This window comes from Nocardia ignorata NBRC 108230, from assembly GCF_001612905.1.
GTDB classification, from domain to species: domain Bacteria; phylum Actinomycetota; class Actinomycetes; order Mycobacteriales; family Mycobacteriaceae; genus Nocardia; species Nocardia ignorata.
This window is the reverse complement of sequence record NZ_BDBI01000016.1, coordinates 114,376-229,718: the sequence shown is the minus strand read 5'-3', so window position 1 is coordinate 229,718 and position 115,343 is coordinate 114,376. Positions and strand designations below refer to the sequence as shown.

Below are 115,343 nucleotides of genomic sequence, written 5' to 3'. Positions count from 1 at the left end.
CGGAACTGTGCGACCGCCCCGTTGTCGTCGAGGAGGGCTTCCACGAAATCGAAGCCGGAATCTACGAAGGCACACCCGAGAAGGACGCGATGGCGAACTATTTCGCCGCACCGGTCCAGTGGATGCAGGGCAACCTCGACGCCCGCATCCCCGGCTCGATCAACGGCCACGAATTCAAAAAGCGCATGGACGACTCGATCCAGGACATCCAGGACCGCGGCAACAAACGCGCCACGATCTTCTCTCACGGCGGCTCCATCATGGTCTGGACCCTCATGACCGTCAGCAACCCCGACATGACCAAACTCCAGTCCGACCCCATCCGCAACACCGGCCGCGTAATCGTCAAGGGCAGCCCCGCCAAAGGCTGGAAACTCGTCACCTGGGACGGCACCCCCGCCGCCTGACCCGCGCGGCCCCCGGCTGACCAGCCGCATCGAATCCGATCGACGGTGGGTTCATCTGCGATCGGTGAAGATGGCTATGTGCCTGGAGAGACGATGCTCCAACTCGGCGGGTGGGCCGGGGATCACGGTGAAATTGTCGGTGTCGTGGTGTTGCAGGAGGTAGCGGCCGTCGTCGGGGTAGTCGAGCCAGAGGAACGCCTTGCCGTCGGAAGTGGGCCGGGAATCGACCTGGAACCCAGGGAAAACGGTGATCTCGCCCGTGCCGATTCGGGGGCGCCGGAAGAAGCGTTGCGTGTGCTCGACCGGGGACAGGCGGGTGGGGTGGCGAGCGAAGGTCGCCGTCTCGAGATCGCTGCGCCTGCCCTCGAAACGCTGTGTCGAACCACCGTGCAGGCGTGGCAGTTTCGCGACGATCGCCGCTGCCAGGTCGGCCAGGCGGACAACGGAGAGCGTGATGTCGCCGCCTTGCTCGCGCGTCGGCCCCGAGGCCTGAACGGCCAACGCCGCGTGATCCTCCACGATGCCCGCATAAACGCGCACGACCTCGGCCTGACCCGGTCCGTGCAAGCCCTGGATCTCCACCCGGACCTCGGGCTCGAGAACGGCCCGGAACACCCTGTCCAGGACCGCGTCGTACACCTGGGCCAACCTGTGCCCGGCAGCTTCCCGCCGCTGCTGGTGAATTTCCATGGTCTCGGCGAACTCGGGCCGAAAGGTCAGCGGATACGGCATCCGATCCCGACCGTGCGCTTCCAGCCCGATGGCGAAGGCGTGTGGATCGAGCACCCAGGTGTGATCAAGGGCCGGTGCTTGGGCTCGGCTCATGCGCCGATCACCCCGCCCGGCGGCAGCGTCGGTGGCAGCTGCCCGATGAGTTCGTGCTCGCGATCATGGATGAGGTAATCCGGGGTGGTGTGCTCGTTCTCGTCGTCACGCCCACCACCTCTTCCGCCGCCGCCCATCATGCCGGGCATCCCGCTCATCCCGCGCGCACCCGCCGCCGAGGCCCCCGCGCGAGCGCCGGAGTTCTGCGCCCCCGCGGCTCCGGGTGTTCCCGCAACGGAGCGTCCCGCGGCCGGTACTCCGGCGCCGGGCACGCTCGAGCCGGGCGACCCCGACCCCGGCGATCCTGAGCCGGGAGATCCGGTGCCAGGAGACCCGAGTTTGCTGTCGCCGGGTGTGGCCGGTGTCGTCGTCGGCGTCGTAGCAGGCGTTGTGGCCGGTGACTCGGTGCTTGCCGGGCTGGTCGAGTCGTCGTCTGTGTCGTCGTCCTCTTGATCATCGCCGGGAGTGGTCGACTGCGGTGTCTCGGCGGTCGGATTCTCGGTCGTACCAGCAGGATTCGTCGATGCGCCGCCACCGTTGTCAGTGTTGTTGCCCCCGCCGTTCGCATCTCCCGGCGTACCGTCGCCCGGCACTCCGCCGCCCGGATCCGTGACATTGTTCTGGGGGAGCGGCAGCACCGGTGTTTGTTTGTCGACGGTAAGCGCACCTGGCTGATAGGTGCCGATCATGAACAGCTGAGCGTCTGCCTCCGCTTCGTTCGCCCGATGCTGGGCGGCCTTGACCACACCGTTGCCCGGGATATGGCCGACGAACTCGTCGAAGGCGCTGACCTCTTCCGGTTTCGGGATGGCGATTTTGGCTTGTCCGAGAAGGCCTTCCATGTAATCGATACCGTTGGCGACCATCTGGAAGGTGGTCGGCAGTTTGGCGGCCTCGGTGGTGTAACTCTTCACCGCCTCGATCGCCGCAGAACCCGAAGCACCGGACCACTTTTCGGTCAAGACCCGTTCGAAGTTGGTGCGGTAGTTGTTGACAGCGGTTTCGGTGCCGGTGGTGAGCCGGCGCCAACCGTCGGCCGTCGCGTTGATCTGCCCGGCATCGACCCCGCCCTGACCGTCCTTGCCCTGCAAGGCCTCCCAGATCCGCTGATGCGGCCAGGCGCTGAACGGCTCGGGATCCTTCACCGCGGCCTCCTGCATGGTGACATCCGCGCCCGCACGCAACCGCGCCCACTCGTCACCGATGATGGTCCGGTCGCCCTCCCACGCCAGCTTGCCCTGGTCATCGAGGGCACGCCGTTGTTCGTCGGCGTTATCGGACCGGTCATGGTTGTCGATCACCTTGAAAATTCCGAGCGTGCCGACGTGGAAGACACCCATGCCGATCGACTCGAGGGGATCCCAGAACCCCATCAGATACTCGCCCCCGCATTGCCGATCGCGCCCGCGGACTGCTGATCGACGGCCTGCAGTTTGCCGATGGCGGCGAGGAAGGTGTCGCGCTGGTCGCGGGCGATGGCGATGTGCTGATCCAGGCGTTTCACGGCGGAGTCGTCGGGGTCGTGTGAGCCGCCTGCTACTGCCTTGTTCTCGTATTTGCCGCGGATCGCGTCGGCGGAGGGGAGGCTGCCCCAGCCGGTCAGGCGATCGAGCTTGCCCGCGATGAGTTTCTGCGCTTCAAGATCGAGGACGTATTGGTTGACGACGTCGGCGAGAGCCTGCCCGAGGTCTTCCGCGAGCTTGAGCTCGCCATTGATGGCCTGCTGCTTCATGTTTCGCCAATACGTGGCGTGATCCTGAGTCATCTCGGATGTCCCCTCCTACTTCGGCAAATGCGGCTCGAGCGCCGCCGCGTACTTCTCCGCCATCTCACACAGATCCCCGCCCCGAGGACCTTCTGTGCTCAACCACGCGGCAGTCACCTCGAACATGCCTTGCTCGGCCTCGAACGAGACATAACAGATGTCGGGAGTGCTGTTCTCCTTCGATACAAGGCCCGGACGGGAGTTGACCTTGGTATCCCGGATAAGGGTGACCCCTTCCTTCGCTCGCGCTTCTGCCAGAGTGTGGCTGGTCGAGCCCACACCGACCATGCGCCGACCCGATCCGTAGCGATCGTCGGTAGGCGCCCAGTCGCAAATTCGCCACGCGGATACCCCGCTTGGAGGATCGGTGGTGACTAGTTTCGTTGCAGGGTCGAGCCCGACGCTGCGCAGCACCTCATCCGACAACGCCCCCCGGCACGGGTTGAACACCTCGATCGTGTCCGGATCCCGCACGGTCGTAGTAGGCCCGGCCGACCCTTCAGTACTCTCCCCACACCCGGCAAGCACCGCCGCCCCGACCGCGCCACACACCACGGCCCGCATCACCCCAACGCTACGCACAGCACTCCTACCTGATCGCCCACGGCCGAATCCCACCGCTACAAACTTAGACGCACCCCACCGCCATCCGGTTCCCCCTTCTTCACCCGACCGGAACTGGCCAGGCAACCGAGGGGGCGGCGGTCGGTCCAGAGCGCGTCGCCCGCAGTGGTGAACCGCTTGGCCAGTTCGGCCCGAGCGTCGGTGACACCGATGGTGCCGAACGCCCAGAGTTCAGTTCCCGCAAACCGAGGGAAATGCCGAAAGGTCCGGCTGCGCTCGTGGTTCGGGGCATAGGATCCCGTCTATCCGGGATGGCCAAGGTGCCTTACGTCTGCATACCGGGTCTCGACCCGCATCGGAGGCACGGAGGAAGGGAACTGGCGTAACTCTCCTGTTTCCCGTTCCACTACAAGCGGTGTCGAGCCGCGACTCTGGAAACTCAGTACGACGCGCCAGCTGAAATCGAATTCCCTGAGACCGAATTCTTCGGACTCGAGGAAGGCATGGCCAATTTCTCTGGCCTGGGATTCCCCTATCATATTCGCTACCGGTCGATCGTTTCGTCGGTCGGCCAGGATCCCGTCGTTCTGCTGAGCATCTCGGCCCACGCCGTGGCCTGCGACAGCGGTCCACCGCTCGGCTGGAAGTGCAGGGTTTCCTTGTCGATCGTGACCAGTTCCGTCGTCGGCGGATTGTTCGGTTGCTCCAGCTCCGTCACGTGGACCTGATACTGGACCGTTTGTGGGTCCTCGAAGGTCTTCAGTAGATGGATCCGATGGAGCGGGGGATATACCCGGCTCCCCTGCACCGGTTGGCCCGTTTCGATCGCCTGGTCGAACTCCTCCCCGATCAGTTCCGGCGGCAGGCTCCGATGCGCCGTGATCACCCCGGTGTGTTTGTTCAGGACGTAGTTCCCCTGCCCGAGTCCCATCCCCTGCGACGTCTCTTCCGCCGTCATGATCCCACGACCCACCCAGCCGTGTTCGGACTCCACCACTCGGAACTCCCGATTCGGGCCGAAGACCTTGGCCAGCAGTTGTCGGGCCCGTTCCAGAGTGAGAACTTGTTCCGGCATGGTGCATTCCTCCATTGGCGTCGACAGGAAAGAAGTGCAGCGCCACCGATCTCGCAACCATCACGGGCGTGATCGTGTAGAGCCTGGAACTGTGACCGGAATCGGCACAGCCCCGAAGTGGAGCGGCGCTTCGCCGAGCCATGTGGCCGCGCGCGGTTCCGCCTACTTCACTGTTGCGGTTGTCCCGGTTGCCGTCAGGAAGGGCGTCCGGCCACCGCAGGGCCGATACCTGGGGAAAACCATCGAACGAAGACAGGGCCGATCTCGTCTCCACCCCAGCATTCACCTTCGGCCGCGATCACCGCAGCCAGCTGCTGAGCCGCTGTCGTGATGGTCGAGGCGACCGATGTGAAGGCCGGCTGGGTGTTGCGCAGGCCGTCCGGGTCGACGTTCAGCGAACTCATCGCAGGTAGTTGCGGTTGCGGAAGTAGCCGTCTTCGTCGTCTTCGTCGTCGACGAGACCGCGCGGCGCCTCGGCAACCGGTTCCGGTTTCGGTGGTGCGGGCGGGGCGAGCTGGGCCATCAGTTCTTTGATGCTCGGTGCGCCGGGAACCAGGTCGGACAGGTCGGGCATGGCCGCCGAGATCGGGCTCAGTGCCTCTTCTTGGGTACGGGCGGTCTGCCGGGCGAGCTCGCCGAGGGCTTCGGTGACGGAGCGGCCGAGGGATTCAGGAGTGGACCGTTTGAAGGCGTCGGGCTCGATGTGCACCTCGGACACCCCGGCGATGTTTCCCGAAGCGCGCACCAGCCCGTCCTCGGACCACACGCTCACCAGTTCGGTCGCACGCGCCTGCATTCCGAGCAGCGCCGACTTCTCCGACGCGAACATCTCGAGCATCGAATCGATCTGCGCACGCAGGGCGTTGTTCTCCGCACGAGTCGGCGCCGACCAGTCGTCGTTCATGAAACCCTCGCTCCGCTAGAAAGCACGTCGATTGGTTGGACGCACTCCCCGCGCGGCGGGTTGCATCTTGTGACGTAGCTCTCACATGAAGTTTCTCAGCGAGCAGGCGAGCCGACGATGATGCTGCCGACGTTGCACTCCTCGAGTTCGTCGATGCCGGTGGCGGTGGCGAAGGCGGAGGTGTCGGAGAAGCCCTGGGCGACGACGCCGAGGTTCATGGCGGTGGCCGAGAGGTAGACGGTCTGCATGAAGACGCCGACGTGCTTGAGGATGTTGGCGTAGGCGACCTGTTCGTAGCTCCACATCACCCGGCCCGCGCGGGCCGAAACCAGCAGGACCACTTGGGGTTCCGCGCCACCGGCCAGAGTGGCCGAGGTGGACTTCACCAGTTTCTGGACGGCGGGGGAGTCGAAGGGGGCCACGTGACGCAGGGCGTGGTCGACCGAATCGTAGTGGTACAGCCCGCTTTCCAGGCCTGCCACATTGCGCACCGCGGGGTAGACCTCGAGCTCGTAGGCGCCGCCGCCGGAGGGGTAGGGGCGGGAGCCGTCCTCGCGGGTGCGAGCGCTGCGGAAGAGCAGTTCGCCCAGCTGGGCGGCAGTGACGGGGGCGCTGTCGTCGAAGGCGCGGGTGGAGACGCGGTCCTCGAGCGCGGCCGACAGGCTCGGGTCACCGACACGAAGCGCGACGAGATCGGGCTTGGGGAGGAAGATCGGGTCACCGGCGAAAGGCGCCCGGCGAGCGGGCAATTCGGGGAACTTGCCCTCGGCCCAGCGGGTCGGCCCGAAATCGTCCCAGGTGACCGTGCGGGCGCCGAGCGTGCTGCGCCGGTGGAACCACAGGTCGGGCGCGTTCCAGGAACGGGTGGTGAACTCGTGCTCCTCCTCGTCACCGTCGACGAGGAACCCGCACCACTGCAGGTCCGCCATGAACTGCGTCTTCACCGCGGCGGCCACCGGCGAGTCGGCGGCGAGCGGACCGTCGAGCAGGGCGAGCAGGCGCGGATCGTGAATGCGCAGATCGCACCACGAGCGCGGATGCTCGAGCACGAAACCCTGTGCGTCGCGGTGCAGCACGGCGAACTTCGACAGCGTGGCCGACCAGGTCGGCAGCGCGACCTCGGGCCGGGGCGCGGGCTGGGCGAACGGGCGGATGCTGTAGAGATCGCGGCCGCCGTCGCGCACGGTCACCGCGAGCCAGCCGCCGTCGGTGAGCTTGCGCATCAGGCCGGTGATGTCGTCACCGGCGGCCGCGGTCGCCATCTCGGCGGCGGTCGCCGGGCCCTGGTTCAGGGTTTTCAGTGCCTGCAGTGCCCCCGCGCCCAGACCGGTCAGCTTCTCGTTGCGCGGCGGATTGAGCAGCACCGCACCGGCCGGCGTGGTCAAACAGGTGACGCCTGCGCGGAGGGCGAACCGAGTCTGGGCGGGATATGGGGAGGCAAGCACGGTGAATCCTCGAGTTGTGGGTGGAGCTTATTTCGCGGCGGCGGCGAACGCGGGTTCGAGTTTGTCGAGCATGTAGGGCACCGACAGGGCGGTCGGCTGGTTGATCGCGCTGATCTCCTGCGTGGTCAGGAACACCACCGAACCCTTGCGCACCGACGGCAGATCCGCGTAACCCGGCAGCTGGCGGTACTTCTCGTCGAGACCGGGGGAGTAGCCGGCCAGCAGCAGATCGGCGGTCAGTTCGTCGACGCGCTCCGGCGACAACGCCAGCCGACCCTGGTTGGCGGGCTGCGCGGTGAGGTTCGCCGGGATCGACATGCCGAGCTGGGTGAACACCTTGGCCGAACCGTCGTCGGGGTCGGTGAGCACCATCAGCTGGGCGGGGCTGGCCAGCCAGGTGCTGGCGAAGGTCTTGCCCTTCAGACCCGGGTTGGCGGTGGTGATGGCGGCGATCTTGTCGTCGACCTTCTTGATCGTCGCGGTCGCGTCGGACTCCTTGTGCAGCACCTTGCCGAGGGCCGTGACCTGGTCCTGCCACGGTGTGACGGCGTCCTTGGTGAGCGCGGGAATGGTCGGCGCCACCTTCGACAGGTCGTCGTAGGTCTTCTGATCGGCGATGAACGGGTCGGCCAGGATCAGGTCGGGTTCCAGCGCGGCGACCTGCTCGGCGACGCTGCCCTGGGTGTTGAGCGCGGTCGCGGACTTCAGGCTGTCGGGCGTCCACGGCGGGGTGCTCTTGGACAGCGCGGAGACATTGTCGATGTAGCCGACGGGCACCACGCCGAGCGCCAGCGTGGAATCGAGCCACTGATTGCCCAGGGCGACAATCTTTTTCGGCGTCCCGGTGACGGTGGTCTCGCCGCGGGCGTGGGTGATGGTCACCGCTTCGCCCGAGCCCGCCTCGTCCTCGGTGGAACCACAGGCGACGACACCGAAGGCGAGCGCACCGGCGAGCGCGGCCACGGCGGCGCGCCGCCAGCCGCGGGAAGTCCGAACTGACGTCATGAGCGCATCCTCCATCGAGCAGGTTTAGGTCAGCCTAGGCTAACCTATGGCGAATTGGGAGGGTGCAAGCCCCGTCTACAGGGCGACGCGCTGGTCGGCGGGCATGAACAGCTTGTCGCCTTCCTTCACCTCGAAGGTCGTGTAGAACTCGTTGATATTGCGCACCACCTGGTTGCAGCGGAATTCGTTGGGGGAGTGGGTGTCCTGCAGGCCCTGCAGCGTCGCCTCGACGGTCTGCTTGTCGCGCCACTGCCGCGCCCACGACAGGAACACCGAGCGGAAATCGGGCGTCTCGCCGGACCGTTGCGCCACCTTCTTGTACGCCTCCAGCGCGATCTGCAGGCCGCGCAGGTCGGCCAGGTTCTCGCCGACGGTCAGCGCGCCGTTCACATGCTGCCCCTCCGGTGCGCCCTCGGGGACGAGCACGTCGTACTGCGCGATGATCTGCTGGGTCTTGGCGTCGAACGCGGCGCGATCCTCCGGCTGCCACCAGTCGCGGCGGTTGCCGTCACCGTCGTATTTGGAGCCCTGATCGTCGAAGCCGTGGCCGATCTCGTGGCTGATCGTCGAGCCGACCGCGCCGTAGTTCACCGCGTCGGTGGCGTCCTTGTCGAAGAACGGTGGCTGCAGGTAGGCGGCGGGGAAGACGATCTGGTTGGTCGTCGCGCTGTAGTAGGCATTCACCGTCTGCGGCGACATGCCCCACTCCGAGCGGTCGACCTCGGTGCCGAGCCGGGCGAACGCGCGCTTGGACTCGAAAGCGTTGATCGCGAGCAGGGATTCGATCAGCTTGCCACGCTTGATCTCCACCGAGGAGTAGTCGACCCACTTGTCGGGGTAGCCGATCTGCGCCACGATCTTGTCCAGTTTGGCGATCGAGGCCTGCCGTGTGGCCTGCGACATCCAGGTGGAATTGGTGAAGTTGTCGCGCCACGCGGCGGTGACATCGGCGACCATCTCCTTGGCGCGTTCCTTCGCCGAGGGCGGAAAGTGCTTGTCCACGTACAGCTTTCCGAGCGGCTCGCCCAGATTGTCGTCGACGACGCCCACGGCGGAGCGCCACATCTCCGGCTTCTCCTCCAGTCCGGCCATCACCCGCCCCACGAATTCGAAGCGCGCGTCGGCGATCGCCTTGGGCAGGAACCGCGCGTAGGTGTCGGCGACGTGCAGCTTGAGGTAGTCGCGCCACAGGGCGATGTCCACCTCGCTCCACAGCTGCGCGGCCGCGGTGACGAACGACGGCTGCCCGACGACCATCTTGTCGAACAGTGACTTGGGCCGGTCGGTCATGCCCGAAAGCCAGGGATCCCAGTCGAACTGCGGTCCCAGCTCGGTGAGCTCGTCCCAGCTCATCAGGTTGTAGGTGGCGTCGGTGTCGCGCAGCCGCACGCTGTCCCAATGCGCGGCGGCGATGCGCTTCTCCAGGTCGAGCACGCGCTGGGCCACCCCGGCCGGGTCGGGCAGGCCGATGCCCTGCGCCAGTTTCTCCAGGTACACCTGGTAGCCCGCCAGCTGCTCGGCGAACTCCGGCTTGCGGTAGTACTGCTCGCCGAGCATCAGGCCCGACTGGCCGACGCTGGGGATATAGGCCTTGGAGTTCTTCCGGTCGATACCGATGCCCATCCCGATCAGGCCGGCGATCGGTGCGATCGCCATCTCCTTGGCCAGCTCCGGCTTGCCCGGGGCTTTGTCGATCGCGGCGAACAACCCGGAAAGCGGCGTGATGCCGAGGCGCTCGATCTCGTCGAGATCCAGGCGCGCGTCGTAGAGATCCTTGATCTGCTGCGCCTCCGAACCCGGCTCGGGATCGGAGATGGATTCGATGATCGCGCGCAGCTGATCGAGGGTCCGGTCGTTGGCGTCGGTGATCGCGCCGACCGAGGCCTTGTCCGGTGGCAGCTGGTAGTCGCGCAGCCAGGCGCCGTTGACGTGGCGGTACAGGTCGTCCTGCGGGCGGATAGCCGGATCGCCCCCGCTCAGATCCACCCCGTTCAACTGTGCCGCGGGCGCATCGGACGAGCACGATGCCAGGGCGACGGCCACCGGCACCAACCCCATGGCGGCCAGGAATGCGCGGCGGTCGACAACCGACGGACGGCCGGACTGTGTCACAGGACTTCCTTCCCCGATGCGGCAACCGCACCCGTGCTCGTTGCGATCCAGCTCGCACAGGCTACCGGCGCGGCTGCCGTCTCGGGGGCTGCGGCGATCAGGAAGAGCTGCCCGCGCTGCCGGTCGCCAGGTCGCAGGCCAAACCACTGCCCGCGTTGATGATCCGCATGACCGTCGGCACGCGCTTGGAGACCAGCGGCATGCCGGTGGCGTGCAGCAGCGCCGTCAACTGCACTTCGACCTCGGATTCCACGTGGTAGAACGCGGTGGCCTTGGCGACGGTGACGCCGCCGACGGTGACCTCGAGGTCGACAGTGTCGCTGGCGAAGAACTTGCCGTTGGCGACGAAATCGACCTGGGCGCCGACGTAGTCGTCGAGGCCGACGACGTCGATCTTCGAGGTGCAACCGACCGTGAGGGTGTCGGTGAGCATGTCGATGACGGGCCCGGCGGCGGCCTGCGGCGCGAGCACCGTGAGGACGGCGGCGAAGGCAGTGGAGGCAAGGGTGAGTTTCATGGTGGCTCCTCGTCGGCTCGTCCCCGCGACGAGCAGGGGGACCGTAACAACGGGGCACACGCGCGCACGGGAGTTTGAAACATATTCGCTTCAAAATGGCCGACGACCCCCCGATTTGGGTCGACCTGGGGATTCACCTACACTAGACCGGTTGCCTGCGGGAGCTCTGCCCTCGCAATCCGGCCGTGAACCCCCAGTGGTGGACAAAACCGCTGGCAGGCGCGCGTCTGGTGGGTGACTGACCATGTGCGTCGGGTCGGCAATCCGGCGTACGTATACATCCAGGTCCAGGAGGTGCTGAAGTGATTCAGCAGGAGTCGCGACTGCGCGTCGCCGACAACACCGGGGCGAAGGAAATCCTTTGCATCCGCGTGCTCGGTGGCTCGTCGCGTCGCTATGCCGGTATCGGTGACATCATCGTCGCCACCGTCAAGGACGCCATCCCCGGCGCGAACGTCAAGAAGGGCGACGTCGTCAAGGCTGTCGTCGTGCGCACCGTCAAGGAGCGCCGCCGTCCGGACGGTTCCTACATCAAGTTCGACGAGAACGCCGCTGTGCTGATCAAGGCGGACAACGATCCGCGCGGCACCCGTATCTTCGGCCCCGTCGGCCGTGAGCTGCGCGACAAGCGTTTCATGAAGATCGTTTCGCTGGCCCCGGAGGTGCTCTGACATGAAGGTGCACAAGGGTGACACCGTGCTCGTCATCTCGGGCAAGGACAAGGGCGCCAAGGGCAAGGTCATCCAGGCCTACCCGGCGACCGGCAAGGTTCTCGTCGAAGGCGTGAACCGCATCAAGAAGCACGTCGCGGATTCCGCCAACCAGCGTGGCGCCTCCTCGGGTGGCATCGTGACCCAGGAAGCCCCCATCCAGGTTTCCAACGTGATGGTCGTCGACTCCGACGGAAACCCGACTCGCGTCGGCTACCGCACCGACGAAACCACCGGCAAGCGGGTTCGGATCTCCCGTAAGAACGGGAAGGACATCTGACATGACCACCTCTGAGCAGACTCAGCCCCGGCTGAAGGCGCGCTACCGCGCCGAGATCAAGGACGCGCTGAACAGCGAGTTCGAGTACGCCAACGTGATGCAGATCCCCGGCGTGGTCAAGGTCGTCGTCAACATGGGTGTCGGCGACGCCGCCCGTGACGCGAAGCTGATCAACGGTGCCGTCAAGGACCTCGAGCTGATCACCGGCCAGAAGCCGGAGATCCGCAAGGCCACCAAGTCGATCGCGCAGTTCAAGCTCCGTGAGGGCATGCCGATCGGCGCGAAGGTCACCCTTCGTGGCGACCGCATGTGGGAGTTCCTGGACCGTCTCGTGTCCATCGCGCTGCCCCGTATCCGCGACTTCCGCGGCCTGTCGCCGAAGCAGTTCGACGGCAACGGCAACTACACGTTCGGCCTGAGCGAGCAGTCGATGTTCCACGAGATCGACGTGGATTCCATCGACCGCCCGCGCGGTATGGACATCACCGTGGTGACCACGGCGACCAACAACGAAGAAGGCCGCGCGCTGCTGAAGCACCTCGGCTTCCCGTTCAAGGAGAACTGAGCACATGGCTAAGAAAGCACTGCGCATCAAGGCGGAGGCCAAGCCGAAGTTCGCCGTCCGCGCCTACACCCGCTGCCAGCGTTGCGGCCGCCCCCACGCGGTCTACCGCAAGTTCGGCCTGTGCCGCGTGTGCCTGCGCGAAATGGCCCACCGCGGTGAGCTCCCGGGCGTGCACAAGAGCTCCTGGTGACCCCGCGCTCCTCGTGAGCGCAGCCACCTAGGCGAATACCGTACGAAGGCACGGACTTCTCACCGAAGTCCGTGCCTTCGCGCGTTTCGGGCCCTGCTCAGAGCACCAGATCTCGCCACGGAATGGTGATCGGGAAGGGGAAGCCGATGGTGATCTCGGTGGAATCGCCCGGCGACCATGCGCCGACCAAGATGTAGTTGGCCTTGTGTAGCGGCGATACACCCGCGGGCAAGGGACCGGTACCGGATTCGAGGCCGAATGCCTGCACGTAGGCGATCTCACTGCGCCGCGGATGCAGGGTGACTTCCCAGTACCAGGGAATTCCCGCTGCCGCGTATTTGGCCTTCTTGGCTTCCATTTCGGCGGCGGTGTTCGAGGGGGAGAGGACCTCGCCGACCAGCAGCGCGTCGTCCGCGCGGACGTAGGCGTAAGGCTCGTCCAGGCATCGGTGGACCATGAAATCCGGTGTCACGAAGTCGGATTTGCCCTCCCGGCCGAAGAAGACGTTGGTCTCGGTGCGAACCTGCCAGCACTCGTCGGGTCTGTTGTCCATCGCGTACTTGGCGTCGCGCCGGAGAGCACTCCACAACAGGTTGCTCGCTTCCTGATGCTCCCCTGGTCCACGTCGCGTCCAGACCACACGACCGTCCCACAGTTCGATGTGCGAGGCGATTTCCTCGGGCTGCTGCTCGAGTTCCTCCCACGTCATATATTCGGGCAGCTTCGGGCGCCGGTCGTGCGCGTTCGTCATGGCGCAATGATAGGTACGGGTCAGGGGAAGGGGGAGTGGTCGACGCCGCAGCGCATGTCCTCGGGTGGGAGTTGGCCGGTGAACAAGTAGTCGCGTTTGGCTTGTTCGGCGCAGGTGCTGGGCACGTACATGCTGCTGTGGCCGGCGCCTTCGATCACCAGGACCCGGGCGGTGGCCAGTTGGGCGGCGCCGGCGTAGGCGCCGTGCAGTGGGGTCGCGGGGTCGTAGCGGCTGTTCATGACCAGGATGGGGGCGGCGGTCTGCCGGTTCCATGGGCCGGTGTAGCGGTCGGCGTCGCGGGCGGGCCAGAACGCGCAGGGCATGGCGTTGAAGACGGCGGTGCGGCCGAAGTAGGGGTTGTGCAGGTCTTCGACGGCGGCGACGCGGCTGTAGGCCGCGGGTTCGGTGGGGACCATGCTGTCGGCGCACTGGATGGCGTAGAACGCTTCGGCCCGGTTGGCGGGGTAGGCGGGGTCGAACAGCGAATCGGGGACGAGGGCGGGGGCGCTGGTCGCCGCGTCGAACAGTTGCTGCAGCAAGGTCGCCAGATCGGCATAGGTTTCGGGGCGCGACAGGCTGCCCGCGGCGGTCACCACCTGGGAGAACGTCCACGGTGTTCCGTCGAGCACGATGGGGGCGTGGCGGGCCCGTTCGGCCAGCGTGAGCCACTTCAGCTTCGGATCGCCCGCCGAGAACGCGCAGCGCGGGCCCGCCGCCGAGCATTCGCGCAGGAACGCGTCGAAGGTCTCGGCGATGCCGACCGCGACACCCTGCCTGGTATCGAGCGGAAGATGGGTGCCTTCCGCGCCGTGCCCGTCGGCATTGCCCTCGAAGTCGAGCGAACCGTCGAACACCATCGCGCGCACCCGGCGCGGAAACATGTTCGCGTAGACCGCGCCGACCTGCGTGCCGTAGGAGATGCCGTGATAGGTCAGCGCGTTGTCGCCCACCGCGCGACGCAGCAGCTCCAGATCACGGGCGGTATTGGCGGTGGAGGCGTGATTCAGGATCGGGCCCGCCGCCTGGCCGCAGCGTGCGGCGAGATCGGCCGAACGCGCGAAGAAGTCCGCTTCCTGACCCGCGTCGGTGGGGGTCCCGGGGAAGGCGCCGAAGTATTCGGCCTGTTCCTCGGCAGTGGCGAAGCAGTGCACGCCCGCACTGCGTGAGACCCCGCGCGGGTCCCAGGACACCAGGTCGAAGCGCGCGCGAAGCTCCTCGGAGAACAGCCACGGCCAGCGCCCCCGTTCCCGTAACCGGTCGATGCCCGAGGGCCCCGGACCGCCGAAGTTCACGAACAAGGTGCCCAGGCGCCTGCTCGGATCGCTCGCTGGGAGCCGGATGGTGGCCAGCTCCAGCTGCGCCCCCGCCGGTTCGTTGTAATTCAGGGGCACCCGCGCCAACGCGCACTGGAAACCGTCGTCGCAGTCCGACCAGCTCAACTCGGGAGTCGCCGCGGATTCGGCGAGCCGGTCGACATAGGCGTCGGCGGCGCGAGCGGGGGAGGGAAACACGAATGTGCCGACACCGAGCAGAACAGCCAGCGCGTAGAAGCCGCCTCGGCGGGTTCCACGGCGCACCGAGCGCGAAAACACCTGCCGAGCCTCCTGCGCAGATCCGACGAACTCCGTGAAGCTACCACACCGCCACCTGGGGAAATCGGTTGTCGCCGAACCTGTTTCGACGCCACACCGGGTAGTGCGTTGGATTCATAAAAGTCACACAGAATTCATCGGGAATTACCGGGTTACCTGTGTATTACCGGAACCTGATAATCCTGTGTCTTCTCCGAGAATGTGATCCGAGCAATGGCCGGCAATTCCACTTCTCGCTACCGTCGGGGTTGTCACGACAGCGGGAAGGGTCAAAGTCGATCCCCGATTCGATTCGATGCGAAGGATGTGGGATTGTGACTGCGACCACAGTAAAAAGGGCACGTGACCTGGGCAACCGCCAGCCGCTGCGGGGTATACCGGCAGGCGCGATGACAATGGTGGCGTTTCTTTCGATATTGGCGGGGTTTATCGGCGCAGCAGCCTATACGCATTCCGCCGGATACTTCGTGACATTCATGACCGGAAATACCGAACGCGCGCTCCTCGGCTGGTTCGACGGCGACTACCTGCTGGCCGTCGGGGCGATATCGCTGCTGTTCGCCTTCGGTCTCGGCGTCTTCGTGGCCTCGCTGCTGCGACGGCGGCTGTGGCGCAACGGCCACTACGGCGCCTCGGTGGTGACCACGGTCGCGCTGGCCGCCGCGGTGGTGGTCGACTACGTGGTCGGCCGAACCGGCGGGCAGGAACTGGATTTCGTCCCGATCATGTTCGTGGCGTTCGCGGTCGGCGCGCTCAACACCGCCTTCGTCAAGAACGGAGAGGTCAGCGTCCCGCTCAGCTACGTCACCGGAACGGTCGTGAAACTGGGCCAGGGTATCGAGAGCCACGTCAGCGGCGGCAGCGTGCGGGATTGGCTCGGCTACGGCCTGCAGTACGCGGCCTTCGCGACGGGCGCGCTGCTCGGTGGCGTGATGAGCATGCTGGTCGGCGGTGAGATGATGCTGATCGTGGCCACCGGCGTCTCGGCATCGGCGATCCTGGCCACCTCGAGGTCGAACGAGCCCGCGCCCTGACCCCGGATTTTGTCCTGACCACGGCGTTGCCTACACTAGAGCGGTTGCCTGGGCAGATCTGTGTCCGCTCCACGCTCGCCGTGGGCGGATCGTGCCGGGCGCCGAGGGCTCGTGAAGAGTACTCATCCGGTCGGTAAGTGCCGCCCGGACCAGCCGAATTGTTGTAGGCCCACGGTCGCCTCGCGAAAGCGGGGAGATGCTGCATGGGAACCGCAGCGAGAAAGGTGTCGAGGTCTAACCATGACCATGACTGATCCGATCGCAGACTTCTTGACGCGTCTGCGCAACGCCAACTCGGCGTACCACGATCAGGTGAAGGCTCCGCACTCCAAGCTCAAGGCGAACATCGCCGAGATCCTGAAGCGCGAGGGTTACATCGCCGATTACCGCACCGAAGACGCGCCGGTGGGCAAGGCCCTCGTCGTCGATCTGAAGTACGGCCCGAGCCGTGAGCGCAGCCTGCAGGGCCTGCGTCGCGTCTCGAAGCCGGGTCTGCGTGTGTACGCGAAGTCCACCAACCTGCCCAAGGTCCTCGGCGGCCTCGGCGTGGCGATCATCTCCACGTCGACCGGCCTGCTCACCGACCGGCAAGCGGCCAAGCAGGGCGTCGGGGGCGAAGTCCTCGCCTACGTCTGGTAAGGGAGGTCTGGACTAATGTCGCGTATTGGTAAAAACCCCATCGCAATCCCGGCCGGTGTCGACGTCAGCATCGACGGCCAGGTCGTCACGGTGAAGGGTCCCAAGGGCACCCTGTCGCACACCGTTGCCGAGCCGATCACCGTCAGCAAAGACGAAGCCAACCAGCTCGTGGTCGCCCGTCCCAACGACGAGCGCGCCAACCGTTCGCTGCACGGCCTGAGCCGCACCCTGATCGCCAACATGATCGAGGGTGTCACCAAGGGCTACGAGAAGAAGATGGAAATCTTCGGCGTCGGTTACCGCGTTCAGGCCAAGGGTTCGAACCTCGAGTTCGCCCTCGGCTACAGCCACCCGGTGCCGATCGAGGCCCCGGAGGGCATCACCTTCGCGGTGGAATCGCCCACCAAGTTCTCGGTTTCCGGGATCGACAAGCAGAAGGTCGGCCAGATCTCCGCTGTGATCCACGGACTGCGTAAGCCCGACCCGTACAAGGGCAAGGGCATCCGCTACGCCGGCGAGGTCGTTCGCCGCAAGGTCGGAAAGACGGGTAAGTGATCATGGCGCAAACTGCTAACCAGAAGGCCAAGCGGATTCCGCTGGGCAAGGACGCATCGACGAAGCGTCGTCTGTCGAAGACCCGCCGTCACTTCCGTCTGCGCAAGAAGGTCGTCGGCACCACCGAGCGTCCGCGCTTGGTCGTCAACCGTTCCTCGCGGCACCTGCACGCTCAGCTCGTCGACGATTCGGTCGGCAAGACCATCGCCGCCGCGTCCTCGATCGAGGCCGATGTGCGTGCGCTGGAGGGCGACAAGTCCGCCAAGGGCGCCAAGGTCGGTCAGCTGATCGCCGAGCGCGCCAAGGCTGCCGGTATCGAGTCGGTCGTGTTCGACCGTGGTGGTCACGACTACCACGGCCGCATCGCGGCGCTGGCCGATGCCGCTCGTGAAGGTGGGCTGAAGTTCTGATGACTGAATTTTCGAACGGAAGGAACGTCTGATGCCGGGACGTCAGCGGCGTGACGGCGGCAACGGACCCGCCGGACAGAACAACAACAACCCCAGCGGTGGCCCCGAGGGCAACCGTCGCGGTGGCGGCGATCGTCGCGGCGGCGGCGACCGTCGGGACAACGCGGCCGAGAAGAACCAGCTCGAGCGCGTAGTCGCGATCAACCGTGTCTCCAAGGTCGTGAAGGGTGGTCGTCGCTTCAGCTTCACCGCCCTCGTGATCGTCGGTGACGGCAACGGTCTGGTCGGCGTCGGCTACGGCAAGGCCAAGGAAGTTCCCGCGGCGATCCAGAAGGGTGTCGAGGAGGCTCGCAAGAGCTTCTTCCGCGTCCCGATGATCGGCTCGACCATCACCCACCCGGTTCAGGGTGAGGCGGCGGCCGGTGTCGTCATGCTGCGTCCGGCTTCGCCCGGTACCGGTGTGATCGCCGGTGGCGCGGCGCGTGCCGTGCTCGAATGCGCTGGCATTCACGACATTCTGGCCAAGTCGCTCGGTAGCGACAATGCGATCAACGTCGTTCACGCGACGGTTGCCGCGCTCAAGATGCTCCAGCGTCCCGAAGAGGTTGCCGCGCGTCGCGGTCTGCCGATCGAGGACGTCGCTCCGGCGGGCATGCTGCGTGCGCGTGCGGGACAGGGAGCCTGACATGGCAGATCTCAAGGTGACCCAGATCAAGAGCACGATCGGTGCCAAGGCGAACCAGCGCGCGAGCCTGCGTACCCTCGGCCTGCGGAAGATCCGCCAGTCGGTGGTTCGTGAGGACAACGCTCAGAACCGCGGTCTGATCAATGTCGTGCGCCACCTCGTAACAGTTGAGGAGGTCTGACATGACCATCAAATTGCACCACCTGCGTCCTGCGCCGGGTTCCAAGACCGAGAAGACCCGTGTGGGTCGCGGTGAGGGTTCCAAGGGCAAGACCGCCGGTCGTGGTACCAAGGGCACCAAGGCCCGCAAGAACGTCCCCGCGGCGTTCGAGGGTGGCCAGATGCCGCTGCACATGCGCCTGCCGAAGCTGAAGGGCTTCACCAACCGCTTCCGCGTGGAGTACCAGGTTGTGAACGTGGGCCGCATCGCGGAGCTGTTCCCCGAAGGCGGCACGGTCGGTAAGGCCGAGCTCGTCGCGGCCGGCGCCGTTCGCAAGAACGAGCTGGTGAAGGTCCTCGGTGACGGCGACATCTCCGTCGCCGTGCAGGTGACCGCCGACAAGGTGACCGGCTCCGCCAAGGAGAAGATCACCGCTGCCGGTGGCACCGTCACCGAACTGGCCTGACGGTACTGTAGTCACAGCGACACCGGACGAGTCGAGCACTCGTCCGGTGTCACTGTAGAGTCTCAACAAGTGTTGTCTGCCAAGCTCGTCATCGGCTGACGTCTCCACCACGACGCCGTGTTGGTTCAGTCGCATGGCATGACCATGTCGTTCGCCAGGAGGATCTGTGCTTTCCGCCTTCGTATCGGCCTTCCGGACTCCGGACTTACGGCGGAAGATTCTCTTCACGCTGGGGTTGATCGTGCTGTACCGGTTGGGTGCCGCGCTGCCGTCCCCCGGCGTCAACTATCAGAACGTCCAGGAATGCGTGAAGCTGGTCTCCGGTGGCGAGTCCGCCGGTATCTACCAGCTCATCAATCTGTTCTCCGGTGGTGCGCTACTGCAGCTTTCGGTGTTCGCGATCGGCATCATGCCGTACATCACCGCGAGCATCATCATCCAGCTGCTGACCGTGGTCATTCCGCGCTTCGAGGAGTTGCGCAAGGAAGGCCAAGCAGGCCAGACCAAGATGACGCAGTACACCCGCTACCTCTCGATCGCCCTGGCGATCCTGCAGGCCACGGGTCTCGTCGCGCTCGCTGCTCGCGGTCAGCTGCTGCAGGGCTGCCAGGAAGACATCCTCGAGGACACCGGCATCTTCGGCATGATCGTCATCGTGCTGGTGATGACCGCCGGTGCGGCCCTGGTGATGTGGTTCGGCGAGCAGATCACCGAGCGTGGTGTCGGTAACGGCATGTCGCTGCTGATCTTCGCCGGTATCGCCGCGCGTATCCCGCTCGACGGCAAGGCCATCCTCGATACCCGTGGCGCCATGATCTTCAGCCTCGTGTGTGTGGGTGTGCTGCTGATCATCGTCGCGGTGGTCTTCGTCGAACAGGGGCAGCGCCGGATCCCGGTGCAGTACGCCAAGCGCGTGGTCGGTCGCAAGATGTACGGCGGCTCCTCGACCTATCTGCCGCTGAAGGTCAACCAGGCCGGTGTTATCCCGGTGATCTTCGCGTCTTCGCTGCTCTACCTGCCCAACCTGATTTCGCAGCTCACCTCGTCGAGCACCGCGACGGACCCGAGCTGGTGGCAGGAGATCATCCAGAAGTATCTGGTCGATCCGACCAACCCGGTCTACATCGCCGTCTACTTCGGTTTGATCGTGTTCTTCACCTACTTCTACGTCGCGATCACCTTCAACCCGGAGGAACGCGCGGACGAGATGAAGAAGTTCGGTGGCTTCATTCCGGGCTACCGCCCCGGCAAGCCGACCGCCGACTACCTCAATTATGTTCTGAGCCGCATCACCCTGCCCGGCTCGATCTACCTCGGCGCGGTCACCGTCCTGCCGAGTATCGCCCTCGGCAGCGGCAGCACGGGCCAGTCGGCGAACATGTCCTTCGGCGGTGCCGCGGTGCTCATCATGGTCAGCGTGGGTCTCGACACGGTCAAGCAGATCGAGAGCCAGCTGATGAATCGAAATTACGAAGGGTTCCTCAAGTGAGAGTTGTTCTGCTCGGTCCGCCGGGTGCCGGCAAAGGTACTCAGGCCGTCCTGCTGTCGGAAAAGCTGGGCGTTCCGCACATCTCCACCGGAGACCTCTTCCGCGCGAACATCAGCCAGCAGACCGCCCTCGGTCGCGAGGCGCAGAAGTACATGGACGCCGGTGACCTGGTCCCCAGCGATGTCACCAACCGCATGGTCGAAGCCCGCGTCGCCGAACCGGACGCCGCGAACGGTTTCGTCCTCGACGGTTACCCGCGCACGGTCGACCAGGCCGACGCGCTGAAGAAGATCCTCGAGCATCACGGCACCGCGCTCGACGCCGTGCTGTGCTTCGTGGTCGCCGAGGACACCGTGGTCGAGCGCATGCTCGCCCGTGGCCGCGCCGACGACACCGAGGACGTCATCCGCAACCGGCTGCGGGTCTACCGCGAGGAGACCGAGCCGCTGCTCGAGTACTACGACGGTCTGGTCGTGACCGTCGACGGTCTCGGCGAGGTCGACGACGTCAACGCGCGAGCGCTGAAGGCTCTCGGCCAGTAATGGCATTCGGTCGGAAGAAGAAGGTCGTGCCGTTCCGCACGGCGGGCGAACTCGACGCCATGGCGGCGGCGGGCGCGATCGTCGGACGGGCGCTGGTCGCCGTGCGCGACGCCGCCAAGCCCGGGGTGTCGACGCTCGAGCTCGACGAGGTCGCCGAGCAGGTGATCCGGGAGGCGGGCGCGGTTCCGTCGTTCAAGGGTTACCACGGCTTTCCCGGCTCGATCTGTTCTTCGGTCAACGACCGTGTGGTGCACGGGATCCCCTCGGCGAGTGAGATTCTCACCGAGGGTGATCTGGTGTCGATCGACTGCGGCGCCATCCTCGACGGCTGGCACGGCGATTCGGCCTGGACCTTCGGCGTCGGCAACATCATCGAAGCCGATCGCCTGCTCAGCGAGGCCACCAAGTGGTCGATGGAGGCGGGCATCGGCGCGATGGTGCCCGGCAACCGGCTCACCGATGTGTCGCACGCGATCGAGCTCGGCACCCGGGCCGCCGAAGAGGTGCACGGCCGCAAATACGGCATCGTCGACGGCTACGGCGGCCACGCGATCGGCCGTGAGATGCACATGGACCCCTTCCTCCCGAACGAGGGCGCCCCGGGCAAGGGCCCGCGCCTGGTGGTCGGATCGGTCCTGGCCATCGAGCCGATGCTCACCCTCGGCACCACCGAAACCACAACCCTCGACGACGACTGGACCGTGGTCACCACCGACGGTTCCCGCGCCGCCCACTGGGAACACAGCGTCGCCGTCACCGAGGACGGCCCACGCATCCTCACCCTGCGCCCGGAGTGACTTCGCGAAAGTCTTTCGCGACTTTTCGGTGAAGTAATGTTTCGAATCCGGCTCGGTGCCGGGGGAATCCTGTATCTCTGAGTAATGAGATCTGGGATCGCGCTGATCGCCGTCGTCGCCACCTGTGCGGTGACGGCGTCGCTCGTCGGTTGCGGTGAGCCGCCTGCCGAGTCGCGCTACACGGGATCGGGCAATACCTACGGTTCGGCGAATGCCGATTTCGAGACCTGCATGGTGACCGATGCGGGCGGGGTGGACGACAAGTCGTTCAACGAATCCGGCTGGAACGGGGTGAAGGCGGCGATCGACGCCAACCCCGGGGTCTACGGTTCCTACCGGCAGTCGAACAGTTCCGCCGATTACGAACCCAACCTGCGGGCCTCGGCCGATGACGACTGCGATCTGGTGATCGGGGTCGGCGGCCTGATGGCCGAGGCGGTGGCACAGGTGGCGGGGGAGTACCCGGATCAGCGGTTCGCCATCGTCGACGCGCACGTGGAGTTGGACAACGTCTATTCGATGGAGTTCAACGCCGCCCAATCCTCTTATCTCGCAGGCTATCTCGCGGCGGGGATGACCAAGACCGGCCGCGTCGCGACCTGGGGTGGCATGCAGATCCCCGCCGTGACGATCTTCATGGACGGTTTCGCGGCAGGCGTGGCCAGGTACAACCAGGTTCACGGGACGGGTACCGAGGTGCTCGGCTGGAATGTCGCCGATCAGAACGGTTCGTTCACCGGCAATTTCGACGACACAAGTGCCGGTCGCTCGCTGACCGAGAATTTCATCGCCCAGGGCGCCGACATCATTCATCCGGTGGCCGGTCCTGTCGGCATGGGCGGTGCGTCGGCGGTGCAGGATTCGCCGGGGGTGAGCATGATCTGGGTCGATTCCGACGGGTACGAAGCCGTGCCGGAATACAAAGACATCATGTTGTCGTCGTCGATGAAGGACATTTCCGCCGCGGTGCGCGTCGCGATCGACAACGCTTTCGCCGAGGGACCGAAAGACGGCCGGTACGTCGGCACGCTCGGCAACGGTGGGGTCGGCCTCGCGCCGTTCCATGATTTCGACGGTGCCGTGCCCGAGCGGCTGAAACAAGAGCTCACGGCCCTGCGCACCGAGATCGTCGAAGGCCGGATCGTGATCGACTCACCCGCCGCCCCCAAGCTTTGAGGACAACGACATGCGACTCGAAGTACGGGGACTGACAAAAGCTTTCGGCGATTTCCTGGCCGACGAGAATGTCGACCTGGTGGTGGAACCCGGCCAGGTGCACGCGATTCTCGGTGAGAACGGCGCGGGCAAATCCACCCTGATGAATATGCTCTACGGCATTCTCGAACCGACCAGCGGCGACATCCTCATCGACGGCGCACCCGTGCGGTTCCGTTCACCCAGCGACGCGATCGCCGCCGGAATCGGCATGGTGCACCAGCATTTCAAGCTGGTCGGCCCGTTCAGCGTTGCCGACAACGTGCAGCTGGGTCGCGAACACGCCAAGCGCGGGATCCTGGACCGGGCGGCGGCACGTGACGCGGTGCGCGCGGTGTCGGATCGCTACGGTCTCGCGCTCGACCCGGATGCCATCTGTGCGGACCTGCCGGTGGGTGTGCAGCAGCGGGTGGAGATCGTCAAGGCGCTCTCCGGCGACACCGACCTGCTGATCCTGGACGAACCCACCGCCGTGCTCACACCGCCGGAAGTAGCCGAACTGCTCGGCATCATCCGCAATCTCACCGCCGCTGGCATGTCGGTGATCTTCATCAGCCACAAGCTCAAAGAGGTGAAGGCCATCGCCGACACCATCACGGTGCTGCGCCGGGGCAAGGTGGTGGCCCAGGCCTCGCCCGAGGACAGCGAGGCCGAGCTGGCGGCGGCGATGGTCGGGCGGTCGGTGATCCTGACCGTCGAGCGCACGCCCGCCGATCCTGGTGCGGTCGCCTTGGCGGTGCGGGATCTGACGGTGCTCGGCGAGCGGGGCACGGCGGTGCTCGACGGGCTGAACCTCACGGTGCGAGCCGGGGAGATCGTCGGGTTGGCCGGGGTGGAGGGCAACGGCCAGACCGAACTCGCCAGGGCCGTGCTCGGCACCGTCCGCCCGGACGGCGGAACGGTCGAGCTGGGCGGGGTGCCGGTGACCTCGTGGGATCCGTACCGGCGCATCGTCGCCGGGCTCGGCTACATTCCGGAGGACCGTGGCCGCGACGGGCTGGCGGCTGACTTCACCGTGGCCGAGAACCTCGTGCTCAACCAGTACCGCGACGCACCGCTGTCGCATCGCGGCGTGCTCGACAGCGACGCCGTGCGCACGCTGGCCGACAAGGCCATCGCCGACTTCGACATCCGCACCCGCGGGCCGGGCGAGCTCGTGTCGGCGCTGTCGGGTGGCAACCAGCAGAAGGTGGTGATCGCCCGCGAATTCTCCCGTCCCCGTGCGGTTCTCGTCGCCGCACAGCCCACCCGAGGGGTGGACGTGGGCGCTATCGAATTCATCCACAGCAGGCTCGTCGCCGAACGTGACTCGGGGACCGGGGTGCTGCTCATCTCCGCCGAACTGGACGAGATCCTCGCCCTGTCCGACCGGATCGCGGTGATCCACAACGGGCAGATCGTCGGCGAGGTCGGGCCGGACACCCCGCGCGAGATCATCGGTCAGCTGATGGCAGGCCACCGCCCCACCGAATCCGCCACCCCGAGCTGAACTGGCGCCGACATCCTCGAGGATTCCCATGCCGAGTACGACCACCGCGCCGGAGACCGAATCGCCCCGGCCCGAAAGACCAGGTTTCGGCCGCACCTTCACCCGGTACCTGACCGAAGCCAACAGCGTGATGGTGACCATCTATTCGCTGCTGCTCGCCTTCGCGATCGGCGCGCTGCTCATCATCGTTTCCGATCCGTCGGTGCGCCGGGCCTGGGGCTACTTCCTCAACCGGCCCTCCGACGCGCTGAGTTTCTCCTGGCAGGCGGTGAGCACGGCCTACCGTGACCTGTTCGAGGGCGCCATTCTCGACATCGGCCGCCTGCAGGAGTTCTTCGACGGCACGGCCACCCTCGCCCAGGTGCTGCGCCCGATCTCGGAGACGCTCACCTACGCCACCCCGCTGATCTTCACCGGGCTCGCCGTGGGGTTGGCGTTCCGGGCCGGACTGTTCAATATCGGTGGGCACGGGCAGTTCATCTTCGGCATGCTCGGTGCGTTGATCGTCGGTTTCGCGACCGATCTGCCGCCGCTGCTGCATGTGCCGCTGGCGCTGGCCGCCGGTGCGCTCGCGGGCGGGATCTTCGGCGCGGTTCCGGGTGTGCTGAAGGCGAAAACCGGTGCACACGAGGTGATCTCGTCGATCATGCTGAACAATATCGCCACCTATTTCCTGCTCTGGGCGTTGAGCACCACCTTCATCCACTCGCTGACCTCCCAGGAGCTGGTGTCCAAGCCGGTCGACATCTCGGCGCGGCTGCCCCGGCTCCTCGGCTGGGCGGGGTCGGGGCTGCGGGTGAGTGTCGGTCTGCTGATCGCGTTGGCGCTGGCGGCGGGGATCTGGTGGCTGCTGCGCAAGTCGACGTTCGGGTACCGGATTCGCGCGGTCGGGGCGAATCCGCACGCGGCGCAGACGGCGGGCATCGACATGGGTCGCACGTTCATCACCACGATGGGAGTGTCCGGAGCGCTCGCCGGGATCGGTGGTGGGGCGCTGGTGCTCGGATTGAACCCGTACACGGTCAACCCCGGAACGGTAGCCGAGTTCGGCTTCGACGGGATCACCGTCGCCTTGCTCGGACGGGCGCATCCGGGCGGGATCGTCGCGGCGGCGCTGCTGTTCGGTGCGTTGAAGTCGGGCACGCTGCACATGCAGCCCGCCATCCCGGTGGAGATGTCGACGCTGCTGCAGGCGGTGATCGTGCTGTTCATCGCCGCGCCCGCCCTGGTGAAAACCCTGCTGCACCTGCGCACCCCGCGCGGTGGGCTCAACACGCTGGAAGCGAGGGGCTGGTGAGTACCGCTGTCGCCGAATCGAAACCGGTCGTCGTGACCGAGACCGTGCGTCACCCGGTGGGTGGGGCAGTGCTCGTCGTCCTCGGGGCGGTGCTCGCCGTCGCGGCATTGCTGTGGATGCCCGACGGGCGGGCCACCACGTTCCGTCTCGATCAGACCGTCGAAAACAGCTGGACTGTCAGTACTTTCGGCATCGTTGTGACGCTTGCGGTGCTCACCATTCTGCTCGGAGTGCTGATGCTCGCGCGGGCGGTGAGTGCGCGCACGCACGGGGTGATCGTGGGGGTGGCGGCGACCGCGCTGGTGATCGCGGTGCTGTCCTGGGTGGTGACGCCCGGCGTCGGGTTCCCGGTGGAGTTCGTGCTGGCCACCACGCTGTTCCTGGCCTTGCCGTTCATCTTCGGCGCTCTGTCCGGGGTGGTGTGTGAGCGGTCCGGTGTCATCAACCTCGGCATCGAAGGACAGTTCCTGGCGGGCGCCTTCACCGCCGTGCTGTTCGCCTCGATCACCGGCAACCCCTATGTCGGCATCCTCGCGGCAGTGCTCAGCGGCATGGTCTCCACGCTGCTGCTGGCCTGGCTGGCCACCCGTTTCGAGGTGAATCAGCTGGTCACCGGTGTGATCCTGAACCTGCTCGCGCTCGGTCTCACCGGGTTTCTGTTCGAGCGGCTCATGCGCATGGACCATTCGCTCAACCAGCCGAGCACGGTGCCGCGCATCGGCGGATTCCTGCACGACATCGGCCTCGGTTTCCTCACCGACATCCCGATCCTCGGACCGGTCCTCTTCGACCAGAACCTCTTTGTCTACGTGGCGCTGGCCTGCGTGTTCGGCCTGTCCTACCTGCTGTTCCACACCAGGTGGGGGCTGCGGACCCGTGCCGTCGGCGAGCACCCGGCCGCCGCCGACGCCGCCGGCATCGACGTGAACCGGCTGCGATTCTGGAACGTCACCTGTGCGGGTGCGCTGTCAGGTTTCGGTGGCGCGTTCTTCACCATCGCCAACAATGTGGCCTTCAGCAAGAACATGACCGCGGCCCTCGGTTTCGTCGCGCTCGCGGTAATGATCGTCGGCCGCTGGAACCCCGTCGGCGCCCTCCTGGCGGCCCTGCTCTTCGGCTTCTCCAGCGCCCTGCAACGGTTCCTCAACACCATGCCCGGCAACCCGATCCCCACCGAATTCCTCGGCATGCTGCCCTACGTGGTGACTCTCGTCGTGGTCGCCGGATTCATCGGAAAAGCCGTCGCGCCCGCCGCAGACGGTATTCCGTACCGGCCGGGTGACAATTAGTTCAGCCTTCGAGCAGGACGGTGACCGGGCCGTCGTTGGTCAGATCTATGTGCATGTGCGCGCCGAATTTTCCGGTGGCCACGGTGGCACGCAGGTCACGCAGGGCGTCGGCGAAGGTGTCCACCAGGGGTTCGGCGACCGGGCCCGGGGCGGCCGCGTTCCAGGAGGGGCGGCGCCCCTTGGCGGTGTTGGCGTAAAGGGTGAACTGGCTGACGACGAGGATCGGCGCGTTCAGGTCGGCGGCCGAACGTTCCCCGTCGAGAATGCGCAGACGGAAAGCCTTGTCCGCCAGCGCTTTCGCGAGGTCCTCGGTATCGGTGTGGGTCACACCGACCAGCGCGAGCAGGCCGTGCGGCGCACCCGTCGCGGCCGGGTCGATCCGGCCGACGACCTGATCGTCGACGGTTACCTGGGCGGTGGTCACACGTTGCAGCAGTACTCGCACAGTAATCGATCATGCCGGGTGACCCGGATCGACGGTAATCGGGGTGCAATCAATTGTCGCGAACAATTCGACGATTCCGAAAGCATTGCCCGGCTGCGGTTTACATTTGCCGCCGACAACAGATACTTTTACCGGTATGACGGAAGAGCAAGTGCAGCAACGTAAGAATCTATTCATGGGGGGAATTGCGGCACTGGCAGGCTTCGGCCTGTTCATTCTGATGTTCTCGGCATTCGGTATGGAGCCGAGCGGCTTCACCAGCGCGATCACCACGGGCCTGCTGGTGACGGCAGCAGCCTGCTTCGGCAGCGCGGCCCGAATCAAACGAGACGCGAACCGCAACTCCTGAGCACACAAAAGCCGTCGCTCCGATGCGGGGCAGCGGCTTTGCGTGCTTCAAGTTGAATACCGCAGGTTCCCAAGCGGTTTCACTCGAGCTCGGAAGGCGATCCGCACGGCTGTGCGGTAGGTTCGCCCTAGCTCACCGCGAAGGTGGGTGCTGTGGCTTCCGGCCGCGTGAAAGCCGGGGCCGGTAGATGGGGAAATTCGGGGGAATGCGCGGTACTGCAGTGCTTTCAGGGGTCATTGCCGCGGCGATGCTGGTGATTGCCGGTTGTTCGGCGGATCCGGTGGTAGAACCACCACCTGAACAGGTGGTCGATCTCGCGAAACTGGATGTCGGGACGTATCCGACGGTGCCGCGCGAGATCACCACGACACCGTCTTGGGAGCTGGCTCGGTATATGGAGGGTGTGCGGCTGGGTTCCGTGCTGCCGTTGCCGGCGGAGATCGATCCGCAGTTCGTCGCATCGGCAACCGGCGGCCGGGCCTTTCCGACGCCGACGCAAGATTTGAACGAGGTCTTCGGAGACGGGTTCGGCGAGGACGCGAAGGGCCTCATTGCCGGCCTCACCAGCGTTGCCCGGTCCCACGAGGACATCAACATCTCACAGACGCTTTCGGTGCAGGCCATGCTGTTCGATTCACCCGAGGCGGCGCAGTCGGCCGCCGTCGCGCTCCATCGGCGAGGTGACGGCCCGGATGCTGCGGTGGAGCAGATCGAATCGGCATACCATCCGAGCGCGCTCATGGTGTGGCGCAATGACGCTCAGCGGGTGACCGCCTGGATGGCGGCAGCGCGCTTCGTCATCAAGGTCGGTGTGTGGAGCGACGAGAACAAGACATTGGCGATCTCCGATCAGGCAGCTTTGGTCCCGTTGGCGGACAAGGCCATGACAGTCACCGCGCAGCGGTTGGCCGCCTACATACCGACGCCGGTGGACCGCTTGCCCTCGATCCCCGTCGATCCGGACAAGATGCTGGCCCGCACCCTGCCTGTCGGCAGCGAAACCGGAGGCGCACGTGAGTTCCCCACTCTCGAAGACGGACACGGCGCGCTGCACGGGGCGGTTGATCTGGTGAACACCCGACGCATCAACGAGGCGGCCGGGGTCGATCGGGTAGCCCAGGACAAGAGCACCGTCTATCGCACGAGGGATGCCGAGAGCGCACGCTGGTTGCTCGCCGAAGCCGGTCACGACAAATTCCTCCGACCGATCGAGGGCCCGGTGGGGCTCGCCGCCGCCGCGTGCTACGAGTCTCTGCGCCCGAATACCGGTTCGCGCTATTTCTGCGGCGTGAGTCATGACCGCTACGCGGCGGTGGTGTCGTCTTCCCAGGCCAGCGATGTGCGGCAGGCGATTTCGGCGCAGTACGCGATTCTGGTGAACGCGGGATGAGGCGGCGTCGGATGGTGCTGCTGCTCGCCGCGTCGCTCGTCGTCGCCGCGTGTGGTGGCTCGATGCAGGGGCGAGCGGGGCCGGGCGAAATCGATGTCCGGAAACTCGATGTCGGAAAATACGCGGTCCTCCCGTACGAATTTCGGGAAGCGGTCTATCACCACACGGTCAGCCAAGGTCGAGCGCTTGCCATCGCGCGTTTGGCGAACAGTGTCGCGCTGGGCACCGAGATAGACCCGGCCCTGCGGTACGGCATCGAGCGGCATGCGATCGACGAGCCACGCGAAGTGGCTGCGGTGCTCGCGGATGCGACGAGGAGCGTTGCCGAGAAACACGGAGTGATGTTCGGGTTCTCTGTGCGCAGCCGCACCACGCCGCTGCGGGAAAACACCTATGCGAGCGAGGTCTTGGAGGGCGAGCCGGACCAAGGCGACACGACTGCGGTCGGAATAACCGTCCTGCAGCTTCCCGACCAGGCGCGGGCACGGGCAGCGGCCCTGGAACTGGAACAGGCGGACTTCTGGCTCGCCCCCGATCTCAATGTGCCGGTATTCCTGGACAACTATCCGGCTGCCCAGGGACATTGGCGCCCCGGCGTCCGGTCGATGGTTTCGGTGGTCGCTCACGGACAGTATGTCGTGCACGTCTACGCCGTCGCGCCGAAGCCGGAGCTGGGCGCACTGCGCTCGCTGACCGAACGCACCCTCGCGGCCCAGTTGCCACTGCTCGACGCGTTGCCCCCGCTCTCGCCCAGGGAAGTGCTGCGGCTCGACCGCGACCCCGATGGCGTGCTCCGCCGAGTTCTCGACCCCCGCGAGCGGATGCCGAGCCAGCCCGCATTCGACGTCGACTACACCACGGCCACTATGACGCCCCGTGCGTTCCTGCAGCTCACCGAGGACAGGCAGGAGTGGAAACGCATCCTCGACCTCGGCGGCGTCGACCGTATCGCCACCGTCTACGAGGGTGCTTTGTTGCTACGCGCCCGTGATCGTGACGCCGCCGAGCGGGTGTGGCAGGCCCGCAAGGATCTGCCGACGACCACACCGTTGGCGGGCCCGCAGGTGCCCGACACGTTCTGCTTCAACAATGCCGAGAAGTATTCGCCTGCCGGCCCGTACGTGTCGCGGGAGACGCGATACCTGTGCGTTCTGCGCTACGACCGCTACGTCGCCGTCGTCATGAGCAATCAGGTCCCCGACCTGTATCAACGGGCTGCGGCACAGTACGCGCTCCTGGCCAACAGCGCCTATTTGTAAGGGATGTCGATGACTCTGCTGCCGGGCACCGTGATCGGCGGATACCGGATCGAGCGTCTGCTCGGCACCGGGGGGATGGGCTCGGTCTATCTCGCGGCGCACCCCAGCCTGCCCCGGCGCGACGCGCTCAAAGTGCTCAGTTCCGAGCTGACGCGCGACACCGAATTCCGTGCACGATTCCAGCGTGAGGCCGACCTTGCCGCCGGCCTCGACCACCCGAACATCGTCGCCGTTCACGACCGTGGTGAAGACGGCGGCTATCTGTGGATCGCCATGCAATACGTCGACGGCACCGATGCCGCGGCCGAATTGGCCAGGTCCGCGCAGGCGATGACGCCGCAGCGCGCGTTGCGGATCATCACCGAGGTCGGCACGGCGCTCGACTACGCGCATCGGCGCGGATTGCTGCACCGCGACGTGAAGCCCGCGAATTTCATGCTGTCCACGCCGGGCCACGAGGACGAGCGGGTGCTGCTCACCGATTTCGGCGTCGCCAAATCGCTGGCGGATACCAGCGAACTCACCGCGGCAGGCGCGATTCTGGCGACGATCGCGTACGCGGCACCCGAGCAGTTGCAGGGTGGACGGCTCGACCATCGCACCGATATCTATGCGCTCGGCTGCGCGCTGTACAAGCTGCTCACCGGTGCCAACCCCTTTCCTGCGACGCAGCCCGCACTGGTCATGGCCGGTCACCTGTACGAGCCGCCGCCCCGCCCGAGTTCGCTCGATCCACGGCTACCGCCGGCTCTCGACGACGTGATCGCCGTAGCCATGGCCAAGGATCCGGCGGGGCGGTTCAACAGCTGTCGCGAGCTGAGCGACGCGGCGCACCGGGCGCTGACAGTCGGTGCACGGCCGGTGCGTGTGCGCAACAGCCGGAGACGGCTCCTGTCGGCCGCCGTCGCGGGTGTGCTGGTCATCGGAGCGGGAGCTCTGGTGCTGCGGCCGAGTGCCGACGCGCCGAACACCACCGCGGTCGCTACCTCCCCGGTACGCATGGGCGCGACATCGGCGGCACAGGTGCGGGCCGACAATCCGCAGTTCGCGGGCAAGACGATCGGGATCGTGGATATCAGCGCCGTGGAAGCAACGGCCGCTTCCGGGTACAGCCCGGCCGCGACGGCGATTCATCTCGCGCGGACACCGCAGGCTGCGTTGCTCGAATCGTTCGGGTTCGCGTACTACAGCGGTTTCGGCCGGGTGGGGGACGAGCCGTCACCGCGGGCGCTCGACAATTCTGCTCGGTGGCGGTTGTTCGGCGACCACTACGCCGCGGACTACCTGCTCGTCGTCCGTAGTGATCCGGGCTCCGGAGCCGGATCACTGCTCGGCCTCGACTGGTATATCACCGCCGTGCGTGCGCTGGTCATCGTCATCGACGATCCCAAAGCCGTTGCGGCGCTGTGCAACTACGGCACCGGTTCCGATCAGCAGGCACTCGACTCGGTGGTGCCGATCTTGCGCCACCACATCACCTGAGTTCAGTCCTTGCCGAAGAACAGGATGTCGGGGCCGTAATCGGTGAGTGGGCCCTTTTCGGCGGCTTGGCGGATGCCGCTGCCGGGGAGTTCGGTGACCTTGGCGAACATCGCCGCGTTGCCGAAGGCCGCGCGGACCTGGGTTTCGGAGGCGTAGTCGGCGCCGTAGTCGGCGAGGGTGGCGAAGTCGAGGGGGGCCAGGGGAGTGTCGAGTGGTGCTTGGCCCGCGGGGCGGCCGAGGGCGGCGTACTGGGTGGCCACGCCGTTGTCGTAGAGGCACAGCTCGTAGGAGATGTTCTCGATGGTGGCGACGGTCAGCACCGGCCACTTCGCCGACAAGGCGACGGCCAGGGGGTGTTTGCCGAGTGCGCCGATCTCCCAGTTCAGGCTCTTCACCGAAACCCAGCTGCCCGAGGCTTTCTCGACGAGCACCACATCGGCGCCGAGTTCGGCGTCCGGGTTCACCTTCGGTTCCTTGACGCCCCAATGCCTTTCGTGCACACCGGCGAAACGACCCGCGTCGACAGGAGTGGCGCCGTGCGCGGCGAAGGCGGCGGTGACAGCGGCACGAACCTGCTCCAGCGCGTCGGGCGCCGAGCAGCGCACCGCGATCGCGCCGTAGGTCGCGGTGATTTCCACGGGTCGCGACGGCGGCTCCGGCATGGCACCGGCGGCCAGCGGCTTGAGTCCGACAAGAGCGAGGCGCCAGTTGATTTCGTCGATGGTCGCCAGGTCGCCACCCGACTGGTACAAAATCTGCTGCTGGGTCAACCGGCCGGCGCGCTCGAGTGTCGGCGCCCCGAGCTTGTGTAGTGCCTGGGTGGTCTTCAGGGTGAGATCGAGGTCCTCGATCCGGGTTTCGCGCAGCTGCGCCGTGCTCGCCGAGGTGGTGACCTCCGAATACAGCGCGCGATAGCTCGCGATGGCCTGCTTGCGGGAGCGCCCGACCATCAGCGTCCGCAACAGCGTGCTCAGGCTGGCCAGATACTTGCCCGGCTGCTCGGGTGCCCGCGCGTACATCGCCGCCCGGATCCGCACCGCCGACTCCGTGGCGGCCACCGCCGCCTCGTGATCGAGCCGCATCAACCACACGCCGCACTTGGACAACCCGTCGGCACACATCGCCTGCACATCCGGATAGTCCTGTGCCACTTGCCGATAGGCCGAACACGCGCTGCGGATGGTGTTGGTGGCGAGCTGGCGATGCCCGACCAGCCGTGTCGCCTGCTCGAACAGCCGAAGCGCGTCCTGGAGCGCACCCGCGTACTCGTAGGAGACGAAGCCCTCGACCAGCCAGTGCAGCCGGATCGCCACCGCTTCCTGTGCGGGCTCGAGCGCCTCGGCGGTGCGGTCGCGACCGGACGGGTCGTCGCGAGTGGCGAGCAGCCCCTGGGCCAGTTCGGTGAGCGAACCGGCCAGGCGGAGGTAGTCCTCGGGCTGCTGGCTGCGGGTGTTGGCGCGATCGGCTGCAACGCGCCGTTCGAGGCCGCTCAGGTCGGTCATGAGCGGTTCCGTCGCGACGTCAATCTCGGGCCCCATCATCGTTGCTGCGCAGGTCGGCGCACCGACCCAGGTTGTGGTCTACCGAGTCTGCCACAGTTGGCGCGACCGCGCGGCTCAGCTGTGGATGCGGCTGTCGCCGTGATGAACTCCTGGTGACCAGTGGGTGCGAAACCGCAGGAAAGGGCCAGTATCGGTGTGCGCCTGTCGTTCTGGAGGCCTGCGTGCGGGTGCTCGCCGTGGCATACTCGACAGGTATTACCCGATGGTGGAGGAGCGTCGAGATGGCAGACAAGGTCGAATTCGATGAGCATCTGTTCCGCGGTGCGGCTGCCAAGACCGGTCACGTGAACGACCGGGTCACCAGCATCATGGACACCCTCAAAGCCTCGGTCGAGAGCCACCACGGCTGCTGGGGACACGACACCATCGGGACAACCTTCGCCAATGGCCAGGACGGCTCGGGCGGTTACATCAAGTCGAGCAAGTTGCTCACCGACAACGGTGACGCGGTGGCCGATGGATTCGCCAACATGTCCCAGTCGCAGGTCGAGACCGCCGAGTTCCTGCACAATATGGAACTCGACAACCGCTACGGGCTGCGCTGAGCTGGTATTCGCGACAATGGTGAACGAGCAGGCCAGGGCCGATATGGCCGACATTCTCGAAGGTGTGCAGGAACAGATGCGCACCATCGCCCGGCTCCAGCAGGAACGCGCGACCCTGACGGCCAGTGCCACGGTCCGCAGACACGTCACAGTGACGGTGAACGCGGACAATGTGGTGATCGAGACGAAATTCGGACCCGACGTCGAAGACCTCAGCTACGCCGAGATCGCCAAGGCGGTCACCGAGGCCGCCAAGCAGGCGTCCGCCGAGATGGCGCGCAAGACGAGCGAGCTGCTGGAACCACTGAACACCCAGCGCGCACGCATGCCGAAACTGTCCGACCTGGTGGAGGGCATGCCCGAGATCAAGGTCCCGGAACCGGTGAAAGCACCCACTTCGCCGCCGAATTCGCCGGCACGTCCGGCCGAAGACGACAAGCCGATGGAGTTCTCCGGAACCGTCGACGTGGACCTCGGCCGTGATCGAGGCGGTTCGGTCACCGACTCGAGCTGGTGAGTCCGGGCTTTCACGGGTAACCGAATATGGCGATCACCATCCCGGGGTGGCTACAGCACCTCGAAATCCTTGCGGGCATGGAATGGCCCGAGGGCAACGAAGACCAGATGTGGCAGCTCGGCGAGGACTGGCGCACCGCCGCCGCCGAGCTGGAAAAGGTCATCAGGGATGTCGAGGCGGCGAAGGCGGCTTCGATCAAGGCGTATCCGGCGGGCGACGGCTACACCGAGATGGTCAATTCCTTCGACAGCCTGCTCCGCTCCGGTGGTGATCCCGAAAAAGACCGGTCGCTGAAAACGCTGGCCAAGTATTTCAAGGAAACCGGCGACGGCACCTACGAAGCCGGCACCGAGATCGAATATGCCAAGCTGATGTATATTTCGTCGCTGGCATTGCTGGCGGCGGAGATGGCGGCATCTTTCGCGGCCGGTCCGTTCAAACTCGGACTCGATGCGCTGGCTATCGGTGCGACCCGCATCGCTGTTCGCCTCATCGCGAATCGGTTGCTCGCGTCGATTATTCGCGCGGTCGGCAAGATTGCCGCCAATGCGGTGGTGAAGTTCGTTTTCCGGCACATCATGATCGATACCGTCATCGGTACGATGCAGGAATTCGCCATTCAGCAGTACCAGGTTGAAAAGGGTCATCGCAGCAAGGTCGATTGGGACCAGGTCGGTCTCACGGCACTCAGTTCGGCGGCCGGTGGTGCGGCGGCGGGACCGCTCGCCGGGCTCATCAACAAGCGCTTGATGCGCGGGGTGGACAATCCCTCGTGGGCGCGGCAGTACATGAACAGTCAGATCACCGGTATTTCGGCGGGTTTGGCGGGTGCCCTCGCCGGTTACGCGGTGACCATTCCCTTCGGGGCGGGACCGTTCGACTACCGGATGCTGACGGCGGGCGGTCTCAGCGGCTCGTTGACGGGTGCGGCGCGGACCGCCGGTAGTCACGCCTGGCAAAAGGGCGCGCCGGTGCTGTCGAGTCGTCCCGATCTCGCGACACGGATGAACAGCCTGTTCGGCGATGTGGGTGGGCCGCGGGTCGGTGCCGAACCCGGCGGGACAGGCGCGAACCCCGGAGCTGGGACCGGTGGGTCGAACTCGCCGGGCCGGGCGGGCGTGGCTGGGGACGGGTCGAGCAGTCCGGGCTCGCAGACGCGTCCCGCGGCCGCGGGCGGCGGGAACCAAGCGGCCTCACAGTCCTCGGGATCCGCTGGATCGCACAGTAATTCGAGCAGCTCGGTACAGAGTGACTCGAGTTCGGGAAGCGACGGCGCAGGTTCCCAGAACGGTAGATCTTCCGCTGCGGATGATTCCGCGTCGAGCGATGGGTCTTCGTCGGGCGAAGGTTCCTCGAGCGATCGTTCGACCTCGGGGGAGTCGCCGAGCGCGGAGGGCGGTTCGTCCAGTGACCGTTCCTCGAACGACCAGGCGGGCGATCGCGGTGCGGGTCTGGCCGGGGAGAACGGTTCTCAGAGTGGCAGTTCTCCCTTCACGGCCGATCCGAATATCGCTGCCGCACAACAGAACGGCCCGCTAGCTGGTGGTGCACCGGTAGGCGCCGATGGTGTCGCCGGCGCACCACAAGCGGCAGCTCCGGTGACTGCGGGAGCCCCTGCCGGAGCCGGTGCTCCGGCGACAGCGGGTGCTCCGGCGACGGCAGGCGCACCCGCCGCCGGTGCTCCGGCGGCCTCGTCTCCGGCCGCGAACCCAGGTTCTCAGTCGAGTCCCACCGCAGGCGACAACCGCTCCGCGGGCGGCGGCGAACCCCGCACCCAAAGCGCGAAGCCGGATGCCGCATCCAGCCGTGCTGGTGTCGCCGATTCGGCACCGGCACCCAGCTCAGGCGGTCCCGCCGTGCACGCCGCACCGACCGGCGAGCAAGTGCCCCAAGCGAATTCGCGCCAAGAGGCTAAGGACACGCTCCAGGTGGCAAGCGATTCGGGCATTCCCGAAGCGGGCACCGCGCCCCGCGCAGGGGCGCCGGACGGACCCGGCCTGCCGCCGCGCACAGGCGAGGCAGACACCGCCGCCCCGCGCACCGCGTCGCCCGACGGCAACGGTGCTCCGCCGCGCCTCGGCGGAGCGAACGACGCGGGTACTCCGCCGCGCGCGGGCGCCTCTGATGGTGACGGCATTACGCCTCGCGTGGGCGAGTCCGATGGTGAGGGAACCCGACCGCGCGCAGGCGAACCCGATGGGGATGAAACTCGTTCTCGCCCTGGTGATTCCGATGTTGGTGGTGCCCGGCCACGTGTGGGTGAGTCTGACGGTGATGGCACTCGCCCGCGGGCAGGCGAGGTCGACGGCGATGGTGCCCGGCCGCGTGTGGGCGAGGTCGACGGGGATGGTGACGGGACCCGGCCCCGTTCGGGTGATTCCGATGACGACGGGGATGGGAGTCGGTCCGACGACGGGTTGCTCGTTGTTCCCTTGGCCGGAGGTGACGGGGACGGGCGGCCCGGGCGTCGGACGGTGGACGGTGATGGTTCGGGGCGTCGGGATACGGATGGTGACTCGACCTCGGAGCCGGATGGGGATGCGCCGCAGCGTGATTCGGATAATGATCCGCCGAAGAATCCCGCGCAGGAGGCGTTGCGCGAGATCAAGGAAGCCACGGGGACGCGGCGGATCAAGCCGCCGAAGGGGCCGGTCGGCGAGGTCGGGATGTCGTTGCGCGACATCGAGGACGCGGCCGGTGGGCGGATGCACGAGTTCCCGGCGGGCACGGCCGATCAGCCGCGGCACCAGGGTGTGGCCGACGAGCTGGTGCGGATGGCGGAGGGGCTGAGCGCGCGCGATATCGCCAAGGGCAAGTTGCCGCGCGCCCTGGTCGTCGCCGAACACGTGGTGAACGGTCGCGGTGTCGGCGCCGACGCCTACGTACTCACCGCGCGTCCCAATTCCGACGGCGGCTTCGACGTGGTCGCCTCCGGTACCCGCCCCGACACCGTTGTGCCGAGCGAGGCACGCAACGTCTCGGCCGTCCTGTTCAATGGCAACGGAAAAGCCGTGTCCCCCAGCGGTTCCGACAGTCGCGTGCGCCCCGCCCACGAGCGGTCGATCTACACCCGCGAGGGAACGATCGAAGGCCGCCGCGACGGCGAGACCCCCAAGCAGCACAGCTGGCGCATCCGCGCCGAACGCTCCGACCAGCTCGCCACCCGGGAAGCCGACCGAGCCGCCGCCCTGCGCGCCCTCATCGCCGCAGGCGGCGACAGCCTCGACAAGGACACCCGCAAGAACCTCATCCGCGAGGCCAAACGCGCCGAATGGAACGCGAACAACTACCGCAAGAACGGCGACGCCCAATGGAAGGTCATCGGCGGCCGCCCCGAAACCCCGGACCCGACCCCCCGCACCCCGAACCCCGACACCACCGACCCGGCCCCGCGTACCCCCGACTCCGAAGCAACACCGCCGCGAACCCCGGATTCGGATGTGACGCCGTCGCGCACGCCAGACTCCGATGGACGACCCACCCGGACCGCGGATTCGGACAGCGTGCCTTCACGCTCGGACTCCGGTGATGCGCCGGCGCGCCGCCCTCACACCGATGAATCTCCGCGAACCCCTGACGCGGATTCGGGCCCCACGCGGACGCCCGATGTCGCCGGACTTCCTCCCCGCGCAGCCGACCCGGACGGCACGCAGCAGCGCACGTCCGATGCCGACGGCGCTCGTCCACGTACTCTGGATGCCGACAGCTCGGCCCCGCGTCGACCCGATGCGGACCCCACCCAGCAGCGCAGGCCGGACACGGTGCGGCAACCCGATGGGGAGACCACTGCCCCACGGCGCAACGACCCTGACTCTGCCGCGTCGCGCAGGACCGACGTGGACAACACCCGCCAGCGCACGTCGGAGGCGGATTCACTGCGGACGCCCGTCAGCGCCGGGCCGCAGCGGACACCGGATGGTGCGCAGCGCAATCCGGAGGGGAGCGGAAGTGACGCGCCCGCAAGGCGATCCGATGGTGCGGGTCGCAACCGCGAGGTCGATGGTTCGGTGCGGCCCGAGGACGTCCGGGATCTCACGCGGCGTCCACCGCTGGACGAGACACCCGACTTCCTGGCCGAGTCCGATGACATCGAGGAGGGCCTGGAGAACGACGTCTATCAGTCGGCGGACGGAAAGTGGCATCATGTGCTCGACCCGGCGGGGACGTTCCGGGATGTGAACTTCCGGCTGCACGATGCCAACGGGTTCTGTCGTGATCCGCTCACCAGCAGCGAGTTCCGGTATCTCGCGCAGGAGGGCCCCAAGCGCACCTACAAGGTCGCCGATCCCGAGATCGCCAGGCAGATGGCCGACATCGTGGCCGACCGCACGGTGGTGCAGAAGCGCAGCGATGACGCGCTGAAGATCGTCAACCGGTTGATGGGCGAGTTCGGTGTCGCCAAGCTCGGCGACATCGCCAGCAGCCAGAAGCTGGACAAGGTCGCCGCCGAACAGCGGCGCAAACTCGAGGACGCCTACGACGACCTGCAACGCGACCTGGCGGACCGCCCGCACGACCCCCAGCTACAGCGCCGCGAATCCGAGATCATCGACAAACTCGAGCGGCTCGACGAATTCGAGCGCGCGGCGGCCTCTTTCAACAGGCTGCGGCCACAACTCGTCGCCCACTCGAAGGCGCTCGGCGAGCTCGGTGCTCGCGCGTTCGGTCTCGACCCGGCCGAATTCCCTGGCGCGGTGCTGCTTTCGCCGTTCGACGGGGACATCGACGGCCGTCCGGTCATCGACGGCGCGAATGTGCTCGACGTGGTGGTCTACGTGCCGGGTACCGACGGTGCGCCGCCGGCGCTGATCTCCCACGAGGCGAAGGGCGTCGGCTCCAAGCTCGGTGGCTCGAAAGTCGCGAGCGCGGAACAGGGTTCGCCGGAGTACTACCGCCGCACCCTGCGCATCGACAACAACCTGCACCGCATACTCGGTGAGACCCCCGAACAGATGCGGCAACGCGGCATCGACCCCGAATCGCCCGAGGGTCAGGCGCTGATCCGCGCCAGGAACGACCTGCTCGACGCGCACCAGGCGGGCACGCTGCGCTTCGAGTACCACCATGTGCACGCCGACCGGAACGGCAACGTGACTGTCAGCGAGTTCGACCTGGTGCGCGACGGCAACCTGGTGCGCATGGACAATGTGGGCGGATACGATTCGCCCGCACTGCAATCCGATGGGGTTCCGCGCAATGACGACGACGCCCCTGTGCGCCCGGAAAATCCCGACCAAGCGGCTCGTTTCGACGCCGACCAGCTCGGTGCCCCCGACGCCGACGAGTGGTCGAACCGCAGTCCCGAGGAAGTCGCCGAACGCCTCCAGGATCATCTGCGCCAGGTCACCGGCAATCCCGAATTCGAGGTGTTCGGTTTCGATTCCGACTCCGTGAATCCGGAGGTGGCGCGCGAATACGCCCGCGCCATGGTCGACCTGTTCGACCGCAACCCCACCGTCGACCTGCGCCGCGTCGGCATCGGGGAGCTGCCGACGGGCGTGATCGGAATGTCGCAGCCGAGGATCGACCCGGTGACCGGCAGGCTCTACACCGAATCCATCGTGCTCAGCCGCGACCACGCCCAGAGCGCCGAGTTCTTCCGGCAGCGCATGCAGATCGGTGTCGACAACAATCGCTTCGCGCCCGAGGTGCTCAACCGGCCGGTGTACGCGGTGCTCGCCCACGAATACGGGCACGCGCTCGACTACGCCGGCCAGCAGAACGCCCGCCACCAGGCCGAAGACCTCCTCCTCCAGCGCTACGCCGACGACACCACCCGCGACCCAGCCCAGTCCTACGACGACTGGCTGCGGCAGCTCAGCGGCTACAGCTTCGACGGCAACGGTCGGCTGCGTCCCGGCGAAGCCGTGCCCGAGGCGTTCGCGGCGCAGATGCTGCGCACCCTCGGTGGCGACGACACCAGCCCGGAACCGGTACGCGCGCTGCATGATCTGGTCACCGATATCGCCGCGCGTCCACCGGAATCGGTCACCTGGCCGCTGTCCGAGGACGCTGAACGGGTCGGCGAACCCGACGACGTGCCCGACCGCGCCGACCGCGACCTCCTGGCCGACCCGGTGAACGACGAATGGTCCGATCTGCCACCGGCCGAGGTGGGGCGGCATCTGGCCGAACGGATGCGCGACATCACCGGACACGAGGTCGAGACCTTCGGCTTCGACCAGCCGAACGTGCATCCGGCGATGGCCCGCGAACTGGCCCGCGGCATCCTCGACATGCAGACCCGATACCCGAATGTCGATGTGCGCAGCATCGGTATCGGGGAGACCGGACCCGGCCGAGTCGCGGAGACAGCGCCCGAACGCGACCCGAACGGCGGCTACCGCGCCAAGTCGATCACGTTCAACCACCAGTACTTCGCCGGCAACGGCAGCCTGTTCCAGAACCTCATGCGCGCCAGCAAGCCCGGCTTCTACACCCGCAGCCTGTGGGATCGTCCGGTGTACGGCTTCGCGGTGCACGAGTTCGGGCATGCCCTCGACTACGCGGGCGAACCCCGAACCCGAAAACGCGTGGGGCTGCGTCTGCACGACCACTACCACCGCAACCGGCTCGGCGACCGCGACGGCTTCAACCCTTGGCTCGCGGGCGAACTCAGCGGCTACAGCATGAACAGCAGGACCGGCGAGCTCAATCCGGGCGAAGCGCTCGCCGAGGCTTTCCGCGAAATGGAAGCCACCCGTGATGCGGACGGCGCGCTGCACCCGGAACGGGTGAGCCCGGCCGTGCGGATCATGTACGACCTGCTCACCGACGCGGCGGAGGTACCGCGCTCCGACGCGATGACCGTGGATCGCGCGGCCGACGAGATGCAGCTACGTCCGCCGTGGGAGGACGACATCCCGGACCTGGGTGATCTCGGCGCGCCCCGCGACGACGAGTGGTCGGACCTCTCGCCGAGCGAGGTGGGCGACCACCTGCGCGACGTGCTCCGCGAGGCGATGAAGAACCCGGACTTCGACGTGTACGGCTTCGATCTGCCCGGGCTCGATGCCGAGGTGGTTCGCGATTACGCCCGCTCGATGGTCGAGCTGTACAACGCCTTCCCGCAGACGGATCTGCGTGCCGTCGGCATCGGTGACCTCGACTACGGTGTGCTCGGCCAGACCACACGCACCCCCGACCGGACCACGGGCCTGCCCTACACCGACATCACGCTCGGCTACGACTACGCGATCAGTGCCATCCACCTGCGGTCGTCGATGCAGGAGTCGGTCGACTCGGGTCACTTCCATCCGGGCGTGCTCGACCGGCCGGTGTACGCCATCGCCGCGCACGAGTACGGTCACGCGCTCGACGCGGCAGGCAGGCTGGCGGCTCGGGCCGACGCCGACGGGACGCTCGACGAAGCCTTCCACGACAACCCTGACGGGTACGCCGATCCGGACTCGTGGCGGCGTCAGCTCAGCGGTTACAGCCGCAGTGGTGCCGACGGTCGGTTGAACCCGGCGGAGGCGCTCGCCGAGGCGTTCACCGAAGTGCTCATGGTCGGCCGCGACCGAGCGAGTGGGCCCGCCCGCACGCTCTACGACCTGCTGATGCGGGAGGCGGAGAATCCGACCCGCGACTATGTGCACAATCTGCCCGAACAAGGCTCCGATCATTTGGAACTACCGGACGGCGGGAATTCGGACCGGTCGGAACCGGACGATTCGGACCCGGACCGCGCGAAACCGGAAGGTCCAGAACCGGATGCCTCGCAACCGGATCGCTCGCGACCTGATGGCGAGCTGACGCGCGACGGTGTACACACAGATCCACCGCGCGCCACCCCGTCGCAGCCGGAATCACCACGCCAGAACAACGCCCCGGAGGAAACGCCTCGCCGGCGCCGGTGGTGGCGTTCGGAACAGCCCGCGATCCCGGCCGAACCGGAACGACGGGTCTTCGTCGACATCGACGGCGAACAGGTGGTCGTTCCGCTCTACCGCGATGCCGACGGTGAGTGGCAGGTGGCACCGCAAGACACGACCATGCGACAGGCGGAGCCCAAGCCGTTCCTGAAACGTGCACTCGCGCAACTGAACAACCACTTCCCGATCCTCAAGCAGCCGTCCGGCGCGCCCAACATCGGTGACAGTGCGGGACAGGCCGCGATCCGCGACGGTGTCCTCGGGATCGGCGACATGATCGCCAACCCTGGCCCGGCGCAACTGCCACCGCCCAGCCCGACGCCGCCGGGAGTTCCGACGGTCGGACCCGGACCCGAGGCCTCGGCCCCCGACCCCACGTTCTTGCGGATCGCCCAGCAGACCCCGGTCTTGATCCAGAACCGCGAGTACCTCCCGCTTTTCGGCAAGTTGTCCGGCCGGGTGCGTCGATCGGGCGGCGAGTATCCGGCGATGCGCAACGAGGACGGGACCGAGTATCGTCCCGAGCTCAGCGATGCCGACGCCGACCTGGTGCGCAGGCAGATCATCAGCGACCTCCGGGTCGAGCGCGTCACCTCCGAGGACGCGCGCAACGATCTGCTCGAGGCCTTCGAGCACGCCGGGCGTGGACAGCGCGAACGCATCCTGCGCGACATGCTCGCCAACGACCTGATCACCCAGGACGAAGCCGACGAACTGCACAACAAGCCGCAGCCCGACCCGCTGCCGCCGCTGCCACCACCCGTCGACCCCCCGCCGCCCGGTGGGGAGACGCTGCGCGAGATGTTCGACCGGTTGCTCGGCGTCGAGGTGGCCGACGAGCCGGACGCGCTGCGCCGGGAAATCGACCGGCAGCAATACATGGTGATGCGGCAGACCGCGGCCATCATCGGTCTCGGCGATGCCTTCATCCGCGCGCACATCGAGCAGAACGCGCCCTACACCTCCGCCGACGGCGAATCGCAAGCTCCGGTGCGCTTCGGCGGACGGGTGAGCATGATCGACCAGAACCCGATGGGCCGGTTCCTCACCGAGTTCATCGCCGCGTTCGGCCGTGATCCCGGCGTGCTCGCCACCACCCCGCTCGACAACGGCGCCGAACCGCTGCCGATGTTCGGCGACCCCGACGCGCTCGGTCGCGACCAGGGTCTGCGCGACTTCTTCGTGCACGCGCTGCGCCGCGACCAGCTGGCCCACGAATTGGATACGTGGGCAGGGACATTCGGCCTCGGCCCGCACCAGCTCACGCCGGACACGGTCGACGCGTTCGTGCAGAGGCTGTTCGAGATCAATCAGATACGGGCCGAACGGCTCGCCGAATTGATCGCGGCAGTGGAGGATCGGCTGCCACCGCGCGACACCGACGGGCCGACCCTCGGTGAGCCGATTCGCGACCAGGTCGCCCGGCTGCCGGGCGGTGACGGCGCGCCCGATCGGCTCGTCATCACCGATGGGGCGCGCGAGCGCGACCAGGTTCTCGCCGATGTGCTCGCCTCCCAACCGGATCTGGCCGCGCGGATCCGCGACGGCGATCTGCTGGTCGACTACCGCAAGCTGCTCACCGACTTCAGGGGGCAAACCCACCTCGAGCCGGTCGACACACCGCAGGTGCGGAATCACACCGAAACCGTCGACGGGCGCGATGTGCGCATCACCCTGCTGCGCGCAGGCGACGGCGCGTGGCGCCCGATCATCGGTTCGGACGAGATTCCCGGCGACGGTGCGACGGTGCAGCGCACCCGCGAGCAGTTGCTCGCCGACCTCGTCGACCTGGCCCGCGACCTCCACCTCGGACCCGGCGATCTGCTGCCCGGCGATATCGACGACCGTATCGCCGAACTCAAACTCGACAATGCGGTGCGCGCCGCGCAGGTGGAGGGTCTGGCCGACTTCCTTCGCACCGGAAACCTTGTCGAGGACTTCCACACCGTCAGCAACGCGCGCGGCCGTCTCGCCGCCGCCCTCGGCCTGACCCAGGAACAGATGACCGCGGGCAAGCTCGGTGAGCTGCTTGCCGACGATTCTCGGCGAAAAGCGCTGCGCGGACAGAACTTCGACGATCTGGAACGGTACTTCGGTACCCTTCGCGAACTCGATTCCAAGGCGCTCGACGCGGCGCGTCAGCGGCTGGCCGACCGGCTCGTGCCCGACAGTCACATCCATCCGGCGCACCGCCACGACTCGCTGCCCGCGGACGAACGCCCGACGACCACCGAGCGGCCGACCCGCAAGCAGAAGCGGCTCGCACGGTACGCGGAACTCGCGGGTGTCGACCATCGGGTCGCGGCGCTGCTGCCCCCGGGCCGGGTCGAGCGGCCGGGTGGGCGCAAGGACGACGACAAGGTCTTCGCGGTCGACCCGAAGGGGTTGAGTGGGAAGAAGCTGCATCAGCTCGTGCGGATGCACGAAAAGCAGGGCAATGGCGAACTGGTGCGTGAGGCACTCACCGAATTCGCCAAGGCGCTGCGCGATATCGACAGCTATGCCCTCGCGCCGACGGACACCAAGGACGTTGTGCCGTCGGACAATCAGAGCACCCCGAAGTCGGACGGCAAGGAGATCGCCGATCCGAGGCTCGTCCGCGAGTCGATGCCGCTGCAGGGGCCCGACAGCATCAACGCCATGCGCCGGGTGATCGCCGACGCGCTCGGCAGTGTCGATGTGGCGGACTTCGCCCGCGCGGTCGCCGAGGCCGCGGGCACCCTCGATCTGACCGTCCCCGGTGATGTCGGCAATACGAACCGGCCCTCGGCAAGCCGTGACTGGGCACGCCTGGTCGGCGTCGACCTGGCCGGTGCGGACGGCGTGACATACGCCAAGATCTACGAGGCGTTCCGCGACGGCAAGATCGAAAAGCACGAGGGCTTGAAGCCCGAGCAGATGGCCGCCGTGATCCGGGCCTTGCGCATCGAGATCGCCGATCGCGCGGCCAAGCTGACGGCGCTGCGGCAGTTGGTGCACGACTACTTCGGTACGAACGACAACCATCTCGGCACGCCGGGCGAAAACACTCCGCCCCGGCAGCCGGGTGGTGGGCAGCGGGGAGAGGGCGCGCCCGGTCGGCCGAATTCTGCTGAGCAGCAAGGGGAGCCCGGTGCGGCCCGTCCCGAGAACGGTGGGGGCGGAAAGCCGCCTGCGCAGCCGCCTCGGTTGTCGTCGTCGCCTGATGAGCCGGAAGATGGTGGGTACGAGCGCGATTCGGACGGCAACCCGTTCGGCGACGCGGCCCGCCGGAAATCCGCGGCTACCGACGAGGTGTTCGATCGGCACGATGACACCGCCGACGCTCGCCTGACGGAGACGCTCGAGCGATTGACACAGGTCCAGCAGGAGCTGGAGCAGGGACTGAACGAGTCGCCCGCACCGCAACCCGAAGAGTCGGTACCCGCCCGCGACCCACAGGCCCAGCCGACGCCGGAAAGCCGAATTCGCGACATCCTCGACGAGATAAGCCAACTGCGTCGTGAACTCGACGACCGTTCCGTCGACGCCGAACTCGACCGCGAACAACTCGCCGCCGACCTCCTCGCCAAGGCCAGAACCCTTCGCCTGGAACACCTCCTGGACCAGGCCCGCCAGGAAATCGCCGCCCAATTCGACGAACTCGACCGCCGCGACGACGAGGGCCCCGACGAAGACGGCCTCCCCGCGTCCCCCGACCCGACACCGTCCAAGCCCCCGTCCACCCCCGGCGCGGCCCACCAGCCACCAGCCCAACCGGGCGTCAACCCGGTACCGCCGATGCCTTCGGCGCCGCCCCAGCCGTCGGCACCGCCGATGCCTTCGGTACCGCCGATGCCGTCCGCGCCCCCGATGCCTTCGGCGCCGCCCAAGCCGTCGGCACCGCCGATGCCTTCGGTACCGCCCATGCTGTCAGCGCCCCCGATGCCGTCCGCGCCGCCCATGCCTTCGGTACCGCCCATGCCGTCAGCGCCCCCGATGCCTTCGGCACCACCCATGCCGTCGGCACCACCCAAACCTTTTGTGTCGCCGCCGCCGTCTTCATCACCGACTACGCCTGTGCCGCAGACACCTTCGTCGCCGTCGCAGTCGCCCTCTGTGCCCCATGCGCCGTCGTCGCCAGAGTCGCCGCAGACGCCGGACACCCCGACGCCGGGCGGTCCGCCCATGCCGCCGACACCGCCCTCGAGCTCCCCTGATTCGGGGGACAACTCCCAGCCGCGCAGGGGGGATCCACTGCGCGATGTGGCCGAGTTCCTGCGGGAACAGCGGGATCTTCCGGGACAGCGGGATGCGGCGCCCTTGTCGGAGGATGCGGCTTCGTATGCTCGGGCGTTGGGGGAGGCGCTCGGGTTGGGGGAGCGGTTCTCCGGGTTGCGGCAGCCGTTGGCGGCGTTGGCCGAGCTTGCGGAGTTGGCGCGGGCTCGTGGGTTCCTCGACAGCGCCGACGGGCCGGCTATGCGGTACCCGGTCGACTTCGGTCCGCTATCGGACACCGAGCTCTACGGTGACGAGCAGTACTGGCTCACCGAGGCCGACGATGCGACATTGCGTGAGGTCCAGGACGATCTTCGGCGCGCCGGTCTGCCGGTGGACGAGCCGTCCATGCCGACGCAGCAGGTGCCGCCCGCGCAGGGTTCACCGATTCTCGCGTCGAATCCGAATGGCCCCGCAGCCAGGGTGCCGACGCCCGGCTCGGGTCCGGATCACGCCGCCGACCACGTGCCCACGCCCGAGTCGGTGGATCAGACCCGTGATCGTCTGGTGCGCCGATTCGATCTCAGCGATGCCGATCTCGCCCAGCTCGGCGATACCGTCGCACACCTGCGGTATCGAAACTTGTTGCGCGCGGCCATGATCGAGGCCATGGCCGCTGCGGCGGACCGCGTCGCCGGAATCAGCGATCCAGCCTTGCGTGCCCAAGCCGAAGCCGCGCGTGACGGCTGGGCTCGCAGGCTCCGCGTCGATCCCGACACACTCGCGCGCGACCCGGATCGTGCGATGGCCGATGCTCGCGCCGATGCCCGCCGGGAAGCCACCGACATCCTCGACCTCGCCGATGCGGTCCGTGTCACCGAGAGTGGTGACAATCCGGACGGTTCCCGCCGCTACAACATCCAGGTCGACGGGGACTGCGTACCCGCGCGCCTCGTGCCCGACGGCGATTCCCGCTGGCGGGTCGAAGAGGCCGAACGCCTCGACCCGCCCGACCCGACCGCGGCCGACCCGTCAGACGAGCCCGCGCCGCGCAAATCCCTGCTGCGCCGCCTGTGGGACGCGGTGAACTTCGGGTACGAAGGTCATACGCCCAAGTACCCGTCAGGTTCGGGTATCGACAGCGCGGGCCAATCGATGCTCGGTCACCAAGCGGGTCTGCCGCTGACCAGTCAGCGCGACCCGAGCCCGGCGCCGGGTGACGAATACGATGTCCTGAGTACCAAATTCAGCCCGGTGCGCATTCTCAAGGAAGCCATCACGATGTGGCGCAGCCGCGAGCTGGTGCCGTTCTTCAAGCACCTCACTTCGCGGATCGCCGATCAGGCGGCACCGGACAACCGCCCGCCGACCCTGCGCGACGGCTCCGAATACCGGTACGCGCTCGACGAAGCCGACCCCGACCTGGTGCGTCGGGAGCTCGGTGTCGAACTCGAGGACCTGAAACGGCAGGCCGATGCCGAGGCCCGCGAACTCGCCGCAGGCGAGCAGCGCCCGGAACTGCCTGCGCAGCCGGACACGCTGCCCGACAACGCCGAGGTCGCGCGCTCGACTGCCGAGATAGGCAGCTGGACACGGGAACTCGAGGACGCGGCGACCCTGCGTGACGACCTCGCCGACACGCTGACCGATGCCGCCGACGACCTCGAGGTCACCCTCGGCGACCCGACACCGGAGAACGTGCGCCGCGCCCTCGACCAGATCCGCTACCAGCAGCTGCGCCGGATAGGTGCCCTCACCGGCATGGCCGAGGCGGCCCGCCGCTTCGCCGCCGAACACCAGCGCATCCCGTTCACCGACCAGATCGACTTCTTCGACAGCGACCCGATGACCCGCTTCCTGATCGAGGTGGTCCGGGCCAACCAGGGCAACCCGACCCTGTTGAACTGGCAGGGAGTGAACAACGGTGGCGAACCGGGGCGCGACTGGGGCGACCTCACCTACTCCGATCAGCCGGGCATCGACCAGGGCATGCGCGAGTACTTCGAGAACGCGTTGCGGCGAGACCAGATTCGCGACGAACGCGCGGTGTGGGCGCAATTGCTACAGACCGACCTGTCCGACCTGGACGCGGGTGACCTGCGTGACGTGTTCACCGCCGAAATGGACCGCATTCGTGAATATGACGCGCTGGCAACCGATTTCGCTCGCGACGCCGAAACATTCCTGCGCGCGCACAGCGAGGCTGCCGAACTCACCGATCTGATCGGCGACATGGCGAGCCGGGACTGGGTGCTCTCGCGTGGTGGCGCCATGCTCGACGACGGAACCGGAATCGGCCTCGTTCCAGGCGATTCCGAGGGCTCGCTGCGGCTGGTCGTCCTCGACGGGCCGACGGGACATGATCGAGTGCTCGCCGATGCGCTCGGTCGCTACCCGGATCTGGCGCAGGCGGTCAATGACGGTGTGGTCGACGTGCGCTACATCGGTACCGATGTGCGGCCCGGGCGGACCCTGGCCGACGGTCAGGCGATACCCGAACGCATCCTCGTGCTCGACCAAGGGTTGCGCGACGTACGGCACTTCGGCGGTGCGGTCGACGGTCGATCCGTTGATGTGACCGCTGTGAACGACGGGTCGGGGTGGCGGGTGGTTCCCGACGAACCGGTCGACGACGCGCTCGCGGTGACCGACCCGGCCGAGAGTGCCGATCTTCGCTCGCCTGACGAAATCAGCGCGGCTGTCGGCGAACTCGTGGATCGGCTCGGCATCACCGAGGCCGATCGATCGTCGGCGCAGTCGCTGGCGGACAAGCTTGCCACCCTGCGGGCCGAGAACGCGGTGCGCGCCAGCCAGATCGAAGCGATCATCGACTACGCCCGCACCGCATGGGATATCGACACCTTCCACCAGGTGGAAGCGGCGCGGCACCGCGTGTCGCATCGGCTCGGACTCGACGCCGAGGAGATGACGCCGCGCAGGCTGGCCGAGGAATTCACCGATCAGCGTCAGCGCAACCCACGCAGGCAGCAGCAGGCCGAAGCGCTGGTGAAGTACGCGAAAGAGTTGAGCGGCATCGACTCCCAGCGTGTCGCGGCGGCCGACGACCGGCTGGTCCGCCGACTCGACGCGCTGCGCAGGCCGCCGGGTGCCGACGAACCGGTGGTGACGTCGATCAAGCAGCTGGGCGAGGTGGTCGCCGATCTGGTGCACCGCAACGGCATTCGTGAAGAGCTGGTCGACGCGCTCACCGACTATGCGGAAGAACTCGCCGAGATCGACCACTTCGATCCGCGCGCACATGGTGACAACGCCGTGGACCCGCGCGTCCCCGACGCCGAATTCCCGGTGCACGACAAGGCTGTCCGGCATCTGCTCGACCTCGTCGGCGATCCGTCCGCTCTGGTCGACGTGCCCGAATTGCTCGGTCTGCTGGACGGTCACACCGATATCGCGCCCGGTCCGGACCGCGGTGCGAGCCGCGACTTCGTCCGCATCCTCGGCCTGGATCTCACCGACGCCACCCCCGAGCGCTGGGCCGAGGTCTACGAGATCTACCGCGACGGCAAGATCGACCAGCACGAACGCCTGACCCCCGAACAACTCGCCGAGGTGCAGGCCGAACTGCGCGACGAAGTCCTGCGCCGCGCCGCCGACATCACCGAACTCACCGAACTGCTGCACCGCGCCGCCGACCTCGAGGTGCAGCGCCTCACCGCGCAAAGAGCGGAAGCGACAAGGGAACTCGCCGACGCCGAAGCCGCCCTCGGACAAGCCCGCCAGGGCCTCCCGATCAACGAATCCGACCTGATCGACCCCCGTACCCGAACCGACGCCATCGCCGAACTGCGCTCCCGCACAATGCGAGTCGACGAGCAACAGCCATGGCAAGACCGCCTCACCGCCTTGGAGCAAGCTGCCCAGCGCGTCGACGATGCCCGCACAACGCTGACCGACATCGATACCGCCCTCGACAACCCCACCCACCTACCCCCGGGGAGCCTCACCCGCCGATCCCCACTTCCCGCTCAGCCCCAACTCTCCAACGAGCTGGGCGCCGACGGTCCCGTCAACAGGGCCCCCGCCCCGAACGAGCATGGTGGCGGCGGCACCAACCCGCCGGTTGTGAACACGTCCGACGACACAAGCGTCAACGGTTCCGTCGGCCCTGCCCCCATTACGGACGGTCAGGTCGGCGGCGATCGCGCTGCGCACGAGCCCGATGCGGACACCTCGGATCATGAGGTGTCCGGTCCGAACCTGCCCGTCGACACTGGCCCTGGTACGAGCCGGCCCGTCAACACCGGCGCTGACGACGTCGACACGGATGGGGCAGGCGAGAGGGAACTCGGCACCGACGAAGGAGGCAACGATTCTGCCGATCGCGAGGTACGCCCCGACAGTGATACCGACAGCTCGTCCAATGGCACCCCGGGCGCGCTGACCACTACACCACCTCACGCGGCACCCGAGCCGGCAAACCGCCCCGTCGGCCCAACTCGCTCCCGAATCCCGCACCCCCCGAAGGACTACGACTTCGACTTCCCCGTCCCCCCACCCATCTCCCCCCTTCCACCCCTCGAATTCGACCTAACCCCTTCAGACCCGACCCCTCCACCGACCCCACCGACCCCTCCGACCCCGCCAAACCCTCCGACCCCGCCAAACGCTCCGACCCCGCCCAACCCTCCGACCCCGCCTGGCCCGTCGAACCCGACGCCGCCGGATGTGCCGACGCCGCCGGATGTGCCGACGCCGCCGGATGTGCCGACGCCGCCGGATGTGCCGACGCCGCCGGATGTGCCGACGCCGCCGGGCGTGCCGACCCCGCCGGATATGCCGACGCCTCCGGGTGTGCCGCCGGGCTTCCCGATTCCGCCGGGTGTAACGATGCCACCGGGTGTACCGACGCCACCGGGTGTACCGACGCCACCGGGTGTACCGACGCCACCGGGTGTACCGACGCCACCGGGTGTACCGACACCACAGATGCCGGTGCCGCCAGAGGTACCCGGTCTGTCTGTGCCGCCGGGAATTCCGATGCCTGGCTTCCAGGTGCCGCCGGGTATCCCAGGCTCGCCGGACATGCCACTTGTTCCTGATCCGATGTCCTCGGACGGTCCGAATGAGCTGCGGCCAGCGCAGATCGGGATTCCTGGCAATGCCGCGGCTCCGGATTTCCTTCGGGGACTACAGGTTCCGTCCAGCGAAACGGATGCGCCCCGCACTCCTTGGGCGCAGCATGGGTACGAAGCGAACCCAGCATCCGGGTCGTTCGTGCCACCTCCGGGTATCGAGGCGGGGGGATCAACTCCTGCGCAGTTGCCGCCGTACCCGAACGCGGCATCCCCGACGGGCTCCGCCGATCAGGGTCGATTCCAGTACCCGACTGGGCAGGACCGCTCCGGATATCCGGCGAATGGCCAGACCGGCCTGTACCCGAACGGGAACGAATCGTCCCCACACAGCTCCTCGCCCCAGTACCCAACGACACAGGGTGCACAGGGGCAGTACCCGTCAGCGCAAGGGAACTACGGGACGACACCAATCCCGCAGGGACAGCACTCAACGGCCTCGAACGGGCAGTACCCCACGGCCCCCGCCCAGGACGGGCAGTACCCCATGGCACCGGGCTCGCAGAACCCCGCGCCACAGCCCTACCATCCCACAACCCAACCCCCGCTCGCCCAATACCCAGGCACCGGGCACTCACCCCCCGCTCCGCCGGCGAACCAACTTCCGTTCCAACCTGCCCACACACAGGAACCCACCTATGGCGTCCCACCGGCCATGCCGATGTCGGCGCCCCCGTCCACTGCCGGAATCAACGGACACCCCGCCCGCAACTACCCCAGGACCATCTCGACCGACGGCCTGGTCGTACGCCCCTTCGCCGGCTACGGCGTCCGTTCCCTGTTCGACCCGATCACCGGTGCCCTGCAGGCCGGGCAGTCGGCAGGTCACGACAGCGGCGTCTACGGTGAGCTGAACGGTGTGAAGATGGTGTTCTACCGGTCGATGGACGGGTTGGCCGTGCGGGTGGGGGATCGGACGTTCCCGCTCGAGGGCGACGCCCGGGTCGACTGGGGAACGGTCGCCTGGCGGACGAACCGGTTCGCCATCGTCATCGGCGATACTGTCGTCTGTGAGCTGGTGTATCGGGCGCTGCCACCGGAGCTGGACCTCGGTGCCTACATCCGTGATGTGGTGCACGATGACCAGCGGCGGACCACGATTTTCGCCCGATGATGCTCAGGCCGCGACGATGTGAGGAGGCATGCGGTGCGGGAGACCGAACCGACCGAGGCCGAGATTCGGCAGAACTTCGACAAGATGCTCGCTTCGGTGCTCAGCGGTGGCGGCATCCATTCCGAGACCGGACTCGACATGAAGACCGAGGACGCGCTGTGGCAGGTGGCCCGTGCCTACCCGAACGCCTCCGACGACCTGGTCCAGGCAGCGCGGGCGGCGTTCGCGGGGCAACTCGACGGCTCGAACGCGCGCGAAGCCGACCTGGTCCGGCAGCGCAGGCTCGCCGATCTGGCGAAGAAGCGCCGATGACCGAGGAGGTGCAGGCATGAGCGCGGACCGCCGTCGGGTGCTGACCGACGAACAGCTCACCGAGATCGCCACCGGCCTGCGCGAGCTCGGCGGCGCCAAGCAGATGGATTCGCTGCCCGACCTGGCTGCCCGCTTCGGTTGGCGGGTGCTGAGCCCGCACGCGGACCGCGCCCGTCTCGATATCGGCTTCGGTCCGACCAGCGGCCGCGTCTTCGCCGAGGACAGCCGCATCGTGGACATCACCCTGTGGCTCACCAAGGGTGTCCCACAGGACGACGAGGGTCGCGCCTGGGCGCGTGACACCTTCGCCCGGTGGGTGGGACTACTGACCGAACTGTTCGGCAGGCCGACCGCACACCTCCCCGGCGAGGTGTCCGCGGTGCGCTGGGCGGGCGAGGCCGACACCCTGATCCTGCGCGACGTGGACGGTTCCCTGCAGCTGACGCTGATGGACAACAACTGGCTCGCGCTCGGCGATCAAGCCGACGCCTTGGCTGCCGAGGAATCCCGGTGACCTGGGACGATTTCGCGAAAGCACTGGCGGGAGAGCTGGCTCGCCTGCCTGCGGGCGCGATCGTGAAGATCGTGGAATCACGCGAGGAACGCCCGTCGAGGTTCGCTCAGTTCCTGCAGACCGATACCGAACTGACAGCCGAACTCGTCGACGACGACCGGCTGGCCACTGAACTCCGCGCAGGTCGGGAGGGCACGGCGGTGATCCGTGAACTCGGCTGGCAGCCTCGCGACCGCTACCACGAGAATTGGTGGACCCGCCTGACCTGGCCCGCGTCGTCAGCCGACTATCGGCGACTCGCCGACATGGTGGTCGGCGGGTTGCGCGACGGATTCGGCCTGGCGACACCGGATTCGTTCACCTACGACGCCTGGAACGAACGCCAGGGCAACACCCTGATCGAGCTGCCGCAGCTCGGTCTGCCCCTGGCGACCTGACCGATCAACCGATGAACCAGATGAGGGGATTTCCGCCCGATATGACCAGCGGAGGCGACCGGCTCGACGAGCGCACCACCGAACCGGACCACGACGAATCCACCGAATCTGTTCCCGCGGAACCGAATTACGTTCCGGCCGAACCGGACTCCGCACTCGCGCAAGCCGACACGGCTACCGGCGGCGAGTCCACCGAGGACGAGCCCGATGTCGGTTTCACCATGGCCGACGACGAACCGGAACCCGAGGACCCTGCCGAGCGGGCCAGGAAGATCATGCACCAGGTCGCCCGCGATCTGGCTTCGCTCGCCCCACCGGATTGGCAGCGCCTGCACGCGGCCTTCGCCCTCACGGTCCTCGAGCATTCCTCGGTCGCCCTGTTCTCCGGCGACACCATCGAACCCGTGCAGGTGACGCCGCCGCAGGAGATCATCGACCTGGTGTGGGAGCACCGGCTGCTGTCGGCCGAGCTCGGTGACGGGCCGTGGTGGCGCCTGGTACTGAGTCTGTCGGGTGCAGGCGAGATCGACGTCGACTACGACTACGGTGACGAGCCGTTCCCCGACGAACACCTCCTTGCCCAGGACTCCTACCGCGCCGACCTGGCGGCGTTCCCGCGCCGGTCGGTGCCGGTGTGGTTGTCGGCATACGTGGGGCACGACGACAAGCAGATCCGCGCACCACGCACCGCGGCCGAACAGGAGCTCGCCGACCGACGAAAAGGACTGCGCGCCAGCGATTCCGACGTGGGCCTGCCGCCCTTGCCGCTGATGGTGGCGCGCTGGGCAGTGCTGTCGGCGGCCTTCGTCGCGGTCGGTTCGGAGTTCGGCCCGCGCTCGCTGCCCTCGCTGAACTGGTTCGAAGGGGTGCGGCGCAGCGGAAGTTCGCTGTACCTGCTGCCCGGCAATCGCGCCGTGCTCTCCGGTGGCGTATGGAACTCGCCGGAACTCGCCGCCGCCTACGCCGAGGGCGGGCCGCCGACGGGGCTCTACACGGGTGCGCCGTCGTGGGTTTCAGCGCAGGTGCTCAACCACCGTGCCGCAGGCGGAATGTTGTCGTTCTGCTACTGGTGGACCAATGGGCGCTGGTACCACGGTGATTCGCCTACCGCCGACGGGATCGCCGAGGCCGTACCCGGCTTCTGGAGCTCCGAGACCGTCGCCAGGATCGTCACCGACCTGCTCGGCGTTCGTGCCGACGAGCACCAGCGCGCGGGTGTCGAAACCCTGGTCGCGGCGGCCGAAGCCGGTGTGGTCACCCGCGACACGGTCGTCGAAGTCTTCAGCGACGCTGAGCTTTTCGATGTCGACGCCGCCTTCTTTCAGCTCACCATGGCCGGGGTGACCGCTCGCCTACCCGAACCGATGGCGCGCGAAGACGCGATCGACGTGGTGCGCGCGCACTTGACCGAAACGTCCGCCGACCCCGTGCGCTATCCGCCCGACGAGTTGCAGGCGGAACGAATCAGTGTCGGCTGGATGGTTTTCGTCCCGGTGCAACCTGGTGAGATCGCGGTCGGCCGGGCGATCTTCTACGTCGCCGACGACGGTGTGCTGCATCGTTCTTCGTCGGCGGTGGCGCCCGAGGTGTTCGCGGTGGAGTTCGCGGAGAACTTCTACGAGCGACATCGGTCGGTCGTATCGTCCTGATGCGGATACGCGCCGGTAACCCTATAATCGTTAGCGTGATTTAAGAATGGTGTTGCCGCGTTGTAAGACTCGGCTGCCATGTTTGCGGGGGCACGACCGGCCGGTGTGCCAGCGATGAGGAGGGGCGTCTACGGATGAGGAACCGCACCGTCGAGACAGTGGGAGTGTGACCTCGTGGGCACACCGATGGAGGACTGGCGGGGATACCGGAACTCGGGGTCACTCAAGCTCGAGGACGGCGCGGCGACGGAAGCCGCCGGATACTGCGCGGATGTGCTCGACATCATCGCCCTGGTCGAGGGCAAGGTCGGTGAAATCATCTCGCCTGACACGACGGGGGCCGGTCAAACCGAGAACCTCCTCGGTCACCTCACCTCGGGCCGCGCGCTCACACAGGAGTTCTACACGCTGGGGCGCGAGTTCCGCGACGACATCTTGAAGGACCACAAGCAAGTTCTCAACGACATGGCCTTGTCGTTCCTGATCGCCGGGAACAACTACAAGAACAAGGACCAGGAGTCGAAAGACGAGTTGAGCAATATTCTGTCCACCCGGAATCCGGCCGACAGCATCGTCCACGCCGAACAGCACTTGGGACAGATCAATCCGCGTGACACCGCCTGGATCGACGACACACGCGGTCGGGAACCAGGGGAATACAAGAAGACCGATACGGACAAGAGCGGTCAGTACGGCGGCCTTCCGTCGGGTGCCAACACCCCGAAGGAGAGCCTGAAAACGGTGTCGGCTTCGCACACCGCGGAACCGGGATCGACGCTGAACTACACGGACTTCTACAACCTGGGCATCTCGTTGCGGCGATCGAGCTGGTTGCGGGACATGTCGTCGGACTGGCACCGGATGGCCTCGCAGATGAGCCGCGGCTTCAGCGACTACGACACCAGAATCAGGACTCTGGTCGACAACAAGGAACGCTGGACCGGGCGCGGCGCCGGGGGCGCGCGCGACGCCGTCCACCGGTACACCGGGCGGGGCCTCGAGTTGACCCGCACCATGTACCGAGTGAGCGAACTGCTGCTCGACGCCTACAACTGGGCCCAGACCACCCAGGCGAACATGCCGGACAAACCGGCCGACCAACTCAATGCCTACGAGCGGAAGACGTGGGAAGATCACGCGCGCACCGTCTTCAACAACTGGTACCGCCCGGGTTACGCGGCGGCGATCGGTGCCCTGCCCGCACTGCCCGGACCGGCGGGCACCGGGAAGGTCGCCGAGAACCCGCCCGGCAACCCCACCAACCCCGGTAATCCCGGAAGCCCCGGAAATCCCGCGGGTGGCGGTGGCGGGTCGCAGAACAACGACGCGGCGACGGCCGCCCAGCTGAAAGCCCAGCAGGACGCCGCACACCAGCAACAGCTCGCGGCCCTGCAGCAGTCCGAGGCGCAGCGGAAAGCCCAGGAGCAGGCCGCCAAAGACGCGGAACGCGCTGCCGCGCAGCAGGCCGCACAGCAGCAACAGCAGCAAGCCCAGGAGACGGCTTCCCAGGCCTTGCAGCAGCTCGCCTCCCAGGCCGCCTCGCAGGCCTCGCAGATCGGCGAGCAGATCTCCGCCGCTGCCGAGCAGGCCGCCTCCCAGGCTGCCCAGCAGGCGAGTATGGCCGGGCTGAGTGGAATCCCGACCAGTGCTGCGGCATTGGACGAAGCCGCCAAGAAGATGGGTCTCGCCGGTTCCAAGGGTGGCGGTGGCGCGGGTGGCGGTGCCGGGGGTGGGCTCGGCGCCAAAGTCGAGGGCCAGAACCTCGAGAAGGCGTCGAAACTGTTCCCCCGCGCGACGGCCACCACCGATCTCGCCGCCATGGCAAGCCGGGCCGGTCTGGCCAATGCCGCCGGTGCCGGAGCGGGCATGCCGATGGGTGGGCCCATGGGCGGCGGTGGCGCGGGCGCTGGTGCCGGTGGTCAGCAGAAGGACCACAAGCGGGCCGACTACCTGGATTCGGTCGAGCATCTGGAAGAGGCGATCGGCGAGGCGCAGACCGTGGTGAGGCCGGTCGTCGAGCAATGAACCGCACGTGGAACCTGACGGAACTGGAGATGTTCACCCTGTGGGAGTGGGCCACCTCCGATTTCGTGCCGTGGCCGTTCTTCTGCCGGACCAGAACCCTGGACGCCGATGAACTGGACCGGCAGAAGGCCGACGCGCTCGCGGGGTTGCGGCGCAACGAGCCGGAGTTCGTCAGCTTCGTGCTCGAAACGCTGCTCGATCCCGACATCAAGGTCATCGTCCACGGCCACGACGGCGTGGACGACATGAGGGTCGACGCGCTGGTGCGGGTGATGGGTTGCAGGCGCGGCGACCGGGGTTACGTGGTGCGTCAGAAGCCTGGCGACACCTATTGGGACAGCGGCGGTTACGTCGTCACCGAGTGCGACGCGGTAAGTCTGGCCGAATACGTGGTTCGCGAACTTCCGGAGAACGCACCCGGCCGCGAGGCCGATCTGGTGCTCGAAACAGGGGACAAGGCAGCACAACTCGACTACTCGTACGCCATCTCGTCGGTCCATGATTCCTTCGACGACCCGGCCCCGCTGCGCGCCAAGCAGTTCGAGTCCGCGCCGCTGCTGCGCGCAGGCGAGGTCGAGGTCATCCAGGGTCGCTCGCGGTTCGGGCCGCGCGGCGTCACCCGGCACAAACTGAGCTGGCGCGACGTGGTCGACGACGGCCGCTATGTGATCGCCGAAGAAGTGCCGCGGGTGGCGACGGCGGCGGATGCGAAGCGTTTCACCGAGCTGATCAACCAGCGCATCGCGGAAGTGGTGCGGGCCATCAAAGATGAACGAGTCTGAGGGGGCGAGGCGATGACGTCGGCACAGCAGGACGAATTTCCCACCGAGTTCGTATCCACGTCGATGACGGGAGCGATCTCGGTGCGGACCACGGAAAATGGTCTGCCCCTGGGTCTTCGGCTCGAGCCCGACCAGTTGCGCCGCGATCCGGCGCAGCTGGCCGCCGAGGTGCTCCGCCTGTGCAAGCAGTCGGCCAACCGGGCGGGCATGGCGCGGCGCGAACAGTTCCGCGCGGCGGGGATGTCCCCGGAAATGCTCGCGCTCACCGGCCTGCCGACCGAGGAAGAGGTGGCACGCCAGGAGATCATCGACGAGCAGGACTACGACACCGAACCGCAGAGCTGGCTGCGATCGGTCTGAGCGGCAGGTGGATTGGGGAGGCGACATGGTCGAAACGATGGACGAGCTCATCGCTCGGGTGCAGAAACAGCTCTACCGGCTCACCGATCTCCAGGATGCGACCAAGGCCATCCTGGTGACCGAGACGTCGCAGGATGGAACGGTGACTGTCGAGGTCGACGCCAACGCCGCTCTCGTCGGCCTGAGTTTCGCACCGGGCATCGCGAAACTGACGCCCGCCGAACTCGAGCAGACCCTCGTCGACACCGCGCGCACCGCCGCGCATCGTGCCTTCGCGCAACGCGGCGAACTCATCACCGCGTTCAACGAGGAGAGCACGGGTTAGTCATCGACTGTTTACCCTTGCGCGATCGTCGCGCGCCGGCTCGGCTGGTTAAGGTTGACTACGAAACATCAAGTGATGTTTCGAGATTGGACGATTGACATGAGCCACTTCGAAGTTGTCCCTGATGCGTTGCGTGCCTACGGAAGCGCGTCGGCGGCGATGGCGTCGGGTGTCGCCTCGGCCGCGGCGGTCGATCAGGCCGCGACAGTCGCCGCGGTCGTGCCGGTGTTCGGGCTGATCGGGCAGGAACTGCTCGCCTCGTATGCCTTCGCGCAGGCCAACCACCTGTCCTCGGTCGCCGAACTGGCCGCGGTGCACGCGGGCACCGCGTTGACCGCGCATCAGGGTGCGGCCACCTACGAGGGTGTCGACGGCGCCTCGGGCATGGACATCGGTTCGGTTCGCACCCAGTCATGACATTCCCAGGAGCGACCCCGCCGCCCGGCGCGGATCCGCTGGATCCGACCGTGCTGGAACTGCTGCGCGGCAGTTCGCTTGCCCCCATGCTCGACATGCCGGTGAACGACATCCTCGGCTCGATGGGGCTGCCCGCCCTGCCGCAGGTGCCGGAGTTCGTGCAGCTGCCCGAACTGCCGCCGCTGCCGACGATCGATCTGAGCGCGCTGATGCGCCCGCTCACCGATCTGGCGTCCGCGTTCGGTACCGGTCAGCTCGGCACCAACTCCACCGGCGACGGCACGGGAACCACGACGGACCCCACGGAAATGCTGTCGAACGTGAGCACCGTGATGCAGACGGTGATGTCGCTCGGCTCGACGGCGATCCAGACGGTGATGTCGGTATGGCAGGGCATCGCGGCGATGGAGGCCGCGCAGAAGGCGAGCGAGGCGCAGACCGACGCGGGCAAGCTGGCGGCCCAGAGCACCCAGGAGAAGGCGGTTCTCGCCAACGGCGCCGTCAGCGTCGCCACCGGTGCGGGGCTGATGGCGGCGGTGATCGCGAAGTTCTCGGCGACCATGGCGATGGCGCCGCTGCTGATGGGCTCGGGGGCCGGTGCGGCCTTCCTGGTCGCCTCGGCCGCCTCGTCCACCGCCGAGGCACTGGCGATCACCGTCAAGACCAAGACCGAACTGGTCGGGCACAGCGCGAGCATGACCGCAGCGGGCGAGAAGGTGCCGATCACCAACGCGCCCACCGGTGTGAACTCGACCGAGCAGCTGACGCAGCTGATGAGCATGATCACCCCGCTGATGTCGACGGCGACCACGGTCGCGCAGTCGCTCGGTGAGCTGGCCGCGGCGAATACCTCGCTGTCGGCACCGAAGACCACCACCGAGGGCGACAACACGACCGCCGAGGGAACCGTCGACGGTGCCGAAACCGATGGCGCGGGTGGTGGCGCGAGTGGCGGAATCGGCGGCGGAGCCGGTGGCGCCGTCGGCGCGATCGCCGCGGCGAGCACCCCGTTGAGCCCGTTCCCCAACACCCGCTCGGTCGGCGGCGCGCTGAGCACGCTGCCCGGCGCGATGGGTGCGGCGGCCGCCTCGACCACGTCGGCCGCGGCCGTCACCTCGGGTGGGTCGTCGGCTGCCGGCACGGGCGCGATGCCGATGGGCGCACCCATGGGTGCCGGTCTCGCGCGCGACGGCGAATCGTCAACCGACGACGCGGTGCGCGGTCAGCTGGTCACCGGCTCGCACGGCGACGAGGTGATCGGCCGGATCGAGGGTGTGTCGCTGCCGGTTGTCGGCGCGGCCGACACCACGACCTCGGAAGCGCCGCCCGACAAGGAACTGACGCTATGACGCAGATTTTCGTTCGCACACAGGAGGTTCACCATGGCCGACGTGACAGGTGAGATCTACGACGGCGTGCAGTTCGACGCCGCGACGGCGAGTCAGGCCTCGTCCGGGCTCGACTCGCTGGCCGACCGGCTCGCGGCCGACCTGCAGGCGGCCGAGCACGCGCTGACCGTCGCGCCCGCGGGGGCCGACGAGGTGTCGGGCCGCTCGGCGCAGACCGCCAACGAGGTGGCCGCGTCGTATCTGACCCGCGCGCAGGCCGGCGTCGAGGAGATGCGCAAGCTCGCCGCGACGCTTCGCCTGCAGGCGAACCGCTTCAGCGGGATGGAAAGCGACAACACGGCGGACTTCGGAGGTACTCCGCCGCAATGATCGAACCACCACAGCCAGGGTTCACCGGCGTGGTGTGGTCGGCGCGTCCGCCGGAACAGCTGGCGCGAGACCTCACCACGGGGGCGGGGTCTGTCCCCATGGCTGAGGCGATCGGCGCGTGGACACAACTGGCCGCGTCGTTCGGCGCGGCCGTACTGGAATACGAGAAGGTGCTCACCGACCTGCGCGGCGCCTGGCAGTCCGGGCGCAGTGACGAAGTGGTGCAACGGGTTACGGCGCTACGTGAGTGGCTGCTCGAGACCTCGACGGCCGCCGCCGCGAACGCCGCGAAATTCCAGGCGCAGGTCGCCGCCTACGAGGTGGCCCGGCTGGCGATGCCCAATACCGCCGACATCGAGGCCATCCAGCAGGTGCAGCGCACCCTCGAGTCGGTGAGCGGGATGCTCGGTGCGCCGATCAAGGCGGTCGCCGCCGATACCGACACCGAGCACGATGTCGCGAAGGCCGTTGCCTCGCGGGTGATGGAGAACTACGAAAAGGCCACCGAGCCCTTGGCTTCGGCTTGGCAGCACCAGGACCCGCCGCCGATCGCGCCCGCCACGGCGCTGGCCGCCGAGCGAGCCGCCGTGCCGCCACAGCCGACCGCGACCCATCCCGGCGCCATGCCGGGATTCGGTGGTATCCCGGGAATGCCCGCCCTGCAATCGGTTCCGCGCACGCTGACCAGCTACAACGCGCCGGTGTACGCGCAGTCGGCCAGCAGCGCCGAGGTCACCGCCCGGCCGAATCCCGTGGTCACGGCCGCCGCGGGCACACAGGCGGCGCCGATCGCGCCGGGCCCGGTCGGCGCGGCCGCGGCCCAGGACACCGCGCGGTTCCCGCGGGCGAGCCTGCCCGAGCACACCGAGGAGTTCAGCCTCGACGGCGAGATCCGCGCCGCCCCCGCGGTGCTCGGCGATCACGGCCAGGCGGCCAGGGCCGTGAGCACCGAACAGGGTGGGGCGGAGCCGGGAGGCGGGTCGTGACAACCCTGACCAACGACGCCCTGCTCGCCGTCGCCGATCGCCTCGGCGTGCAGACCTTGCCGCTGACGCTGCGCGTCGGCCTGCAACAGGACTCCTACGAACAGTGGCGCCGCGCCCATGAGCAGGCTGTCGCGGACCTACGCGACAGCGGTCTCATCGACGCCGAGGGCGAGGTCGATCCCGGCCTGGCCGACGCGCTGTTCGTGCTTGCCCAACCGGATCGTGAACTGGCCGTTCGGATCTACGCCGAAGACGGCACCAAGCGCGTCTGCGTCGTGCGCCGGGGCGGCGCCCATGCGATCGCCGTGCGCACCGATGACACCTTCGAGGTGAATTCGGTGTGGTGCGACGGTTCGGCCGAGGAACTGGCGCGCCCGGTCCTGGCCGCGCTCGGTCACCGCGAGCCCGCGCAGTTCAGCGGCTTCAGCGCGCCCGCCGACGAGCTGACCCGGCGACTCGACGGTGCGACGACAGCCGCGGAATTCGCCGACGGCCTGTACGCGCTAGATGCCACCGAGCGCGATGCCACCGTGCTCGGCGCGGCGTTCGCCTCCTGCACGGGGCACGCGGAAATCGTCGTCTACAGCCACGAGGACGGCTCGACCACCCGCGCGCCTGGTGCTGTCGCGGTCTACGACACGGGGCGCGGGCGCATCGTCGCCGCCCCGACGATCTCGCCGGATCGACAGATCTGGTCGACGCTCACCACGGGTACCGATCACCGGGTGACCCAAGCGGTCGCAGCGCTGATCGAGGGACTGCCCGGGGGGAGGTGGATGCCGCCGTAGTTCCGCGTCGCAGCGTCGGTCTGCGTCCAGCTCAGCGAGATCGATCGGATCCTCGCGCACACACAAGTTCTGATGAAAGGTTCTGAAATATGTCTCTTACCAACCTCGGTGGTGGCGGCTCGGGCGACTACGGTGTCGACGAAGGCGGCATCAACAATGTCGTGAGCCGGATGGAAGACGCCATCTCCACGCTCAAGACCTCCATCAACCAGATCGACGACTCCGTGCAGGCCGTCGCCGCCGGCTGGTCGGGTGAGGCGCACGGTCAGTTCAAGACCGCCGCCACCGAATGGCACGACGAGGTCACCCGGCTCAACGAGAAGCTGGACCGTCTGTCGCAGGCCGTCACCTCCGGCAAGCAGACGATCGTCGCCTCCGACCAAGAGGGCCTCTGAGCTCCGCGCTGAGTAGCCGTTCACGACAGACAAGGAACAGATCATGACGATTCAGTACAATTCGCCGAAGATCACCGAGATGGTCTCGGACCTCAACAACTACGGCTCCAACATGCGGGCCCAGATCGAAGAGCTCAACGGCGCCGCCAACGCGTTCCGGGAGAGCCTGCACGGTCAGTCGGCTGTGGAGAACTTCAACGCCGCGCACACCAACGTCACCAACGAGCTCGACGACACCCTCATCAAGCTCGACAACCTCGGCAAGAAGGTGGAGAACGCGCTGGGTCGCGCCATCGAGGCCGACGGCAAGGTCGGCGACGGCTTCGCCGATTTCTGATCCGCCTCCCCGGGTCTTTTGGCCAGACTCAGGTGCGGGGTGAGTTGTTGACGCGGCAAGACTTTGGGGGATGGGAGCGTTAGCCCGTTCCCGGTGAGTTACCCATGTTCTTGCTGGATCAGGCGAACGGCCCGACGGTTTGTGTCGGGCCGTTCGTTGTTTGGTCGGGTGGTCAGCGGGCGGCTAGGGATTCGCCGATGTAGTGCATTTCTTCCGGGGTGGTCACCATGTTCACCGTCGCGGTCGCGGCGGGTGTGCGCACCGTGATCCGGTTGGGTGCCGAGGGATCCTGGATGAGGGTGACATCGGCGTCGATTCCGCCGCCCTGCTCGTGGGGTGCGCGCACGTGGACGATCGTGGCGCCACCGGCGTGCGTGGTCGGTTCGATGCCGTCGAACACCAGCACCGTCGTGCTCGGGTAGGGCGCGGCGGGCATCGGCGGCGGGCCGGGCGGATGATAGCTGGCACCGGCCGACCGGGGCGCGAGCGAAAGCACCTGGGGTGCATTGAGATTGGCCATCATGGAATGCCATGCCTCGGGCCGTGCGGTGTGCACGATGGCGTGCGCACCGAGCGCGGTGGCGCGCAGGATCACCTGCTGGGCGAGGTCGAGGTTGCCGATCACCTCGAGATGGCGGGTGCCGTCACCGATCAGCGACACCGCGATGCCCTGGCCGCGTTCGTCGGCGCCGATCAGCTGCCCGCAGCCGGCCGTCGGCACTGCGATGTCGGTGAGGGCGGTCAGCGTTCCCCGGTAGCCCTCGCCGTCGGACCAGCGGCCGAGCGAGGCGACCGGGAGGGTGTCGAGCAGGGTGCGCAGGTGCCCACCGGTGATGTCGCGCAGACCCCGGATCGGGATGTCGGTGGGCTCGACCAGGGTGTCGAAGCGCACCACCGCGTTGAGCACCACGGTGCCCGCGTGATCGCTGCGCTGGTCGTGGCGCGGTGCGCCCGGGCGAAGCCGCAGTGTGAGCGTGGTCGACAGGCTCGGCACCGCCCAGATATCGGCCAGCCCGCGCGGCGTGATGAGTTCGGCGCCCACCTGGTAGTGGGTCAGGCAGCGGCTCGGTGTGGTGAGCGCGGTCGGCGTCTCCTCGAGCTGATCGATCTCGAATCCGTGGGTGAGTTGCCGTACCGCGCTGTTCATCTCCGACGAGGTGAGCACCGAGGCGGCGATGTCGCGGGCCGCCAGCCGGTTCGCCACCCGCCGCGTGGCGATGATCGCGGTGCGCAGCGCGCCCTCGGCGCCGCCGCCCCGCTTCTCGACGGCTTCGGCATTGGTCAGTGGGTCCATCCGCAGCACCAGCCACAGAGTCCGGTGCGCGACGGCGGGCAGCGGGCCGAGGATGCGGTCGTACAGATAAGAAGCCACACCGGTACCCGCCGTGCGCGCACCGGTGGACACCACGTCGATACCCGCGAGGGTGATGTCGAATTGATCGAGGCAGCGCGCGATCTCGGTGAGCGGCAGCAGCTGGTCGGTGCTGAGCGAACCGTGCCGCAGCAGCGTCAGCGTGTCCGGCGGCGGGTCGATCCGCAGCATGGTCAGCAGCAGGTCGCCGTCCCAGCGCACTCCGCAGTTGCCGCCGTCGGCCAGGGGGACGTCGAACGCGGGCGCCTGGGCGAGTCGTTCGGTGGCGCCCCGGCCACGCCGCCGCCCGAACCCGATCGCCATCCGGCCGGCCAGGGTCGTTCCGCGCACGGGAACGAGGCCGATGAGCACGATCAGCGCACCCGCGCCAACCGAACCCCACACCGAGTCCGAGAGCGCCAGCACCACCCAGGCCATCACCGCCGCGACAAGCGCGACACCGACCACCGCCCGCAGCGGGAAGATCCGGAACAACCAGAACTCGGGATCGCGCAGAGTGTCGTACGGCGACACCGGCTTCCGCTGCGCTGGGACCTGCTCCTCGGCCTGATCCCGTTCCCGCTCGGGAAGGGTTCCGGCGCCGGTTCTCCGGCCGTTCATCGTGTCGTTCCCCATCGTTGTCCCAGCTCGGCGTGCGTTCGAAAGTTGGTTCAGGGCAATGTCGGATTTAAGGTACCGTGTCGGCTGAGATGGTGATGGATAGCTCGATGGAGGGGCCGAGTGCCGGCACAGCTGACAACCCGCGCCCAGGTCAACGGCTACCGCTTCCTGCTGCGTCGTCTCGATCACGCGCTGGTGCGCCGAGACGTCCGGATGCTGCACGATCCGATGCGTTCGCAGGTTCGCTCACTCTGGGTGGGGGCGGCCCTCGGCCTGCTGGTCGTCGCCGGTGCGGCGATTCTGGGATTCCTGCGACCACAGGGTGCGATCGGTGACAACCTGATCGTGTCGGGCAAGGATTCCGGCGCCCTGTACGTGGTCCGCCATACCGCCGAAGGCGACAAGGTGCTGCACCCGGTGCTCAACCTGGCCTCGGCGCGGCTCATCACCCAGAGCAACGCCGAACCACACGCGGTGAAGGACAGCAAGCTCAACGATCTGCCGCGCGGTCCGCTGCTCGGCATCCCCGGTGCGCCGAGCGCGCTGCCGGGCTCCGGCCAGGGCGACAGCTCCACCTGGTCGCTGTGCGAGACCATCCAGCTGTCCCAGGGCGGCAGTGCGGCATCGGCGAGTGGCGCGACAACCGCCGTCGTCGCGGGCAAACCGGAACTGGGCGAGCGCATCCGCACCGCCGACCCCGCCGCCGCCCTGTTCGTTCGCCACGAGAACAAGACCTACCTCGTCTACGACGGCAAACACGCCGCGGTCGACCCCGAGGACAAGGTGCTCGCGCGCTCGCTCGGGCTGGCCGCGCATCGGCCACGCCCGATCGGTCCCGGTCTGCTCGGTGCGACCGCCGAAGTGCCCTCGCTCGCGCCGCCGGTCATCCCGAACGCGGGTCAGCCGGGCCCCGGGCCCCTGTCCAAGATCCCGGTGGGCGGTGTGATCGAGGTGGCGAGCTCCGACCGCACGGCGAAGGCCGAGACGTATGTGGTGCTGGCCGACGGTGTGCAGCCGGTGAGCCCGTTCACCGCGCGAGTCATCCGCAATGCCGATTCCCATGGGCTGAGCGAGATTCCGACCCTGCCGCCGGACGTGCTCCACGAGGTCGCCGTGGTGCGCACGCTGCCCGTCGACGACTTCCCGGAGCAGACACCGGAGATCCTGGCCGCCGAGGACGCGCCCGTCGCGTGCGTGTCCTGGACCAAGACACCGGGAACCAGTCCGGCGCAACGCAAGTCGGAAGCGGGCGACGGACCCAACGAGCGCGCGGTGGTCTCGCTGCTGGCCGGCACCCGCCTGCCCATCCCGGAATCGGCCAAGGTCGTGGAACTGTCGACCGGCGACGGCACCGGCGACCGCGTCGACGGCGTCTACGTGCCGCCGGGCACCGGCGAATTCATCCAGGTGACGGGCATGGAACCGGGCAGCCCGCGCCGGGGGAGCCTGTTCTACGTCGGCGACAACGGTGTGCGCTACGGCGTGCCCGATATCGCGGTGGCGACCGCCATCGGCCTGGGCGGCAACCCACGGCTGGCACCGTGGTCGGTCATCGGCCAGCTGGTTCCAGGACCGACCCTCTCGCCCACCGATGCGCTGGCGTCCTACGATTCGCTACCCTCCGGACGCTGAAACGAGCAGGGCCGGACGCTTGTCGCGTCCGGCCCTCGGTTTCGTCTGTCAGGCAGGCCAATTCACGTTCAGCGTGCTCAGCAGGCTGGTGAGCGCGGTGCGCATATCCGGTTCCTCGATGCGCATGAGCACCGACTCGTCCACCGCCGACAGGTCGATCGAATCGTCGTTGGCCAGCCGGAACTCGCGCTCCTCCTCGGCCGCCTCGATGACGTTGCGAATGAAGCGGCCGTTACCGGCGAGGTCGACGCCGCGGCGCGGCTGTCCGCTCTGGTCGGTGCTCTCCTGGGCGTAGAGGTGCGCGCAGGCCTCGACGAGCAGCGCGGCGGCGCCGTCGGAGAGTTGCGAGTCGCGCTTCTTCGCGATCACCTGCCCGATCCGGCCGAGCTCTTCCGGCGTGTAGGACGGGAACTGCAGGCGCTTGGAGAACCGTGATGCCAGACCGTCGTTGGCGGCCAGCAGGCGGTCGATCTCACCGTCGTACCCGGCGATGATCACCACCAGGCGGTCGCGGTCGTTCTCCATCCTGGCCAGCAGGGTGTCGACGGCTTCGCGGCCGAACGCGTCGCCGCCGGACAGGCCGGTCTGGATGAGTGTGTAGGCCTCGTCGATGAACAGCACACCGTCCATGGCCGTGTCGATCAGCTTCTCGGTCTTGATGGCGGTGCCGCCGAGGTTCTGGCTCACGAAGTCGACACGCTTGGCCTCGACCACCTTGTCGGTCTTCAAAAGGCCGACACCGCAATAGATCTTGGCGACCACACGGGCGATGGTGGTCTTACCCGTTCCCGGCGGACCGGTGAAGGCCAGGTGCTGACCGCGGGCCGCCGAGGCCAGGCCCTTCTCGGCCCGGATCTTGGCCAGCTGCGCCGACGACTGCAGCTTGGCCACCTGGGTTTTCACCGAGACGAGGCCGATCTGGTTGTCGAGTTCGGCGCGCGCCTCGGCGAGCACCCGCTTGGCCCGGTCCTCGGTCTCGGCCTGTTCGATCGCCTGCAGCGACGGTGCGGTCGCGGGATCCCACTTGTCGGTGCGGGCATCGATGGACTCGCGGCTGGTGACGGTGATGCGGTAGGTGCGGTCGCGCATCGCGGCGGTGTTGGCGCTGAAATCCGGTGCCTGCGAATACACCTTCTCGAACAGCGCCTGCGCCTCGTCCTCGCTGCCGGTCTCGCGCAGGCACAGCCCACGGCAGAACATGGCGGTGGAACGGGCCATCGGGATCGGCCCCTGCTCGGCGGCCTCCATGCGGCGGATGGCCTCACCGAACAGCCCGAGCTGCGCACACGCGGTGCCGACCATCACGTGCGCGCCCGCCGCCAGATACGGGTCGTCCCACTCGGCCGAACCGGCGAGCACCGTCATCACGTCGGGCCAGCGCTGGGTGTTGTAGTGCAGCACGCCGCGGATGTAGGCGCTGATCCGGTTGTCGACATCCTTGTCCGGGTCCGAGAGCAGGGTCGCGCGGTGGGCGGCGAGGTCGTCGAGCGTGCGCTCGGCCTCGTCGTACTCTTTCTCCGCGATCAGATGCGCGGCCCAGGCCAGCGCGACCTCGGTGTAACTGGCCAGCGGATAGTCGATGTAGAGGCCGGGCAGGAAGCGGCCCGCCAGCGCGCGCGGCGGCAGCCCGAGCCTGCGCTGCTCGCGATACAGACTGGTGCCCGCGGTCTTGTACAGGTTGAACAGGACGTCCTTGGTCACCTCGCCCGCGGCGGCACGGCCGAGCCAGGCGTCGCACATCGTCGGATCCCACTCGGTCGCACGCTGGAACGCGAGCTTCGCGTATTCCAGATCGCGCTCGGATTCCTGTCCCTCGATGGACAGACCCAACGACAGGATTCCGGCGTCGAAGGCACGCTGAGCTTGGCGATTGCCGGTCATTTCTGTCGAGTCCCCGAAGTCTTGGTGTGTGGTTTCTGCGCTGTTCACTTGTTACCCAGACTACCGATCGCGGGGGTCTGGTCTGTCCGTTACATTAGGTTCAGCTGCCGAGAGGTTGCAACGCAAACTGTCTTCTACGTGTGAGAGTTCTTGGCTGGTGTCAGAGTTGTTCACTCAGGGGGTGTTCCGCCGCGTGCGGTGTTTCGGGATCGAACGGGCGAACGACAACTCGTGGTCGGCGGGTGCGAACCGTGATTGACGCACCAGCGGCGAATCAGCGTTCACTCGAACCTGATCTGTGCCGGGTATCGGTGATCGGCGGGAACACTCAGGTGGACGTCGGTCTGCCCGTGGCGGTTCCGATCGCGGGGTTCATCGGCGATCTCGTCGAACTGATCGAGTCGCGCAACCCCGACCCCACCGATTCCGAGGACGAACCCGGCGCCTTACGCGCCAAGCACTGGACCCTCGCCCGGATCGGCCGCGACGCCATCCCACCGAGCCGCACGCTCACCGAAGCCGATGTCTACGACGGCGAACTGCTTGTGCTCCGGTCGGTTTCGGCCAAGGAAGCGCCCGCGCTGTTCGACGACGTGATCGACGCGGTCTCGCGCCTGACCACCGAGGAGTTCCGGGGCTGGACCGGTGTGTCGGCCCGCTGGCTCGGCCTGGTCGCGTCCACCCTGACCGTGCTCACCGCGCTGGTGATGCTGGTGATCTCGCGCGGCGAGGGCGATCCGCTCGCCCCGGCCTTCGGGCTCACCGGGTTCGGTGTGCTCGCGCTCGCTGTGGCGGGTATCGCCGCGCGCAAGTACGAGGACCGGCTCACCGCCGACTGGCTGTCGCTCGACGCGTTGTTGCTGTTGTTCGGTGGCGCGGCGCTTTTCGTGCCCGGCACCCTCGGCGGACCACATCTGCTGCTCGGCGCGGCTGTGACGATCGTCGCCGCCGTCGTCGGCCACCGGGTCACCGGGAGCGGGCTCACTCTGTTCACGGCGGCGGCGTCACTGGGCATCGTCGCGTGTGTCGCGGGCGGTGTGTACCTGATCTGGCATCCCGGGCTGCCCAAACTCTCGGCGGCACTGTTGTTCGCGGGCATCGCGATCCTGTCGATGGCCCCGCGCATGGCCGCGCTGCTTGGCCGGTTGCCGGTGCCGCCGGTGCCGACCGCCGGTGCCGCGATCGACCCGGCCGACCACGAACCGCGCCCGACCATCGAGGGCATCGGCGCCATCGGTGCCACCGCGCTGCCGTCGGCCAGCGGCCTCGGCGAACGGGCGCGCGCGGCCAATCAGTACCAGTCCGGGCTCATCATCGCTTGCGCCGCGACTGCCGCTCTGGGTGCGTTCGGTGCCGCCGACCCGCTCGGTGCGGCCCGCTGGCAGGGCATCGTGCTGGCGATCGCCACCGCGATAATCCTGTGCCTGCGTGGTCGCTCCTTCGCCGATCTGGTCCAGGCGGCCACCCTGATCGCGGGCGGTTGCCTCGCGTTCGTCGCGCTGCTCGTGGGAATCGGGCTGAGCGGCGACAACATCGAGCTGTTCGCCATCGGGCTGCTCGCCTTCGCGGCGGGCACCGTCGGCTTCGGTGTGATCGGACCGACGATCGAGGTGTCGCCGGTGACCAGGCGCGCCATCGAGATCTTCGAGTACATCCTCATCATCGCGCTGATTCCGCTCGTCCTGTGGATCATGGGGGTGTACTCCATGGCCAGGAACATATGACCGGCTCCGGTCGCCGGGCGCTCCGATTCGGTTGTGCCACCTTGGTTCTCGGTGCGGGTCTGAGCTTCGCTTCGCCGGCGCAGGCCGTTTCGCCGCCACAGATCGACGCGGGCGCGCTCGGTGCGGCCGCAGGGCTGAGTGGGCGCCCGGCACCGCTGGAACCCACCGAACCCTCGGCTCTGTGCAGCGAACCGCTGCTCACCGGGTCACCGCCCTCGGAACCGCCCATCTCCCAGCAGGTGCTCAACCTGCCTTCGGCCTGGAAGTTCAGCCGTGGCGCGGGGCAGAAGGTGGCGGTGATCGACACCGGCGTGCAACGGCATCCGCGGTTACCCGACCTCCAGCCGGGCGGTGACTACGTCTCCGGCTCCGACGGCACCGAGGACTGCGACGGGCACGGCACCCTGGTCGCGGGCATCATCGCCGCCAAGCCGAGCCCCGACGACGCGTTCGTCGGTGTGGCCCCCGACGCCCAGATCCTGTCCATCCGCCAGCTCAGCCTCGCCTTCGAACCGGTGAACAAGCAGGGTGGCCAGGACCCCGGCGAGATCAGCAACGACGGCTACGGCAGTGTGCTCACCCTCGCCGCCGCGGTCGTCCGTGCCGTCGACATGGGCGCCACCGTCATCAATATCTCCGAAGTGGCGTGCAGCCCGGCGGGTTCCGATACCGCCGATGCCTCGCTGGGTGCCGCGGTGAAGTACGCCTACGACCGCAATGTCGTCGTCGTGGCGGCGGCGGGCAACGTCCAGACCGACGGGGCGTGCAAGGAACAGAACAAGTCCTCGGGGTGGTCGTCGGTGAGCACCGTCGCCAGCCCGGCCTGGTTCGCGCCCTATGTGCTGACGGTCGGCTCGGTGGACGCCGACGGCGGCCCGTCGGAGCTGTCGCTGCGCGGACCGTGGGTGGGCGTCGCCGCGATCGGGCGCAACATCGTGTCCCTCGACAGCAAACCGGGAGGTACCGGTCTGGTCGACGGCGTGCAGACCACCGAGGGCGTCCGGCCCATCGAAGGCACCAGTTTCGCGGCACCCTACGTGGCAGGCCTTGCCGCCCTTGTCCGTTCGCGTTTCCCCGAACTCACCGCGCAACAGGTGATGGACCGCATCACCCGCACCGCGCACGGGCCGGGCAACGGCCGCGACGACGGCATCGGCCACGGCCTGATCGATCCACTGGCCGCCCTCACCGCGCAGCTGCCCGACCAGCCCGTCGCCGAGGGCGCCGACGTGCCCCACCTGGTCGCCGCGCCGGTGCTGCCGCCCGGCCCCGACCCTCGCGCGCGCCGCATCGCCGTGATCGGCACGACCGCGGTACTCGGCGGTCTGCTCATCGGGCTCGGCCTGGCCTACCCCTACCGGCGAAAACGGGCCGAGCTCGACCTCGAGCCGTAATCGAAAGGAACCATGGCTACCGAAGGATTCGTCCGTCGCCCACGGATCGCGCCGCCGCGCGCACCGGGTGGCGAGGTGGCACTCACCGCGCCACCCGAAGTGCCGCGCGCGCTGCCGGCGCCGTTGATGATGAAGATCATGCCGGTAGTGATGATCGTCGCTGTGATCGGCATGATCGCGATGATGGCGACCATGGGCCGCAATATGCTCGCCAACCCCATGTCGATGATGTTCCCGATGATGATGATCATGTCGATGGCGGGCATGATGGCCGGTGTTCGCGGTGGTGGCGGCAAGCGTGCCGTCGAACTGAACGAGGAGCGCAAGGACTATTTCCGCTACCTCGACCAGGTGCGCAAGGACGTGCGACGCACCGGCGGCAAGCAGCTCGAGGCGCTCGGCTGGAGTCACCCGGAGCCCGCGGATCTGCCCTCGCTGATCGGCGGTCGCCGGATGTGGGAACGCCGACCGGCCGACCCCGACTTCGGGCATGTCCGGGTCGGTGTCGGCAGCCATCGACTCGCCACCAAACTGGCACGCCCCGAGACCGGTCCACTCGAAGACCTCGAACCCGTCTCCACCGTGGCCCTTCGCCGCTTCGTCCGCACCCACTCCGTGGTGCACGAGCTGCCGACCGCGGTGTCGTTGCGCGCCTTTCCGGCCATCAATATCGCAGGGCCCACCGAGGATTCGCGGATGCTCGTTCGCTCCATGCTGATGGAGCTGGCCACCTTCCACGGACCCGATCACCTGGCCGTCGCCATCGTCTGTGCCGACCCGGACGGGCCGTGGGCGTGGGCGAAATGGCTGCCGCACCTGCAACACCCGAACCAGCGCGACAGCCTTGGTTCGGCCCGGATGATGTACACCTCGCTCGGTGAACTCGAGACCGCGCTCGCCTCGGAGCTGATGGAACGCGGGCGCTTCATGCGCAATCCGCAGCCGACCCAGGGGCGGTTGCACCTGGTCGTCATCATCGACGACGGGTACGTCAGCGGTAACGAGCGCCTCATCAGCGAGTCCGGCCTCGACTCGGTGACCGTCCTCGACCTCACCGCCCCGGAGAACGGCCTGGCCGCGCGCCGCGGTCTGCAACTGGTCGCCGAGGCGGGCGAGGTCTCGGCACGCAGCGCCTCCGGTGTGGAGAAGTTCGCCATCGCCGACACCGTCAGCCTCGCCGAAGCCGAGTCCTTCGCCCGCACCCTGGCCAGGTACCGACTGGCCACAGCGGCCCAGATCGTGAGCCTGGGGGAGGGGACCACCGCCGATCCGGGCCTGATGGCGTTGCTCAAGATCCCCGATGCCGCCCAGATCGACCCGTCGAAGGTATGGCGTCCGCGGACGGCCCGCGAACGTCTCAGGGTGCCTATCGGCATCACCCCCGACGGCACGCCCGTCGAGATCGATATCAAGGAATCTGCCGAGAACGGTATGGGCCCGCACGGTCTGTGCATCGGCGCCACCGGCTCCGGCAAGTCGGAATTCCTTCGCACACTGGTGCTTTCGCTGGTCACCACGCATTCGCCGGACGCGCTGAATCTGGTGCTCGTCGACTTCAAGGGTGGCGCCACCTTCCTCGGGCTCGACTCGCTGCCGCACGTGGCGGCGGTCATCACCAACCTCGAGGAAGAACTCTCGCTGGTCGACCGTATGAAGGACGCCCTGGCCGGTGAGATGAACCGCCGCCAGGAGTTGCTGCGTTCGGCGGGCAACTACGCCAACGTCACCGACTACGAAAAGGCCAGGGCCGCAGGCGTTCCACTCGACCCGCTACCCGCGCTGTTCGTGGTCGTCGACGAGTTCTCCGAATTGCTCTCGCAGAAACCGGATTTCGCGGAACTGTTCGTGATGATCGGCCGACTCGGCCGCTCGCTGCACGTGCATCTGCTGCTGGCCTCGCAGCGGCTCGAGGAGAACAAACTGCGCGGCCTGGAGTCGCACCTGTCCTACCGGATCGGTCTTCGCACGTTCTCGGCCAACGAGTCGCGCGCGGTGCTCGGCATCACCGACGCCTACCACCTGCCGAGCGTGCCCGGCGCGGGCTACCTGAAAAGCGATGCGTCCGAACCGCTCCGGTTCAACGCGAGCTATGTGTCCGGCCCGTACGTCGCACCGGCGGGCACTGTCGTCGACGACGACGGCGCCCCGGTCGGCAGGCAGCGCCTGGTGGAATTCACCGCCGCGCCGGTCGAGGTCACCGAGGCGGCAGCCGAGGAGGCAGACGAGCCTGCCCAGCGTGCCAGGCCGGAACTGCCGCCGCCACCGCCGAGCGGCGCTGTCGCAGGCGAGGAGGGCATCCCCGACTCGCTGCTCGACGTCGTCGTCAAGCGGCTCACCGGTCACGGCCGCCCCGCCCACGAGGTGTGGTTGCCGCCGCTGGAGGAGTCTCCCACCGCCGACATGCTGCTGCCCGATCCCGACTGGCGTTCGCCGGTGAACCGGCACGGTCAGCTGTGGATGCCGATCGGCGTGGTGGACAAGCCGTACGAGCAGCGCCGCGATGTGCTCACCATCAGCCTCGCGGGCGCCCAGGGCAATGTGGCCGTGGTCGGTGGTCCGCAGTCGGGCAAGTCGACGACCCTGCGCACCATCATCATGGCCGCCGCCGCGACCCACACCCCCGAACAGGTGCAGTTCTACTGCCTCGACTTCGGTGGCGGCAGTATGGCCGGTCTGGTCGGCGTCCCGCATGTCGGCTCGGTGGCCGGTCGCCTCGACGGCGACCGGGTGCGCCGCACCGTCGCCGAACTCACCTCGCTCATGCGCCAGCGCGAGGAGCGCTTCGCCGAACTCGGCATCGAATCCATGGCCGAGTTCCGCAGGCGCAAGTTCTCCGCTCTTGAGGCCCGCCAGATCAACGGGACCAAGGCCCCGGCAGGCGACCCGCTCGCCGCCGACCTGTTCGGCGACGTGTTCCTCGTCATCGACGGCTGGAGCGCCATCCGCGAGGAGTTCGAGGTACTCGAACCGCAGATCAACGCCATTGCCACCCAGGGTCTTTCCTTCGGTATCCACCTGATGATCGGTGCCTCGCGCTGGGCCGAGATCCGCCCGGTCGTCAAGGACCAGATCGGCACCCGGCTCGAGCTGCGCCTCGGTGACCCCGGCGACTCGGAGATGAATCGCCGGACCGCCCACCAGGTTCCGGTCGGCAGGCCGGGCCGCGGTCTCACGCCGGAGCAACTGCACATGCTGATCGCGTTGCCGCGCTTGGATTCCGACTCCGATCCCACGACCATCGCCGACGGTGTCACCCGGGCCCGCGAGGAACTCACGACTCTCTACCAGGGCAGGCGGGCCCCGGAAGTGCGCATGCTGCCGCTGAGCGTGCCCCGCGACCAGGTGGTCGCCGCCGCCAAGGCCGAGGGCGTGCACCTGGACCGCAGCAAGATCGTCGTGGGCCTGGGCGAGTCCGAATTGCAGCCGCTGGTCCTGGATTTCGCTGTGGAACCGCACTTCATGGCCTTCGCCGACGTGGAATGCGGCAAGACCACGCTGCTGCGCAATATCGTGATGAGCATCGCCGAACAGTCCACCGCCGACGAGGCGCGGGTGATCCTCATCGACTACCGGCGCACCATGCTCGGCGTGCTCGACGGCGACCAGCTCGCCGGATACTCCACGTCGTCACAGACCTGCGGGCCGATGATCTCGGAGGTGGCGGGCTATCTCAGCAAGCGCATCCCCGGCTCCGACATCACCCAGCAGCAGCTGCGTGATCGCAGCTGGTGGTCGGGCCCGGAGATCTACGTCGTGGTCGACGACTACGACATGGTCGTCACCGGATCGACGAACCCGTTCTCCCCACTACTCGAGTACCTACCCCAGGCACGCGACATCGGTCTGCACCTGATCGTGGCCCGCCGCATCGGCGGCGCCTCCCGCGCGCTCTTCGATTCGGTACTCGGCGGAATGAAGAACATGTCGGTGCAAACGCTCATCATGAGCGGCTCACGCGAAGAAGGAAAACTCGTCGGCGACGTACGCCCGAGCAAGATGCCACCCGGCCGAGGCACCCTCGTCTCGCGCAGTCTCGGCATCGAACTCGTCCAGATCGCCGACCTGCCACCGCTCTAATTGCGCTGCAAGGAGTAGGAGCCCGGGGCATTTGTCCCGGGTCGTACCCGCGGGGCCGTGCGGCGCTCGAACAGCGCGCGCGACGGGCCGGTGGCGCCAGGGCCTGCGATCCTGGCGAGCCGGAAACCGGCCCTGCGGTAGTAGTCGTGCAGGTCGGAATTGGTGGTCCACGCGTCGAGACGAACCCACTGGCGGTCCGCGAGCTGCGCCACCCGGTCGGCGTGGTCGAGCAGATGGCGGCCGACCTGCCTGCCCGCGAATCGCAGATCGACGATCATGAAGTGCACCACCACCGCCTCGGCGAGCTCCCACGGCGACCACAGTCCGGGATCGGCGCGTCGGTTGACGGTGATCGTGCCCGCCGGTTCGTCGTCCACCTCGGCGATCCAGGTCTCGCCCGCGTCGAGCGCGCGGCCAACCGCATCGGCGAAGATTTCGATCGGACGGCCCTTGCCCGCCACCGTCCATTGATCCGAACCGCGTGCGGCCAGCCATGCGGTGCGCTGCACCCGCAGGCGGCAGATCAGCGGCAGGTCACCGAGGGTGGCCTGCCGCATCCGCGCGGTCATGGCAACGCAACGGCGTGACCGGGTGCGATGCCGAGAGTGCGGGCGATGACGGCGGTCCCCGCCTCGTCGCCGAGTTGGTAGGCCAACCGGTTGCGGCCGGCCAGGGAGCGGTGACGGGTCGCCCGGGTGACCCGTTCGTGATTGGCTCCGATACGCAGATGATCCAGCAGTACGGTGCCGGTCGCGACGCCGAGCACCACCGCCTCCTCCGCGGTCGCGGGCCGGGCGACGACCGTGTCGCGGTGCGCGGTCTCGCCGTAGCCCCGGTCGGCCAGGCGCCGTGTGGTGCCCTCGGGGATGTCGTGCGGTGAATCGATCCCGGCTGCCTCGGCGAGGTCGCGCGGATAGAAACTCACCTCCCACGACCACGGTTCGTTGTCGAGGTACTGGACCACCGTCCGGGCCAGCACCCAGGAGGCGGGCGGGACGCCGAGCCAGTGCGCGACCTGGTCGTCGGCCGGTTCCATGCAGGTGCTGAATTCCTTGGCCGGTTGCCTGCTCGCCGCGCGCGCGATCTCCTCGAAGATGTCGTGCGCCGAGCGCGGACGATCGCGCCGGATGTGGTCGGTGACCACGGATTCGAGCACTTCCTGGTTTCGAACGATGGTTCCGCGGGAAGTCGCTGTATAGACCAGGTTTTCGGCGACGAGCACCTGGATGGCGTTGCGCGCGGTGGTGATCGAGACCTGCATCTGCTCGGCCAGCTCGGAATGACTGGGCAGCCGGTCGCCCGGTTTCCAGGTACCCGCGCGGATCTCCTCGCGGAGGAGGTTCGCGATCCGCAGATAGGTCGGACCGTCCGCCATCATGCTCCTCGGTAGGTCGTGCAGGTAACGAAGTGTACTCGTCTGGGTTACCTACGGCCGAGTAATGCTTGACAGTGAGCTTGCGAGGTTTATTGTAATGAACGTCCTGATCCGGTGCTGTGCGGCGACGACGGCGAGGCAACGTGGCTGGTGCGGAGAGTTCTACGGTTGTAATGGCTTTCCCCGACACATTGCGATGTGTCGATTCCGCAGGTTCTCAGGCTGATACCGGTTTACTGCCCTTTTCCGACCTACTGGTCCGGGCATGTCGCGGGCACCGGGTGGTCGGTGGGCCGTTGCTGTGGTTCGCGCGCGACCTCGCGGTACTGCACGAGAAGCGGGTGGTCGGCCGTGGCGGCCGCGTCGAGACCGACGCCGTGGTGTTGCGTGAGATCGATTGCCGACGAAGCGAATTGGTCCTCGCCATCGACGACTGGGTGTTGCGCGGCGTGCCGCAACACCGACTGGGCGCCACGCTGCACACCGAAACCATCGGCGCGGTCATCGACCGGTTGGCGGAGTCCTCGGTGCGGGCTCACCATGCGCTGATGACGCTGGACGCCAACGACGAGCTGCTGCACAGCGCCTGGCACCACCTGGCCGAATTGGCCGACGCCTACGACGATCTGGTGCGCGATGTGCTCGCCGGGCGGCGTCGGCTGCCCGAATGGTGACCGCTCAGCGGTAGCGGTTGTGTTCGGCGCCGAACTCGTCGGCGACCGTCGCGGCCAGCTCCACATACGCGCGCTTGGTCGACTTGTGCAGGCGGTGCAGGTCGATCTCGGCGCCTTCGGACAGGTGCTCGTCGAACGGGATGATGTGCACGGCACGGCAGCGCGACAGGAAGTACTCCCGCAACTGCTGTACACCGACATTCGGTGAACCCTCACGCGGGAGGTTGATCACGACCACCGCATTGCGCACGAGGTGGTCGTGCCCGTGCAGCGACAGCCAGTCGAGCGTCGCGGCGGCGCTGCGGGCACCGTCGATGGCCGCCGACGAGATCAGCACCAGCGAATGCGCCAGGTCGAGTACGCCGTTCATCGCCGAGTGCATCAGGCCGGTGCCGCAGTCGGTGAGGATGATGTTGTAGAACCGCTGCAGAATGCGGGCGACGGCCCGGTACTCCTCGTCGTTGAACGACTCCGAGGCGGCCGGATCGCGTTCGCTGGCAAGCACTTCCAGCCTGCTCGAACTCTGCGAGGTGTGCCTGCGCACATCCGAGTACCGTTCGATCGCCGGATCGAGCAGCAGGTCGCGCACGGTCGAGCGGGTCTGGATGGCCACGCGCTGGGACAGGGTGCCGAAGTCCGGGTTGGCGTCGACCGCGATCACCCGGTCACCACGGATCGACGCGAAGATCGACCCGAGACCGGTGGTGGTCGTCGTCTTGCCGACACCACCCTTGAGCGAGAGCACCGCGATCCGGTAATCACCACGCACCGGCTGCCGGATGCGGGCGACCAGCTCCTGCAGGCGCCGCTCCTCGGCCGACATTCCCGGGTTGATCGCGCCACCGGAAACATGGTGCACGGCCTTACGCCATCCGCTGCCCGGCGCCTTCTTGACCCGCTTGACCGGCACATTGTCCAGTGACGGAGGTTGATAGCCGGGGTTGCCCCAGCCGGGCTGACCGTAGGCGGGTTGCTGGTACTGCGGTGCGACATGTTGCGGTGCAACGTTGTTCGGGGCGTGGTGCGGCTGTGCCGGTCCACTGTGGGGTGTGCCGTCCGGCGCGTGGAAGGGCTGAACCGGGGCACCGTTGGGTGCTTGGGACCAGGTGCCGTCCGGCGCCTGGAACTGCTGCGGCGCGGCCGCCTGGTACGGCTGGGCCGGTGCGCCATCGGGTGCGCGGAGTGGTCCCGGGTATGGCTGCGCCTGGGAGCCGTCGGGCGCCTGGTACGGCTGAACCGGCGCGGCAGTGCTCTGTGAATACTGCTGGGTCTGAGCAGCATTCGGGCCCGCCTGCGCGGCGTTTCCGTGGGGATAGGTGCCCTCCGGCTGCACTCGCATGCCGTCAGGGCGGTACTGGGGGAGCCCATCGCTCTGGTACGGATGAGCGGGGCCCGCATCGGGTGCCTGCGGGTAGGCGCCGCCGATGGGCTGCTGTGCCGGATAGACAGTCGCACCACTGCTCTGTGCGGTCGGGTCGGCGGTGGCCTGCTGCGCGAGTTCGGGCTGCGAGGGCGTGGCGTCCGGCGTCAGCTGATGACGTGGAGGTGTTCCCTCGGGGCGGGAATGCGGCGCAGGCTGTGCGAATTCACCTGAGCGGTAGGCAGTTTCAGGCGGCCGACCCTGCGCGACGGCGGCGCTGTCGCTGGGCGACACACCCTGCAGCCGTTGGTCGTCGGCCCGGAACATCTCGGTCTGCGCATCAGGTGCGTGCACGGAAGCGCCGTGCGACAGATCTCCGGGAATCGAATCGTATTGCGACGCAGAGAAAGCCGGTCCCTGCGGTACCTCGCCGGACGCATAGGGCGAGACAGGCGCCACCGAAGCCGCGACGTCACCGGAGCTGTACGGCGACCCCTGCGCGGCCCCCCGCTGCTCGGCCTGGGCTTGGTCGGCGCGGTCCTCGATCTGTGTCGACGAAGGGCTTGCCGAATATCCGGCGTCAGCCGACTCGGCGGCGACGGAAGCCGCCGATGCTCCAGTGGTCGGCCCGGATGTCGGTGCACCAGAAGTGTTGTGCGGCGCCGCTTCTGGATGAGCGTCCCGGGTCGACGGATCCGGCTGGCCGCCGGTGGACGGCGCAGGTTCGGCTACCGGGCGCGAAGGGGTCGAGAGCGCTTCGATCGGAGTGTCCGATGACAGTGGATCGACGGGCGCCGAAACCGCTCCGGTAGCCGATGCCTGCGGATGCGCGGGTGACTGCGACCAGGCCGGAACGGCAGGCGGCGCCGGCGAGTCCGCAGGGGAAGGCGACGGCATCGGCACGGCGGGTGGTGCGAGCGGGTCGGCAGGTGCAGACGACGAGACCGGATCGGCAGGTGGCGCCGGCGGGTGTGCGGGGGAAGGCGACGACACTGGCACGGCGGGCGGTGCAAGCGGGTCGGCAGGTGAAGACGAGGAGACCGGATCGGCGGGCGGTGCCGGCGGGTCGGCAGGGGAAGGCGAGGGCACCGGAGACGCCAGCGGGTCCGAGTGCGACGGCGTGGCGGGCGCGAGCAGGCGGGGCGGCGCCTGGGTCGGGCGCGCCGGGGGATCGGGCAGCGGGGGAGGCGGCGGGAGGTCGGGCAGGCTGCGCTGGTTCGAGGGCCCGAGCGGTGTGAAGCCCTCGGACGGGGGAGCGGGGGTTCGCGTCGGGAGGGCCGCCGCGGCCTGCTCGGCAGGTGCCGGGGGCAGCGAAGGCCCCGAATGAGCAGGCGGAACGGCCGCATTCGGGATCGAGTGCGACGGCGAACTCGTGTGCGTCGGCGCGGCCGAGTGCGGGGCCGGTGTAGAGGACTGCCCGGTGTTCCACGGGGAGAACGCGTCCGGCCCGGGCTGCGACGGCATGAGCCGGTCAGGTGCGCCCTGTTCCCGGGGCCGAACGGCGCCGGCCGAGGACCGCGAGCCGGCGGCATGCTGGGCGGCGTCGCCAGTCGCGCTGGTGCCTTGCTCCCACGCGCCTGCCTGGGCTTGCTGGGTAGAGCCGTCCGAGTCCGACCGCGGTGGCGGAGCGAGTGGGTTCGGGGCGCCCTGAGCCTGCGGCCAAGGCACGCCGGTCGAGGCCGGTGGCCAGGAGGGGTCGGCGCCCTGAGTCGGCGCGCTCGATGTCGACGGACCGGGCATCAGCGGGTTCGCGGTCGACGGCGCCTGCGGATCGTGGAAAGCAGGGCCATGGCCCGCGGTGCCGGTTACCTGGCTCGGCGGTGCGGTCTGTTCGGGCTCGCGCTCCTTGCGGCGGCGGCCGCCCTTCTTCTCTTTGCGCGCGCTGTCGTCGCCGCGTAGGAACCGGCGGCGCTTGGGTGCCTCGTCGATCGGTTCGTCCTGTGGCAGGTTCTCGACCGGTGCCTCGTACCCGACCTGGGTGACTTCGCTCTCCGACAGCCATGGCGGCAACATGGGGAGGCTGTCGTTGTTGCGGCTCACCGGTGCGCTCCGCTCACCAGGGTCCCCCGATCTGATCGACCCACTACTTGCGACGCCGGTGAGTTTACGCGACAACCCGATCGGCGTGGCGGGCGCCTCATGCCTGCCCGCATGCCCACCGTCGACGTCTCCATTGTGCGACGTGCGCCACGTTCAGGGTGTACCGTCGGGGTCTTTTTGCCTCAGCGCACACGGCCCGGTAAGCTTGAGCGGCGGTGCACCTAGGCGCCGACTGTTCGCGTGCAAACCCGGGAAGTTCGTCGGGCCTGTGGGTGAGCAGCTACGAGGTAATCCACTCAAGGTTGAGCATAACCGGGATCGCGGAGGATATGGCGAAGAAAGACGGGGCCATCGAGGTCGAGGGTCGAGTTGTCGAGCCGCTGCCCAATGCGATGTTCCGGATCGAGCTCGAGAACGGTCACAAGGTTCTCGCGCACATCAGCGGAAAGATGCGGCAGCACTACATTCGCATCCTTCCGGAAGACCGCGTGGTCGTCGAGCTCTCGCCGTACGACCTGTCCCGCGGCCGGATCGTCTACCGCTACAAGTGATGCCTGCCTGACGTCGCGAGCCTGAGGCCCGCGGCGTCACACGGTGTTCCGGCCCAGGTCGGAACGCGACAAGAGACTTCCCCAGTCGTCGGCTGGGGAAAAACTGTGTTCACAGACCCTTGTGAACCCACGAAAAGATTGGACGGACGTGAAGGTTCAGCCGAGCGTCAAGAAGATCTGCGAGAAGTGCAAGGTGATCCGCCGTCACGGTCGGGTCATGGTGATCTGCGACAACCTGCGCCACAAGCAGCGTCAGGGCTGATCCAGCCTCACCGCCGGGCACCGATCGTCTGATCGGACTGACCGAAAAGAAGAACTCCCAGCTCCAGCGCGTACGCACGTGTGCGCGCCAACCACCGGTACGGAGGCCGGTGCCCCCATTTGCAAAGACGGGGGGACGGACAGGGAGCAGACCTCCGCAACCATTAAGGAACCTGCCACATGGCACGTCTGATGGGCGTCGATCTCCCGCGCGAAAAGCGCATGGAGATCGCGCTGACCTACATTTTCGGAATCGGGCGCACCCGCGCCACCGAGATCCTGGCTCAGACCGGCGTCAGCCCGGACCTGCGCTCGAAGGATCTCAGCGACGACGACCTGAGCAAGCTGCGCGACTACATCGAAGCGTCGGAGTTCAAGGTCGAAGGTGACCTGCGCCGCGAGGTCCAGGCCGATATTCGCCGCAAGATCGAGATCGGCTGCTACCAGGGCATCCGCCACCGTCGTGGCCTGCCTGTGCGTGGTCAGCGCACCAAGACCAACGCGCGTACGCGCAAGGGTCCGAAGAAGACCGTCGCCGGCAAGAAGAAGTAGGGATAGCGTATGCCTCCGAAGAGCCGGGCCGCTGGCCCGAAGAAGACTCAGAAGTCGCGTCGCCGGGATAAGAAGAACATCCCGCACGGCCACGCGCACATCAAGAGCACGTTCAACAACACCATCGTCTCGATCACCGACCCCGAGGGCAATGTCATCTCGTGGGCGTCGTCGGGCCACGTCGGTTTCAAGGGTTCGCGTAAGAGCACCCCGTTCGCCGCGCAGCTCGCTGCCGAGAACGCTGCCCGCAAGGCGCAGGAGAACGGCGTCAAGAAGGTCGACGTGTTCGTGAAGGGCCCGGGTTCGGGCCGCGAGACCGCGATCCGTTCGCTTCAGGCCGCTGGCCTCGAGGTCGGCTCGATCTCCGATGTCACTCCTCAGCCGCACAACGGCTGCCGGCCGCCCAAGCGCCGTCGCGTCTAGCGGGAAAGGAAACAGCTAAAAAATGGCTCGTTATACAGGCCCCATCACCCGCAAGTCGCGTCGTCTGCGCGTCGACCTCGTCGGAGGCGACCAGGCGTTCGAGCGTCGTCCTTACCCGCCCGGCCAGCACGGCCGCGCGCGGATCAAGGAATCCGAGTACCTGATGCAGCTGCAGGAGAAGCAGAAGGCCCGCTTCTCCTACGGCGTCATGGAAAAGCAGTTCCGTCGCTACTACGAAGAGGCCAACCGCCTCAAGGGCAAGACCGGCGACAACCTGCTGCGTCTGCTCGAGTCGCGTCTGGACAACGTCGTGTACCGCGCCGGTCTGGCTCGTACCCGTCGTCAGGCCCGTCAGCTCGTCAGCCACGGCCACTTCCTGGTCAACGGCGTGAAGGTCGACGTGCCCAGCTACCAGGTCTCCCAGTACGACATCATCGATGTCCGGGAGAAGTCGCTGCCCACCCTGCCGTTCCAGGTGGCGCGTGAGACCGTCGGCGACCGTCAGGTTCCGGGCTGGCTGCAGGTCGTCCCCGGCCGCCTGCGCATCCTGGTGCACCAGCTCCCCGAGCGTGCCCAGATCGATGTGCCGCTGCAGGAACAGCTCATCGTCGAGTACTACTCGAAGTAAGCGCTTTTGGTGGGGGCCGTTCCTACGACGGCCCCCGCAATCACTGATTAGGCGTCAAATAGCGGACGCCCTGAACAGGAAGTAGATCCTCATGCTGATTTCCCAGCGTCCGACACTGACCGAAGAGGTTGTGGCGGAGAACCGCTCGAAGTTCACCATCGAACCCCTCGAGCCGGGCTTCGGTTACACCCTCGGCAACTCGCTGCGTCGTACCCTGCTGTCCTCCATCCCGGGGGCCGCGGTCACGAGCATCCGCATCGACGGTGTCCTGCACGAGTTCACCACCGTTCCCGGTGTGAAGGAAGACGTCACCGACATCATCCTGAACCTCAAGGGTCTGGTCGTGTCCTCCGAAGAGGACGAGCCGGTCACCATGTACGTGCGTAAGCAGGGCCCGGGCACCGTCACCGCCGGTGACATCGTCCCGCCGGCCGGCGTCGTCGTGCACAACCCGGACATGCACATCGCCACCCTGAACGACAAGGGCAAGCTCGAGATCGAGCTCGTCGTCGAGCGGGGCCGCGGTTACGTGCCCGCCGTGCAGAACAAGGCGACCGGCGCGGAAATCGGCCGGATCCCGGTGGATTCGATCTACTCCCCGGTGCTCAAGGTGACCTACAAGGTCGAGGCCACCCGTGTCGAGCAGCGCACCGACTTCGACCGTCTCATCCTCGACGTGGAGACCAAGAACTCCATCACGGCCCGGGACGCGCTGGCTTCGGCCGGTAAGACCCTGGTCGAGCTCTTCGGCCTGGCCCGTGAGCTCAACGTCGAAGCCGAGGGCATCGAGATCGGCCCCAGCCCGGCCGAGGCGGACCACATCGCCTCGTTCGGTCTGCCGATCGAGGACCTGGACCTCACCGTCCGGTCGTACAACTGCCTCAAGCGCGAGGGTGTGCACACGGTGGGCGAGCTCGTCGCCCGCACCGAGTCGGACCTGCTCGACATCCGCAACTTCGGCCAGAAGTCCATCGACGAGGTGAAGGTCAAGCTGCACGCGCTCGGCCTCTCGCTGAAGGACTCGCCCGCTTCGTTCGACCCGTCCTCCGTGGTGGGTTACGACGCGAGCACCGGCACCTGGAGCGATTCCGGCACCTTCAGTGACACCGACGGCGGCGAGCAGGACTACGCCGAGACCGAACAGCTCTAGGCCATCGGGGGGCACCCCGGCTGCGCCTTTCACAAGGAGAATCCAATGCCCAAGCCCAAGAAGGGTGCCCGCTTCGGCGGGTCGGCGTCGCACCAGAAGGCGATCTTCGCCAACCTGGCCACGGCGCTTTTCGAGCACGGTCGGATCACGACCACCGAGTCGAAGGCCAAGGCGGTCCGCCCCTACGCCGAGAAGCTCATCACCCGCGCGAAGGCCGGCACCCTTGCCGACCGTCGCGAGGTCATGAAGGTCATCCGCAACAAGGACATCGTGCACGCGCTGTTCGCGGAGATCGGCCCCTCGTTCGAGGGTCGCGAGGGTGGCTACACCCGCATCACCAAGGCGCTGCCGCGCAAGGGTGACAACGCGCCGATGGCCGTCATCGAGCTGGTCCGCGAGAAGACCGTGACCAACGAGGCCGACCGCGCCCGTCGCGTCGCCGCTTCGCAGAAGACCGAGGCGCCCGCCGCCGAGGCCACCGAAGCCAAGGCCGACGAGGTCGTCGAGGCTCCGGCCGCCGACGAGGCCGCTGAGGACAAGAAGGACGCCTGATTCTCAGGAGTTCGACCGAGCCCGTCACCCTTCGTGGGTGGCGGGCTCGTTCTTTTGGTCAGAGTTGGTGAGGCAGGGAGGTCCGATGGACGAGATCGAGCGGGAACGGTCGCGCGTGCGGCTCGGAATCAGTTACGACGGCACCGATTTCATCGGGTGGGCGCGTCAGCCCGGGTTGCGCACCGTGCAGGGCGTGCTGGAGGAATCGCTGTCGAAGGTGTTCCGTGAGCCGATCGTGCTCACCGTCGCCGGGCGGACCGACGCGGGCGTGCACGCCGAGGGTCAGGTGGCGCATTTCGACACCACCGCCGAATTCGACGCCGACAAGCTGATGTACCGGATGGCCCGCTTCCTGCCCAAGGACGTCCGCATCACCGATATCCGCACGGCTCCACCGGAATTCGACGCCCGGTTCTCAGCGATGCGGCGCCACTACGCCTACCGCCTCACCACAGCCCCCTACGGTGCCGAACCGCTGCGCGCGCGCAGCGTGGTCGCGTGCAAGCCGGGTGTGGATCTGGAAGCCATGCGCGCCGCCTCCGGAAAGTTGTTGGGGCTGCACAACTTCGCCGCCTTCTGCCGTCGCCGCGAGGGCGCGACCACCGTGCGCGAACTGCAGCGTTTCGACTGGGAGCGTGAGGGCGACCTACTCACCGCGTACGTGAGCGCTGACGCGTTCTGCTGGTCGATGGTTCGCAGCCTGGTCGGCGCGGTGCTCGCTGTCGGCGAGGGACGCCGGACACCGGAATGGGTCGCGTCGCTGCTGTCGGAAACGGAACGCTCCAGCTCTGTGACCGTCGCCCCCGCACACGGCCTGAGCCTGATCGCGGTCGACTATCCCGCCGACGCCGACCTGGCCGCCCGCAACGCCCAGACCCGCGAGACCCGGACCGTCCCCGCCGCCGAGGGCTGCTGCGGCGACTGACTGCCGAGCGGCCGATGTCTCCGTCACCGGCCTGACCGGCGGAGGCCGCCGATCGAGCGTGACAAGGATCCTTGACCGGGGTGGCGCGAGCAACTCGGGAACTGGCGGGCGCGTGGGCATACGCGCTGGTAGGCTCTGGCCGGTTACGAGTCGAGCGGTCCGTCTGGACTACCATTGCGCCGCAGTCGATTTCAGGGAGTTATTGTGAATCCGCAGGACACGAATCAGGGTGCCATCCGCAACTCGCCGTTGTCCGCGGCGGTGCCCGAGCACCGGATTCCGCTCTACGACGAGGCATTCGCGGCCGATCCGCACGGTGCCTACCGCCGGATGCGTGACGAGTACGAGTCGCTGGTGCCGGTCGAGCTGTGGCCGGGTGTGCCTGCGACGCTGGTCATCAAATTCAGCACCGCTGTGCGGATTCTCAACGACCCCGCGAACTTCTCCGCTGATCCGAGGGCGTGGCAGGCGACCGTGCCACGCGACATCCCGATCATGCCGATGATCGAGTACCGGCCGAACGCGCTGCGTACCACCGGCAAAGGCCACACCCGTTACCGCGACGCCGTGAACGACGCGCTCGCCGGGATGGACCTCAATGTCATGCGCACCAGCGTGGAGCGATCGGCCATCCCGATCATCAACTCGTTCTGCACGGACGGGCACGCGGATGTGCTGCACCAGTACATCTTCCCGATGGTCTTCTCGGTGCTGTGCGAATTCCTCGGCTGCCCGCCCGAGATCGGCGCGGAAGTCGCCAGGGCCAATGCCGCGATGTTCGACGGCGTGGACACCGACAAGGTGAACACGATCATGACCAACGCCCTGCTCGACCTCACCGCGCTGAAGCGCTCGCAGCCGGGCGACGACATCACCACCCGCCTCGTCCAGCATCCGGCGCGGCTGACCGACGACGAGATGGTGCATCAGCTGGTGCTGATGTTCGCGGCAGGCGTCGAGCCGCCGATGAACCTCATCGCCAACACCCTGCTGCTGATGCTGACCGATCCCCGCTTCACCGGCGAAGGCAACTCGATGCCGTTGTCGACCAAGATGGCGATCGATGAGCGCCTCGCCACCGACCCGCCGATGGCGAACTACTGCATCACCTACCCGCGCCAGTCCGTGCCGATCGACGGTGTGCTGCTGCCCGCGCAGCAGCCGGTCATCATCAGCATGGCCGCCTGCAATACCGATCCGACGATCAACACCGGCGATTTCCTCGGCAACGGCTGGAATCTGGCGTTCAGCGCGGGCGAACACGCCTGCCCCGCGCATGCGCGCCCGTATGGCGTGCTGCTGGCGCAGGACGTCATCGACCAGCTCTTCGATGTCCTGCCGGAGCTGAAGCTCGGAGTGGCCCAGGACGACCTCGTGTGGCGTCCCGGGCCATTTCACCGAGCGTTGTCAGCGTTGCCGGTCGTGTTCCCACGAACGGCACCGCTGTCGCTGTAACGGCCTGTCAGCTGTTGATGCGGCTCTCCCACGCGCCGGGTAGATCGTCGAACAGCACCGGCGCGCCGAGGATCTCGTCGTCGAAGCCGAAGGAATCGAGCAGGGCCGGAACGTTGTCGGCGAGAGTGTCGATGGCGTCCCGGAGCTGCTGCTTGATGCCTTCGACAGCGGCAATGTCCAGGTAACCGCGGGTGAGGTACCACGCGGCATTCTGATCGAGGTAGTGCAGCGCGAAAACGTCACGCACGGCGGCGATTTCGGGCAGGTGCTCGTACCGGTGCAACAGCTGCAACGTTTCCTCCGCGCTGTAGGCCTCGGCGAGTTCGAGCGCTTCCGGAATGACGGCGAGCCGATCCGCGAGGTCGCCCGATTCCAGGTGCCGCTGGGCTTCCTGCACGATCGTGAGAGTGCGCGCGGTGAACAGCCCGAGGCGGTCGGTGGTGACGGCGGGATCGTGCAGACCGGTCTGCGGCGGTACCTTGCCCGCGAGGTGCCTGGCCAGGACGCGACCGGCCACAGAGCCGAGCACATGGCAGTCGCCTTCGCCGGTGATGGCCGCGTGGCAGACGCCGATGTAGTCGGCGACCCGGTTGGCACTGAACATGCCTTGCGCACCCATCTTGATGCGGCAGTGGGTCACCGTGTCCAGGGCGTGCAGCTGGATGAAGTGCTTGGCCAGCATCACCGAGACGACGGTGTCGCGATCGGTGAGGTCGCTGTTGGCGAGGGAGGTCTTGACCGCGTTGCCGAAGATGGTGCGCGCGACCGTGCCTGCCAGATCGGTGAGCAGGGTGTTGCGCACGTGCGGGATGTCGGCCATGACCGTCGTGGCGGTCGGCGTCAACGGCACCCCGCGCTTGGCGGCGTAGCGAAGCGCGATGTAGAGCGAGGCCCGCGCGGTGGCGTTCAGGCACGACGCGAGGGCCAGGCGGCCGACCGTCAGCTGGCTGATCGCGGAAGCGAACGAGCGGCGCTGGCTGTCCTCGTCGTTCCAGGTCAGGACACCGTTGTCGTCGATGGTCGCCAGGTTTCCACCCAGCCAGGCGCTGCGGTCGACGCGGAGATTGTCGAAGCTGATGACCGAGTTGTCCATGATGACCAGCGGCTGCCGGTCGAGCTGGGTGATCGTGACACCGGGTGCGGCCGTGCCGTCGGCCACCCGCAGACGCGCGGTGAACAGGTGCACGCCCTGATCGACACCCGCCGCATCGATGAAGCGGGCACCCACGACGCACACGCGCGAGACCGGGATACCGACGCTCGGCATGAACTTGCGGGCCCTCGGGTTCGGGGTGTTGATGACGAACCCGCCGTCTTCCCAGGTCGCCGTGGTCTGCATGAAGCCGATGTTGGAGCCGCAACCGTACTCGGTGAGCAGCATGACGCCGATCGCGGTGGCGTCGTCGAGGTCGTGCAGGTACGGCGCCGCCGAGTCGGAGTCGGTGAGCGTGGACAGCGAGCCCGACGCCAGGTTGAAGTGACCCGAGATCAACGGGATGAGGTCGGTCGCCAGCACCGCGGACCAGTCGAACAACGCGAACAGCTGGGGGAGGTTGGTCGCGACATCGCTGGCCTTGCCGAGTTCCTTGACCAGGTCGCGCAGCTGGGCGTAGGCGTTCTCGCGCCGCTGCGCCTGGCCCTGGTGCACGGTGATGGCGTAGTCGGGGTCGATCAGCAGTTGCTGCAACCGTTCCTGAAAATCTCGCTCACCGTGGCGGAGAAGTTCCGAAAGAGGGGTGTCTGCCGTGTTGCTTTGCGCCGTCATCATCGATCCTGCTCTCACGTGGGCGCCACGACGAACAGGTTCACGGCGCCCCTGAATACCGAAAATGCATTGTTGCACAGCGGATTACGCCAATTCTGTGAATCGTCACTTCACAACAGTCGGTGCAGGCAGACGCGGTCTTTCAGGATCGGACGAGTCGCGCGATGGCATCGGTGGCTTCCTTGATCTTCGCTTCGGCCTCGGGTCCCCCCGCGACGGCGGCGTCGACGACGCAGTGGCTGATGTGGTCTTCGAGCAGCCCCATCGCGACCGCCTGCAGCGCCTTGGTCATGGCCGAGACCTGGGTGAGGATGTCGATGCAGTACTTCTCCTCCTCGACCATGCGCTGCAGGCCGCGGGCCTGGCCCTCGATGCGGCGCAGGCGCTTGAGGTAGTCGTCCTTGGCGGTGATGTAGCCGTGGCCGTGGTGGTCGGCGTGCTCGTCGGCGGGCGCGGTGTCGGGGGTGGGTGTGGTCACCGTGATCTCCTCATGCGTCGGGCCCGCAGGCTGCGAGCTGATACCCCCCTAGGGTACAGTTTCCCGGGGCAATTGTCAGATGTGGTCCCGGTGCTCCTCGCGACCGGGCCGGACGGGAGAATCAGCGGTATGAGTTCGCATCCCCGGCCCGCCCTCGCCGTCATCGGCGGCAGCGGTTTCTATGACTTCTTCGACAACGACGCGGTGCACGTCGACGTCGACACACCGTACGGCACGCCGAGCGCCCCGGTCGCGATCGGCGAGGTGGAAGGGCGCCACGTCGCCTTCCTCCCGCGCCACGGCAAGCAGCACGAATACGCCCCGCACACCCTGCCCTACCGGGCCAATATGTGGGCGCTGCGCTCGCTCGGTGTGCGCCGGGTGTTCGCGCCGTGTGCGGTCGGCAGCCTGCGCGCCGACTGGGGGCCGGGGACCGTCGCGGTACCGGATCAGCTCGTCGACCGTACCTCGGGCCGGTCGCAGACCTACTTCGACGGCGGCGGTATCCACGTCTCCTTCGCCGACCCCTACTGCGACGATCTGCGCGGTGCCGCGGTGACGGCGGCCGGTTCCGGCGAGTTGCGGGTCGAACCTTCGGGCACGATGGTCGTGGTGCAGGGCCCGCGTTTCTCGACGAGGGCCGAGAGCCGCTGGTTCGCCGGGCAGGGCTGGGACCTGGTCAATATGACCGGCCACCCCGAGGCCATCCTGGCTCGGGAACTCGAAATGTGCTATGCCGCAGTCGCTCTGGTCACCGATCTGGACGCGGGCCTGGAGGAGGGCCAGGGCGTGCACGCGGTCGACGTGTTCGCGGAGTTCAAGAAGAACCTCGGTCCGTTCAAGGAGCTCATGCGCAGCGCCGTGGCGGCCGTCGACGGGACCGACACCTGCGAGCGCTGCCAGGTGCACGCCGGGGTGTCACTGCCCTTCGAACTGCCCTGAGACGATCTGGCTCAGCCTTCGGACTGCGTCGGAGCGAGTCGCACCTGAGCCAGGACGAACAACGGCGTGCCGTCACCGGGCGCGCCGGGCAGGGGTGACACCTCGACGTCGGCCACCAGCCACCCACCTGACTCGGTGGCCAGCCGCAACCCCGGCAGTGTCGCGTTCGTCGCCCCCGCCAGGATCTGCTCGCGCACCTCGAGGATCCTGATCCGGTCCTCGGGGTGCGGGATGTCGCGGTCGTCGACCCGGTGCCAGCGCACTCCGGGCAGCGGCTCGGTCACCCACCGGACCGGACGCGCCTGCGCGGTGTCGATGATGGCCAGATACAGCCCGGGCTGGGTGTCGCGCAGCAATTCGAGGGTGGTCGCCTCGAGTGATTTCGGTTGTGGCGCAATGCTGTCGGTGACGTCGATCGACACACCACGCCACTGGAACCGGTCGCCGGTCTCGTTGCGGGTGGCGATCAGCATCGACCGAGGTCCGATCCCGGAACGTATGGTGGCGATTCCCGACCAGCGACTGCCCGGTTCCGAACGGTTCAGTGCGGCAACGAGATCGAGCGCGGCGTCGAAGCGCTCCACCAGCTGGTACGGCTCGGCGCCACGGTATTCCCTCGGTTCGGCACCGAAATGGGCACCGAGTCCGCCGGGCCTGCTGCTCACCCGGCGGGTGCGCGCATCGATCCGGAACGGCGAGACACCGAGCTCCTCGGTGGGCGCCTGCCTGCCCACCCACACCTTCACCGCATGTGGCGCCGAGCCCGGCCACACCACGGGGACTGCGCGAAACCGGTGCTCCGACCATGGTTTCCGTGATTTCGGCAGCACCTTGTCGACCGGTTCGCCCGAGTCGTAGGCGGCCACGACCAAGGGCCGCAACTGCGCCGAGATCGCCCGCTCGTAGGACGTCCATTCGCGCGGTGTCGTGCCCGAGGTGAGCATCGACCAGGTATGCGCTTCCCCCAGTGTTTCCACCAACTGCCAGCGGTCGAGAATCATGAGCGTCCCCCTTCGTCACACGTCGCCGGAACATGAACGAACGGTGACCATCGTGCCTGATCCGCCCACTCGTATCGGCGCCGGGGCAGCATCGATAGGCTCAGGGTATGGATGAACCACTGCGGTTGGAGGTCATCGTGGCCAGCACCCGGCCCGGCCGGTTCGCGCCCGTGGTGGCCGACTGGTTCCTCGGGGCGCTGGCCGACCGGCCGGAATTCGAGGTGGGGGTGCTGGATCTGATCGATCACCCGATGCCGACCGAGCTCACCGAAACCCCGCAGGTCGCGGCATTCCGGGAACGGCTCGGCGCCGCCGACGCCTTCGTGGTCGTCACCTCCGAGTACAACCACGGCTATCCGGCCTCCCTCAAGGCCGCGCTCGACAGCGCCAAACACGAATGGCGGGCCAAGCCGATCGGTTTCGTGTCCTACGGCGGGCTGTCGGGTGGATTGCGCGCGGTCGAGCAGTTGCGGCAGGTCGTCGCCGAACTGCACATGGTCTCGGTGCGCGAATCGGTGAGCTTCGCCCAGGCCAAACGGCACTTCGACCCCACCGACGGCGCGGCGGTCGACGCCCGCGAGCGGATGCTTCGCCAATTGGCCTGGTGGGGAACGGTGCTGCGGGTAGCGCGGCCGACCTATCCCGGCTGAGACGCCATCGCCCGCTGACCGCGCGGCTGACCGATGTAGGTCGACTCGCGCGGAATGGAGACCAGCGTGAGGTTCACCCTTGTCGTGCCCGTTCGCAGCACCACCCGGTTGCCGACGGCACCCGGCTGGTAGATCTCGAGATCGGGGCGGGAGGCGGGCCAGCCGTTGGGGTCGGCGGTGAGGTAGATCGTGGTGACACCGGCGTGCGGGGCAGGCGCGAGCACACCGTCGACGATGGTCGCGGTGAATCCCGCGTCGGACTGGTGTGTTTCGACCGCGATGGTCAACCGCTCGGGGTTGCCGACGGTGGTCACCAACTGCTCCCAGGCCTGCGCGCGATCGGTGCGGATCAGCACCCGCTCGCCGACGGCGAGCGCACGGAACACCAACTGCTGGGCCAGGTACAGCTCACCGGCGACGTAGACGGTGGAGATACCGGCGCCGATGATGCGCGTCGCCACACCGTTGCCCTCCTCGTCGGAGCCGAGCAACTGCCCGCACCCGGCAGAGGGCAGGTGCAGCGCGCCGATGACGTCGATCGGGTACTCGGTGGTCGGTACCGTGTCGTCGACGCCGGGCACCGCGATCGGCAGGTGCGCGAGCAGTGCGTCGCGGTGGCGCCCGTTCATCGAGATCATGCCCTTGGTCTTGGCCTTCTCTGGCAGTTCGCGCGCGGTCAGGCGCCAGGCCGCGCCCACGCTCACCGATTCGGCGTCACTACCCGGGCGCAGCCGCACGGCGACGGTCGTACCGCGCGACGGCGCGACCCACAGCTGGGCGAGCAGGTCCGAGCCGAGCTGCGCGGGATCGACCGCGCTGCCGATATTGACCGCGTTGCCGATCTCGGCGTACTTCCAGCGCTGGGTGAGCGTGCGCGGATCGAGCCCGACGGTGATCTGCTGCACGGCTTTCCGGATTTCGGGCGCGGTGAGGATGCGGGCGTTGCAGTCGGCGTCTTCCAGCGTGCGCATGATGCGCTGGGTGGCGATGGTGACCGCGCGGGACGCACCTTCGGTACCGCCGCCGCGTCGTGCCGCGGCCTCGGGGCACTGCACCGCGTCGAAGCTGATCGCCAGCCACACCGTGCGATGCGCGGTGGCGGGCAGCGGGCCGAGCAGCGACTCGTAGATCGCGCCCGCGGGTGTGCCGGAGCGGCTGCGGTGGCCGTGGCTGATGATGTCGATGCCGCTGAGCAGGATATCGTGCTGGGTGAGGCAGGCGGCGAGTTCGGGCAGGGGTAGCAGGTGGGAGGCGTGCACGGCGGTGCGCGCGATCCGGGTGAGTCCGCCCTTGGGCGGCAGGACCTCGACCACGGTGACCACCCGGCTGCCGTCCCAGTACAGCCCGAGCGAACGGCCGTCGGCGCCACGGAAATCCACGGTGTCGCCGAGGGTGTAATCCCGCTTGCTCGCATAACCGCGGATGGTGGCGAGCCAGTCGAGGACCGTGCGCTTGCCGATCGGGATCAGCGGAACGAGCATCACCGCCACCGCCACCCCGAGCGACGGCAACGCGCCGAGGCCGACCACCAGCGCGACGAGCCCCGCGACGAGACCGAGGACCTGCGCGATGAGCAGATGCGGCAGCGAAATCCGACCGAACAGCGGACGCGGACCCGCACCGGTGAAGTCGGCCATTCGTTCCTCCCCCAAGTACCCGATTACCGATCGACCGATGGCCGAATGCGAACAAGTGCTGCCGGGAACTGTACTGTGTTGCCCGGACAAGAGCACTGTTCGGGGGAGGAACCATGCCTTCAAAACCCACTACGCGCTGGCAGGTCAGCGGTTACCGCTTCCTGGTGCGGCGGATGGAGCACGCCCTTGTACGGCGCGACGTGCGCATGCTGCACGATCCGATGCGCGCCCAAACCCGTGCCTACGTGGTCGGATTGGTTCTCGGCATCGTCGTTCTCGCCGGTTGCGGCGTGCTCGCCCTGCTCAAACCGCAGGACAAGATCGGTGACAACAAGATCCTGATCGGTAAGGAATCCGGCGGCGTCTACGTGGTGATCGACAATGTCGTCCACCCCGCGCTCAACCTCGCCTCCGCCCGCCTGGCCGCGGGTGAGGCGGCCAAAGCGGTGATCGTCAAGGAGTCCGAACTCGGCAAGAAGCCGCGCGGTCAGCTCGTCGGTATCCCCGGCGCCCCCTCGTCGATCCAGTACGACAAGGACGGCAAGGGCAGGCCCTGGTCGGTGTGCGACCGGCTCAAGGCCGACGGCAGCACCGACCTCACCACCTCTGTCCTCGCGGGCGCCCCCGAACTCGGCGACAAGGCATCCAAGGTCGAGACCGGTAAGGCGATGCTCGTCAAGGGCAAGGACGCCACCTACCTGATCTACGACGGCAAGCGGGCCCGCGTGAAGATGGACGACCCGCCGGTCACCCAGGCGCTCGGCATCAGCGGCGAAACGCCGCGCCCGATCAGCGAGGGACTGCTCAACGCGATTCCCGAGATGCTGCCGATCATCACCCCGGTCATCGACAACCCGGGCGGCACCCCGCCCTACAAAGTCGGCGGCCATCGGATCGGTGACGTCGTCCAGGTGTTCAACGAGCCCAACCAGAACTATGTCGTGCTCCACGAGGGACTGCAGGCGGTCTCGGCGTTGACCGCCCAGATCATCCGCAACTTCTACCCGACGGTCATGCCGGGCACCACGATCCAGGCGACGGACAAGACCTTCGCACCGCACGTGCAGACCCTGCGGGTCCAGGACTATCCCGCCGAGCGGCCGACCCTGATCACCGCCAAGGACCAGCCGGTCAGCTGCATCTCCTGGAAGCCGATCGCCGGTGCCACCGACAACGACGACAGCACCGCTCGCGCCGAACTTTCCCTGATCACGGGAATCGACATGCCGATCCCGAACAAGGCCAAGCTCGTCGACCTGGCTCAGGCCGACGGCGTCGGCCCGAACGCCGACTCCGTCTACATCCCGCCGGGCGTCGGCGCCTACGCGCAGTCCACCGGCATCGAGCCCGACAGCCGCCGCAAGGACAGCCTGTTCTACATCGCCGACACCGGCGTGCGCTTCGGCATCAAGAACGCCGAAGCGGTGAAGGCGCTCGGCCTCGAGAACGTCACCGCCGAACCGGCGCCGTGGGCGATCATCGGGCTGCTCGCCGGCGGGCCGAGCCTCGGCCGTGAGGACGCGATGGTCGCGCACGACGGTGTGTCGCCCGATCCCTCACCCGCGAAACAGCCTGTGGCGTCGGTGAATTAGCCACCGGGAGTTTCCCGGTCGGTGGTCAGCTCGGCCACCTCGGCACGCAGCGAACGCACCTCCTCGACCAGTTCGGCGAGAGTGCGTTCGGTGCGGTCTGCTACCTCGTCGACGGTTTTGAGCTGCTCCACCACCCAGCTGGTCATGGTGCCGATGGCGAAGGAGATCAGGCCGATGCCGAGCGTCATCAGCACCAGCGACACCAGGCGGCCCTCGGGCGTCACCGGGTAGACGTCGCCGTAGCCGACGGTGGTCACCGAGACCGCCGACCACCACAGCGCGTCGGCGAAGGACTTGGTCTTGCTGTCCGGCGCGCCGTACTCGGCGTCGAAGAACGCCAGGCTGCACAGCAGCAGGATGAGCAGCGAACTCGTCGCGACGAAGGTCATCAGCCGGGTGCGCGGTTTGGTCGCGCGGTTGAGGCTGTCGAGCAGCAGTAGTGCCACGCGCAAAAGTCGCAGCGGCCGGAATGGTGGGACCAGGACTACGAGCAGGTCGAGCGGGTGTTTGCGGACGAAACGGCCACGATCGGTCGACAGATACAGGCGCACCGCGAAATCCACCGCGAACGCCGCCCAGATCGCGACATCGGCCCAGATCAGGGTGATGTCGAGGGTGGGGGAGGCCTGGGTGTCTAGTACCCGCCAGGCGTAGATGAGCAGGAACGCGATCGCGAGCACCATCAACGGCAGGTTGGTGCGCTGCTCCCAGCGTTGCCGCCGGGTGAGCGGGCGCTCGGTCGTCGTTGTCATGGGGTACCTGCCTCGCTGGACTGCACGTCTGAGCAGGACAGTAGCGCGCCCGGCCCACCGCCGAGGACAGGGCCGGACCGACGAAAAAGGGGCTGCCTGCCCACCGGTCGAATCCCGTTGGGCGGCAGCCCCGTCCGTGCGAAAGCTACAGACCGCGCACCAGCGAGTAGAGATCGGCGACCCAGAACACCAGCGGAAGCACCGCGGCGACGAAGCCGTACTCGATGAGTTCGGCGGCCCGGCGCATCGGCGGGGTGGCGGACTGGTTGGGCACGATCAGGCCGATGATCAGCGCGGCGACCAGGATCACCAGCGCGGCCCCGAACACGACGAGCGGCTGTTCCATCCCGACCGCGACACCGATCAGCATCAGCAGCACGATCGCCGAACCACCCGCGATCAGCACAACGGCCTGCTCTGCGCCCGCGTAGGTGCGGCTGCGGAACATCAGCACCACCGCGCAGACCAGCGCGAGTGCGATGCCCGGCCAGTACGGGTCGTCGGCGGTCGGGTTGGTCGCGAGCAGCGCGCCGACGACGGTGACCAGCGTGGTCGCGCTGACCAGCCCGGCGAGGTAGTTGCGGGCCCGTTCCGAACGGGCGCGCAGGTTGTCGAGGGTCGGCAGGGCGCGGTGGTCGTCCGGGTCGTCCTCGGTGGGGTCGATCGGGGTGCCGGGGGAGGGGACCGGCGGCAGCGGCAGCTTGGCCAGCAGCATCGAAACACGCGGCGAGAGTGAAAGACCCGCGAGCGCCAGCGCCGCGACCACGGCGCCGATGGCCTTCACCGGCTGATCGGTGAGCAGACCGACCAGCGCGGCGGGAACGACGAACACCGAAATCGCGGCGGCACCGATGAACAGCGCGAGCCCCACCCCGGTCACCCGCCACGCGAGCACCGCCGTCGCACCGAACAGCGCGGCGCCGAGCAACAGATTCGCCCAGCCGTAGTGGTCGGGCACCAGCATCATGCCGCCGGTGAACGCGGTCGGCAGGGCACATCCGCCGAGGACCAGCGCGGCTGAGGTGTCGCCGTACATGCGGCTGAGCACGGTCCCGGCGATCACGCACAGCACCGCGACGAACAGCGCGAGCGACCCGCTCACCCAGAACGGCACACCGTCGGGGGCGGCGAGCAGGCCGAAGCAGCCGACCAGCATCGTGAGCGCGGCGAGCACGGAACCGGTGATGCGCGCGGTCTTGGGAGTCCAGCTGCGATAGTGCTCTGCGTCGGCGATCGCGACGTTGTACATGATGTCGTCGAACAGCGGCGTCGGCGCGGTGTGCGAGGCGCTCTCGAGCATCAGCAGCTCACCGTCGCGCACGCCGTGTTCCCCGAGGCTCAGCGAGTTCGAGAAGGGCGGGTGGCCGATGCGGGCCAGGACCCATTCGGCGGGTTCGTAGCGTTCGCCGTCGTTGTCGAAGTCGTTGGAGCGGCTGTGCGCGGCGACCATGTCGACCACACTCGGGATGACGAGCGCGACCGGAACGTCCACCGGAATCGCCATGTCGACCTGTGTGTGCTTGGCCAGAATCGTCACCCGGGCAAGGTCGGGTGCGCGAACGATTCCGCGCGCGGAATCCTCTTCCACATGATCGAGTCGCGCGTGCGTCAAAACTCCCCCAACTCCGTCTCTACCTCGCGTTTCCGCTCGACCGGTCAGCGGCCGACAGTTTGCGGAACCCACCGTTCGGACAGCAGAATGCCTGACGAACCATACGACATGTCGGCCGCGACCTCTACACTGAGCCCGTCGCGAGGACAGACAGCGAGTAGTCAAGCAGGGGGAGTCTTCGACCATGAGCACAGTCCGGTTCCAGCGCCGTGCCCGGCGCGAGATGCCGCGCACGCCCGGTGGCGAAGTCACCCTCCAGCCGCCGCCCGAGATCCCGCGCATCACCCCCGGAAATCTGCTGATGAAGCTGATGCCCGTGGTCATGGTGGTCGGCATGGTCGGCATGATGGCGCTGATGTTCACCCAGGGCAGCGGCATGCTGTCCAACCCGATGTCGATGATGTTCCCGCTGATGATGATCATGTCGATGGTCACCATGTTCGGCCAGGGAAACGGCAAGGGCGCCAAGGCCGCCGAGGCCAACGAGGATCGTAAAGACTACTTGCGTTATCTCGATCAGGTCCGCAAGGACGTCGACGAGACCGCCAAGCAGCAGCGCGCCGCCGTCGAGTGGAGTCACCCCGAGCCCGGCCTGATCTGGATGCTCGCCGGCACCAGCCGCATGTGGGAACGACGCTCCGGCGACAAGGATTTCTGCCACGCCCGTATCGGCCTGGGTGGTCAGCGCCTCGCGACCCGCCTCGTCGCCCCCGAGACCGGTCCCGTCGAAGAGCTCGAGCCGATCGCGGCGGTCTCCCTCCGTCGTTTCGTCCGCGCGCACTCCACCGTCCCCGACCTGCCGACGGCCATCGCGGTGAAGGGTTTCGGCACCATCGCCCTCGACGGCGACCGCGCCCAGGCCCGCGACATGACGCGCGCGATGTTGTTGCAGCTGTGCATGTTCCAGGCTCCCGACCAGGTGCTGGTCGCGGTGGTGTGCGGCCCCGACACCGCCCGTGAATGGGAGTGGACCAAGTGGCTACCGCACACCCAGCATCCCGAGGTGACCGACGGTGTCGGCACCCAGCGCATGTTCTACGGCTCCATCCGCGAAGCGATGTCGGGCCTGCACCCGCTGCTCGGCAACCGGGTGCGTTACTCGCGTAACCAGCCGAACAACCCGAACATGGTGCACGTGGTGATCGTGGTCGACGGCGGTCTGCTCGAGGCCGAGGACGACCAGCTGCGCGAGTCCGGTTTCGAGGGCGTCACCATCATCGACCTGTGCAATTACGCACCGCGCCTTGCCGTTTCGCGCGGCATCAAGATGGTCGTCGAGAACGGTGAATGCCTCGGCCGCGGTGCCACCGGCAATCAGGAACGCTTCGCAACCATCGACCGCGTCAGCGCCGAGCAGGCCCAGCAGGCCGCCCGTCGCCTCGCCCCCTACCGCGCCGCCACCCAGCGCAGCAGCGATGTGGAGACCGACGAGTCCGAGGCCATCACCAGCTGGGCGCAGCTGATGAACCTCGGCGACATCGGCAACTTCAACCCCGCCAGCGCGTGGCGCCCTCGCTATGGCCGCGAACGCCTGCGTGTGCCCTTCGGTCTCGGCGCCGACGGTGCCCCCGTGGAACTCGACATCAAGGAAGCCGCGGAGAACGGTATGGGCCCGCACGGCCTCTGTATCGGCGCCACCGGTTCCGGCAAGTCCGAGTTCCTGCGCACCCTCGTGCTCAGCCTGCTCGCCACCCACTCACCCGACCAGCTCAATCTCGTCCTGGTCGACTTCAAGGGTGGCGCCACCTTCCTCGGCCTCGACGGTGTCCCGCACGTCGCCGCCGTCATCACCAACCTCGAAGACGAGGCCGACCTCGTCGACCGTATGAAGGACGCCCTGGCCGGTGAGATGAACCGCCGCCAGGAAGTCCTGCGTCAGGCGGGCAACTTCGCCAACGTCTCCGAATACGAGAAGGCCCGCGCGGCAGGCGCCGACCTCGACCCACTGCCTGCCCTGTTCGTCGTGCTCGACGAGTTCTCCGAACTCCTCACCCAGCACCCCGATTTCGCCGAACTGTTCGTGATGATCGGCCGCCTCGGCCGCTCGCTGCACGTGCACCTGCTGCTCGCCTCCCAGCGCCTGGAAGAGGGCAAGCTCAAGGGCCTCGAGTCCCACCTGTCTTACCGCATCGGCCTGAAGACCTTCTCCGCCAACGAGTCCCGCCAGGTCCTCGGCGTCCCTGACGCCTACAACCTGCCCAACTCACCCGGTGGTGGTTACCTCAAAGCCGACTCCGGCGAGATCCAGCGCTTCCAGGCCTCCTACGTCTCCGGCCCCTACGTCGGCGGCGGCTCCCAGCGCGAGGTCACCAGCGCGGGCATCGTCGGCGGCGAGATCGACGTCAACGCCCGCCCCTTCAGCGCCACCCACGTCGACTTCCGCACCTCCGACCGCATCCCGCTGCCGGTCGAGGCCGAGTACGAGCCGGAGCCGACGGGCGACGAGAACGACCAGGTGTCGAACCTGAACATGCTCGTCTCCCGCATCCAGGGTCATGGGCGTCCCGCACACGAGATCTGGTTGCCGCCGTTGGACGAGGCACCGACGTTGGATCAGTTGATTCCGCGGTCGATTCTCACGGGGGAGTACTCCGCCGTCGCCACCCTGCGCGCACCCATGGGCCTGGTCGACCGCCCCTACGACCAGCGTCGCGACCCGTTCGTCGTCGACCTGTCGGGTTCGCGCGGCAACGTGGCCGTGGTCGGCGGTCCGCAGTCGGGTAAGTCGACCGCGCTGCGTTCGATGATCATGGCGATGGCGCTGACGCACACCGCGGAGCAGGTGCAGTTCTATTGCCTCGATTTCGGTGGTGGCACCTTGACCGGTCTCACCGGGCTGCCGCACGTGGGTTCGGTCGCCAGCCGTCTCGACGAGAACCTGGTGCGGCGCACGGTATCGGAGATGACCACCATCGTCCGCACGCGTGAGGCTCGTTTCCGTCAGCTCGGGATCGAGTCGATGGTCGAGTTCCGCCGATTGCGTTCCGTCGACCCGTCGTCGAGCCCTGCCGCCGCGGGCGCGCACGAAGACCCGTTCGGCGATGTCTTCCTGGTGATCGACGGCTTCGGCTCGATCCGCCAGGACTTCGACGCCCTCGAACAGACCATCATGAACATCGCCGTGCAAGGTCTTTCCTACGGCGTGCACGTCGTGATCGCGCTGAACCGCTGGGCCGAGGCCCGTCCCGCGCTCAAGGACCAGATCGGCACCCGCATCGAACTCCGCCTCGGCGACCCGATGGACTCCGACCTCGGTCGCAAGTTCGCTTCCCTGGTGCCACAGGGTCGTCCGGGCCGAGGCATGACCGCCGAATGCCTGCACATGCTGACCGCGCTGCCGCGCATCGACGGTTCCTCCGATCCGGGGAACCTGGGTCAGGCGGTCGCGGGCGCGGTCGAGACGATCGGCCGGATGACTCCCGGCCGGCATGCGCCGCAGGTGCGGATGCTGCCCGAGCAGCTGCCGCGCGAACAGCTGCTGTACCTGGCGGGCGATTGGCCGTCGCGGGTCGATCGCAGCACCAAGTGCACGCGGATCCCGATCGGCATCAACGAGGCCGAGCTCGCGCCGGTGTTCATCGATTTCGCGGAAAGCCCGCACTTCATCATCATCGGTGACTCCGAGTCGGGTAAGACGACGCTGCTGCGTTCGATCATCGACGGCATCGCCGCGGCCAACACCCCGAACGAGGCCCGCTTCATCGTCGGTGACTACCGCCGCTCGATGCTGGGCTTGATCCCCGAGGGATACCAGGCCGGATACGGTTCCACCGCACCACAATTCACCCAGAACATGGCCGATCTCGCCGCGTATGTCGCCAAACGGACCCCCGGTCCCGAGGTCACACCCCAGCAGTTGCGCGAGCGTTCCTGGTGGAGCGGCCCCGAGCTGTATGTGATCGTCGACGATTACGACCTGGTCGCCACGTCACAGGGCAACCCGGTATCGGCGCTCGTCGAGCACCTGCCGCACGCCCGCGACCTCGGCTTCCACCTCATCATCGCCCGTCGCTCCGGTGGTGCGGGCCGCGCCATGTACGAGGCAACGCTGGCACGGATGAAGGACCTCGGGTCGGCCGCGCTCGTCATGAGCTGCAGCCGTGACGAGGGTGTGCTGGTCGGTACCACTCGGCCGAGCCCCAAGCCGCCGGGCCGAGGCATGTTCGTCACCCGTAACGGCGAGGGGCTGATCCAGACAGCCTGGATGCCGCAGCCGGAATGACCGTCGTCGAGCTGGTCGTCAGCGAAGCCAAGGTGTGGGCGCGCGGCGCCACCACCCACTGGGACGTGGTCCCGTCGATCGTGTTGGGCAGCAACAATTCCGAACTGGTCGTCGGCGAACCGCTGACCCCACCCACCCAGGTGGTGTCGGCGGTGCAGTACCTCGCCTGCGACCGGATCGCCTTACCGCCGCGCATGCCGTCGGCGGTGCAGGGGTTGTCGGCAGTGCTCGCCGCGATAGTCGACGCCTTGCGGATTCCGGCGGAATGCGATCGTTTCGTCGTCGTTCACCCGACTGCGTGGGGTCAACGCACCCTCGATCTGTTCGCCTCCGCCGCGAGGCAGTTCGCGCACGAAGTCGTTTTCGAGTCCTGCGCGGTCCATGCTTCCGCCGTCGATCCGGCAGCACGTCGTAGTCGCCGCACCGCCGTCGTCGAGTTCGGACTGTTGTCGACGACGGCATCCACGGTGGGTTACGACGTGAACGGCACCCACGTCGAAGCCGTCGAAGCCGAACCGAACCTCGCCGCCGCGGAACTCGATTCCGAGGAAGGTCGTCGACAGCTTGTCGAGCTGCTGACGCGATTGCTCGCCGATCGGCCCGTCGACGTGGTGCAGGTCTTCGGCGCCACCAATCCGGCAGTTCGCGACGCGGTATCCGATGCTGTCGAGAGTGTCTGCGGCACAAAGGTTCCGCTGAGTCACCTGACAGGCGCCGACCTAGCCCGGCCCATCCCCACCGGCCCTACCTACACCCCTCGTATCCCACCCGACCCGGCCGCCGAGTGGATGCAACCCCTGCGTGCCAGGGCCGCTGCCACCAACGCCGTCGACCGTCGGCCTCTGTACTTCGGTGCTGCCGCCCTGGCCGCCGTCATCGCAGCCGCGTCGATCGGCGGCTTCTTCCTTCTCGGCAGCTCCACCGATCAACCAGCCGCCGCTGCGGTCGATCCCACCACGACAACTGTCCGCAGTTCATCGGCCCCGGCCCGTCCCACAACGACGAAGGCCCCCATGCCCGCCACCGAACAGCTCGGCCGCGTCGAACTGCTGATCCCGGTCGGCTGGCACCGGGCACCCGCCACCGACCCCACTCGAGCCGACCTGACCCCCGAAACCGGCCCCCGCCAACGCATCACAGTCATCCAGAAACCCCTCACCGCAGGCGCGGGCTACAACGAGGTCGCCGCCGATCTCGAAGCCCTGATCAAGCGGAAGCCGGCCGGGACGGTCTCGGAAGTAGCGCGCGACGTAGTCTTCGCCGGCCGACCGGGCTTGTCATACGAAGAACGTCCCGCCGACGGATCAACGGTCCGCTGGCAAGTCCTCGTGGAACACGGGGTCCAGGTCAGCGTCGGGTGCCAGTACGCGGCGGGCGGTTGGGAAGGTGTGATGGCGCCGTGTGAGCAGGTGGTCAGCGCCCTCCACATTCGGCCGTGAGTTGGAGCAGACCGGCGCGAACAACCACGAGGAGGCCGCTGCACCACGCGATATGGGAGAAAGGCCGAGGCTGGCGCAAGCGAGTGGGGTTCGGTATCGTGCAAGACGCAAGCTCATGCCATGGCGGATGAGCAGGGGAGGGGGGTTACCATCATCGCAGTGGGGGCCATCGTTCGCGCACCGGAGAAGGTGTACCGCGGCTTGCGTGCTGCCACGAGCCCGTCCTGCTCGTCGCCGCGGATCGAAGAATCTTCGCATCTGATGGAACCGATCCGGCATGGGCGGCGTCTAACCAAGTAGCAGGGTGCAGAGTGCGCCTTGGAGGGAACGTAAGGAGACGTAGGTGAGCACAACAAACGTTGACGTCCTTGGAATCGATAAACAGTCACAGAATTTCGAGCAGGTACACGGCGTCCTGCAGGCTGCGATCAACAATATCGATGATGAGGTTCGCGCGCTGGTTCCCTCCCTGTGGGAAGGTGACGCCGCGAACGCTTTTGTGCGGCTGATGGATCGCTACCAGGAGAAGGCAGCCCGTCAGCAGGCGCTCCTGATGGAGGCCTCGGGCCTGTTGAACTCCTCGTCGAAGAAGTTCGCCGCGAACGACGAAGACGGCTCATCGAAGCTGTCCGCGGCTGGTAGTTCTCTGGATCTGCCCTGACGACTGGCAATTCAAAACCTTAGGAGTATGGATATGAGCGTCAAGAAGGTTCTGCCGGGAGCAGACACGGCGTCCGAGAACATCCTGGTCAAGGCCAGGGCCATCGAAGCCGACCTCAAGGATTTCAAGGCAGACTTCGACGGCTTTTTCAAGAGTCAAGAGGGTGACATGTCCGGGGCGGCAATGGCTCGCCAGAACGAATGGGACACGATCTCCACGGAGCTCACCAGCATCTTGCAGCAGGCCACCCAGATGGCTCAGGAATGCCACACCGATCTGCGTGCGCTCGACAAGGCGCTGGCCGCGCAGATCGCCGGCTGAGTCGAGCACTCGGTCAGATATCGGTGGTACCGATGCCCTTCCGCAATTCTGCGGAAGGGCATCGGCTTTTGTGCCTACTCGGCCAATAGGCGATATTGCGCTGCAGCGCGCTGATGAGCATCCTGCAGGTTCGTGCCCGGAACGCGGACAACGTACCGTCCCACGGTGAAGCGGCAGTTCGGCGAGATGTTCATGTCCAGATCACCGGTGAAGCAGACGGCGGTGGGAAGACCGGGTGGGGGATCGGTCTTCGGGGTTTGATTGGGTGAGATCGCAGTGTCGTCGAAGGCGGACGAGAGTCGTTCTGCCGCTTCTGGATCACGAGTGCGGTAGACGAAAGCGTCGGCGACTACAACCAGGTCGACTCCGGCATCGGTGTACGCCAGTGCTGTTCGCGCGGGTGTTCGGGACAGTGAGAGCGCAACGTGCCCGGGGTAGATCGTGTGGCGGGTCAGGGGCTTGTCGGCGGGGAGAGTTCGGCTGAGGAGACCGTCGATGTCGATCGGCTGTGCCGCTACTTCCCCGATCGGCGTACGTGCGTAGTCCTCTAGGCTTTCTACCTGTGTATCGAAGAATCTCTTGACTATAGCCAGATTATCGGATTCGACGAACGGGCGACTCACATGATCAGTCACCCGGATGTAGAGGACCATATCCTCGTGCGCGAGCCATGTCCGCAACTTCGTCGTTTCACCGACAGTCAGCTTGGTATACGAGCCTGGATAGTTTTCGACCGTCCGTGTTTCCCCCGCTGACAACCGCGACATCTTTTCCGCAACGGCGCGTGCCTGTTCGGGCGTTTCGAACCGGAGGGTGTATGTATCGATAATTCGACCCATGTTCATCTGAGGTCGACGGGTCGCGAAGTTGTGCCAGCCGGCAACGAAACCCGGAAACTCGGTATGGAAGTCGGCCCGTTTCAGGCCGAACTCATCTATATAAGGCGGTTCCTGAGGGGTGATGATCTGGATTCGTGGGTAGTCCGGTCCGTATGCGAATCGGTGGTCGTATTCGAATGGAATCGGAGAATGCTCTCCAATTCTCACCGATTCACGGATAGCGCCCGCTGCAGGCGATCGTACTGCTTCCACATCGCGAGCCGAGGTCGGATAGTTTCCCGAGTCGAGCATGCCAGTGTCGACTGTTGTCGAATGTGTCGCGTCCTCGCTGCAACCCGAAATCATGCAGATGGCGGCGAGTGCTGCCGATGCGAATGCATGTCGCTTCATTCGAGTCCACACTTCTGTAGAATGATGTATTGCGCTGCTGCGCGCTCCTGTAGATCGCCATCGAAGTTGGCGAACCCGATCGACTTCGCCGTCACAACCGCGACGTACCGGCCGTATACGACGGCACACATGGAGTTGTGGTCACGGCCGTCGGTGGAATCGAATCGTACGCATTGCGCGTCCGCGATTCCGAGCGGAGGGTCCAATGCAGTGTCGTCCTTGCCTTTCGACGCAAGGTAGGTCTGGAGGAGGAATGCCGCTGCCGTATCCCGAGTTCGGTAGACGGTACTCGCCCGGCGACCGATGAGGTCCACTCCCGCCCGTTCGAACACGGCAGTTGCTTCCGCGGGATTCCGCTCGAAGTGCCGGATCCCCGCAGGTCGGTAGGTGCCGTAGGTGTCGGAGTAGTCAGTGCCGTAGCCCTCGTAGGGCACATTGTCGCGGACATCGTGATCCATCGCACGTCGCAAAATGTTCTCGCCATCGACGGGTACATCGAGAACCTCGTCCAGTGGAACCGGCCTGTGCGCATCGAGGGATCGCTTCTGTGCATTTATGGCATTATCCGAGAGTCGCGAAAGTTCCTCGAGAGATGGTGTGGGAATGCGTGCGCTGACCAGGATGACATATGGTCCGTGTGCATACCATGTGTCCTGCCGTGTGCCATCAGTTTCCGAGACAAAAGCATCTGCGGTTTCCCGGACCTGAATGTTCGTCCCAGCACCCAGGCCCGCACTGATCAAATGGAGCTCTCGTGCCGCACGACGGCTCTCCGTCGCGGAATCGAAATAGAATACGGCCAGCGTCATTTCTCGCGGATTTCGAACGCTGCCGTTTCGCTGGTTCGCGGCAACCCCGGCTACGAACTTGTAGTTGTCGGCGAGGACGGCTCGATGAGATTCGTGTAACCCCTGGAGCGTCGGCACGCCATACTCGTCGGCGAAGACCGTCGGCTTTCCCGGTATACGCAGCACTGGATCTATGTCCACGGGGTTGGCGAGATAATTGATCAGGCGGCGGCCTTCTACCAGCCGGATTTGCCTCGGCTCGTCCAGACCTTCTTTGAGCTCGAATGCAGCGGGCTCAGTCTGGAATGGACCGGTCCGCAAAGCGCTGACATCGACAGCAGAAGTTCCGGGCTGTGGTGTCCCCGAGACGACCGATCCACAACCGGCACACAGCATGATGGCACCGAGAAGCGCAATCATCCGTCTCTCGCGTCGATAGCTGTAGTTGCTCTGGAAATGCATGTGGTATCAGTTACCTTCCACGGTCGACTGCCAATAGCTTGTACTGGGCAGCGGTCCGCTGGTATAGATCTTGAATATTGTAGGAGGTGGTGCGTGCGAGATAGCGGTCAAAAGTCACGTAGCACACGGGCGGATAGCTGGTCGCGCTCGCCTTCGGATCTCTTCGGTCGAAGCATCTGGCGCCCGGAAGATTACGTGGTCCTTCGACAGCTTTGAGGACGTCGGTCTGTGGTTCGGTCAGGGCGACCAGGAGGCGCTGGGCGGCATCCGAATCCTTGGCACGGTACACGCGAGCTACCGATCCTTCGTTGGAAACCAAGTCGACGCCGGCATCGATGAAAGCGGGCTTGGTCGTTCCGGGGCGCTTGTCCCTGATAAGCGAAGCCTGCGCCGGCTCGACCGCACCCTCGGGGAGCGGGCCGACCCAATTGTCCCGGCTGCTTGGCAAGGTTCGGCTCAGCATTTCATCGGTGTCTATCGGCAGCTCGGCCATTTTTTCTTCAGGGGTAGGCGTATAGCTGTCGAGCATTTCGTCTATTTTGATATAGGCCTTCTTTATGAACTCGATCGCTGCAATCGCATCCGGTGGCTCCGTCATCGGATCCTCCAGTCGCACGCCGTACACCATCGCGTCCTGCGACAGCCATGAATCCACGGCATATCCTGCCCAATTGCTGCGCGCACCGGGGAATCCGGGGATTTCTACGCTGCTTCCCGGATTCCTCTCCAGCTGCTTTTCGGAGATCTTTCGGGCCGCGGTCGCAGCCTCGTCCGCGGTTCCGAAGCGGTACACGTAGATCCACGCCTGGCGTCCGAGGAAGGGCTGGATGCGACGTTCGCCGCTGGTTTTCCAACCCACGATGAGTCCCTTTGTGAGTTCGGGGAAGGCTTCTTCGTCGATCTTGGTCATCGAGCCGGGGATTTTCGACGTTGTTCTGACCTGTGGCGTGTTCAACCGTTGGAAGCCGTAGCTCGGGTCGACATCATAGGGGAGCGGCACGGCCGTGCCGAGGCGGATCGCTTCGAGCGCCTCCCCGGTGTCGTCTGCTCTCGCGACGCCAGGGTCGCGGGGCGTCGACTGGTAGTTTCCGGTGTCGAGCTGGTTCAAATCAACTATGGGTACAGGTTGAACGACGGTGTCGCTCCCGCACGCCGTGACGACAGTGCCAACCGCGACAAGGGCTGCGAAGAGGCGAACGTTGAGACGCATAGTTCTTCCTTTATTCGCTATTCGCGAGGACGGCGTATTGCGCCGATGCGCGCTCGTGAAGTGCTGGATCCACTGTCAGACCAAGTTTGGACCTCGACACGACGACACCGACATAGCGACCGCGAACTACTGCGCAGAGCAGGTCGTACTTGCGAATCGGGTCTGCCTCGTACAGTTGAATACAGCGAGCGTCGGCCAAGCCTGGAGGCCCAGTGATTTCTTTATCGTTCTTGTCGAGACCGACCAGCGCGTTCTGGAGGCGAAACGCGCTCGATAGGTCTTTTGTGCGGTAAACGATCCCAGCCCGTCTACCGATCAAATCGACCCCTGCGTCGGCGAAAGCCTGTTGGAGAAGTACGGGATGCCGTTCATAATGCAGGTGGCCAGACGGCTGGTAAACGGAAAAGTCCAGGTTGGAAGAGAACGGGTCGGAGTAGTCCTGGGCCGCAGGAATGGCGCGGCGCATAATGCCGTCTTGGTCGACAGGTCGATCGAGAATATCTTCGAATGGTGTGGGTTTCAGGTCGGCCAATTTTGCGAGCTGCAAATCCAGTGTCTTCGTGAGATTGGCCTTCACCTGGGACTCATTCGGTTTGGGGCCGCCATAGTTCGCGATCAGTAGCAATGGCCCCATCGGGACCGTGGCGATCCCTGCCGACCAGTCCTTCGAAGAAGCGCGGGCGGATGGATGCCCGTCGATCGTGAAGACGTTGGTCTGATCTTTCCGGGCGATATCGTTCATCTGCTCAGACGCCTTTTGCGCGGCCTGGTCGGTTGGAAACCTCAGTAGGAACAGAAGGATCTTCTCGAGGCTTCGAGGTGTGTCGTTTGTTCTGGCAACGTACGCGCCGGCGAGCAGCTGGTTTTCGGCCATTGCCGGACGATATGACTCCGGCATAACCGCCAACGTGAACGGATCATCGGCTGTGGCAAAAGTGTAGACGCCGACGAGCTTACTTATCTCCGGGTTCACATCTGTTGGAGAGATGATGTAATTCAGCATCCGCTTGGATTCGAGCCTGCGTACGTCTGCGGGCGTCGAGAAGTCATCGAAGCGATAGGCTGTAGCTTCCGGTGAGAAAGCGCCCAGCTCGAGCTTCGTGATGTCGACAACCGACATACCGGGCAGCGCAGTTCCGGCTGTTTCCGACCCACAGCTGGTAGCGGCGACGATACCGGCTGCCGCCAGCGCCAGCAGTCGTGCTTTCAACCTCATAGGACCCCCCTACGCTCTGAGACCACCTAATAGAGTGGCGTGGCGGCGATGTTCAGATTTCTCGCAATCGCTGCCCCGGAATTATGAACTGTCATGCTAGCCGATCGCCTTGTTGATTTCTGGGACCAGCTTATCGATGAGAATCTTTTGAGACTGGGCGCTCCAGACCTGAAAGGCTTGGACGGTGGCCGGGTCATCAATGATGACAGTTTTTCCGTTGCCGCTGGTGAGCGAATACGGCAGACCCCGGAACCCGCCGTTTCCGGCTTGACTGTCGGTGCGGAAAATCAGCACGATGTCGGTGGTGTTCTTCACATTGTAGTCGCCCACGGAGAGGGCCCTCGGCGACTTTTCGTCGCCGACGGCTTTGAACTCCGAGTTGTAATCGAAGTCCAGGTCCCGCAGGAACTTCCACTGGTCGCTCGGGTTGAGAACGACCGAGAGACTGGAGTTGCCGAAGTTGTAGGCCGTGATGGTTTTTCCGCTGAACTCGGGGTTCTGGGCCCTGGCTTCGCTCATCGGATCCCCGGCGGTCTGGGTGCCGTCCGGTCGGGTCAGCACGAACACGCCGGTTCCGACGAGTGCCGCGACGATGAGCGCGATCAACGCGGGTAGCAAGAACTTTCGCGCTCGTTTGGGAGAGCGCAATGATTGGGGGTTGCGCGCGGTAAGGATTTCGCGTTCCGGAACACCGCCGTAGTAGCCGGTGTTCGTCGCGATAGGGCGACTGGGGTCGGTGGTCCATCGCTGCTGACCGACCGGTTCGGTGGCGATGGTCCTTGGCCCGGTCGTGTGAGCAGTAGGCATGCTCGGTGTAGTGAGGAAACCCTGAGAGGCCGGGGCCTGCATGGGAGACCCGAAGAGGGCGTTGTGGGCGTCCTGGACGAACTCGCGGCAGGTGTTGTAGCGCTGGGCCGGGTCCTTGGCCATCACCTTGGCGATGACGTGGTCGATCGCGGGCGGGAGGTCGGGGCGGACCGCGGTCGGACGCGGTGGTGGTTCGTGCAGGTGGCCCATCATGACCATGGCCGACACTGTTGCCGGGTAAGGGTTTTGGCCGGTGAGGAGTTTGTAGAGGGAGCAGCCGAGGCTGTAGATGTCGGCGCGGTGGTCGAGCTTGGAACCCATCAGTTGCTCGGGGGGAGCGTAGGCGATGGTGGCCATGATGTTGCCGGTGGACGTGAGTTCCTGGCCGTCGTCCGACGACTTCGCGACGCCGAAATCGGTGAGCAGCACACGCTCCTCGTCACCGTCCTCGGCGGCGGCGATGAGGAAGTTGGCCGGCTTGATGTCGCGGTGCAGCAAGCCGCGGCGGTGGGCGTAGTCCAGGCCCTTGCCGACTTCGCCGATGATGCGCAGCGCGCGATGCGCGGGCATCCGCGCCGGGCCCTTCGCGACCTCGGCCGAGGCGTCGGTTCCGTCGATGTATTGCATGGCGATCCAGAGCTGACCGTCCTCGTCGCCGCGGTTGTACACCGCGACGATATTGGGATGGTCCAGGCCGGCCGCCAGGTTCGCCTCACGTTCGAAGCGGGCGCGGAACTCGGAGTCGGTCGACAAGTCGCCGCTGAGCACCTTGAGGGCGTCGCGGCGTGGCAGGCTGGGGTTCTGGGCGAGGTAGACGGTGCCCATGCCACCGGCACCGAGGACCTTGATCACTCGGTAGCCACCTACAATTGCGCCGGGCCGCAAGGCCATTCGCATCTCCTCATCCTTCGCGCGCCCCGCAGTGCACGTGCCGACCAGGGCAATCTAACAGGTGCCGCGTTACCGCACCGTCCACGCATTCATCAGCTGAAACCGTGCAGGAGCTTGTACTGGGCGGCCAGCTGGTGCTGGGCGTCCTGCAGATTCATGCTCTGGGATTTGATGACATACCGACCGATGGTCGTGATGCACATCGGCGGTGCGTCGGAGGCGTATTTCACCTCGGGTTTGGCGTTGTAGCACTCCGCGCCCGGCATCTCGGCCGGCCCGTCCACCTTCATGTGGTCCTCGGTCGTCGAATCGGTTGCTTCGGCGACCATGTACCTGATGGCGGCATCGGCGTCACGCGCACGGAACACCGATCCGCCGGCGAAGCTGGCGTAATCGATACCCGCATCGGTGATGGCGGCGATCAGCTTGTCGCGGCGCGAGCCCGCCAGATGCAGGACTGCCTGCACCGGGTAGGCCGCGCCCTCGTTTTCCTTCGTTTTCGCCGGAAGAGTGTGGGCGAGAAGGCCGTCGACATCGAGCGGTAGTTTCCCGAAATCGGCTACCGGCGTGGGTTTGTACGATGCGAGTAGTTCGAGCTGCTTGTCGAAGAAGCGTTTCACAATGTCGGCATCGGCCGCCGCGTCGAACGGAATGCTGATGGGGTCGGACAGACTCGCGTGGATGAGCAGGTCGCCCCGGAGCAGCCATGCGCGCAGGTACTGGGTCGTGTACGAACCCTTGTTGATATCGACACGGGTCTGGACATTCGGGTGGTCCGGAATCACGGGCCCGGGTACACCCTTGGTCCGCTTGCCAATTTCATCGGCGGCGAAGCGGGCCTGATCGGCGGTTTCATAACGCACGACCATGGTATCGATCTCGCGACCGGCGCTGAATTCTTCGCGTCGTTGCCCGGCTGTCTCCCATCCCGCGACCACACCGGGAATGGCAGCCGAAGTGTCTTTGCCGTTCTCGAAATCGGTACCGGGATACCAGGGCGGAGCTTCGGCCGTGACGGGGTGACCGGGACGGGCCGCGAAGATGAATCGATTGTCGTAGTCGTACGGGGTCGGCGAGGCGGCGGCGATCCGGATGGATTCGCGCAACGCGCCCGACATGGCGGTGCGGGTGTTCTCGACATCGAGCGGCGTGGTCGGGTAATTGCCGGAATCCAGCTTCGCCACATCGACCTGGGGTGCAGGCGGTGCGGCCGGTTCCGGATCGTCGCCACAGGCACCGAGAAGGAGAGCGAGGGCGGCAAAAGTGCTGTAGGCGCGTGTCTTTCGCATGGTCTACTCGCTCTTCTCGAGGATCAGATACTGCGCGGCGGTCCGCTCCTGCAACACCGGATCGGCCTGCAGTGCGGTGCGAGACGCGGTGGCCATTGCCATCACCACTGCGACGTAACGGCCGTGCACCAGCACGCAGAAGCCGTTGTAGCCGCGGTTGGGGTCGGCATCCGAGAGCCGCACGCACTGGGCGTCGGCGATGCCGGGCGGCGGATCCAGCACGGCGTCTTCTTTGCCACGTCGGGCCAGCGCGGTCTGTAGCAGGAACGCGGACTCGACGTCGCGCGTGCGGTAAACGGTGCTGTAGCGGCGGCCGACCAAATCGACGCCCGCCGCTTCGAATGCCTTGCGGGTCGCGAGAGTGTTGCGTTCGTAGTGCAAGATGCCCGAGTGCTGGAAGGTGCCGAAATCTTCCTGATGGAAACTCATGCCGAACGGGTCACCGGCCGGCGATTTGCCCATGGTCCGGCGCATGATGCCGTCTTGATCCAACGGTAGGTCGAGCAGGTCGTCGGCAGGAACCGGCTTGTAGGAGTCCAGCGCTTTGATCTGGGCGTCCAGCACCATCTGGATCTTCTTCGGCAAGGCCGTGCGGTCGGGCTGGGGCTGCTGGATCGAGGTGACGACCACGAACGGTCCGTGCGCCTGGAACGCATTGACGCTTGCGGCCCCGATGGTGCCGTTGGCCTGGGGGTAGCCGGGGATTTCGATCGGCTGGCGGGGTGGCTCGCCTCGCGTACTCACTTCGAACATGCCGGTGGAGACGTTCTTGGCATTCTCGGCTGTACCGAAATGCAGCACTCCCACATACATCGACTCGGTGGCGCGAGCACTGCCGTTGGTCCGGACTGTCGACACCCCGGACACGAGGTCGTTCTGGTCGACGATCGGGTTGAAAGTGCTCGGCAGGCCGCCGGTTTTCGACATTTCGGACGAATCGGCGAAGATCCGGGTGTGGTCGAGCTCGGTGAGGCTCGGCATGAAATCGATCGGGTGGACGAGGAGATTCAGCAGTTGCCGACCCTCGATCAACCTGATGCGTTGTGCGGTATGCGAGCTGAAATCGAGTTCGAACGGAGTGGGCTCGACGACCTGGGCGCCGGTTTTCAGCGCGGCTATGTCGACGGGGGTGATGCCTGGTTCGGCCTGACCGGAAACCGTTGACGCGCAACCTGATCCGAGAGTCAGGACGGTGAGCAGCCCGACAAGCCGCAGGGAAGTCTTCATCGCGGATTCCTTATCGAGCGGCCAGCAGAATGTACTGCGCGGTCGTCTGCTGGTGCAGGTCCTGCAGGTTCTTGTTGCGCACCTGCACGGCGTAGCTGTCCACCTGCAGATAGCAGATGTGGTCGACGGGTTTCACCTGGCCCTCGGAGTCTTTGTAGGTATTGGCGAAACACTTGACGGGCACCGGAAGCTTTTCGGGCGCTTCGACCTCTTGCTTGTCGTCCGCCGGGGCAATCGCCTCCTGGTACATGCCGTTCGCGCCTGCCGCTGTCGTCGAACGGAAGATGACGGCCTCGCCGAAGGTGATGAGGTCGATCTGATGCTCGGCGAAATCGGCCAGCACATCCGGTGACGGTTCGGCGAACAAACTCAACGCGCCGCGGCCGGTGGAGTACCCGTCGGGCTGCGCGCGTACGGGTGCGCCGGGATCCGAGGGCAGGGTGCGGCCGAGCAGCCCCGTGGGGTCGAGCGGGATGTGTTCGAGCTTGTCCGAGGGCGTCGGCACGAACTTGTCGAGCAGGGGGATCTGCACCTCGAGTGTCTTCTCGACCTGGCTAGTGAGCCACGGCAGGTCCGGTGCACGCGTCTCGTCGTCGATCTTCATGAAGATGACGTAGCGGTCGTGCACCGTCCACGAACCGATCGAGGACACCGACGGACGCCAATGCGCGAAAGTCTTGGGGTACTTGGTGATCGGCACCTTGACGTTCTCGGTGTTGAACGTGAAGTCGTCGTGCTCGAGGGTCGGACCCACGGACTCCGCGGTTTTCGCGTCGGGGAACATCAGCACCGAGAGATGCAGCTTGCGCGACTTGTTCTCGGCGTCGAGTTCGGTGGCCCACGAGTTCAGCCAGCCGGCGACGAGGTCTTCAGCGACCTCGTCGAAGGTGTCGTTGACGAT

At 66.9% G+C, this 115,343-nt stretch carries 97 protein-coding genes and 1 pseudogene (2 of these 98 only partly in view); 63 read left to right on the top strand and 35 right to left on the bottom strand.

Going from position 1 to position 115,343, the window contains the following annotated elements; all coding sequences use genetic code 11:
• A protein-coding gene (locus NI2_RS14805; protein WP_067491109.1) for a histidine phosphatase family protein crosses the window boundary here: on the top strand, positions 1-407 show its 3' portion. The gene continues 298 nt to the left of window position 1, outside the view; only the last 407 of its 705 coding nucleotides appear in the window; its start codon lies beyond the left edge, outside the window; the stop codon is at positions 405-407.
• 51 nt (positions 408-458) lie between these two features.
• Here the strand turns inward: NI2_RS14805 and NI2_RS14800 are convergent, their stop codons facing one another.
• From NI2_RS14800 to NI2_RS14750, 11 genes are all read right to left on the bottom strand, one after another.
• Positions 459-1,232: an ESX secretion-associated protein EspG gene (locus NI2_RS14800; protein WP_067491107.1), complete on the bottom strand. Its 774-nt coding sequence runs from the start codon at positions 1,230-1,232 to the stop codon at positions 459-461.
• Positions 1,229-2,605 carry a PPE domain-containing protein gene (locus NI2_RS14795; RefSeq protein WP_067491105.1) on the bottom strand — a complete coding sequence of 459 codons (1,377 nt, stop codon included), beginning with the start codon at positions 2,603-2,605 and terminating at the stop codon, positions 1,229-1,231. The genes NI2_RS14800 and NI2_RS14795 overlap by 4 nt, the downstream gene beginning before the upstream one ends.
• Positions 2,605-2,997 (bottom strand): hypothetical protein, encoded by a 393-nt coding sequence (locus NI2_RS14790; RefSeq protein ID WP_067491103.1) that lies wholly within the window; start codon positions 2,995-2,997, stop codon positions 2,605-2,607. Before NI2_RS14790 ends, NI2_RS14795 begins: the two co-directional genes overlap by 1 nt.
• Positions 2,998-3,012: 15 nt before the next feature.
• Positions 3,013-3,561 (bottom strand): DUF3558 domain-containing protein, encoded by a 549-nt coding sequence (locus tag NI2_RS33100; protein ID WP_133733960.1) that lies wholly within the window; start codon positions 3,559-3,561, stop codon positions 3,013-3,015.
• A 544-nt stretch (positions 3,562-4,105) separates the two neighbouring features.
• The gene (locus NI2_RS14780) at positions 4,106-4,636 is read right to left on the bottom strand and encodes an SUKH-4 family immunity protein (RefSeq protein WP_503826290.1); all 531 of its coding nucleotides are present in this window, start codon (positions 4,634-4,636) and stop codon (positions 4,106-4,108) included.
• Positions 4,637-4,830: 194 nt separating this feature from the next.
• Positions 4,831-5,040, bottom strand: a complete 210-nt coding sequence (locus tag NI2_RS14775) for a WXG100 family type VII secretion target (protein WP_067491097.1) — start codon at positions 5,038-5,040, stop codon at positions 4,831-4,833.
• On the bottom strand, positions 5,037-5,540 hold the full coding sequence (locus NI2_RS14770; RefSeq protein WP_067491095.1) for a YbaB/EbfC family nucleoid-associated protein: 504 nt from the start codon (positions 5,538-5,540) through the stop codon (positions 5,037-5,039). The genes NI2_RS14775 and NI2_RS14770 overlap by 4 nt, the downstream gene beginning before the upstream one ends.
• Before the next feature lie 95 nt (positions 5,541-5,635).
• The gene (locus NI2_RS14765; protein ID WP_067491093.1) at positions 5,636-6,985 is read right to left on the bottom strand and encodes a SagB family peptide dehydrogenase; all 1,350 of its coding nucleotides are present in this window, start codon (positions 6,983-6,985) and stop codon (positions 5,636-5,638) included.
• A 27-nt stretch (positions 6,986-7,012) separates the two neighbouring features.
• The gene (locus tag NI2_RS14760; RefSeq protein WP_067491091.1) at positions 7,013-7,990 is read right to left on the bottom strand and encodes an ABC transporter substrate-binding protein; all 978 of its coding nucleotides are present in this window, start codon (positions 7,988-7,990) and stop codon (positions 7,013-7,015) included.
• 75 nt (positions 7,991-8,065) lie between these two features.
• On the bottom strand, positions 8,066-10,102 hold the full coding sequence (locus tag NI2_RS14755) for a M13 family metallopeptidase (RefSeq protein WP_307657202.1): 2,037 nt from the start codon (positions 10,100-10,102) through the stop codon (positions 8,066-8,068).
• A gap of 97 nt (positions 10,103-10,199) precedes the next feature.
• Positions 10,200-10,619 carry a hypothetical protein gene (locus NI2_RS14750; RefSeq protein WP_067491087.1) on the bottom strand — a complete coding sequence of 140 codons (420 nt, stop codon included), beginning with the start codon at positions 10,617-10,619 and terminating at the stop codon, positions 10,200-10,202.
• A gap of 302 nt (positions 10,620-10,921) precedes the next feature.
• On the opposite strand from NI2_RS14750, the gene rplN reads away from it, so the two are divergent.
• From rplN to NI2_RS14730, 4 genes are read left to right on the top strand one after another with little or no spacing between them, the layout of a single operon-like run.
• Positions 10,922-11,290, top strand: coding sequence for a 50S ribosomal protein L14 (gene rplN / locus NI2_RS14745; protein ID WP_019045060.1), 369 nt, complete (start codon positions 10,922-10,924; stop codon positions 11,288-11,290).
• Position 11,291: 1 nt separating this feature from the next.
• Entirely contained in the window at positions 11,292-11,609 is a 318-nt protein-coding gene (gene rplX, locus NI2_RS14740) for a 50S ribosomal protein L24 (protein WP_067491085.1), read from the top strand.
• A 1-nt stretch (position 11,610) separates the two neighbouring features.
• Positions 11,611-12,174, top strand: coding sequence for a 50S ribosomal protein L5 (gene rplE, locus NI2_RS14735; protein ID WP_067491083.1), 564 nt, complete (start codon positions 11,611-11,613; stop codon positions 12,172-12,174).
• A 4-nt stretch (positions 12,175-12,178) separates the two neighbouring features.
• Entirely contained in the window at positions 12,179-12,364 is a 186-nt protein-coding gene (locus NI2_RS14730; RefSeq protein ID WP_040731429.1) for a type Z 30S ribosomal protein S14, read from the top strand.
• Positions 12,365-12,461: 97 nt separating this feature from the next.
• Here the strand turns inward: NI2_RS14730 and NI2_RS14725 are convergent, their stop codons facing one another.
• Both NI2_RS14725 and NI2_RS14720 read right to left on the bottom strand, forming a co-directional pair.
• On the bottom strand, positions 12,462-13,115 hold the full coding sequence (locus NI2_RS14725; protein WP_067491081.1) for a Uma2 family endonuclease: 654 nt from the start codon (positions 13,113-13,115) through the stop codon (positions 12,462-12,464).
• Positions 13,116-13,135: 20 nt separating this feature from the next.
• Positions 13,136-14,707, bottom strand: coding sequence for an alpha/beta hydrolase (locus NI2_RS14720; RefSeq protein WP_243749848.1), 1,572 nt, complete (start codon positions 14,705-14,707; stop codon positions 13,136-13,138).
• Positions 14,708-15,096: 389 nt separating this feature from the next.
• Here NI2_RS14720 and NI2_RS14715 point away from each other — a divergent pair, with 389 nt between their 5' ends.
• The 14 genes from NI2_RS14715 to NI2_RS14650 all read left to right on the top strand — a co-directional run bounded on the left by NI2_RS14715 (position 15,097) and on the right by NI2_RS14650 (position 26,774).
• Positions 15,097-15,741 (top strand): YoaK family protein, encoded by a 645-nt coding sequence (locus tag NI2_RS14715; protein WP_067491079.1) that lies wholly within the window; start codon positions 15,097-15,099, stop codon positions 15,739-15,741.
• Between the two features lie 240 nt (positions 15,742-15,981).
• A complete protein-coding gene (gene rpsH / locus NI2_RS14710; RefSeq protein ID WP_067491077.1) occupies positions 15,982-16,380 on the top strand; it encodes a 30S ribosomal protein S8 in 399 nt (132 codons plus the stop codon).
• 15 nt (positions 16,381-16,395) lie between these two features.
• On the top strand, positions 16,396-16,935 hold the full coding sequence (rplF, locus tag NI2_RS14705) for a 50S ribosomal protein L6 (RefSeq protein ID WP_067491075.1): 540 nt from the start codon (positions 16,396-16,398) through the stop codon (positions 16,933-16,935).
• A gap of 2 nt (positions 16,936-16,937) precedes the next feature.
• Positions 16,938-17,345 (top strand): 50S ribosomal protein L18, encoded by a 408-nt coding sequence (gene rplR, locus NI2_RS14700; protein ID WP_067491072.1) that lies wholly within the window; start codon positions 16,938-16,940, stop codon positions 17,343-17,345.
• Positions 17,346-17,376: 31 nt separating this feature from the next.
• Positions 17,377-18,030, top strand: a complete 654-nt coding sequence (gene rpsE / locus NI2_RS14695; RefSeq protein ID WP_067491070.1) for a 30S ribosomal protein S5 — start codon at positions 17,377-17,379, stop codon at positions 18,028-18,030.
• 1 nt (position 18,031) lies between these two features.
• The gene (rpmD, locus tag NI2_RS14690; RefSeq protein ID WP_067491217.1) at positions 18,032-18,211 is read left to right on the top strand and encodes a 50S ribosomal protein L30; all 180 of its coding nucleotides are present in this window, start codon (positions 18,032-18,034) and stop codon (positions 18,209-18,211) included.
• Position 18,212: 1 nt separating this feature from the next.
• A complete protein-coding gene (gene rplO, locus NI2_RS14685; protein ID WP_067491068.1) occupies positions 18,213-18,656 on the top strand; it encodes a 50S ribosomal protein L15 in 444 nt (147 codons plus the stop codon).
• Positions 18,657-18,822: 166 nt separating this feature from the next.
• Entirely contained in the window at positions 18,823-20,145 is a 1,323-nt protein-coding gene (gene secY / locus NI2_RS14680; RefSeq protein ID WP_067491066.1) for a preprotein translocase subunit SecY, read from the top strand.
• Entirely contained in the window at positions 20,142-20,687 is a 546-nt protein-coding gene (locus NI2_RS14675) for an adenylate kinase (RefSeq protein ID WP_067491064.1), read from the top strand. Before secY ends, NI2_RS14675 begins: the two co-directional genes overlap by 4 nt.
• On the top strand, positions 20,687-21,484 hold the full coding sequence (gene map / locus NI2_RS14670) for a type I methionyl aminopeptidase (protein WP_067491062.1): 798 nt from the start codon (positions 20,687-20,689) through the stop codon (positions 21,482-21,484). Before NI2_RS14675 ends, map begins: the two co-directional genes overlap by 1 nt.
• A gap of 84 nt (positions 21,485-21,568) precedes the next feature.
• Complete coding sequence (locus tag NI2_RS14665; protein WP_067491060.1) at positions 21,569-22,660, top strand: BMP family lipoprotein; 1,092 nt, start codon at positions 21,569-21,571, stop codon at positions 22,658-22,660.
• Positions 22,661-22,670: 10 nt separating this feature from the next.
• Positions 22,671-24,188, top strand: a complete 1,518-nt coding sequence (locus NI2_RS14660) for an ABC transporter ATP-binding protein (RefSeq protein ID WP_067491058.1) — start codon at positions 22,671-22,673, stop codon at positions 24,186-24,188.
• Between the two features lie 28 nt (positions 24,189-24,216).
• Complete coding sequence (locus NI2_RS14655; protein ID WP_067491056.1) at positions 24,217-25,485, top strand: ABC transporter permease; 1,269 nt, start codon at positions 24,217-24,219, stop codon at positions 25,483-25,485.
• Positions 25,482-26,774 (top strand): ABC transporter permease, encoded by a 1,293-nt coding sequence (locus tag NI2_RS14650; RefSeq protein WP_133733962.1) that lies wholly within the window; start codon positions 25,482-25,484, stop codon positions 26,772-26,774. The genes NI2_RS14655 and NI2_RS14650 overlap by 4 nt, the downstream gene beginning before the upstream one ends.
• Before the next feature lies 1 nt (position 26,775).
• On the opposite strand, the gene dtd is transcribed toward NI2_RS14650, so the two are convergent.
• Entirely contained in the window at positions 26,776-27,219 is a 444-nt protein-coding gene (dtd, locus tag NI2_RS14645) for a D-aminoacyl-tRNA deacylase (RefSeq protein WP_067491054.1), read from the bottom strand.
• 43 nt (positions 27,220-27,262) lie between these two features.
• On the opposite strand from dtd, the gene NI2_RS33795 reads away from it, so the two are divergent.
• On the top strand, positions 27,263-27,568 hold the full coding sequence (locus tag NI2_RS33795; RefSeq protein WP_133733963.1) for a hypothetical protein: 306 nt from the start codon (positions 27,263-27,265) through the stop codon (positions 27,566-27,568).
• Positions 27,569-27,773: 205 nt separating this feature from the next.
• Entirely contained in the window at positions 27,774-28,958 is a 1,185-nt protein-coding gene (locus NI2_RS14640) for a DUF7373 family lipoprotein (RefSeq protein ID WP_133733964.1), read from the top strand.
• Here the strand turns inward: NI2_RS14640 and NI2_RS33790 are convergent.
• Positions 28,871-29,293: a hypothetical protein gene (locus NI2_RS33790; RefSeq protein ID WP_133733965.1), complete on the bottom strand. Its 423-nt coding sequence runs from the start codon at positions 29,291-29,293 to the stop codon at positions 28,871-28,873. The genes NI2_RS14640 and NI2_RS33790 overlap by 88 nt on opposite strands.
• Between NI2_RS33790 and NI2_RS14635 the strand changes: the two genes are divergently transcribed.
• Both NI2_RS14635 and NI2_RS14630 read left to right on the top strand, forming a co-directional pair.
• Complete coding sequence (locus tag NI2_RS14635; protein WP_424991828.1) at positions 29,177-30,217, top strand: DUF7373 family lipoprotein; 1,041 nt, start codon at positions 29,177-29,179, stop codon at positions 30,215-30,217. The two genes, NI2_RS33790 and NI2_RS14635, sit on opposite strands and share 117 nt — an antisense overlap.
• 9 nt (positions 30,218-30,226) lie before the next feature.
• Positions 30,227-31,699, top strand: coding sequence for a serine/threonine-protein kinase (locus tag NI2_RS14630; RefSeq protein ID WP_067491213.1), 1,473 nt, complete (start codon positions 30,227-30,229; stop codon positions 31,697-31,699).
• Positions 31,700-31,701: 2 nt separating this feature from the next.
• Here NI2_RS14630 and NI2_RS14625 read toward each other — a convergent pair whose 3' ends face one another.
• Positions 31,702-33,201: a hypothetical protein gene (locus NI2_RS14625; protein ID WP_243749849.1), complete on the bottom strand. Its 1,500-nt coding sequence runs from the start codon at positions 33,199-33,201 to the stop codon at positions 31,702-31,704.
• A 281-nt stretch (positions 33,202-33,482) separates the two neighbouring features.
• Here NI2_RS14625 and NI2_RS14620 point away from each other — a divergent pair, with 281 nt between their 5' ends.
• The 19 genes and pseudogenes from NI2_RS14620 to NI2_RS14535 all read left to right on the top strand — a co-directional run bounded on the left by NI2_RS14620 (position 33,483) and on the right by NI2_RS14535 (position 63,625).
• Positions 33,483-33,806, top strand: coding sequence for a hypothetical protein (locus NI2_RS14620; protein ID WP_067491048.1), 324 nt, complete (start codon positions 33,483-33,485; stop codon positions 33,804-33,806).
• Between the two features lie 16 nt (positions 33,807-33,822).
• Positions 33,823-34,323, top strand: a complete 501-nt coding sequence (locus tag NI2_RS14615) for a YbaB/EbfC family nucleoid-associated protein (RefSeq protein ID WP_067491046.1) — start codon at positions 33,823-33,825, stop codon at positions 34,321-34,323.
• 26 nt (positions 34,324-34,349) lie between these two features.
• A pseudogene (locus tag NI2_RS35845) lies at positions 34,350-34,766 on the top strand (WXG100-like domain-containing protein); the annotation flags it as partial.
• A gap of 2,151 nt (positions 34,767-36,917) precedes the next feature.
• Positions 36,918-52,580: a hypothetical protein gene (locus tag NI2_RS14610; RefSeq protein WP_157104664.1), complete on the top strand. Its 15,663-nt coding sequence runs from the start codon at positions 36,918-36,920 to the stop codon at positions 52,578-52,580.
• Between the two features lie 33 nt (positions 52,581-52,613).
• Positions 52,614-52,892 carry a hypothetical protein gene (locus NI2_RS14605; protein WP_208115341.1) on the top strand — a complete coding sequence of 93 codons (279 nt, stop codon included), beginning with the start codon at positions 52,614-52,616 and terminating at the stop codon, positions 52,890-52,892.
• Positions 52,893-52,908: 16 nt separating this feature from the next.
• Positions 52,909-53,406 carry a DUF6301 family protein gene (locus NI2_RS14600; RefSeq protein ID WP_067491042.1) on the top strand — a complete coding sequence of 166 codons (498 nt, stop codon included), beginning with the start codon at positions 52,909-52,911 and terminating at the stop codon, positions 53,404-53,406.
• Positions 53,403-53,843: a TY-Chap domain-containing protein gene (locus NI2_RS14595; RefSeq protein ID WP_067491040.1), complete on the top strand. Its 441-nt coding sequence runs from the start codon at positions 53,403-53,405 to the stop codon at positions 53,841-53,843. The genes NI2_RS14600 and NI2_RS14595 overlap by 4 nt, the downstream gene beginning before the upstream one ends.
• Before the next feature lie 41 nt (positions 53,844-53,884).
• Positions 53,885-55,492: a hypothetical protein gene (locus tag NI2_RS14590; RefSeq protein ID WP_243749850.1), complete on the top strand. Its 1,608-nt coding sequence runs from the start codon at positions 53,885-53,887 to the stop codon at positions 55,490-55,492.
• A 174-nt stretch (positions 55,493-55,666) separates the two neighbouring features.
• Positions 55,667-57,517, top strand: a complete 1,851-nt coding sequence (locus NI2_RS14585) for a hypothetical protein (protein ID WP_133733970.1) — start codon at positions 55,667-55,669, stop codon at positions 57,515-57,517.
• Entirely contained in the window at positions 57,514-58,299 is a 786-nt protein-coding gene (locus NI2_RS14580) for an ESX secretion-associated protein EspG (protein ID WP_067491036.1), read from the top strand. Before NI2_RS14585 ends, NI2_RS14580 begins: the two co-directional genes overlap by 4 nt.
• A 12-nt stretch (positions 58,300-58,311) precedes the next feature.
• Positions 58,312-58,659, top strand: coding sequence for a hypothetical protein (locus tag NI2_RS14575; protein ID WP_067491034.1), 348 nt, complete (start codon positions 58,312-58,314; stop codon positions 58,657-58,659).
• A gap of 25 nt (positions 58,660-58,684) precedes the next feature.
• Positions 58,685-58,984: a YbaB/EbfC family nucleoid-associated protein gene (locus tag NI2_RS14570; RefSeq protein WP_067491032.1), complete on the top strand. Its 300-nt coding sequence runs from the start codon at positions 58,685-58,687 to the stop codon at positions 58,982-58,984.
• A gap of 99 nt (positions 58,985-59,083) precedes the next feature.
• Positions 59,084-59,401, top strand: a complete 318-nt coding sequence (locus NI2_RS14565; RefSeq protein WP_067491029.1) for a type VII secretion target — start codon at positions 59,084-59,086, stop codon at positions 59,399-59,401.
• Complete coding sequence (locus tag NI2_RS14560) at positions 59,398-60,750, top strand: hypothetical protein (protein ID WP_067491028.1); 1,353 nt, start codon at positions 59,398-59,400, stop codon at positions 60,748-60,750. The genes NI2_RS14565 and NI2_RS14560 overlap by 4 nt, the downstream gene beginning before the upstream one ends.
• Before the next feature lie 33 nt (positions 60,751-60,783).
• Positions 60,784-61,119: a PE family protein gene (locus NI2_RS14555; protein WP_067491026.1), complete on the top strand. Its 336-nt coding sequence runs from the start codon at positions 60,784-60,786 to the stop codon at positions 61,117-61,119.
• The gene (locus NI2_RS14550; RefSeq protein WP_067491024.1) at positions 61,116-62,105 is read left to right on the top strand and encodes a PPE domain-containing protein; all 990 of its coding nucleotides are present in this window, start codon (positions 61,116-61,118) and stop codon (positions 62,103-62,105) included. Before NI2_RS14555 ends, NI2_RS14550 begins: the two co-directional genes overlap by 4 nt.
• Positions 62,102-62,893 (top strand): ESX secretion-associated protein EspG, encoded by a 792-nt coding sequence (locus NI2_RS14545; protein ID WP_067491022.1) that lies wholly within the window; start codon positions 62,102-62,104, stop codon positions 62,891-62,893. The genes NI2_RS14550 and NI2_RS14545 overlap by 4 nt, the downstream gene beginning before the upstream one ends.
• Before the next feature lie 89 nt (positions 62,894-62,982).
• Positions 62,983-63,288 carry a WXG100 family type VII secretion target gene (locus NI2_RS14540; RefSeq protein WP_067491020.1) on the top strand — a complete coding sequence of 102 codons (306 nt, stop codon included), beginning with the start codon at positions 62,983-62,985 and terminating at the stop codon, positions 63,286-63,288.
• Between the two features lie 43 nt (positions 63,289-63,331).
• The gene (locus NI2_RS14535) at positions 63,332-63,625 is read left to right on the top strand and encodes a type VII secretion protein EsxR (RefSeq protein WP_067491018.1); all 294 of its coding nucleotides are present in this window, start codon (positions 63,332-63,334) and stop codon (positions 63,623-63,625) included.
• Between the two features lie 172 nt (positions 63,626-63,797).
• Here NI2_RS14535 and eccE (NI2_RS14530) read toward each other — a convergent pair whose 3' ends face one another.
• Complete coding sequence (eccE, locus tag NI2_RS14530) at positions 63,798-65,597, bottom strand: type VII secretion protein EccE (protein ID WP_084476433.1); 1,800 nt, start codon at positions 65,595-65,597, stop codon at positions 63,798-63,800.
• A gap of 120 nt (positions 65,598-65,717) precedes the next feature.
• On the opposite strand from eccE (NI2_RS14530), the gene eccB (NI2_RS14525) reads away from it, so the two are divergent.
• Positions 65,718-67,229 carry a type VII secretion protein EccB gene (eccB, locus tag NI2_RS14525; protein ID WP_067491016.1) on the top strand — a complete coding sequence of 504 codons (1,512 nt, stop codon included), beginning with the start codon at positions 65,718-65,720 and terminating at the stop codon, positions 67,227-67,229.
• A 48-nt stretch (positions 67,230-67,277) separates the two neighbouring features.
• On the opposite strand, the gene eccA is transcribed toward eccB (NI2_RS14525), so the two are convergent.
• The gene (eccA, locus tag NI2_RS14520) at positions 67,278-69,110 is read right to left on the bottom strand and encodes a type VII secretion AAA-ATPase EccA (RefSeq protein WP_067491014.1); all 1,833 of its coding nucleotides are present in this window, start codon (positions 69,108-69,110) and stop codon (positions 67,278-67,280) included.
• Between the two features lie 251 nt (positions 69,111-69,361).
• Here eccA and eccD (NI2_RS14515) point away from each other — a divergent pair, with 251 nt between their 5' ends.
• Genes eccD (NI2_RS14515) through eccCa (NI2_RS14505) form a run of 3 tightly spaced genes read left to right on the top strand, consistent with a single transcriptional unit; the run spans position 69,362 to position 76,305 of the window.
• The gene (eccD, locus tag NI2_RS14515; RefSeq protein WP_084476432.1) at positions 69,362-70,834 is read left to right on the top strand and encodes a type VII secretion integral membrane protein EccD; all 1,473 of its coding nucleotides are present in this window, start codon (positions 69,362-69,364) and stop codon (positions 70,832-70,834) included.
• Positions 70,831-72,228 (top strand): type VII secretion-associated serine protease mycosin, encoded by a 1,398-nt coding sequence (gene mycP, locus NI2_RS14510; protein ID WP_067491010.1) that lies wholly within the window; start codon positions 70,831-70,833, stop codon positions 72,226-72,228. Before eccD (NI2_RS14515) ends, mycP begins: the two co-directional genes overlap by 4 nt.
• Before the next feature lie 12 nt (positions 72,229-72,240).
• Entirely contained in the window at positions 72,241-76,305 is a 4,065-nt protein-coding gene (eccCa, locus tag NI2_RS14505) for a type VII secretion protein EccCa (RefSeq protein WP_067491008.1), read from the top strand.
• Here the strand turns inward: eccCa (NI2_RS14505) and NI2_RS14500 are convergent.
• A complete protein-coding gene (locus NI2_RS14500) occupies positions 76,302-76,874 on the bottom strand; it encodes a GNAT family N-acetyltransferase (RefSeq protein ID WP_067491006.1) in 573 nt (190 codons plus the stop codon). The two genes, eccCa (NI2_RS14505) and NI2_RS14500, sit on opposite strands and share 4 nt — an antisense overlap.
• Positions 76,871-77,680 carry a GntR family transcriptional regulator gene (locus NI2_RS14495; RefSeq protein WP_243749851.1) on the bottom strand — a complete coding sequence of 270 codons (810 nt, stop codon included), beginning with the start codon at positions 77,678-77,680 and terminating at the stop codon, positions 76,871-76,873. Before NI2_RS14495 ends, NI2_RS14500 begins: the two co-directional genes overlap by 4 nt.
• Positions 77,681-77,976: 296 nt before the next feature.
• Between NI2_RS14495 and NI2_RS14490 the strand changes: the two genes are divergently transcribed.
• Entirely contained in the window at positions 77,977-78,354 is a 378-nt protein-coding gene (locus NI2_RS14490; RefSeq protein ID WP_307657179.1) for a DUF4254 domain-containing protein, read from the top strand.
• 4 nt (positions 78,355-78,358) lie between these two features.
• On the opposite strand, the gene NI2_RS33095 is transcribed toward NI2_RS14490, so the two are convergent.
• Positions 78,359-80,068, bottom strand: coding sequence for a MinD/ParA family ATP-binding protein (locus NI2_RS33095; protein ID WP_243749852.1), 1,710 nt, complete (start codon positions 80,066-80,068; stop codon positions 78,359-78,361).
• A 2,015-nt stretch (positions 80,069-82,083) separates the two neighbouring features.
• On the opposite strand from NI2_RS33095, the gene infA reads away from it, so the two are divergent.
• From infA to NI2_RS14440, 9 genes are all read left to right on the top strand, one after another.
• The gene (infA, locus tag NI2_RS14480; RefSeq protein ID WP_003418601.1) at positions 82,084-82,305 is read left to right on the top strand and encodes a translation initiation factor IF-1; all 222 of its coding nucleotides are present in this window, start codon (positions 82,084-82,086) and stop codon (positions 82,303-82,305) included.
• Between the two features lie 148 nt (positions 82,306-82,453).
• On the top strand, positions 82,454-82,567 hold the full coding sequence (gene rpmJ, locus NI2_RS14475; RefSeq protein ID WP_011207363.1) for a 50S ribosomal protein L36: 114 nt from the start codon (positions 82,454-82,456) through the stop codon (positions 82,565-82,567).
• Positions 82,568-82,746: 179 nt separating this feature from the next.
• Positions 82,747-83,118 (top strand): 30S ribosomal protein S13, encoded by a 372-nt coding sequence (gene rpsM, locus NI2_RS14470; protein WP_067491000.1) that lies wholly within the window; start codon positions 82,747-82,749, stop codon positions 83,116-83,118.
• Between the two features lie 9 nt (positions 83,119-83,127).
• Positions 83,128-83,541 carry a 30S ribosomal protein S11 gene (gene rpsK, locus NI2_RS14465; protein ID WP_019045110.1) on the top strand — a complete coding sequence of 138 codons (414 nt, stop codon included), beginning with the start codon at positions 83,128-83,130 and terminating at the stop codon, positions 83,539-83,541.
• A 22-nt stretch (positions 83,542-83,563) separates the two neighbouring features.
• Positions 83,564-84,169: a 30S ribosomal protein S4 gene (rpsD, locus tag NI2_RS14460; protein ID WP_067490998.1), complete on the top strand. Its 606-nt coding sequence runs from the start codon at positions 83,564-83,566 to the stop codon at positions 84,167-84,169.
• Positions 84,170-84,260: 91 nt separating this feature from the next.
• Complete coding sequence (locus NI2_RS14455) at positions 84,261-85,319, top strand: DNA-directed RNA polymerase subunit alpha (protein ID WP_022567324.1); 1,059 nt, start codon at positions 84,261-84,263, stop codon at positions 85,317-85,319.
• A 45-nt stretch (positions 85,320-85,364) separates the two neighbouring features.
• On the top strand, positions 85,365-85,871 hold the full coding sequence (gene rplQ, locus NI2_RS14450; protein WP_067490996.1) for a 50S ribosomal protein L17: 507 nt from the start codon (positions 85,365-85,367) through the stop codon (positions 85,869-85,871).
• Positions 85,872-85,956: 85 nt separating this feature from the next.
• Positions 85,957-86,796: a tRNA pseudouridine(38-40) synthase TruA gene (gene truA, locus NI2_RS14445; RefSeq protein WP_067490994.1), complete on the top strand. Its 840-nt coding sequence runs from the start codon at positions 85,957-85,959 to the stop codon at positions 86,794-86,796.
• A gap of 204 nt (positions 86,797-87,000) precedes the next feature.
• Positions 87,001-88,251, top strand: coding sequence for a cytochrome P450 family protein (locus tag NI2_RS14440; protein ID WP_067490992.1), 1,251 nt, complete (start codon positions 87,001-87,003; stop codon positions 88,249-88,251).
• Between the two features lie 7 nt (positions 88,252-88,258).
• Here the strand turns inward: NI2_RS14440 and NI2_RS14435 are convergent, their stop codons facing one another.
• Positions 88,259-89,938 (bottom strand): acyl-CoA dehydrogenase family protein, encoded by a 1,680-nt coding sequence (locus NI2_RS14435; RefSeq protein ID WP_133733971.1) that lies wholly within the window; start codon positions 89,936-89,938, stop codon positions 88,259-88,261.
• Between the two features lie 220 nt (positions 89,939-90,158).
• Positions 90,159-90,494 (bottom strand): metal-sensitive transcriptional regulator, encoded by a 336-nt coding sequence (locus tag NI2_RS14430; protein WP_067490988.1) that lies wholly within the window; start codon positions 90,492-90,494, stop codon positions 90,159-90,161.
• Between the two features lie 129 nt (positions 90,495-90,623).
• On the opposite strand from NI2_RS14430, the gene NI2_RS14425 reads away from it, so the two are divergent.
• Positions 90,624-91,436: an S-methyl-5'-thioadenosine phosphorylase gene (locus tag NI2_RS14425; protein ID WP_067490986.1), complete on the top strand. Its 813-nt coding sequence runs from the start codon at positions 90,624-90,626 to the stop codon at positions 91,434-91,436.
• 11 nt (positions 91,437-91,447) lie between these two features.
• On the opposite strand, the gene NI2_RS14420 is transcribed toward NI2_RS14425, so the two are convergent.
• Positions 91,448-92,437 carry a GAF domain-containing protein gene (locus NI2_RS14420; RefSeq protein WP_067490984.1) on the bottom strand — a complete coding sequence of 330 codons (990 nt, stop codon included), beginning with the start codon at positions 92,435-92,437 and terminating at the stop codon, positions 91,448-91,450.
• Between the two features lie 107 nt (positions 92,438-92,544).
• On the opposite strand from NI2_RS14420, the gene NI2_RS14415 reads away from it, so the two are divergent.
• Positions 92,545-93,087, top strand: a complete 543-nt coding sequence (locus NI2_RS14415) for an NADPH-dependent FMN reductase (protein WP_067490982.1) — start codon at positions 92,545-92,547, stop codon at positions 93,085-93,087.
• Here NI2_RS14415 and eccE (NI2_RS14410) read toward each other — a convergent pair.
• The gene (gene eccE / locus NI2_RS14410; RefSeq protein ID WP_067490980.1) at positions 93,075-94,724 is read right to left on the bottom strand and encodes a type VII secretion protein EccE; all 1,650 of its coding nucleotides are present in this window, start codon (positions 94,722-94,724) and stop codon (positions 93,075-93,077) included. The genes NI2_RS14415 and eccE (NI2_RS14410) overlap by 13 nt on opposite strands.
• Positions 94,725-94,837: 113 nt before the next feature.
• Here eccE (NI2_RS14410) and eccB (NI2_RS14405) point away from each other — a divergent pair, with 113 nt between their 5' ends.
• Positions 94,838-96,316 (top strand): type VII secretion protein EccB, encoded by a 1,479-nt coding sequence (gene eccB / locus NI2_RS14405; RefSeq protein ID WP_067490978.1) that lies wholly within the window; start codon positions 94,838-94,840, stop codon positions 96,314-96,316.
• On the opposite strand, the gene NI2_RS14400 is transcribed toward eccB (NI2_RS14405), so the two are convergent.
• Together NI2_RS14400 and eccD (NI2_RS14395) are read right to left on the bottom strand one after the other, a co-directional pair.
• Positions 96,313-97,068, bottom strand: a complete 756-nt coding sequence (locus NI2_RS14400) for a potassium channel family protein (RefSeq protein ID WP_067490976.1) — start codon at positions 97,066-97,068, stop codon at positions 96,313-96,315. The two genes, eccB (NI2_RS14405) and NI2_RS14400, sit on opposite strands and share 4 nt — an antisense overlap.
• A gap of 145 nt (positions 97,069-97,213) precedes the next feature.
• Positions 97,214-98,680 carry a type VII secretion integral membrane protein EccD gene (gene eccD / locus NI2_RS14395; protein WP_067490974.1) on the bottom strand — a complete coding sequence of 489 codons (1,467 nt, stop codon included), beginning with the start codon at positions 98,678-98,680 and terminating at the stop codon, positions 97,214-97,216.
• Positions 98,681-98,864: 184 nt separating this feature from the next.
• Here eccD (NI2_RS14395) and eccCa (NI2_RS14390) point away from each other — a divergent pair, with 184 nt between their 5' ends.
• From eccCa (NI2_RS14390) to NI2_RS14375, 4 genes are all read left to right on the top strand, one after another.
• Complete coding sequence (gene eccCa / locus NI2_RS14390) at positions 98,865-102,902, top strand: type VII secretion protein EccCa (RefSeq protein ID WP_067490972.1); 4,038 nt, start codon at positions 98,865-98,867, stop codon at positions 102,900-102,902.
• Positions 102,899-104,341, top strand: a complete 1,443-nt coding sequence (locus tag NI2_RS14385; protein WP_067490970.1) for a type VII secretion-associated protein — start codon at positions 102,899-102,901, stop codon at positions 104,339-104,341. Before eccCa (NI2_RS14390) ends, NI2_RS14385 begins: the two co-directional genes overlap by 4 nt.
• A gap of 343 nt (positions 104,342-104,684) precedes the next feature.
• Positions 104,685-105,002, top strand: a complete 318-nt coding sequence (locus NI2_RS14380) for a WXG100 family type VII secretion target (RefSeq protein ID WP_067490968.1) — start codon at positions 104,685-104,687, stop codon at positions 105,000-105,002.
• 33 nt (positions 105,003-105,035) lie between these two features.
• Entirely contained in the window at positions 105,036-105,323 is a 288-nt protein-coding gene (locus NI2_RS14375; RefSeq protein ID WP_133733972.1) for a hypothetical protein, read from the top strand.
• A 74-nt stretch (positions 105,324-105,397) separates the two neighbouring features.
• On the opposite strand, the gene NI2_RS14370 is transcribed toward NI2_RS14375, so the two are convergent.
• The 8 genes from NI2_RS14370 to NI2_RS14330 all read right to left on the bottom strand — a co-directional run.
• The gene (locus tag NI2_RS14370) at positions 105,398-106,552 is read right to left on the bottom strand and encodes a DUF7373 family lipoprotein (protein WP_133733973.1); all 1,155 of its coding nucleotides are present in this window, start codon (positions 106,550-106,552) and stop codon (positions 105,398-105,400) included.
• On the bottom strand, positions 106,549-107,802 hold the full coding sequence (locus tag NI2_RS33780; RefSeq protein ID WP_133733974.1) for a DUF7373 family lipoprotein: 1,254 nt from the start codon (positions 107,800-107,802) through the stop codon (positions 106,549-106,551). The genes NI2_RS14370 and NI2_RS33780 overlap by 4 nt, the downstream gene beginning before the upstream one ends.
• Before the next feature lie 10 nt (positions 107,803-107,812).
• Positions 107,813-109,012 carry a DUF7373 family lipoprotein gene (locus tag NI2_RS14355; protein WP_133733975.1) on the bottom strand — a complete coding sequence of 400 codons (1,200 nt, stop codon included), beginning with the start codon at positions 109,010-109,012 and terminating at the stop codon, positions 107,813-107,815.
• A gap of 10 nt (positions 109,013-109,022) precedes the next feature.
• Positions 109,023-110,228, bottom strand: a complete 1,206-nt coding sequence (locus NI2_RS14350) for a DUF7373 family lipoprotein (RefSeq protein WP_133733976.1) — start codon at positions 110,226-110,228, stop codon at positions 109,023-109,025.
• Between the two features lie 96 nt (positions 110,229-110,324).
• Positions 110,325-111,887 (bottom strand): serine/threonine-protein kinase, encoded by a 1,563-nt coding sequence (locus NI2_RS14345; protein ID WP_084476417.1) that lies wholly within the window; start codon positions 111,885-111,887, stop codon positions 110,325-110,327.
• A 131-nt stretch (positions 111,888-112,018) separates the two neighbouring features.
• Positions 112,019-113,215 (bottom strand): DUF7373 family lipoprotein, encoded by a 1,197-nt coding sequence (locus tag NI2_RS14340; RefSeq protein ID WP_067490954.1) that lies wholly within the window; start codon positions 113,213-113,215, stop codon positions 112,019-112,021.
• A 3-nt stretch (positions 113,216-113,218) separates the two neighbouring features.
• Positions 113,219-114,442: a DUF7373 family lipoprotein gene (locus NI2_RS14335; RefSeq protein WP_067490952.1), complete on the bottom strand. Its 1,224-nt coding sequence runs from the start codon at positions 114,440-114,442 to the stop codon at positions 113,219-113,221.
• Between the two features lie 10 nt (positions 114,443-114,452).
• Positions 114,453-115,343: the 3' portion of a DUF7373 family lipoprotein gene (locus NI2_RS14330; RefSeq protein ID WP_067490950.1), read on the bottom strand. The gene runs 300 nt beyond the window's last position; the window shows 891 of its 1,191 coding nt (coding positions 301-1,191); its start codon lies beyond the right edge, outside the window; it ends in the stop codon at positions 114,453-114,455.

Excerpts from the sequence above, each read along its gene's own strand:
- NI2_RS14800 (WP_067491107.1), bottom strand. The coding sequence starts at position 1,232 with ATGAGCCGAGCCCAAGCACCGGCCCTTGATCACACCTGGGTGCTCGAT.
- NI2_RS14795 (WP_067491105.1), bottom strand. The coding sequence starts at position 2,605 with ATGGGGTTCTGGGATCCCCTCGAGTCGATCGGCATGGGTGTCTTCCAC.
- NI2_RS14790 (WP_067491103.1), bottom strand. The coding sequence starts at position 2,997 with ATGACTCAGGATCACGCCACGTATTGGCGAAACATGAAGCAGCAGGCC.
- NI2_RS33100 (WP_133733960.1), bottom strand. The coding sequence starts at position 3,561 with ATGCGGGCCGTGGTGTGTGGCGCGGTCGGGGCGGCGGTGCTTGCCGGG.
- NI2_RS14780 (WP_503826290.1), bottom strand. The coding sequence starts at position 4,636 with ATGCCGGAACAAGTTCTCACTCTGGAACGGGCCCGACAACTGCTGGCC.
- NI2_RS14775 (WP_067491097.1), bottom strand. The coding sequence starts at position 5,040 with ATGAGTTCGCTGAACGTCGACCCGGACGGCCTGCGCAACACCCAGCCG.
- NI2_RS14770 (WP_067491095.1), bottom strand. The coding sequence starts at position 5,540 with ATGAACGACGACTGGTCGGCGCCGACTCGTGCGGAGAACAACGCCCTG.
- NI2_RS14760 (WP_067491091.1), bottom strand. The coding sequence starts at position 7,990 with ATGACGTCAGTTCGGACTTCCCGCGGCTGGCGGCGCGCCGCCGTGGCC.
- NI2_RS14750 (WP_067491087.1), bottom strand. The coding sequence starts at position 10,619 with ATGAAACTCACCCTTGCCTCCACTGCCTTCGCCGCCGTCCTCACGGTG.
- rplX (WP_067491085.1), top strand. The coding sequence starts at position 11,292 with ATGAAGGTGCACAAGGGTGACACCGTGCTCGTCATCTCGGGCAAGGAC.
- rplE (WP_067491083.1), top strand. The coding sequence starts at position 11,611 with ATGACCACCTCTGAGCAGACTCAGCCCCGGCTGAAGGCGCGCTACCGC.
- NI2_RS14730 (WP_040731429.1), top strand. The coding sequence starts at position 12,179 with ATGGCTAAGAAAGCACTGCGCATCAAGGCGGAGGCCAAGCCGAAGTTC.
- NI2_RS14725 (WP_067491081.1), bottom strand. The coding sequence starts at position 13,115 with ATGACGAACGCGCACGACCGGCGCCCGAAGCTGCCCGAATATATGACG.
- NI2_RS14715 (WP_067491079.1), top strand. The coding sequence starts at position 15,097 with ATGACAATGGTGGCGTTTCTTTCGATATTGGCGGGGTTTATCGGCGCA.
- rpsH (WP_067491077.1), top strand. The coding sequence starts at position 15,982 with ATGACCATGACTGATCCGATCGCAGACTTCTTGACGCGTCTGCGCAAC.
- rplF (WP_067491075.1), top strand. The coding sequence starts at position 16,396 with ATGTCGCGTATTGGTAAAAACCCCATCGCAATCCCGGCCGGTGTCGAC.
- rplR (WP_067491072.1), top strand. The coding sequence starts at position 16,938 with ATGGCGCAAACTGCTAACCAGAAGGCCAAGCGGATTCCGCTGGGCAAG.
- rpsE (WP_067491070.1), top strand. The coding sequence starts at position 17,377 with ATGCCGGGACGTCAGCGGCGTGACGGCGGCAACGGACCCGCCGGACAG.
- rpmD (WP_067491217.1), top strand. The coding sequence starts at position 18,032 with ATGGCAGATCTCAAGGTGACCCAGATCAAGAGCACGATCGGTGCCAAG.
- rplO (WP_067491068.1), top strand. The coding sequence starts at position 18,213 with ATGACCATCAAATTGCACCACCTGCGTCCTGCGCCGGGTTCCAAGACC.
- map (WP_067491062.1), top strand. The coding sequence starts at position 20,687 with ATGGCATTCGGTCGGAAGAAGAAGGTCGTGCCGTTCCGCACGGCGGGC.
- NI2_RS14665 (WP_067491060.1), top strand. The coding sequence starts at position 21,569 with ATGAGATCTGGGATCGCGCTGATCGCCGTCGTCGCCACCTGTGCGGTG.
- NI2_RS14660 (WP_067491058.1), top strand. The coding sequence starts at position 22,671 with ATGCGACTCGAAGTACGGGGACTGACAAAAGCTTTCGGCGATTTCCTG.
- NI2_RS14655 (WP_067491056.1), top strand. The coding sequence starts at position 24,217 with ATGCCGAGTACGACCACCGCGCCGGAGACCGAATCGCCCCGGCCCGAA.
- NI2_RS14640 (WP_133733964.1), top strand. The coding sequence starts at position 27,774 with ATGCGCGGTACTGCAGTGCTTTCAGGGGTCATTGCCGCGGCGATGCTG.
- NI2_RS14630 (WP_067491213.1), top strand. The coding sequence starts at position 30,227 with ATGACTCTGCTGCCGGGCACCGTGATCGGCGGATACCGGATCGAGCGT.
- NI2_RS14625 (WP_243749849.1), bottom strand. The coding sequence starts at position 33,201 with ATGACCGACCTGAGCGGCCTCGAACGGCGCGTTGCAGCCGATCGCGCC.
- NI2_RS14620 (WP_067491048.1), top strand. The coding sequence starts at position 33,483 with ATGGCAGACAAGGTCGAATTCGATGAGCATCTGTTCCGCGGTGCGGCT.
- NI2_RS14615 (WP_067491046.1), top strand. The coding sequence starts at position 33,823 with ATGGTGAACGAGCAGGCCAGGGCCGATATGGCCGACATTCTCGAAGGT.
- NI2_RS14600 (WP_067491042.1), top strand. The coding sequence starts at position 52,909 with ATGAGCGCGGACCGCCGTCGGGTGCTGACCGACGAACAGCTCACCGAG.
- NI2_RS14590 (WP_243749850.1), top strand. The coding sequence starts at position 53,885 with ATGACCAGCGGAGGCGACCGGCTCGACGAGCGCACCACCGAACCGGAC.
- NI2_RS14580 (WP_067491036.1), top strand. The coding sequence starts at position 57,514 with ATGAACCGCACGTGGAACCTGACGGAACTGGAGATGTTCACCCTGTGG.
- NI2_RS14575 (WP_067491034.1), top strand. The coding sequence starts at position 58,312 with ATGACGTCGGCACAGCAGGACGAATTTCCCACCGAGTTCGTATCCACG.
- NI2_RS14570 (WP_067491032.1), top strand. The coding sequence starts at position 58,685 with ATGGTCGAAACGATGGACGAGCTCATCGCTCGGGTGCAGAAACAGCTC.
- NI2_RS14565 (WP_067491029.1), top strand. The coding sequence starts at position 59,084 with ATGAGCCACTTCGAAGTTGTCCCTGATGCGTTGCGTGCCTACGGAAGC.
- NI2_RS14560 (WP_067491028.1), top strand. The coding sequence starts at position 59,398 with ATGACATTCCCAGGAGCGACCCCGCCGCCCGGCGCGGATCCGCTGGAT.
- NI2_RS14555 (WP_067491026.1), top strand. The coding sequence starts at position 60,784 with ATGGCCGACGTGACAGGTGAGATCTACGACGGCGTGCAGTTCGACGCC.
- NI2_RS14550 (WP_067491024.1), top strand. The coding sequence starts at position 61,116 with ATGATCGAACCACCACAGCCAGGGTTCACCGGCGTGGTGTGGTCGGCG.
- NI2_RS14540 (WP_067491020.1), top strand. The coding sequence starts at position 62,983 with ATGTCTCTTACCAACCTCGGTGGTGGCGGCTCGGGCGACTACGGTGTC.
- NI2_RS14535 (WP_067491018.1), top strand. The coding sequence starts at position 63,332 with ATGACGATTCAGTACAATTCGCCGAAGATCACCGAGATGGTCTCGGAC.
- eccE (WP_084476433.1), bottom strand. The coding sequence starts at position 65,597 with ATGAACGGCCGGAGAACCGGCGCCGGAACCCTTCCCGAGCGGGAACGG.
- eccA (WP_067491014.1), bottom strand. The coding sequence starts at position 69,110 with ATGACCGGCAATCGCCAAGCTCAGCGTGCCTTCGACGCCGGAATCCTG.
- mycP (WP_067491010.1), top strand. The coding sequence starts at position 70,831 with ATGACCGGCTCCGGTCGCCGGGCGCTCCGATTCGGTTGTGCCACCTTG.
- eccCa (WP_067491008.1), top strand. The coding sequence starts at position 72,241 with ATGGCTACCGAAGGATTCGTCCGTCGCCCACGGATCGCGCCGCCGCGC.
- NI2_RS14500 (WP_067491006.1), bottom strand. The coding sequence starts at position 76,874 with ATGACCGCGCGGATGCGGCAGGCCACCCTCGGTGACCTGCCGCTGATC.
- NI2_RS14495 (WP_243749851.1), bottom strand. The coding sequence starts at position 77,680 with ATGGCGGACGGTCCGACCTATCTGCGGATCGCGAACCTCCTCCGCGAG.
- infA (WP_003418601.1), top strand. The coding sequence starts at position 82,084 with ATGGCGAAGAAAGACGGGGCCATCGAGGTCGAGGGTCGAGTTGTCGAG.
- rpsM (WP_067491000.1), top strand. The coding sequence starts at position 82,747 with ATGGCACGTCTGATGGGCGTCGATCTCCCGCGCGAAAAGCGCATGGAG.
- rpsK (WP_019045110.1), top strand. The coding sequence starts at position 83,128 with ATGCCTCCGAAGAGCCGGGCCGCTGGCCCGAAGAAGACTCAGAAGTCG.
- rpsD (WP_067490998.1), top strand. The coding sequence starts at position 83,564 with ATGGCTCGTTATACAGGCCCCATCACCCGCAAGTCGCGTCGTCTGCGC.
- NI2_RS14455 (WP_022567324.1), top strand. The coding sequence starts at position 84,261 with ATGCTGATTTCCCAGCGTCCGACACTGACCGAAGAGGTTGTGGCGGAG.
- rplQ (WP_067490996.1), top strand. The coding sequence starts at position 85,365 with ATGCCCAAGCCCAAGAAGGGTGCCCGCTTCGGCGGGTCGGCGTCGCAC.
- truA (WP_067490994.1), top strand. The coding sequence starts at position 85,957 with ATGGACGAGATCGAGCGGGAACGGTCGCGCGTGCGGCTCGGAATCAGT.
- NI2_RS14425 (WP_067490986.1), top strand. The coding sequence starts at position 90,624 with ATGAGTTCGCATCCCCGGCCCGCCCTCGCCGTCATCGGCGGCAGCGGT.
- NI2_RS14420 (WP_067490984.1), bottom strand. The coding sequence starts at position 92,437 with ATGATTCTCGACCGCTGGCAGTTGGTGGAAACACTGGGGGAAGCGCAT.
- NI2_RS14415 (WP_067490982.1), top strand. The coding sequence starts at position 92,545 with ATGGATGAACCACTGCGGTTGGAGGTCATCGTGGCCAGCACCCGGCCC.
- eccE (WP_067490980.1), bottom strand. The coding sequence starts at position 94,724 with ATGGCCGACTTCACCGGTGCGGGTCCGCGTCCGCTGTTCGGTCGGATT.
- eccB (WP_067490978.1), top strand. The coding sequence starts at position 94,838 with ATGCCTTCAAAACCCACTACGCGCTGGCAGGTCAGCGGTTACCGCTTC.
- NI2_RS14400 (WP_067490976.1), bottom strand. The coding sequence starts at position 97,068 with ATGACAACGACGACCGAGCGCCCGCTCACCCGGCGGCAACGCTGGGAG.
- eccCa (WP_067490972.1), top strand. The coding sequence starts at position 98,865 with ATGAGCACAGTCCGGTTCCAGCGCCGTGCCCGGCGCGAGATGCCGCGC.
- NI2_RS14385 (WP_067490970.1), top strand. The coding sequence starts at position 102,899 with ATGACCGTCGTCGAGCTGGTCGTCAGCGAAGCCAAGGTGTGGGCGCGC.
- NI2_RS14375 (WP_133733972.1), top strand. The coding sequence starts at position 105,036 with ATGAGCGTCAAGAAGGTTCTGCCGGGAGCAGACACGGCGTCCGAGAAC.
- NI2_RS14370 (WP_133733973.1), bottom strand. The coding sequence starts at position 106,552 with ATGAAGCGACATGCATTCGCATCGGCAGCACTCGCCGCCATCTGCATG.
- NI2_RS33780 (WP_133733974.1), bottom strand. The coding sequence starts at position 107,802 with ATGCATTTCCAGAGCAACTACAGCTATCGACGCGAGAGACGGATGATT.
- NI2_RS14355 (WP_133733975.1), bottom strand. The coding sequence starts at position 109,012 with ATGCGTCTCAACGTTCGCCTCTTCGCAGCCCTTGTCGCGGTTGGCACT.
- NI2_RS14350 (WP_133733976.1), bottom strand. The coding sequence starts at position 110,228 with ATGAGGTTGAAAGCACGACTGCTGGCGCTGGCGGCAGCCGGTATCGTC.
- NI2_RS14340 (WP_067490954.1), bottom strand. The coding sequence starts at position 113,215 with ATGCGAAAGACACGCGCCTACAGCACTTTTGCCGCCCTCGCTCTCCTT.
- NI2_RS14335 (WP_067490952.1), bottom strand. The coding sequence starts at position 114,442 with ATGAAGACTTCCCTGCGGCTTGTCGGGCTGCTCACCGTCCTGACTCTC.